119 protein-coding genes and 1 pseudogene (2 of these 120 cut by a window edge) are annotated in these 111,058 nt (G+C 58.7%); 42 read left to right on the top strand and 78 right to left on the bottom strand.

Going from position 1 to position 111,058, the window contains the following annotated elements:
* The 3 genes from RD1_RS04460 to RD1_RS04450 form a co-directional block, all read right to left on the bottom strand.
* Positions 1–89: the 5' end (the start) of an NADPH-dependent FMN reductase gene (locus RD1_RS04460; protein ID WP_011567257.1), read on the bottom strand. Its footprint begins 454 nt before the window's first position; the window shows 89 of its 543 coding nt (coding positions 1–89); its start codon is at positions 87–89; the stop codon falls past the left edge of the window.
* A 102-nt stretch (positions 90–191) separates the two neighbouring features.
* Complete coding sequence (locus RD1_RS04455; RefSeq protein ID WP_011567256.1) at positions 192–857, bottom strand: OmpA family protein; 666 nt, start codon at positions 855–857, stop codon at positions 192–194.
* A 126-nt stretch (positions 858–983) separates the two neighbouring features.
* Entirely contained in the window at positions 984–1,850 is an 867-nt protein-coding gene (locus tag RD1_RS04450) for a methylated-DNA--[protein]-cysteine S-methyltransferase (protein WP_011567254.1), read from the bottom strand.
* Positions 1,851–2,028: 178 nt separating this feature from the next.
* On the opposite strand from RD1_RS04450, the gene nth reads away from it, so the two are divergent.
* From nth to RD1_RS04435, 3 genes are read left to right on the top strand one after another with little or no spacing between them, the layout of a single operon-like run.
* On the top strand, positions 2,029–2,673 hold the full coding sequence (gene nth / locus RD1_RS04445; protein ID WP_044033349.1) for an endonuclease III: 645 nt from the start codon (positions 2,029–2,031) through the stop codon (positions 2,671–2,673).
* Positions 2,670–3,656 carry an adenosine kinase gene (locus RD1_RS04440; protein WP_011567252.1) on the top strand — a complete coding sequence of 329 codons (987 nt, stop codon included), beginning with the start codon at positions 2,670–2,672 and terminating at the stop codon, positions 3,654–3,656. The genes nth and RD1_RS04440 overlap by 4 nt, the downstream gene beginning before the upstream one ends.
* A gap of 2 nt (positions 3,657–3,658) precedes the next feature.
* Positions 3,659–4,255 carry a GNAT family N-acetyltransferase gene (locus tag RD1_RS04435; RefSeq protein WP_011567251.1) on the top strand — a complete coding sequence of 199 codons (597 nt, stop codon included), beginning with the start codon at positions 3,659–3,661 and terminating at the stop codon, positions 4,253–4,255.
* On the opposite strand, the gene RD1_RS04430 is transcribed toward RD1_RS04435, so the two are convergent.
* Positions 4,252–4,734: an RNA pyrophosphohydrolase gene (locus tag RD1_RS04430; protein WP_011567250.1), complete on the bottom strand. Its 483-nt coding sequence runs from the start codon at positions 4,732–4,734 to the stop codon at positions 4,252–4,254. The genes RD1_RS04435 and RD1_RS04430 overlap by 4 nt on opposite strands.
* A gap of 216 nt (positions 4,735–4,950) precedes the next feature.
* Between RD1_RS04430 and RD1_RS04420 the strand changes: the two genes are divergently transcribed.
* Positions 4,951–6,978, top strand: coding sequence for an NADPH-dependent 2,4-dienoyl-CoA reductase (locus RD1_RS04420; RefSeq protein ID WP_011567247.1), 2,028 nt, complete (start codon positions 4,951–4,953; stop codon positions 6,976–6,978).
* Between the two features lie 4 nt (positions 6,979–6,982).
* Here the strand turns inward: RD1_RS04420 and RD1_RS04415 are convergent, their stop codons facing one another.
* The gene (locus RD1_RS04415; RefSeq protein ID WP_011567246.1) at positions 6,983–7,426 is read right to left on the bottom strand and encodes a DUF4399 domain-containing protein; all 444 of its coding nucleotides are present in this window, start codon (positions 7,424–7,426) and stop codon (positions 6,983–6,985) included.
* A gap of 103 nt (positions 7,427–7,529) precedes the next feature.
* Here RD1_RS04415 and RD1_RS04410 point away from each other — a divergent pair, with 103 nt between their 5' ends.
* Both RD1_RS04410 and RD1_RS04405 read left to right on the top strand, forming a co-directional pair.
* Positions 7,530–7,778: a hypothetical protein gene (locus RD1_RS04410; protein WP_044032942.1), complete on the top strand. Its 249-nt coding sequence runs from the start codon at positions 7,530–7,532 to the stop codon at positions 7,776–7,778.
* A 102-nt stretch (positions 7,779–7,880) separates the two neighbouring features.
* Positions 7,881–8,786 (top strand): LysR family transcriptional regulator, encoded by a 906-nt coding sequence (locus RD1_RS04405; RefSeq protein ID WP_044032941.1) that lies wholly within the window; start codon positions 7,881–7,883, stop codon positions 8,784–8,786.
* Positions 8,787–8,834: 48 nt separating this feature from the next.
* On the opposite strand, the gene RD1_RS04400 is transcribed toward RD1_RS04405, so the two are convergent.
* Genes RD1_RS04400 through RD1_RS04385 form a run of 4 tightly spaced genes read right to left on the bottom strand, consistent with a single transcriptional unit; the run spans position 8,835 to position 11,818 of the window.
* Positions 8,835–9,794, bottom strand: coding sequence for an OmpA family protein (locus RD1_RS04400; protein WP_011567244.1), 960 nt, complete (start codon positions 9,792–9,794; stop codon positions 8,835–8,837).
* Complete coding sequence (locus RD1_RS04395; protein ID WP_011567243.1) at positions 9,791–10,363, bottom strand: peroxidase-related enzyme; 573 nt, start codon at positions 10,361–10,363, stop codon at positions 9,791–9,793. The genes RD1_RS04400 and RD1_RS04395 overlap by 4 nt, the downstream gene beginning before the upstream one ends.
* Entirely contained in the window at positions 10,356–11,096 is a 741-nt protein-coding gene (locus RD1_RS04390) for a GNAT family N-acetyltransferase (protein ID WP_011567242.1), read from the bottom strand. Before RD1_RS04390 ends, RD1_RS04395 begins: the two co-directional genes overlap by 8 nt.
* On the bottom strand, positions 11,093–11,818 hold the full coding sequence (locus RD1_RS04385; RefSeq protein ID WP_011567241.1) for a competence/damage-inducible protein A: 726 nt from the start codon (positions 11,816–11,818) through the stop codon (positions 11,093–11,095). Before RD1_RS04385 ends, RD1_RS04390 begins: the two co-directional genes overlap by 4 nt.
* Positions 11,819–11,868: 50 nt before the next feature.
* Here RD1_RS04385 and sfsA point away from each other — a divergent pair, with 50 nt between their 5' ends.
* Positions 11,869–12,576: a DNA/RNA nuclease SfsA gene (sfsA, locus tag RD1_RS04380; protein WP_011567240.1), complete on the top strand. Its 708-nt coding sequence runs from the start codon at positions 11,869–11,871 to the stop codon at positions 12,574–12,576.
* Between the two features lie 65 nt (positions 12,577–12,641).
* On the top strand, positions 12,642–13,514 hold the full coding sequence (map, locus tag RD1_RS04375) for a type I methionyl aminopeptidase (RefSeq protein WP_245897191.1): 873 nt from the start codon (positions 12,642–12,644) through the stop codon (positions 13,512–13,514).
* Here the strand turns inward: map and RD1_RS04370 are convergent.
* The 3 genes from RD1_RS04370 to RD1_RS04360 are packed head-to-tail and all read right to left on the bottom strand — an operon-like array spanning position 13,511 to position 15,472.
* Positions 13,511–13,693, bottom strand: coding sequence for a hypothetical protein (locus RD1_RS04370; protein ID WP_044032940.1), 183 nt, complete (start codon positions 13,691–13,693; stop codon positions 13,511–13,513). The genes map and RD1_RS04370 overlap by 4 nt on opposite strands.
* A gap of 16 nt (positions 13,694–13,709) precedes the next feature.
* Entirely contained in the window at positions 13,710–14,267 is a 558-nt protein-coding gene (gene rsmD / locus RD1_RS04365) for a 16S rRNA (guanine(966)-N(2))-methyltransferase RsmD (protein WP_011567238.1), read from the bottom strand.
* Positions 14,264–15,472, bottom strand: coding sequence for an NAD(P)/FAD-dependent oxidoreductase (locus RD1_RS04360; protein WP_011567237.1), 1,209 nt, complete (start codon positions 15,470–15,472; stop codon positions 14,264–14,266). Before RD1_RS04360 ends, rsmD begins: the two co-directional genes overlap by 4 nt.
* A gap of 95 nt (positions 15,473–15,567) precedes the next feature.
* Here RD1_RS04360 and RD1_RS04355 point away from each other — a divergent pair, with 95 nt between their 5' ends.
* The gene (locus tag RD1_RS04355) at positions 15,568–16,056 is read left to right on the top strand and encodes a peroxiredoxin (protein WP_011567236.1); all 489 of its coding nucleotides are present in this window, start codon (positions 15,568–15,570) and stop codon (positions 16,054–16,056) included.
* A gap of 50 nt (positions 16,057–16,106) precedes the next feature.
* On the opposite strand, the gene RD1_RS04350 is transcribed toward RD1_RS04355, so the two are convergent.
* From RD1_RS04350 to RD1_RS04330, 5 genes are read right to left on the bottom strand one after another with little or no spacing between them, the layout of a single operon-like run.
* The gene (locus RD1_RS04350; RefSeq protein ID WP_011567235.1) at positions 16,107–16,952 is read right to left on the bottom strand and encodes a mechanosensitive ion channel family protein; all 846 of its coding nucleotides are present in this window, start codon (positions 16,950–16,952) and stop codon (positions 16,107–16,109) included.
* A gap of 6 nt (positions 16,953–16,958) precedes the next feature.
* On the bottom strand, positions 16,959–17,255 hold the full coding sequence (locus RD1_RS04345) for a 4a-hydroxytetrahydrobiopterin dehydratase (protein ID WP_011567234.1): 297 nt from the start codon (positions 17,253–17,255) through the stop codon (positions 16,959–16,961).
* Positions 17,252–18,439, bottom strand: a complete 1,188-nt coding sequence (locus RD1_RS04340; protein ID WP_011567233.1) for a GNAT family N-acetyltransferase — start codon at positions 18,437–18,439, stop codon at positions 17,252–17,254. Before RD1_RS04340 ends, RD1_RS04345 begins: the two co-directional genes overlap by 4 nt.
* A gap of 49 nt (positions 18,440–18,488) precedes the next feature.
* A complete protein-coding gene (locus RD1_RS04335; protein WP_011567232.1) occupies positions 18,489–19,253 on the bottom strand; it encodes a glycerophosphodiester phosphodiesterase family protein in 765 nt (254 codons plus the stop codon).
* On the bottom strand, positions 19,250–19,708 hold the full coding sequence (locus tag RD1_RS04330; protein ID WP_011567231.1) for a RidA family protein: 459 nt from the start codon (positions 19,706–19,708) through the stop codon (positions 19,250–19,252). The genes RD1_RS04335 and RD1_RS04330 overlap by 4 nt, the downstream gene beginning before the upstream one ends.
* A 466-nt stretch (positions 19,709–20,174) precedes the next feature.
* Between RD1_RS04330 and RD1_RS04325 the strand changes: the two genes are divergently transcribed.
* Together RD1_RS04325 and RD1_RS04320 are read left to right on the top strand one after the other, a co-directional pair.
* Entirely contained in the window at positions 20,175–20,945 is a 771-nt protein-coding gene (locus tag RD1_RS04325) for an MlaA family lipoprotein (protein ID WP_011567230.1), read from the top strand.
* Between the two features lie 14 nt (positions 20,946–20,959).
* Positions 20,960–21,559 (top strand): MlaC/ttg2D family ABC transporter substrate-binding protein, encoded by a 600-nt coding sequence (locus RD1_RS04320; protein WP_011567229.1) that lies wholly within the window; start codon positions 20,960–20,962, stop codon positions 21,557–21,559.
* 11 nt (positions 21,560–21,570) lie between these two features.
* On the opposite strand, the gene RD1_RS04315 is transcribed toward RD1_RS04320, so the two are convergent.
* Entirely contained in the window at positions 21,571–23,757 is a 2,187-nt protein-coding gene (locus tag RD1_RS04315; protein WP_011567228.1) for a transglycosylase domain-containing protein, read from the bottom strand.
* 256 nt (positions 23,758–24,013) lie between these two features.
* On the opposite strand from RD1_RS04315, the gene RD1_RS04310 reads away from it, so the two are divergent.
* The 3 genes from RD1_RS04310 to RD1_RS21445 are packed head-to-tail and all read left to right on the top strand — an operon-like array spanning position 24,014 to position 26,144.
* The gene (locus RD1_RS04310; protein ID WP_011567227.1) at positions 24,014–24,352 is read left to right on the top strand and encodes a P-II family nitrogen regulator; all 339 of its coding nucleotides are present in this window, start codon (positions 24,014–24,016) and stop codon (positions 24,350–24,352) included.
* 27 nt (positions 24,353–24,379) lie between these two features.
* On the top strand, positions 24,380–25,726 hold the full coding sequence (locus RD1_RS04305; protein ID WP_011567226.1) for an ammonium transporter: 1,347 nt from the start codon (positions 24,380–24,382) through the stop codon (positions 25,724–25,726).
* Between the two features lie 25 nt (positions 25,727–25,751).
* Positions 25,752–26,144, top strand: a complete 393-nt coding sequence (locus tag RD1_RS21445) for a lasso RiPP family leader peptide-containing protein (RefSeq protein ID WP_342751902.1) — start codon at positions 25,752–25,754, stop codon at positions 26,142–26,144.
* A gap of 125 nt (positions 26,145–26,269) precedes the next feature.
* On the opposite strand, the gene RD1_RS04300 is transcribed toward RD1_RS21445, so the two are convergent.
* From RD1_RS04300 to smpB, 3 genes are all read right to left on the bottom strand, one after another.
* Positions 26,270–27,454, bottom strand: coding sequence for an aromatic amino acid transaminase (locus RD1_RS04300; protein ID WP_011567225.1), 1,185 nt, complete (start codon positions 27,452–27,454; stop codon positions 26,270–26,272).
* On the bottom strand, positions 27,454–28,308 hold the full coding sequence (gene sseA / locus RD1_RS04295) for a 3-mercaptopyruvate sulfurtransferase (protein WP_011567224.1): 855 nt from the start codon (positions 28,306–28,308) through the stop codon (positions 27,454–27,456). The genes RD1_RS04300 and sseA overlap by 1 nt, the downstream gene beginning before the upstream one ends.
* Before the next feature lie 85 nt (positions 28,309–28,393).
* On the bottom strand, positions 28,394–28,882 hold the full coding sequence (gene smpB / locus RD1_RS04290) for an SsrA-binding protein SmpB (protein ID WP_044033346.1): 489 nt from the start codon (positions 28,880–28,882) through the stop codon (positions 28,394–28,396).
* Between the two features lie 258 nt (positions 28,883–29,140).
* Here smpB and RD1_RS04285 point away from each other — a divergent pair, with 258 nt between their 5' ends.
* Positions 29,141–29,521 (top strand): HIT domain-containing protein, encoded by a 381-nt coding sequence (locus RD1_RS04285; RefSeq protein ID WP_011567222.1) that lies wholly within the window; start codon positions 29,141–29,143, stop codon positions 29,519–29,521.
* A gap of 10 nt (positions 29,522–29,531) precedes the next feature.
* Here the strand turns inward: RD1_RS04285 and RD1_RS04280 are convergent, their stop codons facing one another.
* The 4 genes from RD1_RS04280 to RD1_RS04265 form a co-directional block, all read right to left on the bottom strand.
* Positions 29,532–30,179, bottom strand: a complete 648-nt coding sequence (locus RD1_RS04280) for a DUF1523 family protein (protein WP_044033345.1) — start codon at positions 30,177–30,179, stop codon at positions 29,532–29,534.
* A 13-nt stretch (positions 30,180–30,192) separates the two neighbouring features.
* Entirely contained in the window at positions 30,193–30,456 is a 264-nt protein-coding gene (locus tag RD1_RS04275) for a hypothetical protein (RefSeq protein WP_011567220.1), read from the bottom strand.
* Positions 30,457–30,605: 149 nt separating this feature from the next.
* Entirely contained in the window at positions 30,606–31,829 is a 1,224-nt protein-coding gene (locus RD1_RS04270; RefSeq protein ID WP_011567219.1) for a M24 family metallopeptidase, read from the bottom strand.
* A gap of 125 nt (positions 31,830–31,954) precedes the next feature.
* Positions 31,955–32,737, bottom strand: a complete 783-nt coding sequence (locus RD1_RS04265; RefSeq protein WP_011567218.1) for an alpha/beta hydrolase — start codon at positions 32,735–32,737, stop codon at positions 31,955–31,957.
* Positions 32,738–32,818: 81 nt separating this feature from the next.
* On the opposite strand from RD1_RS04265, the gene RD1_RS04260 reads away from it, so the two are divergent.
* Entirely contained in the window at positions 32,819–34,297 is a 1,479-nt protein-coding gene (locus RD1_RS04260) for an NAD-dependent succinate-semialdehyde dehydrogenase (protein WP_011567217.1), read from the top strand.
* Between the two features lie 298 nt (positions 34,298–34,595).
* Here the strand turns inward: RD1_RS04260 and RD1_RS04255 are convergent, their stop codons facing one another.
* The gene (locus RD1_RS04255) at positions 34,596–35,309 is read right to left on the bottom strand and encodes a FadR/GntR family transcriptional regulator (RefSeq protein WP_044032938.1); all 714 of its coding nucleotides are present in this window, start codon (positions 35,307–35,309) and stop codon (positions 34,596–34,598) included.
* Between the two features lie 130 nt (positions 35,310–35,439).
* Entirely contained in the window at positions 35,440–36,813 is a 1,374-nt protein-coding gene (locus RD1_RS04250) for an ammonium transporter (RefSeq protein ID WP_011567214.1), read from the bottom strand.
* A gap of 630 nt (positions 36,814–37,443) precedes the next feature.
* Here RD1_RS04250 and RD1_RS04245 point away from each other — a divergent pair.
* From RD1_RS04245 to RD1_RS04230, 4 genes are read left to right on the top strand one after another with little or no spacing between them, the layout of a single operon-like run.
* Positions 37,444–38,400 carry a metal ABC transporter solute-binding protein, Zn/Mn family gene (locus RD1_RS04245; protein WP_011567212.1) on the top strand — a complete coding sequence of 319 codons (957 nt, stop codon included), beginning with the start codon at positions 37,444–37,446 and terminating at the stop codon, positions 38,398–38,400.
* Between the two features lie 14 nt (positions 38,401–38,414).
* Positions 38,415–39,230: a metal ABC transporter ATP-binding protein gene (locus RD1_RS04240; RefSeq protein ID WP_044032937.1), complete on the top strand. Its 816-nt coding sequence runs from the start codon at positions 38,415–38,417 to the stop codon at positions 39,228–39,230.
* On the top strand, positions 39,227–40,444 hold the full coding sequence (locus RD1_RS04235; RefSeq protein ID WP_011567210.1) for a metal ABC transporter permease: 1,218 nt from the start codon (positions 39,227–39,229) through the stop codon (positions 40,442–40,444). Before RD1_RS04240 ends, RD1_RS04235 begins: the two co-directional genes overlap by 4 nt.
* Positions 40,444–41,379 (top strand): metal ABC transporter permease, encoded by a 936-nt coding sequence (locus tag RD1_RS04230; RefSeq protein WP_011567209.1) that lies wholly within the window; start codon positions 40,444–40,446, stop codon positions 41,377–41,379. Before RD1_RS04235 ends, RD1_RS04230 begins: the two co-directional genes overlap by 1 nt.
* A 129-nt stretch (positions 41,380–41,508) precedes the next feature.
* Here the strand turns inward: RD1_RS04230 and RD1_RS04225 are convergent, their stop codons facing one another.
* Positions 41,509–41,946: a MerR family transcriptional regulator gene (locus RD1_RS04225; protein ID WP_011567208.1), complete on the bottom strand. Its 438-nt coding sequence runs from the start codon at positions 41,944–41,946 to the stop codon at positions 41,509–41,511.
* A 105-nt stretch (positions 41,947–42,051) separates the two neighbouring features.
* On the opposite strand from RD1_RS04225, the gene RD1_RS04220 reads away from it, so the two are divergent.
* Together RD1_RS04220 and RD1_RS04215 are read left to right on the top strand one after the other, a co-directional pair.
* A complete protein-coding gene (locus tag RD1_RS04220; protein ID WP_081432916.1) occupies positions 42,052–43,212 on the top strand; it encodes a permease in 1,161 nt (386 codons plus the stop codon).
* 195 nt (positions 43,213–43,407) lie between these two features.
* Positions 43,408–44,421, top strand: a complete 1,014-nt coding sequence (locus tag RD1_RS04215; protein ID WP_011567206.1) for a Fe(3+) ABC transporter substrate-binding protein — start codon at positions 43,408–43,410, stop codon at positions 44,419–44,421.
* A 54-nt stretch (positions 44,422–44,475) separates the two neighbouring features.
* Here RD1_RS04215 and RD1_RS04210 read toward each other — a convergent pair whose 3' ends face one another.
* Positions 44,476–46,104, bottom strand: a complete 1,629-nt coding sequence (locus RD1_RS04210; protein WP_011567205.1) for an ABC transporter permease — start codon at positions 46,102–46,104, stop codon at positions 44,476–44,478.
* A 186-nt stretch (positions 46,105–46,290) separates the two neighbouring features.
* On the opposite strand from RD1_RS04210, the gene RD1_RS21125 reads away from it, so the two are divergent.
* The 5 genes and pseudogenes from RD1_RS21125 (at position 46,291) to RD1_RS04190 (ending at position 48,699) form a co-directional block, all read left to right on the top strand.
* Positions 46,291–46,443: a hypothetical protein gene (locus RD1_RS21125; RefSeq protein ID WP_011567204.1), complete on the top strand. Its 153-nt coding sequence runs from the start codon at positions 46,291–46,293 to the stop codon at positions 46,441–46,443.
* A gap of 5 nt (positions 46,444–46,448) precedes the next feature.
* Positions 46,449–46,613, top strand: coding sequence for a hemin uptake protein HemP (gene hemP / locus RD1_RS04205; protein ID WP_245897358.1), 165 nt, complete (start codon positions 46,449–46,451; stop codon positions 46,611–46,613).
* The gene (locus RD1_RS04200; protein WP_011567202.1) at positions 46,610–47,089 is read left to right on the top strand and encodes a hypothetical protein; all 480 of its coding nucleotides are present in this window, start codon (positions 46,610–46,612) and stop codon (positions 47,087–47,089) included. The genes hemP and RD1_RS04200 overlap by 4 nt, the downstream gene beginning before the upstream one ends.
* A gap of 28 nt (positions 47,090–47,117) precedes the next feature.
* A pseudogene (locus RD1_RS04195) lies at positions 47,118–48,378 on the top strand (imelysin family protein).
* A gap of 63 nt (positions 48,379–48,441) precedes the next feature.
* On the top strand, positions 48,442–48,699 hold the full coding sequence (locus RD1_RS04190; RefSeq protein WP_011567200.1) for a DUF1289 domain-containing protein: 258 nt from the start codon (positions 48,442–48,444) through the stop codon (positions 48,697–48,699).
* Between the two features lie 60 nt (positions 48,700–48,759).
* Here the strand turns inward: RD1_RS04190 and RD1_RS04185 are convergent, their stop codons facing one another.
* Together RD1_RS04185 and RD1_RS04180 are read right to left on the bottom strand one after the other, a co-directional pair.
* Positions 48,760–49,230, bottom strand: a complete 471-nt coding sequence (locus RD1_RS04185; protein WP_011567199.1) for a Dps family protein — start codon at positions 49,228–49,230, stop codon at positions 48,760–48,762.
* Between the two features lie 118 nt (positions 49,231–49,348).
* Positions 49,349–49,762, bottom strand: a complete 414-nt coding sequence (locus tag RD1_RS04180) for a hypothetical protein (protein WP_105880385.1) — start codon at positions 49,760–49,762, stop codon at positions 49,349–49,351.
* Between the two features lie 72 nt (positions 49,763–49,834).
* On the opposite strand from RD1_RS04180, the gene RD1_RS04175 reads away from it, so the two are divergent.
* From RD1_RS04175 to RD1_RS04165, 3 genes are read left to right on the top strand one after another with little or no spacing between them, the layout of a single operon-like run.
* Complete coding sequence (locus RD1_RS04175; protein ID WP_011567197.1) at positions 49,835–51,358, top strand: di-heme oxidoredictase family protein; 1,524 nt, start codon at positions 49,835–49,837, stop codon at positions 51,356–51,358.
* A gap of 4 nt (positions 51,359–51,362) precedes the next feature.
* Entirely contained in the window at positions 51,363–52,331 is a 969-nt protein-coding gene (locus RD1_RS04170) for an imelysin family protein (RefSeq protein ID WP_011567196.1), read from the top strand.
* A gap of 2 nt (positions 52,332–52,333) precedes the next feature.
* Positions 52,334–53,428, top strand: a complete 1,095-nt coding sequence (locus RD1_RS04165) for a DUF1513 domain-containing protein (RefSeq protein ID WP_011567195.1) — start codon at positions 52,334–52,336, stop codon at positions 53,426–53,428.
* A gap of 90 nt (positions 53,429–53,518) precedes the next feature.
* On the opposite strand, the gene RD1_RS04160 is transcribed toward RD1_RS04165, so the two are convergent.
* The 7 genes from RD1_RS04160 to RD1_RS04130 are packed head-to-tail and all read right to left on the bottom strand — an operon-like array spanning position 53,519 to position 58,733.
* A complete protein-coding gene (locus RD1_RS04160; protein ID WP_011567194.1) occupies positions 53,519–54,118 on the bottom strand; it encodes an ABC transporter ATP-binding protein in 600 nt (199 codons plus the stop codon).
* The gene (locus RD1_RS04155) at positions 54,115–54,864 is read right to left on the bottom strand and encodes an ABC transporter permease (RefSeq protein WP_044032936.1); all 750 of its coding nucleotides are present in this window, start codon (positions 54,862–54,864) and stop codon (positions 54,115–54,117) included. Before RD1_RS04155 ends, RD1_RS04160 begins: the two co-directional genes overlap by 4 nt.
* Before the next feature lie 7 nt (positions 54,865–54,871).
* Entirely contained in the window at positions 54,872–55,831 is a 960-nt protein-coding gene (locus RD1_RS04150; RefSeq protein WP_044033342.1) for an ABC transporter substrate-binding protein, read from the bottom strand.
* A gap of 7 nt (positions 55,832–55,838) precedes the next feature.
* Positions 55,839–56,090: a PepSY domain-containing protein gene (locus RD1_RS04145; RefSeq protein ID WP_011567191.1), complete on the bottom strand. Its 252-nt coding sequence runs from the start codon at positions 56,088–56,090 to the stop codon at positions 55,839–55,841.
* Between the two features lie 17 nt (positions 56,091–56,107).
* Positions 56,108–56,545, bottom strand: a complete 438-nt coding sequence (locus tag RD1_RS04140) for a hypothetical protein (RefSeq protein ID WP_011567190.1) — start codon at positions 56,543–56,545, stop codon at positions 56,108–56,110.
* A 31-nt stretch (positions 56,546–56,576) separates the two neighbouring features.
* Positions 56,577–57,548 (bottom strand): PQQ-dependent catabolism-associated beta-propeller protein, encoded by a 972-nt coding sequence (locus RD1_RS04135; protein ID WP_011567189.1) that lies wholly within the window; start codon positions 57,546–57,548, stop codon positions 56,577–56,579.
* 12 nt (positions 57,549–57,560) lie between these two features.
* Positions 57,561–58,733, bottom strand: a complete 1,173-nt coding sequence (locus RD1_RS04130) for an ABC transporter substrate-binding protein (protein WP_011567188.1) — start codon at positions 58,731–58,733, stop codon at positions 57,561–57,563.
* Positions 58,734–58,895: 162 nt separating this feature from the next.
* Here RD1_RS04130 and RD1_RS04125 point away from each other — a divergent pair, with 162 nt between their 5' ends.
* The 4 genes from RD1_RS04125 to RD1_RS04110 are packed head-to-tail and all read left to right on the top strand — an operon-like array spanning position 58,896 to position 61,657.
* Positions 58,896–59,378: a DUF3280 domain-containing protein gene (locus RD1_RS04125; protein ID WP_011567187.1), complete on the top strand. Its 483-nt coding sequence runs from the start codon at positions 58,896–58,898 to the stop codon at positions 59,376–59,378.
* Positions 59,378–59,923 (top strand): SRPBCC family protein, encoded by a 546-nt coding sequence (locus RD1_RS04120; protein WP_011567186.1) that lies wholly within the window; start codon positions 59,378–59,380, stop codon positions 59,921–59,923. Before RD1_RS04125 ends, RD1_RS04120 begins: the two co-directional genes overlap by 1 nt.
* 16 nt (positions 59,924–59,939) lie before the next feature.
* Entirely contained in the window at positions 59,940–60,848 is a 909-nt protein-coding gene (locus RD1_RS04115; RefSeq protein WP_050759054.1) for a YncE family protein, read from the top strand.
* On the top strand, positions 60,845–61,657 hold the full coding sequence (locus RD1_RS04110; protein ID WP_011567184.1) for a quinoprotein dehydrogenase-associated SoxYZ-like carrier: 813 nt from the start codon (positions 60,845–60,847) through the stop codon (positions 61,655–61,657). Before RD1_RS04115 ends, RD1_RS04110 begins: the two co-directional genes overlap by 4 nt.
* Here the strand turns inward: RD1_RS04110 and RD1_RS04105 are convergent, their stop codons facing one another.
* The 7 genes from RD1_RS04105 to RD1_RS04075 all read right to left on the bottom strand — a co-directional run bounded on the left by RD1_RS04105 (position 61,658) and on the right by RD1_RS04075 (position 67,966).
* Positions 61,658–62,125, bottom strand: a complete 468-nt coding sequence (locus tag RD1_RS04105) for a PQQ-dependent catabolism-associated CXXCW motif protein (protein WP_245897356.1) — start codon at positions 62,123–62,125, stop codon at positions 61,658–61,660.
* 83 nt (positions 62,126–62,208) lie between these two features.
* Positions 62,209–63,054 carry a substrate-binding domain-containing protein gene (locus RD1_RS04100; RefSeq protein WP_011567182.1) on the bottom strand — a complete coding sequence of 282 codons (846 nt, stop codon included), beginning with the start codon at positions 63,052–63,054 and terminating at the stop codon, positions 62,209–62,211.
* The gene (locus RD1_RS04095) at positions 63,038–63,547 is read right to left on the bottom strand and encodes a c-type cytochrome, methanol metabolism-related (protein ID WP_011567181.1); all 510 of its coding nucleotides are present in this window, start codon (positions 63,545–63,547) and stop codon (positions 63,038–63,040) included. Before RD1_RS04095 ends, RD1_RS04100 begins: the two co-directional genes overlap by 17 nt.
* A 108-nt stretch (positions 63,548–63,655) precedes the next feature.
* Positions 63,656–65,458: a methanol/ethanol family PQQ-dependent dehydrogenase gene (locus RD1_RS04090; RefSeq protein WP_011567180.1), complete on the bottom strand. Its 1,803-nt coding sequence runs from the start codon at positions 65,456–65,458 to the stop codon at positions 63,656–63,658.
* A gap of 125 nt (positions 65,459–65,583) precedes the next feature.
* Complete coding sequence (locus RD1_RS04085; protein WP_011567179.1) at positions 65,584–65,985, bottom strand: c-type cytochrome; 402 nt, start codon at positions 65,983–65,985, stop codon at positions 65,584–65,586.
* Between the two features lie 35 nt (positions 65,986–66,020).
* A complete protein-coding gene (fghA, locus tag RD1_RS04080; RefSeq protein WP_011567178.1) occupies positions 66,021–66,845 on the bottom strand; it encodes an S-formylglutathione hydrolase in 825 nt (274 codons plus the stop codon).
* Between the two features lie 8 nt (positions 66,846–66,853).
* Complete coding sequence (locus RD1_RS04075) at positions 66,854–67,966, bottom strand: S-(hydroxymethyl)glutathione dehydrogenase/class III alcohol dehydrogenase (RefSeq protein WP_011567177.1); 1,113 nt, start codon at positions 67,964–67,966, stop codon at positions 66,854–66,856.
* 165 nt (positions 67,967–68,131) lie between these two features.
* Between RD1_RS04075 and RD1_RS04070 the strand changes: the two genes are divergently transcribed.
* Positions 68,132–68,755, top strand: coding sequence for a hypothetical protein (locus tag RD1_RS04070; protein WP_011567176.1), 624 nt, complete (start codon positions 68,132–68,134; stop codon positions 68,753–68,755).
* A gap of 10 nt (positions 68,756–68,765) precedes the next feature.
* Here the strand turns inward: RD1_RS04070 and RD1_RS04065 are convergent, their stop codons facing one another.
* Entirely contained in the window at positions 68,766–69,809 is a 1,044-nt protein-coding gene (locus RD1_RS04065) for a quinoprotein relay system zinc metallohydrolase 2 (protein WP_011567175.1), read from the bottom strand.
* A gap of 123 nt (positions 69,810–69,932) precedes the next feature.
* On the opposite strand from RD1_RS04065, the gene RD1_RS04060 reads away from it, so the two are divergent.
* Entirely contained in the window at positions 69,933–70,745 is an 813-nt protein-coding gene (locus RD1_RS04060; RefSeq protein ID WP_011567174.1) for a quinoprotein dehydrogenase-associated SoxYZ-like carrier, read from the top strand.
* A 79-nt stretch (positions 70,746–70,824) separates the two neighbouring features.
* On the opposite strand, the gene RD1_RS04055 is transcribed toward RD1_RS04060, so the two are convergent.
* The 13 genes from RD1_RS04055 to RD1_RS03995 all read right to left on the bottom strand — a co-directional run bounded on the left by RD1_RS04055 (position 70,825) and on the right by RD1_RS03995 (position 83,131).
* Positions 70,825–71,172, bottom strand: a complete 348-nt coding sequence (locus RD1_RS04055; protein ID WP_011567173.1) for a hypothetical protein — start codon at positions 71,170–71,172, stop codon at positions 70,825–70,827.
* Positions 71,169–71,828, bottom strand: coding sequence for a hypothetical protein (locus RD1_RS04050; protein WP_011567172.1), 660 nt, complete (start codon positions 71,826–71,828; stop codon positions 71,169–71,171). The genes RD1_RS04055 and RD1_RS04050 overlap by 4 nt, the downstream gene beginning before the upstream one ends.
* Before the next feature lie 33 nt (positions 71,829–71,861).
* On the bottom strand, positions 71,862–74,120 hold the full coding sequence (locus RD1_RS04045; RefSeq protein WP_044032935.1) for a PAS-domain containing protein: 2,259 nt from the start codon (positions 74,118–74,120) through the stop codon (positions 71,862–71,864).
* A gap of 2 nt (positions 74,121–74,122) precedes the next feature.
* Positions 74,123–75,280 carry an FIST N-terminal domain-containing protein gene (locus tag RD1_RS04040; protein WP_011567170.1) on the bottom strand — a complete coding sequence of 386 codons (1,158 nt, stop codon included), beginning with the start codon at positions 75,278–75,280 and terminating at the stop codon, positions 74,123–74,125.
* Between the two features lie 11 nt (positions 75,281–75,291).
* Positions 75,292–76,011 carry a LuxR C-terminal-related transcriptional regulator gene (locus tag RD1_RS04035; RefSeq protein ID WP_011567169.1) on the bottom strand — a complete coding sequence of 240 codons (720 nt, stop codon included), beginning with the start codon at positions 76,009–76,011 and terminating at the stop codon, positions 75,292–75,294.
* A gap of 170 nt (positions 76,012–76,181) precedes the next feature.
* Complete coding sequence (locus tag RD1_RS04030) at positions 76,182–77,372, bottom strand: BatD family protein (protein WP_011567168.1); 1,191 nt, start codon at positions 77,370–77,372, stop codon at positions 76,182–76,184.
* Positions 77,369–78,043 (bottom strand): tetratricopeptide repeat protein, encoded by a 675-nt coding sequence (locus RD1_RS04025; RefSeq protein ID WP_044032934.1) that lies wholly within the window; start codon positions 78,041–78,043, stop codon positions 77,369–77,371. Before RD1_RS04025 ends, RD1_RS04030 begins: the two co-directional genes overlap by 4 nt.
* Positions 78,040–78,939 (bottom strand): vWA domain-containing protein, encoded by a 900-nt coding sequence (locus tag RD1_RS04020; RefSeq protein WP_011567166.1) that lies wholly within the window; start codon positions 78,937–78,939, stop codon positions 78,040–78,042. The genes RD1_RS04025 and RD1_RS04020 overlap by 4 nt, the downstream gene beginning before the upstream one ends.
* On the bottom strand, positions 78,936–79,898 hold the full coding sequence (locus tag RD1_RS04015; RefSeq protein WP_011567165.1) for a VWA domain-containing protein: 963 nt from the start codon (positions 79,896–79,898) through the stop codon (positions 78,936–78,938). The genes RD1_RS04020 and RD1_RS04015 overlap by 4 nt, the downstream gene beginning before the upstream one ends.
* Complete coding sequence (locus tag RD1_RS04010; RefSeq protein WP_011567164.1) at positions 79,891–80,262, bottom strand: hypothetical protein; 372 nt, start codon at positions 80,260–80,262, stop codon at positions 79,891–79,893. Before RD1_RS04010 ends, RD1_RS04015 begins: the two co-directional genes overlap by 8 nt.
* On the bottom strand, positions 80,259–81,164 hold the full coding sequence (locus RD1_RS04005; RefSeq protein WP_011567163.1) for a DUF58 domain-containing protein: 906 nt from the start codon (positions 81,162–81,164) through the stop codon (positions 80,259–80,261). Before RD1_RS04005 ends, RD1_RS04010 begins: the two co-directional genes overlap by 4 nt.
* Positions 81,161–82,117 (bottom strand): AAA family ATPase, encoded by a 957-nt coding sequence (locus RD1_RS04000; RefSeq protein ID WP_011567162.1) that lies wholly within the window; start codon positions 82,115–82,117, stop codon positions 81,161–81,163. Before RD1_RS04000 ends, RD1_RS04005 begins: the two co-directional genes overlap by 4 nt.
* Before the next feature lie 87 nt (positions 82,118–82,204).
* Complete coding sequence (locus RD1_RS03995) at positions 82,205–83,131, bottom strand: hypothetical protein (protein WP_011567161.1); 927 nt, start codon at positions 83,129–83,131, stop codon at positions 82,205–82,207.
* A 235-nt stretch (positions 83,132–83,366) separates the two neighbouring features.
* On the opposite strand from RD1_RS03995, the gene RD1_RS03990 reads away from it, so the two are divergent.
* On the top strand, positions 83,367–86,648 hold the full coding sequence (locus tag RD1_RS03990) for a calcium-binding protein (RefSeq protein ID WP_044032933.1): 3,282 nt from the start codon (positions 83,367–83,369) through the stop codon (positions 86,646–86,648).
* A 7-nt stretch (positions 86,649–86,655) separates the two neighbouring features.
* Here the strand turns inward: RD1_RS03990 and RD1_RS03985 are convergent, their stop codons facing one another.
* From RD1_RS03985 to RD1_RS03965, 5 genes are all read right to left on the bottom strand, one after another.
* A complete protein-coding gene (locus RD1_RS03985) occupies positions 86,656–87,573 on the bottom strand; it encodes an SMP-30/gluconolactonase/LRE family protein (protein ID WP_011567159.1) in 918 nt (305 codons plus the stop codon).
* A 13-nt stretch (positions 87,574–87,586) separates the two neighbouring features.
* On the bottom strand, positions 87,587–88,567 hold the full coding sequence (locus RD1_RS03980) for an ABC transporter permease (protein ID WP_011567158.1): 981 nt from the start codon (positions 88,565–88,567) through the stop codon (positions 87,587–87,589).
* Positions 88,568–88,573: 6 nt separating this feature from the next.
* Positions 88,574–89,629: an ABC transporter permease gene (locus tag RD1_RS03975; RefSeq protein ID WP_011567157.1), complete on the bottom strand. Its 1,056-nt coding sequence runs from the start codon at positions 89,627–89,629 to the stop codon at positions 88,574–88,576.
* The gene (locus RD1_RS03970; RefSeq protein WP_011567156.1) at positions 89,626–91,185 is read right to left on the bottom strand and encodes a sugar ABC transporter ATP-binding protein; all 1,560 of its coding nucleotides are present in this window, start codon (positions 91,183–91,185) and stop codon (positions 89,626–89,628) included. Before RD1_RS03970 ends, RD1_RS03975 begins: the two co-directional genes overlap by 4 nt.
* A gap of 84 nt (positions 91,186–91,269) precedes the next feature.
* Positions 91,270–92,406, bottom strand: a complete 1,137-nt coding sequence (locus RD1_RS03965) for a sugar ABC transporter substrate-binding protein (protein WP_011567155.1) — start codon at positions 92,404–92,406, stop codon at positions 91,270–91,272.
* A 391-nt stretch (positions 92,407–92,797) separates the two neighbouring features.
* Between RD1_RS03965 and RD1_RS03960 the strand changes: the two genes are divergently transcribed.
* Positions 92,798–94,024: a catalase family protein gene (locus tag RD1_RS03960; RefSeq protein ID WP_011567154.1), complete on the top strand. Its 1,227-nt coding sequence runs from the start codon at positions 92,798–92,800 to the stop codon at positions 94,022–94,024.
* A 430-nt stretch (positions 94,025–94,454) separates the two neighbouring features.
* On the opposite strand, the gene RD1_RS03955 is transcribed toward RD1_RS03960, so the two are convergent.
* The 6 genes from RD1_RS03955 to RD1_RS03930 all read right to left on the bottom strand — a co-directional run bounded on the left by RD1_RS03955 (position 94,455) and on the right by RD1_RS03930 (position 99,784).
* Positions 94,455–95,138, bottom strand: a complete 684-nt coding sequence (locus RD1_RS03955; RefSeq protein WP_011567153.1) for an aspartate/glutamate racemase family protein — start codon at positions 95,136–95,138, stop codon at positions 94,455–94,457.
* A gap of 6 nt (positions 95,139–95,144) precedes the next feature.
* Positions 95,145–95,867 carry an ABC transporter ATP-binding protein gene (locus tag RD1_RS03950; protein ID WP_011567152.1) on the bottom strand — a complete coding sequence of 241 codons (723 nt, stop codon included), beginning with the start codon at positions 95,865–95,867 and terminating at the stop codon, positions 95,145–95,147.
* Between the two features lie 3 nt (positions 95,868–95,870).
* Positions 95,871–96,653 carry an ABC transporter ATP-binding protein gene (locus RD1_RS03945; protein ID WP_011567151.1) on the bottom strand — a complete coding sequence of 261 codons (783 nt, stop codon included), beginning with the start codon at positions 96,651–96,653 and terminating at the stop codon, positions 95,871–95,873.
* Entirely contained in the window at positions 96,650–97,627 is a 978-nt protein-coding gene (locus RD1_RS03940) for a branched-chain amino acid ABC transporter permease (protein WP_011567150.1), read from the bottom strand. The genes RD1_RS03945 and RD1_RS03940 overlap by 4 nt, the downstream gene beginning before the upstream one ends.
* 7 nt (positions 97,628–97,634) lie before the next feature.
* Positions 97,635–98,504 carry a branched-chain amino acid ABC transporter permease gene (locus RD1_RS03935; protein WP_011567149.1) on the bottom strand — a complete coding sequence of 290 codons (870 nt, stop codon included), beginning with the start codon at positions 98,502–98,504 and terminating at the stop codon, positions 97,635–97,637.
* Positions 98,505–98,596: 92 nt separating this feature from the next.
* Positions 98,597–99,784 (bottom strand): ABC transporter substrate-binding protein, encoded by a 1,188-nt coding sequence (locus tag RD1_RS03930; protein ID WP_011567148.1) that lies wholly within the window; start codon positions 99,782–99,784, stop codon positions 98,597–98,599.
* A gap of 233 nt (positions 99,785–100,017) precedes the next feature.
* Here RD1_RS03930 and RD1_RS03925 point away from each other — a divergent pair, with 233 nt between their 5' ends.
* Positions 100,018–100,737, top strand: coding sequence for a GntR family transcriptional regulator (locus RD1_RS03925; RefSeq protein WP_011567147.1), 720 nt, complete (start codon positions 100,018–100,020; stop codon positions 100,735–100,737).
* Between the two features lie 236 nt (positions 100,738–100,973).
* Here the strand turns inward: RD1_RS03925 and RD1_RS03920 are convergent, their stop codons facing one another.
* Positions 100,974–101,537 (bottom strand): VOC family protein, encoded by a 564-nt coding sequence (locus RD1_RS03920; protein WP_011567146.1) that lies wholly within the window; start codon positions 101,535–101,537, stop codon positions 100,974–100,976.
* Between the two features lie 93 nt (positions 101,538–101,630).
* The gene (locus tag RD1_RS03915; protein WP_202944224.1) at positions 101,631–102,476 is read right to left on the bottom strand and encodes a carbon-nitrogen hydrolase family protein; all 846 of its coding nucleotides are present in this window, start codon (positions 102,474–102,476) and stop codon (positions 101,631–101,633) included.
* A gap of 210 nt (positions 102,477–102,686) precedes the next feature.
* On the opposite strand from RD1_RS03915, the gene RD1_RS03910 reads away from it, so the two are divergent.
* Positions 102,687–103,043 (top strand): hypothetical protein, encoded by a 357-nt coding sequence (locus RD1_RS03910; protein ID WP_011567144.1) that lies wholly within the window; start codon positions 102,687–102,689, stop codon positions 103,041–103,043.
* 18 nt (positions 103,044–103,061) lie between these two features.
* Here the strand turns inward: RD1_RS03910 and RD1_RS03905 are convergent, their stop codons facing one another.
* Genes RD1_RS03905 through RD1_RS03895 form a run of 3 tightly spaced genes read right to left on the bottom strand, consistent with a single transcriptional unit; the run spans position 103,062 to position 106,038 of the window.
* A complete protein-coding gene (locus RD1_RS03905; protein WP_011567143.1) occupies positions 103,062–104,375 on the bottom strand; it encodes a TRAP transporter large permease in 1,314 nt (437 codons plus the stop codon).
* 59 nt (positions 104,376–104,434) lie between these two features.
* On the bottom strand, positions 104,435–105,016 hold the full coding sequence (locus RD1_RS03900; protein WP_011567142.1) for a TRAP transporter small permease subunit: 582 nt from the start codon (positions 105,014–105,016) through the stop codon (positions 104,435–104,437).
* The gene (locus RD1_RS03895) at positions 105,016–106,038 is read right to left on the bottom strand and encodes a TRAP transporter substrate-binding protein (RefSeq protein WP_011567141.1); all 1,023 of its coding nucleotides are present in this window, start codon (positions 106,036–106,038) and stop codon (positions 105,016–105,018) included. Before RD1_RS03895 ends, RD1_RS03900 begins: the two co-directional genes overlap by 1 nt.
* Before the next feature lie 366 nt (positions 106,039–106,404).
* Here RD1_RS03895 and RD1_RS03890 point away from each other — a divergent pair, with 366 nt between their 5' ends.
* On the top strand, positions 106,405–107,859 hold the full coding sequence (locus RD1_RS03890; RefSeq protein ID WP_011567140.1) for a biotin carboxylase: 1,455 nt from the start codon (positions 106,405–106,407) through the stop codon (positions 107,857–107,859).
* 9 nt (positions 107,860–107,868) lie between these two features.
* Here RD1_RS03890 and RD1_RS03885 read toward each other — a convergent pair whose 3' ends face one another.
* Entirely contained in the window at positions 107,869–108,216 is a 348-nt protein-coding gene (locus RD1_RS03885; RefSeq protein ID WP_011567139.1) for a hypothetical protein, read from the bottom strand.
* Between the two features lie 122 nt (positions 108,217–108,338).
* On the opposite strand from RD1_RS03885, the gene RD1_RS03880 reads away from it, so the two are divergent.
* The gene (locus tag RD1_RS03880; RefSeq protein WP_011567138.1) at positions 108,339–109,379 is read left to right on the top strand and encodes a C45 family autoproteolytic acyltransferase/hydolase; all 1,041 of its coding nucleotides are present in this window, start codon (positions 108,339–108,341) and stop codon (positions 109,377–109,379) included.
* A 100-nt stretch (positions 109,380–109,479) separates the two neighbouring features.
* Here RD1_RS03880 and RD1_RS03875 read toward each other — a convergent pair whose 3' ends face one another.
* A complete protein-coding gene (locus RD1_RS03875) occupies positions 109,480–110,421 on the bottom strand; it encodes a phosphate acyltransferase (RefSeq protein ID WP_044032930.1) in 942 nt (313 codons plus the stop codon).
* Positions 110,394–111,058, bottom strand: partial view of a butyrate kinase gene (buk, locus tag RD1_RS03870; RefSeq protein WP_011567136.1) — the 3' portion only. It continues 436 nt past the right edge of the window; the window shows 665 of its 1,101 coding nt (coding positions 437–1,101); its start codon lies beyond the right edge, outside the window; it ends in the stop codon at positions 110,394–110,396. Before buk ends, RD1_RS03875 begins: the two co-directional genes overlap by 28 nt.

Raw genomic sequence — 111,058 nt, 5'->3', positions numbered from 1 at the left:
AAGAGCCGCGCGGCTTCACGCAGCAACTTGCTGTTTGTCGAATCCTGCCGCAATGCCCCGGACAGTCCGAGCAGTGTAAGTTGAGCCATCGTTTAGAACCTCTTGATTATTTTTACTTACAGTGATGCGCCCATCGCAAAAGACAAGAGGCCCCACCCTCAGGGCGAGGCCTTTTTCACTTTGGTGATGGGTTATGCGGTTGGCAAAATGATGATCTCGACCCGACGGTTTTGCGCCTTGCCTGCTTCGTTGAGGTTGCTCGCAACAGGCTGGCTCTCTCCGCGTCCAATGGTCTGCAGCCGTGATGGTGTGACGCCAGCATCCATCAGGATGCCAGCAACCGACCCCGCGCGCCGCTCAGAGAGCCGTTGATTGTAAGCGGCGTCTCCATCGCTATCCGTGTGACCGATGACCTGAATGGTCGAGGCCGGATAGTTTTGCAGGCTGCCCGCAACGGTATAAAGGTCGTTCTGCAAATCCGGACGTACCGAAAAACTGTCCGTCGCGAAAAGCAAATCCTGCGGCAGGCTCACGATCAGACGATCCCCGGTGTTGGTTATCTGCACATCATCATTGCCAAGATCGCGGCGCAACTCCGCTTCCTGCTGGTCAAGATTGTACCCGATGCCTGCGCCAATCGCGCCGCCGACGACCGCGCCGATCACCGCGCCCCTGTCCCGGTTGCCATCCCCGCGGGACAACGCGCCCGCCAGCGCACCCGCTCCTGCCCCGATCAACGCGCCTTGCTGCGTCTTGGATAAGTTAGGGTTTTGGTTCAATTGCGCGGGATCTGTGCAGGCGGCCAAACTCACAACGCCTGCCATCGCCAAAGCGACTGGTTTACTGAATAATTTCATATTTACTGCCTTCTCGGTTGCCGCCCCGTTCGGGCGGGGCGGCGTTATGGTCCGTCAGCATATATGGGATACGCGGCCCGGCAAACAAAGGGGAAAAATCGACAGGCGACATCCCGCCGGTAAACTTTATGTTTCCAGTTCGACCGCCTCATAGGCAAGCATCGCGCGTTTCATGGGGATGCCCCAGTGATACCCCCCCAGACCGCCGGATTTACGCAGGGCACGGTGACAGGGAATGATCCAACTGATCGGATTTCTGCCCACAGCCGTACCAACCGCGCGCACCGCACGCGGCGCACCAACAGCTTGCGCGATTTCGGAGTAGGTCGTGACATGGCCCGTCGGAATGGACAAAAGCGCTTCCCAGACTTTTATCTGGAACGGCGCACCAATCAAAAACAACGGTGTGGTATCCAGCGCGCCATCCTTGGCACCGAACGCCTGCAACACCCATGGGCGCAGCATCATCGGGTCTTCGACATAGGACGCCTGCGGCCAGCGCGCGGCAAGATCCTCAAATGCAGTTTCAGCGCCCATTTCCGCCGCAAATCCCATGCCGCAGATGCCTTTTTCCGTGCCCATGACAATCGCGGGGCCAAAGGGGCTTTCGAACCAGCCCCAGTAAATGGTCAATCCCGCCCCCTTGCGCGCGAATTCACCCGGGCTCATCGCTTCCCACCGCAGGAACAGATCATGCAAACGCCCGCTGCCGGACAAACCCACAGCATGAGATGCCGCAAGCGTCGAAAACCGTTCACTCAGCAGGGTTTTTGCATGTCCAAGGGTCAGATACTGCTGATACCGTTTCGGGGAAACGCCCACCCACCGCGAGAATACACGCTGAAAATGCGCAGGGGACATCCCCATGTTTGCGGCAATCTCATCAAGGGAGATGGGCTGATCCGTTTGATCAATCAGTTCGATCGCCCGACGTATCACTTGGTAATGATAGGCGCCTTCGGTGGTTTGTGGCAGGGTCTGGTGCTGTGTCATGGCGCATGTTTACGCCGTTATCGAGGGCCACGCGACCCGTTTCATGCGGTTACACCCTGCCCCTGTTCACTGAAAATTGCGGCACGCCATGCAGGTTCGCAGCAACGGTGCACGCCGGACATTCAAATCAGCGGATCATGCTCTTGCCCGTGCGCGGGAAAGGACGCATACCACCACCATGGCAAAACAACTCGATTATCATACGATCCGGGAAATTTTTACACGCTTTCAGGCGGCTGATCCAGAACCCAAGGGCGAGCTTGAGCATGTGAACGTCTATACGCTGGTTGTGGCTGTCGCCCTCAGCGCGCAGGCCACGGACGCGGGCGTCAACAAAGCCACACGTGCGCTGTTCAAGATCGCGGATACCCCGCAAAAGATGTTGGATCTGGGGCTTGAAGGTGTCACGGAGCACATCAAGACAATCGGTCTTTTTCGTCAAAAGGCCAAGAATGTCATCAAGCTGAGCCAGATTCTTGTTGATCAATATGGCGGCGTTGTACCCAACAGCCGCGCCGCACTGCAAAGCCTTCCGGGTGTGGGTCGCAAGACGGCCAACGTGGTGTTGAACATGTGGTGGCAGCAGCCTGCACAGGCCGTGGACACGCATATCTTTCGGCTCGGAAACCGCACCGGGATCGCCCCCGGCAAGACGGTCGACATCGTCGAGCGCGCCATCGAGGATAACATTCCGGCAGATTTCCAGCTTCATGCGCATCATTGGATGATCCTGCATGGGCGCTACCACTGCAAAGCGCGCAAGCCCCTGTGCGGGACCTGCATCATAAACGATCTCTGCCCATTTGAGGACAAAACCGAATGACACAATACGAAGTGGTCGGCATCGGAAACGCCGTTGTCGACGTGATCAGCCATGCCGATGACAGTTTTCTCGCCCATATGGGCATCGAAAAAGGCATCATGCAGCTGATCGAACGCGACCGGGCCGAGGTGCTTTATGGCGCGATGCAGGATCGCCTGCAAACACCGGGCGGCTCGGTTGCCAATGCCATTGCAGGTGTCGGCGCTCTGGGCTTGCCGACAGCCTTTATCGGGCGGGTGCACGACGATGCTTTGGGCCGGTTTTATGCAGAATCCATGCGCGATGGTGGCACCGATTTCGTGAATGCGCCGGTGCAGGGTGGGGATTTGCCAACCTCACGTTCCATGATTTTCGTCTCCCCCGATGGTGAGCGGTCGATGAACACATACCTTGGTATTTCAACGGACCTTGGCCCGGCGGACGTGCCCGAAACAGTCGCATCCAATGCCAAGATCATCTTTCTTGAGGGGTATTTGTTTGACAAGGACCACGGCAAAGAGGCGTTTTTGCAAGCCTCCCGTCTGGCTTGTGCGGCAGGTGGTAAAGCAGGGATCGCCATCTCCGACCCCTTTTGTGTCGAGCGGCACCGCTCTGATTTCCTGACCCTGATCGAGAACGAACTGGATTACGTGATCGGCAATCAGCACGAGATTGAATCGCTCTTTGAAACCGATCTTGAAACCGCGCTCGCGAAAACGGCGGCGATCTGCCCCCTGGTGATATGCACGCGATCAGGCGATGGCGTCACCGTGGTTTCAGGGGATGAACGCATTGATGTCCCCGTGCAGACGGTCACACCCGTGGACGCAACCGGGGCGGGCGATCAATTCGCCGCCGGGTTCCTCTATGGCATGGCAACGGGGCGCGATCTGACGACCTGCGCGCGGATGGGCAATCTTTGCGCAGCCGAAGTCATAAGCCACGTTGGCCCCCGGCCCCTGATCGACATGATGGCGGAATTCCGTAAGGCGGGACTGGTCTGACAATGCTCGGCAATGGCTTCCACGGCATTCCCGCAGGCAAACTGGCGATGATCGTCACCTATCTGGAAATGCGCGAACGCGCGGCGGTAACACCCCGCCCTCTGCCCGAAGGTCTCGCGTTGCGTGAGGTGGCAGCCGACCCGATCTGGTTTCGCGACATCTTCACGCGCGTGGGGTCGCTGAACTGGCTCTGGTACGGGCGGCTAAAACTGAACGACACAGATTTGGCCGCGATCTTGCAAGACCCGAAGGTCGAGCACTACACGCTGACTAAAGACGGTAAGGACGAAGCCCTGCTGGAACTGGATTTTCGGGAGGATGGCGTTTGTGAACTGGCGTATTTTGGCCTGACGCCTGCGCTGATCGGCATGGGTGCCGGGCGCTGCCTGATGAACGAAGCGATCATGCGCGCCTGGGCGAGGCCTATTTCGCTGTTGCACGTGCACACCTGTACGCTCGACAGCCCGCAAGCGCTCGATTTTTACCGCCGCAGCGGTTTTACCCCTGTCCGCCAGGAAGTCGAAATAGACGATGATCCGCGCATCCTTGGCATTCTGCCCAGAACCGCAGGCGCGAATATTCCAATCTTTGACCCCTAAAGATGCGCCTCAAAAGCATCGAGTACGGCCACGTAAACGTCCCGCTTGAAGGGAACGATATTCTCAACCAAATCCGCCGCAGGCAGCCAGCGCCACTGTGAGAACTCCGGATGTTCGGTTGCGATGTTGATATCGCTGTCTGCCCCGTGAAAGCGCATCAGAAACCACTTCTGCTCTTGCCCACGGTATCGCCCTTTCCACAGCTTTGGCACCAGATCATAAGGCAGATCATAAGGCAGCCAGTCTTCCGTCTCCGCCACCACCTCGGCCAATTCAGGGTTCACACCTGTTTCTTCCCATAATTCACGCAAGGCGGCGGCGCGCGGGTCTTCACCTTTTTCAACCCCACCCTGAGGCATCTGCCATGCGGCGACGTTGTTATCGCGCCGCTGCCCTACGAAAACCTCGCCCTGTCCGTTCATCAACATCACACCCACGCAAGGACGATAGGGCAGTCTGGCGATCTCTTCTGGGGTCATGACGGGTCCTTTTCCGCTGGGTCGCATTTTGTTTTTTCGTGTGCTTAATGATTTGTCAGGCATACGCAAAAAACCCATCGCACAAAAGCCCGGTCGGGCCAAAGGGGACGAGGAACATCCCGGCATGCGCATTTGCGATTGTGACGCGGCGTTGCGCGTGACAGGCTTTGCCGGATAATGCCATGTCACGACAATAATGACCGGGGAGGGTTTCGAATGGCCAACTATCCAAATCTACTGGCGCCGCTGGATCTTGGCTTTACGACGCTGAAAAACCGCGTGTTGATGGGGTCGATGCACACTGGCCTTGAAGAAACCAAGGACTGGAACCGGGTCGCTGAGTTTTATGCCGAACGCGCCAGAGGCGAGGTCGCCCTGATGGTCACAGGCGGGATTGGCCCCAACCTCGAAGGCTCTGTCCTGCCGGGTGCGGCCATGATGGTCAGCGATCAGGATGTGGCAAACCACAAGGTCATTACGGATCGGGTGCATGAGGCGGGCGGCAAAATCGCCATGCAAATCCTGCATGCGGGCCGCTACGCCTATGGGCCCAAATGCGTCGCACCCTCGGCCATCAAATCCCCGATCTCGCCTTTCGCACCGGCCGAGTTGGACGCCGACGGGATCGAAAAACAGATCAGCGATATCGTTGCCTGCGCCGCCCGCGCGCAGGAGGCCGGATATGACGGCGTCGAGATCATGGGATCTGAGGGATATTTCCTGAACCAGTTTCTGGTCACCCATACCAACAAGCGCACGGACGAATGGGGCGGGTCATATGAAAACCGCATGCGCCTGCCTGTTGAGGTCGTGCGCCGCGTGCGCGCGGCTGTGGGCACCGATTTCATCATCATCTACCGGCTGTCGATGATTGACCTGATTCCGAACGGCTCCACCCATGACGAGGTCGTTCAGCTTGCACAGGCGGTCGAGGCGGCAGGCGCCACGATCATCAACACCGGCATCGGCTGGCACGAAGCGCGCATTCCGACAATCGCCACATCCGTTCCCCGCGCGGCCTTTGCATGGGTCACCAAAAAGCTGATGGGCAAGGTCGGGATTCCGGTCATTACCTCCAACCGCATCAACACGCCAGACGTTGCCGAGGAGGTACTTGCCACCGGCTGCGCCGATATGGTGTCGATGGCGCGCCCGATGCTGGCAGATGCGGATTTTGTGCTCAAAGCCATGCGCGGTAAATCGGGCGAAATCGCACCCTGCATCGCCTGTAATCAGGCCTGTCTGGACCATACGTTCAGCGGGAAAATATCCAGTTGCCTTGTGAACCCGCGCGCCTGTTATGAGACCGAATTGAAAATCGAACCCGTCACACGACCAAAGGCAATTGCCATCGTCGGCGCAGGCCCTGCGGGCCTTTCCACCGCAATCACAGCAGCGCAGCGGGGCCATAATGTCACCCTGTTCGATCAGGCGGATGAAATCGGCGGCCAGCTCAACATGGCGAAACAAGTGCCGGGGAAGGAAGAGTTCTGGGGCCTTGTGGATTGGTACCGCATCATGCTGGACACCACCGGCGTCACGGTATCACTGGGGCAGCCCGTAGGTGCGGATGATTTAAAAACCTTTGATGAGGTAGTTGTTGCGACAGGCGTGGTCCCGCGCGACCCCGGCATCGAGGGGCAGAATGCGCCGAATGTTGTCAGCTACATCGAAGTTCTGCGCGGTACGGCTCAGGTCGGAAAACGCGTCGTGATCGTGGGCGCGGGCGGCATCGGGTTCGATGTGGCTGAATACCTTGTGCACGAAGGTGAAAGCCCCACGGTAAATCTGCCCGAATGGATGCGCGAATGGGGTGTTTCTGACCCGGGCGAAAACCGGTCGGGCCTTGCACCGGAAGGTCCGCAGCCCGCCCCGCCCGCGCGCGATGTCACCTTGCTGCAGCGCAAGGCGGAGAAGCCCGGGAAACGGCTGGGCAAGACCACAGGCTGGATTCACCGGGCGGCGCTTGCCATGAAAAACGTCAAAATGAAGGGCGGCGTCAATTACGAGAGCGTTAAGGACGGCGGGCTTTTGGTGTCCTTCGGTGAGGCCCGCGAAAATCCCACTCTGATCGAGGCCGACACAATCGTGTTATGCGCGGGGCAACTGCCCGAAAGATCGCTTGCGGATGCACTTGATGCTGCTGGCACGCCCTATCACATCATCGGCGGTGCAGATGTGGCCGCAGAACTGGATGCCAAACGCGCAATTGATCAGGGCACGCGTTTGGCGGCAGTACTTTAGAAACTCACTCGACGGTAATGGTAATTACCTCGGACACGATGGGCGTTGCATGTGGTACATGCCCCGAGTCTCCCAAAACAAGCTGGAGCGTGTGCTGACCAGCGGGCAACTCGATTTCCGTTTCGGTCTGACCACCACCGAAATGGATGTGGTTTTCATCAGCCGGAATACCATTTGCCAACTCGTCAGCACCGTCTTCGCCCTCACCAAACGGCGCACGGTTAACGAACAGGTGATGATGCCCCGTCATCTCTTTTTCCGTGCCCGCCGGGGCGACGCCCATCCCGCGCAAACCGAACTTTACCCGCACGGGCGAAGATACGGTTTGGCCGTCTTCAAGGTTGATAAAATACACTTCGGCATCCGGGTTCGCGGGGGTTTCGCCGCCAGCCCACGCAAATGACGCGGTCAGAACAAATGCCGCGATGAAGCCTGCAATACGTCTCATTTCATAATCCTCCCTTTGATTGTGACCTTAAACGATAGCCTGAGGCGTTCACTCGTCCAGCGATCCGGGCGGATCGGTTGGTCAACACATCGTGTAGCTTCACATGAACCGCGGCATTTTCGATCCCGGAAACAACCCTGGAATGATTCTTGGTCCCGGTATCAACGCGCCTCATTTTGAGGCATTGATCGCCACATTTTCGACAAATTTTAGAGGATTTATACTTAAAACCATCCAGTTCCAGCATGCGTTGAAACACAGTGAAACATGCCAAATCCAATCACCGGTGCAACGAAACCGCCTTGAAACAAAGGCTATCGCCTTGGTTTTCGACATGATGGTTTCCACATAGCGAACGATCCACCCAAAAAACGTGATACTGTCCCAGAGCTGCCGCGTTCCTGCCAGAATTGCCCCGCATAAAAGAGTCCGAAGCAATTCGAAGGGAAGAGTGATGGACCGGCTCACGGAAATGGAAGCCTTTGCGATGGTGGTGGATCAGGGTGGCTTTACCGATGCCGCCAAGAAACTGGGCATCTCGAAATCCGCCGTCTCGAAACATGTGTCCTCGCTTGAGGCGCGGCTCGGCGCACGGCTTTTGAACAGAACGACGCGCCGGGTCAGCCCGACCGAAATCGGTCTTGCCTATTATGACCGGGCCCGCCGCGTTTTGAACGACGCGGGCGAAGCAGACGCGCTGGTGACATCCATGCAGAGCGCGCCTTCGGGACTGCTGCGGATTTCTGTCGCAACTGATTTTGGTGTGAACCATCTGTCGCCCGTTCTCAGCGAATTTTTATCGGATTTCCCGGATATCACGGTGAACATGGTGCTCAACAATCGCTACGTCGAACTGATCTCGGAAGGGTTCGACATGGCCGTGCGGATAGGCGAGCTTGAGGACAGCACATTGCGCGCGCGCAAACTGACCGAGACGACCAAACGGATGATCGCCAGCCCGGGGTACTTTGAAAAATATGGCCGCCCGGAAAAAATCGACGACCTGAACGCGCATAAACTGCTGCATTACTCCAATCAGTCATCAGGTAACGTCTGGAAAATCACTGCGCCATCGGGTGAAAAGCGTCAGGTCCGCACCGCTGGCTGGCTCAGCGTCAATGACGGTCAATCCTTGCTGAACGCAGCCATTTCAGGGCTGGGGATCGCCTATCTTCCCAGTTTTCTATACGCAGAAGCGATGGAAAAAGGTCTCGTCGAAGATGCCATTCCCGACCTCCCGATGGAGATGCAGGGCATCTATGCGGTCTATCCTCCAGGTCGCTTCACCCAACCCAAGGTCCGCGCCTTCATCGATTTTCTGGTCAATGCCTTTGCCGAAAAAGGACCGACAGAATGGTAAGGTGACAGCCTGACCAACGCGGGGCGTCCCAGAGCGGACGGCGCAGTTTCATTGCGTGTTGAGCAGAACGACCTCAACCCGGCGGTTCAACCTGCGCCCCTCTTCGGTCAGGTTTGAGGCAATCGGTGCCAGATAGCCCATGCCCTCCGCATCAACCTGATCCGGTGACACGCCATATGTTTCAATCAACCGGCTGCGCACCGATCGGGCGCGCGCGCGTGACAGGGAAATATTCGCCGCCAGCGTGCCGGTCGCATCGGTATGCCCAACCAAGGCAACGCGCATATCTTGCGAACGCGTCAGGAAATCAGAAAGCTCCTTCAAGGCCGAAAACGGACCCGGTCCGAGATCCGACGTCCCGACAGAGAACTCAAGCCCCGGCAACACATAGCGACCGTCCCGGCGCAGCAGCTGCACGCCTTGTTCCGCGTCTTGCACTTTGGGCATCGTCTCACGCTCTATCGGACGCTCTTTAGGCACGATTGCTGACACATCCATGTCCTCATCAACCAAAACGACCTGCACATAGGATGACGATGCTGTTGTACTGACCAAAACACCAACAGCTTTTCCGGGGCCGTTCGTCCTTGTGGAAAACGCTGTCAGATAGCGGTACTGCGAAATGTTGACATACATATTCGGGCCCGGCAGCACCTCGATGTTGAAGCGAAAGTCAAACCCCCCGCAGACCCGCGCATCACATTCAAAAGCCAGATCAAACCCCTGCGCCTGTAACTGGTCGCGCAACGGGGTGATCACCTGCAACGGGGTCAAACCGGGCGCAGATATCCGCCAGCTGCGGCGCAAAACCCGTCCTTCCATGGTTTTGGAAGGGACCGAAACGCCGTCAAACGGCGCGATGGGCAGATCATAGCTGTCCAGAGGGGATGCACGTTCCAGCGTCAGCCTGGCACTGGCGGGCAAGTCCAGTTCAAGTGCCGCAAGCGGGGCGGCAAATCCCATCAACGCGAGCACAACCGCGACGCAAGATGCATGACATCTGATCATCTGGCCTGTGCATGATATTCGACATTCGGGCGCATATCCGTCGCGCTTGCCACCCGGTTGGTCATGTTGAAAAAGCCCGCCACGTTGGCAATGTCCCAGATATCGGCATCGCTGAAGCCCGCGTCGCGCAAAGCTTGCCTGTCGGGTTCTTCTATGGTCGCGCTGGCCTGCGTCATTTTCGTGGCAAAATCCAGCATGGCCCGGTGCCGCGGATCAAGATCAGCCACCCGGTAGTTCATCACCAGCGCTTCGCCCAAAGCCGGATCACCAGACATTGCGCGCACCGCCGCACCATGGGCGACAAGGCAGTAAAAGCACTTGTTGATAGAGGACACAACGACCGCAATCATTTCACGTTCCAGCTTGCTCAGCCCCGACGGCGCGAGCATCAGATTGTTGTACATGCCGGTGAACGCGTCCAGTTTTTCGGTGTCAAACGCATAGGCCTTCAGGACATTCGGGATCATTCCCAGCTTTTCCATACAGACATCAAAATACTTTTGCGTATGGGCCGGAAGTGGGTCCTGCATCGGCAGGTTCAATGCCGTTGGAAGGGAGTGATCAGCCATGGCGCGGGTCTCCGGTAAGGGTTTTGTAACGATAATGGTACTGCGCCGCCGCCTCGAAGCCCAGACCGGAATAAAGCGCCAGCGCTGCGGTATTTTCTTTGGTGCACAGAACAGCCATGGTGTCCGCCTGCTGCGCGTGCGCCCAAAACGCAGCCTCGCGCATGATCCACTCCGCCACGCCCTGACGGCGGTGTTCGGGCAGGACCTCAACGGCGTGCACCATCGCCACCGAACCATGTGCGGCCACAAAAGCTGTTCCCGCCGGGCGCTGATTGTTGCGCGCCAGAATGGCCGTTTTCACCTTGGCGCGCGCCATAACCTCCAGACGGGCCGGACCGATCCCGCCCTTGGCCCAGATTTCGGCCATGATCGCCAAGGGCTCCCAGATTGTGAAGGCCGCCAACCTCGGCACCGGCTTGTCCGTCAACGCAGCTACCGGAGACGTCAGGATCACAACCGGATCGACCAGATCGTAGCCGCGCGCATCAAGGGCCGCGTCGAGCGTATCATCCGCGTCCCGCACCATAAACAGCGCATCCTGACCCAGCTGTTTCATTGCGCCTTCGGCGGCTTCGATATCCGGGTCGGACACGCCTGCACGTGGCGTGGCTGCCGAAACACGCTTGCCGCCCCCCTGCCCGTCCCGCAGCACCCAATGCGCGGTTTCGACGTAGCGCGCCGCGGGCCAGGTGGCATCCACCGCGGCAAAGAGTTGCGCCCGCGTCAGGCTCACCGTTGCAGCGCCAGTGCAAGTTTCGACATCGCTTCCTGCACAACAGAGGCATCCGTGCCCCGGATTACGATGTTTGCACCATAGCTGCCGGTCGTCTTTTGAAACGGATAGGACCCCATGCTGAGGTCCGGGTATTGCCGCGCCAACTCTCCCAAAGGCCCCGCAATGTCCCCTTCGCCCCGGTCAACCTGCAGCGTTTCAGAGATGATCCGCGCGCCGCTGGTCAGGGTCGGCAGGACTGCCGCGACCATGGCCCGGAAAACCGATGGCACACCGGCCATCACATAGACATTTTCGACAATGAACCCCGGTGCCACAGAGACAGGGTTGTCGATCAGCACGCCGCCTTCGGGAATACGGGCCATCCGCAGCCGCGCGGCGTTCAACTCGGTGCCCGACTTGGCGTAATGCGCCTCAAGCAGCGCGCGCGCATCGGCGCGGACATCAATCGTGCGATCGAAGGCTTCGGCAATGCAATCGGCGGTAATATCGTCATGGGTCGGGCCGATCCCCCCGCTGGTGAACACATATGCATGGGCTTGCGATAGGGCGCGCACCGCCGCGATTATTGTGTCCTTTTCATCGGGCACAACGCGCACCTCGCGCAGATCTATCCCGGCTTCGGTCAATTCGCCTGCCAGATGATACATATTCGCGTCGCGCGTCCTGCCGGACAGGATTTCGTCTCCGATCACCAACATGGCGGCACTGGGGTTTGGCATGTCTTTAGCGTCCTTGCGTCTGTCTTGGCGGCAGGTATAGACCTCGGATCATGCGCTTTCAAACCGAACTTGTCCCCGCACGCCTGACACGCCGCTATAAACGCTTTCTGGCGGATTGCGTGCTTGATGCCGACGGTGCAGAGATCACGGCCCATTGCGCCAATCCCGGTTCCATGATGGGCCTGGCCGCACCCGGCACCCGTATCTGGCTTGAACCCAACGATGATCCCAAGAAAAAGCTCAAATTCGGCTGGCGTCTGGTGGACCACGAAAACGGGCATTTCACCGGTGTGGATACGTCCCTGCCCAACCGCGTACTGAAAGAGGCGCTCGTGGCCAGACATGTGGAGACCCTGTCGGGCTATGGCACCGTCAGACCCGAGGTCAAATACGGTCAAAACAGCCGGATCGACTTTCTTTTGAGCGAAGACGGCCTGCCGGATGCCTATGTCGAAGTGAAAAGCGTCACCCTGAGCCGTCAGACCGGGCAGGCCGAATTCCCCGACAGCGTGACCGCGCGCGGTGCCAAACACCTGCAGGAACTGGCCGATATGGCGCAGGCGGGTCACCGCGCGATCATGCTTTACCTTGTGCAACGCACAGATTGCACAAGTTTCACGCTGGCCGGAGATATCGACCCGACCTATGCCGCGGCATTTCGCAGCGCACGGGACAGAGGCGTTGAAACTCTTTGTCTGGGCACCAATATCACGCCACAGGGCATTGAGGTCGCGGGCGCGATCCCCATTCGCCTGTGATGCGGTCTGGTTCTCGCACCCAAGGCGCGTTAGAAGGCCGCTAAAGACGCACGATGGAGACGCAGGTGAACCAAGACCTCAAAGGCCGCCAGACCAAGGACGGCATCAGGATATACGACGCCGCAGATTTCGCCGGCATGCGCAAGGCCGGTGCGCTGACGGCGCGTATATTGGATGACATTGCCGATCTTGTTTTCGTCGGGCAGACAACGGGTGCCATCGACAAAAGGATCGAAGAGATGGTCGAAGAGGCGGGCGCCACCTCGGCCACGATCAATTACAAGGGTTACAAACACGCCAGCTGCATTTCGGTCAACAGTGTCGTCTGCCATGGCATTCCCGGCGCGCCGATCCCGAAAAGCGGCAGCGAGACGATCTCCAAGGATCCCGAAAAGCGCCGCGATGACGATGTGCTGCGCGATGGCGACATCCTGAACATCGACGTCACTGCGATCGTGGATGGCTGGTTTGGTGATTCCAGCCGGATGTATGTGGCAGGCACCGCGCCGAAAAAGGCACAAAAGCTCATTCAGGTGACACATGACGCGCTGATGCGCGGCATCGAAGCGGTCAAACCCGGCAACACCTTTGGTGATATCGGATATGCCATCCAGAGTTTCGTGGAAAGCAACCGCATGTCAGTCGTGCGCGATTTCTGCGGTCATGGGTTGGGGCGTGTGTTTCATGCACCGCCCAATGTGTTGCACTATGGCCGACCCGGCACCGGCGCGGTTCTGGAAGAAGGCATGTTCTTTACCATCGAGCCGATGGTCAATCTGGGGCGGCCCGAAACGAAAACGCTGGCCGACGACTGGACCGCCGTGACACGGGACAAAACACTCTCTGCGCAGTTCGAACATTCCATCGGTGTGACGGCGGATGGTGCGGAGATCTTTACGCTGTCACCTGCCGGCAGGTTCCATCCGACGTCGGGCTAGGGGTCATCCGCGCGCTTTGAGACCTCTTTGCGCAGCAAGGCCAGCAACAGCGTTTCACCGCCCCAGGGCTGCACCGCATCGCCGATAAACACCGGCCCGGACCTTTTGCGCGGCGGCTCAGGCGCAGCGGTTGTGCGCGCGGGCATGGACCAAAAATGCGACAGGGAAGTTGCGAACATAGCGCAGCCTAGCACGTCATGTGGAGATTTTCGACAACAAGGTGATATGTGTGTCGCCGTATCTTCTGTAATCGACCTCGGTATAACCCGAGGGCGGCGGCATCGCGCTGGCCTCTTCCCAGACCACGAACGCATCCGGTGACAGCCAGTTTCCCGCCTCGGCACGCGCAAGGGCCGCCGCGCCGAGGCCCTTGCCGTAGGGGGGGTCCAGAAACACCAGATCAAAGGGCTCCGATTTGCACTGAGGCAGTTGGCGCAGATCACAGCGGTGTATCTGTGTCAGGCCTTCAACCCGCAGTTTACGGATGTTTTCCCGCAGCAAACGCCCCGCAACGCGCCCGTCATCCACGAAACTCACATGCGCCGCCCCACGCGACAGGGCCTCAAGCCCCAAAGCGCCAGTGCCCGCGAACAGGTCCAGCACACGCGCGCCGTCGATCACATCGTGATGGGAAAGAACGTTAAACAGGCTTTCGCGCACGCGGTCCGTCGTTGGGCGCAGGTGTGCAGCGGCGTCGCCCTTGCCCACACTGGCAAGCGTGACGCTGCGAAACTGGCCGGCGATAATTCTCACCCCTGCAACAGCGGCTTTAGGTCTGCCGATGAGTCCGCAACGATGGCGCGATCCGCCGTTTTCCCCGCCTCGATCAATCGCTTCCCGATCATATAGGCACGCGGGTCGTTCATCGCATCCACGGCCAAAAGCCTGTCGCCACTGTAATACCAGAACGACGCCGTTTGCCCCTCACCAATGCGCGGCACAACATCTGTATATCCAGTATTCAGCCCAGCAATCTGTAACTTTACATCGTACTGATCCGACCAGAACCATGGTTTGGCGGTATATTCCTTTTCAGCGCCCATGATGTTTTCAGCTACGGTTTCCGCCTGATCAATGGCATGCGGCACGCTTTCGAGCCGGATACGCGCTTGCTGATAGGGAAAAGACGCGCAATCCCCCGCCGCCCAGACATGCGGCACAGACGTGCGGCCATGCACATCGGTTGCAATGCCATTGTCGATCTTAAGTCCGGCGGCTTCGGCCAAGCCCGTATTCGGCGCGATACCAACCCCGACGATCACGTAATCCACCGCGATTTCGGAGCCGTCCGACAGCCGTGCCCCAGTCACCGTTTCATCCCCGATCAGGCGTTCCAGCCCGACACCTTCGCGCAGATCGACGCCATGCGCGCTGTGCAAACTGCGAAAATACGCGCTTGTCTCCGGGGCTGCGACGCGTTGCAAGATGCGTTCGGACATCTCCACCAGCGTCACGCACAGCCCCAGTTTGGCCGCCACCGCTGCGGCCTCCAGCCCGATGTAGCCGCCACCAACGATCAAGACCCGGGCGCCTGCGCGAAAATGCGAGGTCATCGCATCCGCATCCGCCAGATCGCGCATCACAAAGACATGGCCAAGATCGCCGCCAATCGCAGCAGGCAGACGGCGCGGGGTGGAGCCTGTCGTGAACACCAGATCGTCGAAGTCCAGCGTTTCACCCGCCAGATGGACCTTGCGCGCACCGCACTCAACCGCTTCGACAACCGTGTTCAGACGCAGGTCAATGTCATTATCCGCATAAAACCGCTCCGGCCGCAGGAACAGACGCTCAAGCGCCATCTCGCCCATCAGATAGGCCTTGGACAAGGGCGGGCGTTGATAGGGTGCCACGGGTTCCGCGCCGATCAGGGTCACCTGACCATCGAACCCGGCGTTGCGCAGCTTGGCCACGCAGGACGACCCCGCCTGACCCGCTCCGATCACCACGACATGGCTCATCTTATCCCCCCTCTTTCGGAAACTACTGGTCGCCTGAGACGCAGCACCCTATATCTTTGCGAGGACCAAACGCAAATACCTGAAAGGCGTAGCACATGACAATTTCGCAAGGCGATCAACTTCCCGACGCAACTCTGGTGCAGATGGGCGCGGAGGGACCAGCGCCTGTCTCGATGGCCGAGAAAACCAAGAACCGCAAGGTAGTGATCTTTGCCGTACCGGGCGCGTTTACGCCCACATGCCATTCCGCGCATGTTCCAAGCTTCGTGCGCACCAAGGCACAGTTTGATGCCAAGGGCGTGGAGGAGATCATCTGTGTTTCGGTAAACGACCCTTTTGTCATGCAAGCGTGGGGTGAAGCGACCGGGGCCACAGCAGCAGGTATCACCATGTTGGGAGATGCGGACAGTTCATTTACCAAAGCGCTTGGCATGGACTTCAGCGCGCCACCCGCAGGGCTGACGGATCGGTCCAAACGCTACGCGATGCTGGTTGAGGACGGCAAGGTGACCTTGCTGCAGGAAGAAGAGAGCCCCGGCACCTGCGAAGTTTCCGCCGGTGAAGCCCTTTTGGCGAATATGTAAACGAAAAAAGCCCGGGCACCCCCTGTGCCCGGGCTTTGCTGCATCCGGGTTTAACCGGCCGCCTGAACGATGGTTGTTGTGGGGAACGGGATGTCCACACCACCGGCATCCAAGGCCTCTTTGACCTTGCGCTTCATATCGGCCTGATAGCCGAACAATTCACCCGCATCACACCAGACCCGCACCAGAAAATCGACCGAGCTTTCGCCGAGGTTATTGACCTGAATAAAGGGTTCCGGGTCTGTTTTGGACCGCGGATCGGCCATGATCGTCTCGCGGATGATACGCTCGGCCTCTGCGAGGTTCACGCCATAGCCCACACCAAAGGTCCATTCGGCGCGGCGCGTGTCGTTGGCAGAGTAATTCGTGATCACATTGCCCCAGACCTGCGCGTTCGGGATGATAACCTGCGCGTTGCTGATATCTGCAAGTTCGGTAAAATTCAGTGTCAGGGATTGAACCGTGCCCATTGTCCCGCCGACATCGACAAAATCGCCCAGTTTGATCGGCCTGAACAGGATCAGCATGACGCCCGCCGCGATATTGGACAAAGTGCCCTGCAAGGCCAGACCAACCGCAAGACCGGCCGCACCGATAACCGCAACCACCGATGTGGTCTGCACGCCAAATGTATTCAGGACAAACAGGATGGCAAAGCCAAGCACCACATAGCGGACGATGGCCGACAAGAAGTCGAATAGCATGTCATCAAGATTCTTGTGTTTGCGCCCGAGCGCGCGCACCCGTGCCTGAAGCCATGCCGAAACAATCCAGCCGAGGATCAGTATCGCAATGGCCGCCACGACGGACCCGACCGCAGACATCAGGAATTCGACCGACAGCAAATCCGCGACCGTCTTTCCCTGCCATACTTCTGTTTGCAATAGTGCCTGCATATTATGTTATCCTGCCAAACTGTCCATTTTACGGGCCAGTTTCGCATCCAATGTGCTCAGCCCACCCACATCATGCGTGGTCAGCACCACATTCACCGTTTTGTAAACATTGTCCCACTCTGGGTGGTGGTTCCATTTTTCAGCCCAGATCGCAACGCGTGTCATCCAGCCAAAGGCATCGACGAAATTGTCGAACACAAACGTCTTTTTGATCGCGTCCCGCCCCTCGACCATCTCCCAGCCTGAGGCGAAAAGCGGCTCCAGCAATGGGCCGCGTGTTTCGGTGCTTAGCTTTTCTGTCATTCCTGTTCCTCAACTTTGGCGCGCTTGAAGGGACCATAGGTGGTCAGCACGCTGATTTCCTGATCCACGGCCTCGCGTTCAGCCGTCAGATATTGATCAATCGCGTCTCTAAAACCCGGATCGGCAACCCAATGCAATGACCAAGTTGGCGTCGGCAAGTAACCGCGGGCCAATTTATGCTCGCCCTGAGCACCCGCCTCAACACGGTCAAGACCGAGCGAAATGGCAAGATCCATCGCCTGATAATAGCACAGTTCAAAATGCAAAAACGGATGGTGTTCGGTGCAGCCCCAATAGCGCCCAAACAGGGTCTTGGCGCCAATGAAATTCAGCGCGCCGGCAACCCAGCGCCCGTTCCGTTCTGCCAGAACGAGCGCCATGTCGTTGCGTAATGTCTCCTGCGCCACGTCGAAAAACGCGCGGGTCAGATAGGGGGTGCCCCATTTGCGCGCGCCGGTATCCTGATAGAACGCCCAGAACGCATCCCAATGCTCTGGCTGCAATTCATCACCTGTGAAGATTTGGATTGTGCCGCCAAAGCCCTGCGCCTTTGCGCGTTCCTTGCGGATGTTCTTGCGTTTGCGCGAGCTGAGCGAGTCCAGAAACGCGTCAAAATTCGCGTATTTGTCGTTGAGCCAGTGAAATTGCTGCGTTTTGCGCCGCATCAGCCCCAATTCTGCGCCGCGTTCTGCCTCTTGCTGCGTGCAAAACGTCACGTGGAGCGACGACACACGGTTGTTTGTGGCCAACTCGACCGCCCCTTGGGTGAGTGCTGCGAAACCGGTCTCCTCAAATCCGGGGCGAATCAGGAAACGTCGCCCCGTCGCAGGCGTATGCGGCACCGCGATCTGAAGTTTGGGATAATATCTGCCCCCTGCGCGCTCGTAGGCATGGGCCCAGTTGTGATCGAAAATATATTCGCCCTGACTGTGCGATTTGGCATACATCGGGGCCACGGCAATCAGCTTGCCCGATATCCACGCGGTCAGATACTGCGGCTGCCAGCCCGTGCCCGCACCAACGGACCGGCTTTGTTCCAACGCATCGAGAAACCGGTGGGTCGTGAAAGGATCAATCGCGCGCGCGCCACCGGTTTCTTCAGGGCAGGCGCAGGCGTCCCACTCTTTCGGGTCAATCTCCCGCAGGGAAGATATCAGCCGAATTTCAACTGCTTGCTCTGGCATGATCGCGCCCCAATCTCACAAGGCTTATGTGTGGCACAAGCCCATGGGATCAAGCGGCAATTGGCGCGAGATATTTCTCGAAGGTGATATTGTCCGCAATCTGGCGCGCGTGTGCTTCTTCTTGAGGTGAGCGCACTGTCCAGCACAGGATACGTGCGCCATCCGCTTTCAGGTCGGCCACCCGCGCGCGCCTGAGGTCCTCTTTCTGGTGGCTGATAAAGGAACAGGCCGCCCGGTCGTAATCCGGAATACCACGCAAAACATCACAGACCGACGCACCCAGATGAACAGAGGGTTCATAGGCGCATGTCACCAGCCCCCGGGGAACATCCGGCACAAGTTCGGCCAGCCGCAGCACCGAATGAGGGTTGAAAGACATCAGCGCGACAGGCCCCACATAGCCTTGCAAAGCCCGCGCCACACTGGCTTCCAGCGGGCCGATTTCCAGCCCCATTGCCCCATCCTGATCCTTGATCTCAATCAGCAGGGGCACCTGCCCCGCAACCAGATCAAGGATTTCGGGCAAGCCGGGAATGCCTTCTGCGCCCGCGCGCAACTGTGTCTTTTGCAAATCCGCCGCAGAGGTATCGCGCACACGTCCTTCGGCGGTGGTCAAACGCGCCAGATTGTAATCGTGGAACACCATGGCCTGATCGTCCGCGCTCAACTGGATGTCGATCTCTATCCCATAACCGGCTGCGATTGCGGCTTTTATTGCCGCCCGGCTATTCTCCGGACGGCCCTGCGCAATGTCATGTAGCGCACGGTGAGCAAGAGGGCGCGTCAGAAACGCCTCAGGGAGATGGGGTATCATTGAACTTCGAAAATACCTTCTATTTCCACCGCAACGCCAAACGGCAGGGACGCCGCCGACACCGCTGAACGCGAATGACGCCCCGCATCCCCCAGCGCTTCGACCAGAAAGTCGGATGCGCCGTTGATCACTTTGGGCTGATCCACAAAATCGGCGGTGGAGTTTACGAATCCGGTCAGTTTCACCACACGGACCAACCGCTCGATATCTCCGTCACAAGCCGCCTGAACCTGCGCCAAGAGGCTGATCGCGCAGCAGCGCGCCGCTGCTGCACCTGCGTCGATATCCATGGTTTCGCCAAGTTTCCCGATGATCATACCATCCGAATCGCTTGAGATTTGACCCGAAACATAAACCGTATTGCCGATTCTGACGTAAGGTACGTAGTTCGCCGCGGGCGCGGGCGCATCCGGCAGTGAGACGCCGAGGTGTGCAAGGCGGGATGTAAAGCTCATTTTCAACTCCTGTGACCGGGCCTGATCATGTGAGGTTGGCGCATGGCGACGCGACCCGGCGAAACGTACCGATTCCATCTTTTACGGTGCAGATGTGGCACGTCCAACCCAATTGTGGCGCCCCGCGATTAAAATCCGACAAGAGTTCTGATCGACTGCGCGCATCCAACGAAACGCGCGACGTGCAAGCGCTTTGCCCAGCCGAAAGCGCCGCCCAAAAGACACAGGTCACTGCGGTCCGGCAATATCCCGCTGCACTTGTTGACGTGCATGGGTGACACATGCAATTTGCTCGGGTGTTTTTTGAATGACGAGCCGTCACTTACGGTTTAGTAGGGAGCTTGGGCGTATACATGTGCCCCGTGTATGGTGCGCACGTTCGAAAACGCCAGATTTACGACCGTTTCTTTCGGATCGCACAGACCATAGTTCCGCAAAAACGGATCACAGCCATAAGGTACTGCAATTGTTTGATTTTGCCCGCATCCAAAGACTTTTAAAACCCGCATCGTTTCTCCTGATGGCGCTCGCCCTGTCGGCCTGCGCCACGTCTCAGGATCCGGCAACGCGCACCGATGGCATAAACGATCCCTACGAGTCGCAGAACAGGGCCATCCATCGATTCAACAAGGGTCTTGATAAAAACCTCGTCCGACCGGTTTCGAAGGGCTATGCAGCGGTTTTGCCGGTGGAAATACGCGACAGGGTAAATGATTTTTCCGAAAACCTGTCGATGCCCGGTGTGGCGGTGAACAGCCTGTTGCAGGGGGATCTGCGCGGCGCTGGCCTTGCGACCACGCGGTTTCTGATGAACACGACCATTGGGCTTGCAGGCTTCATCGACGCGGCCAGCGAATTGAACATCCCGGAACATGACACCGATTTCGGCGAGACCTTGGCGGTTTGGGGCGTCGGCGAGGGGGCGTATATCGAACTGCCGATTTTCGGGCCGTCAACGCAGCGTGACGCGGTGGGGTTTGTCACTGACTTCTTTACAAACCCGCTGACCTTTGCGACCATTGACACCAGCCCGGAACAATACATCCCGCCGACGGCGCGCGCGGGGTCGTGGCTCAATACACGCGACAAGATCAGCGGCACAATTGATTCCATCCTCTACGACAGCGCCGACAGCTACGCCCAATCGCGATCAGTTTACCTGCAAAACCGCCGATTTGAGCTTGATGGCGGTGGCGGTGCAGAAGAAGATCCCTATCTTGATCCTTACGCGGAATAAGAAAGAGAGCAGACATGCGGTTTGAACCATCCCGACGCAGTTTCCTTGCAGCAACAGCAGGCTTTTTGAGCTTGCTCGGAGCGCCTGCCTTCGCACTGAGCGAACAACAGGCCCGCACCCTCGTAGATGACGTCGTCGCGCAGTTGCAGACAGTCATCAATTCAGGCAAGTCAGACGCGGCCATCCTTGGCGATCTCGAACGGCTGTTTGTGAAATACGCCGATGTCAACATCATGGCGCAATATGCTCTGGGTAATGACGGGCGCAGCGCCAGCAATGCTCAAAAGCGCGCTTTTGCCGACGCCTTCAAAGGGTATATCGCCCGCAAATATGGCAAGCGTTTCCGCGATTTCATCGGTGGCCGCGTCGAAGTGCAGTCCGTCAAGGCAATCCGCTCGGGATATGAAGTCAGAACCAAGGCATACCTGCGCGGGGAAAGCCCGTTTGACGTCGCTTTCCACGTCTCTGACCGTTCCGGCAGCGACAAGTTCTTCAATATTTATATTGAAGGCGTCAACCTGCTCCTGACAGAGCGGACAGAAATTGGTGCCATGCTGGACAAGCGTGGTGGCGATATCAATGCCGTGGTGAATGACCTCAAGAACGCCGGGTAATCTGTTCAGGATCAACGATCTGAGCCGCTGACATTCTGCGGGGGCTGCCTGCCCTCGCCGGTGCCGCCGAGAATATCGCGCAACAGACCCTCCAGCAGACCCACCGCACCACCGCTGTTCCGGTTGTCATCACGCTCATCCTCGCGCGTGCGCCCATCATTGCCGGGCGTTTCAAGGGGAAGCGGTCGCGCGGGTATTCCCTCATGCACGCGCGCCATGGTTTCGCGCCATATCTCCGCGGGCAAGCCTCCGCCAGTGACGCCGGTCAATGGGGTGTTGTCATCATATCCCATCCAGACACCGGCCACGTAGTCGGCCGAGAACCCGACAAACCAAGCGTCCCGTGCGGCCTGCGTTGTGCCTGTTTTACCTGCCACCTGCCGATCGCCAAAGGCCGCGCGCTGCCCGGTGCCTTCAGAGACAACCTTTTCCATCATATAGACCAACTGACGGGCGGCCTTTTCCTGGATGATCCGTTCGCCGATACCGCCGCCCGTGCCCATCAACGGCTCCTGATCGCCCAAGAGCCGCAGCTCAACCAACCCGTAGGGCTGCACGGATGAGCCACCGTTGAGGATACCGGCATACGCCCCGGTCATCTCGATCAACGTGCTTTCCGATGCACCCAGCGCCAGCGCGGGCCCGGCGGCGAGGTCGCTCTCCAATCCGAAGCCATTCGCAACCTGCCGCACAAGGTCGCGTCCTACAAACTCGGACACTTTGACCGCAGGGATGTTCAGACTGTCGCGCAGCGCGTGGGTCAGCGTGACCTTGCCATAATACTTGTTGGTATAGTTGCGCGGCGACCACGGGCCCGACCCTGGGATATCAATCGTGAGCGGTTCATCCGTGACGGTATCATTGGGGGAATAGCCCAGATCCAGTGCCGCGGCGTAGACGAATGGCTTGAACGCCGATCCGGTTTGCCGCTTGGCCTGGACCGCGCGATTGAAGGCACCGGATACTCTCGTGTTGCGTCCGCCGACCATTGCGCGCACCGCACCATCGGCGGACATGACGACGATGGCGGCCTGTGCCTCACTGCCTGCGCGCACCTTGTTGTCAAAGACCCATTGCAACGCCTCTTCGGCGCTGCGCTGAATGCGCTGATCCAAAGTCGTCTTGATGATCACATCCTCAGTGGTCTTGCGGGTAAAGAACTCCGGCCCCGACGACATGACCCAATCCGCAAAATACCCCCCCGAACGCGCCTCCGCCGCCTGCGAAAGCTGCGCGGGATTCTCTTGGGCGTCCCGCGCCTGGGCGTCGGTCAGATATCCTTGCTCATTCATCAGCCGGACAATGGTTGCCGCCCGGCGTTGCGAGCGGGTCAGATCATTGGTCGGCGCGAAACGCGTGGGCGCCACCAACAGACCAGCCAGCATCGCAGCTTCCGCCGGTTCTACGTTGGCAGCGGATTTGCCGAAATAGCGTTCGCTGGCCGCCTCAAAACCGCGCGCCCCGGCGCCCAGAAAAACCCGGTTCATGTAGATGGTCAGGATTTCATCTTTGGAATACTTGGCCTCCATCGCCAGCGCGTAGATCGCCTCGCTGGCCTTGCGCTTTACCGTGCCGCGGCGGCACTCGCGCTCATATTCCGCTTCGGTCTGCTTCTCCGGATCAAAAGCCACACCAAGGCACAAGAGTTTCGCCACCTGCTGTGTAATCGTTGACCCGCCATGTCCTTGCAGCGGGCCACGTCCTTCGCTCAGGTTGATGCGCACTGCACTTGCGATACCGCGCGGGCTAAGCCCGAAATGGCGATAAAAGCGGCGGTCCTCGGTGGCGATAATCGCGTTTTTCAGATGCGGCGACACGGTTTGCGCAGTCACCACGCCCCCGAATTGATCGCCGCGCCAGGCAAAGACCTGTCCGTCCTGATCCAGCAATGTGACCGAACCGCGGGCCCGCGCGTCCAGCAGTTGATCCACCGGCGGCAAGGTTGTGTAATAGTATCCGACCGCCAGAGCCAGCATGAGCGTAGCGACCAGACCCACGCGCCACGTTATGCGCCAGATCAGCCGCAGTACCCACCGGATGATCCGCTGAAAGAAACCGATGATGCCACCGCGTTGCTTTGCGACACGGCGCGGCTTTTTCTTCGCGCGCCGTGGCTGCGGTTTTGCCGTCTTTGCCTTGCGGGACACATAGCGTTTGTCCGCGACCAAGGGCTTTTTACCTTTGGGTTTACCACTCATAAAGAACCTGCCCGGCCCATTGTTGTTTTCGACACTCTAACCGGCTTTTGCCCGATTGTGACCCGCTCCGGTACGTCACTTTGATCATTTGTGTGATTAATTATTAGGCATATTTCCATTTTTGCATAATTTTTAGACTCTTTCCCAGATTCAGCCCTTCAATTTGGTGCCGAAAACTTCCAATGCCCAGCGTCCCCGTCGTTTGTTTAGCGCACAACCACTGCAGGGACTCCTGCACCAGTCAAGGGGACACGAGGTGAAACTCATCATTGCAACAATCAAGCCGTTCAAGCTGGAAGAGGTGCGCGAAGCGCTCACCGATGCTGGCGTGCGTGGCATGATGGTCACTGAGATCAAGGGCTTCGGCTCACAATCCGGCCACACAGAAATTTATCGCGGCGCAGAGTACGCCGTGAATTTCGTGCCGAAGGTAAAGATCGAGATCGTCGTGCCGGAGCCGGCAGTCGATCAGATCGTCGAAACAATCACCAAGACGGCACACACCGGCAAGATCGGTGACGGAAAGATCTTTGTGCTCACGGTCGATCAGGCCGTTCGCGTGCGGACCGGTGAAACAAACGAAGACGCGCTCTGAAGCTGCGACAACTTAGGGATAAGTATTATGACACACTTTAAGACACTTGCGTCGGCCGCCGCATTGATCGCGCTACCGTCGCTGGCGTTCGCGCAGGACGAGGTAGCGACCGTCGCCGCAGATGAATTCGTCTGGATAATGAACAGCTTGCTTTTCTTGGTCGGCGGTTTCCTCGTGTTCTTCATGGCCGCAGGTTTTGCGATGCTGGAAGGCGGCTTGGTACGTTCAAAGAACGCCAGCACACAGATGACCAAGAACGTTGCGCTGTTTTCCATCGCGGCAATCATGTACTGGCTTGTGGGCTACAACCTGATGTACCCGCTGGGTGACTGGGCAATCGAGGGTTACCTTTCGGGCCTGTTCCCATCGGTTGCTGTCATGGAAGCCATGGGCATCACCCTCGCCGATGCGGATGATGCGTCTTACGCCTCGACCGGGTCTGACTACATATTCCAGCTGATGTTCTGCGCTGCGACGGCGTCGATTGTTTCGGGCGCGCTGGCCGAGCGTATCAAGCTCTGGCCCTTCCTGATTTTCTCGGCGATTCTGACCGGCCTGATCTATCCGCTGACCGCATCCTGGACGTGGGGTGGGGGATGGTTGATGTCTGGTGACACGCCGTTCAACGACTTTGCCGGCTCGACAATCGTGCACGCCTGTGGTGCTGCTGCCGCGCTGGCTGGTGCCATCGTACTCGGCCCGCGCATCGGCAAGTACAAGGATGGGCGCGTGGTGCCAATGCCGGGGTCGAACCTGCCAATGGCGACGCTGGGTATGTTCATCCTGTGGCTGGGCTGGTTCGGCTTCAACGGTGGTTCGCAACTGGCCATGGGCTCCGTGGGCGACATCGCCGACGTCAGCCGCATCTTTGCCAACACCAATATGGCGGCAGCAGCCGGGGCGGTCGCTGCGCTGATCCTCACGCAGGTCCTCTACAAGAAGGTTGATTTGACCATGGTGCTGAACGGCGCGCTGGCGGGCCTTGTGTCGATCACCGCAGAACCACTGGCCCCGTCGCTGGGTCTGGCATTGCTGATCGGTGCTGTCGGTGGTGTGATCGTCGTCTTCGCTGTGCCAATGCTCGACAAGTTCAAGATCGACGATGTTGTCGGCGCAATTCCGGTACATGGTTTCGCCGGGATCTGGGGCACCATAGCGGTCCTGTTCACCGGCAGCTATGACGGCGACGCGACCGTCGGTGCACAGCTTCTCGGGATTATTGCGATCATTGGCGCAACCTTCGTTCTGTCCCTGATCGTCTGGTTCATTCTCAAGGCGACCATGGGCATCCGCGTCAGTGAAGAGGACGAGATCACCGGTCTCGACACAACGGAACTGGGCATGGAAGCCTATCCGGACTTTTCGAAAGGCTGACCCCTTCCTCCCCAGAGGGTTAGCAATGACCCGGGCGTGCGAACGCCCGGGTTTTTTCGTGCCTGTACCGACACCTGCAACGCGGGGTTGGCCGGGACGTGCAACCTTCTGGATGACAAGAGGGGCGGCAGACAACCATTGGTGGGCGCGCCCCGGACAAAAACCGCCAAATTCCGCCGAAAACACCCATCCGTTAACCTTTTGCATTTCACGCAAAGGCGCGTCGTGCTACCCAAAGGCGCTGCAACATTCAAGTTGCACTATGGGAGTACGTGATTTGACTAAAAAAGAGTATGAAACACCGATTCTACGTGTCCACGGCAAAGTAGAAGACCTTACCAAAGGTGGATCCACCGGCACCGCATCCGATGCTGTCTTTCCTGCGGGAACACCATCTGCGGACGTTACCTTTTCCTGAAGATCGCCGATAGGGCTGCCGCACTGAGACACAGTGGGGCCACCCGCGTGATGCAGACCGGGCACCCTGTGCCACGGGCCGCAAAACGCCACTAACAAAGGGGTCTGGTCCGGGTTTTGCCGAGGTCAGACCCCTACATCCACGATCGCGCGCGCCAGGATCGGAACCGTTTGCGCGTTCAAACCGGCAATGTTCATCCGGCTGTCCCCCACCATATAAATCCCGTTTTGCTCGCGCAGGGCCTGCACTCTGTCCGGCGTTGTACCGAGCAGGGAAAACATGCCACGGTGCTGCGCCAGGAACCCGAACCGGTCCGAACCAGAGAGTTGCTGCAACTCATCCGCCAGGTGCTGGCGCAGGGTCAACATGCTCAGCCGCACGTCTTCCAGTTCCGCCTGCCAGTCGGCGCGCAGGGACTCGTCCGTCAGGATCATCGTGACCAACCGCGCGCCGTGATCGGGCGGAAAGCTGTAGTTCTGCCGGTTCAGGAACGCCAGCGTGTCCTGATGCAGTTTGCGTGCGCCCTTATTCGCACTGACCGCCATCAATATCCCCGTCCGCTCCCGGTAAATGCCGAAATTCTTGGAACAACTCGCCGCGATCAGACATTCCGGTACAGACGAGGCGACAAGCCGAGTACCGGCCGCGTCTTCTTCAAGCCCGTCACCAAAGCCCTGATAGGCGATGTCGATCATCGGCACCGCGCCCGTTTCAAGCAGCGTTTCAACCACGGCCTGCCATTCGGTCAGGTTCAGGTTGGCGCCGGTCGGATTGTGACAGCATCCATGCAGCAAGATCACATCCCCCGCGCGCGCCGTCTTGAGGTCGGCCATCATACCATCGAAATCGACACCGCGGGTCTCACTGTCGAAATACCGATAGCGCACCACCTCCATCCCGAGATAGTTCAGGATCGAAACATGGTTGGGCCATGTCGGATCTGACACAAACACCCGCGCATCCGGGCGCGCCATGCGGATAAGCTCAAAGGCCTGTCGCACCGCCCCGGTCCCGCCCGGTGTCGCCACGGATGCCACAGCGTCACGCGGCACGGCACTGCCCAGCACGAGGGCGACCATTGCATCCGAAAACGCCGGATCGCCCGCGAGGCCCGTGTAAACCTTGCTGTCCTGCGTTTCCCAAAGGGTGTGTTCGGCAGCCTTGACCGCGCGCATGATCGGCGTGAGGCCCGTCGCGTCTTTGTAGACACCGACGCCAAGGTCGATCTTGTTGTCGCGCGGATCGTCTTTGAACATCTGCATCAATGCGAGGATTCCGTCGGCAGGGCGCGCCTTGAGGGTCTCGAACATCATGCGTCTCCTGTCGCGACGGGCACGGTGGGAAACATCCCCCATTCGGCCCAGGACCCATCGTACAAGGACCAATGGCGGTGTCCCATGCGTTCCAGCGCCAGCGCGAGGACCGCCGCCGTGATCCCGGACCCGCAGGAGGTGATGATCGGTTTATCCAGATCCACCCCTGCCGCCTCGAATATCTGTCTGCAGTCGTCAGGCGACTTCATCGTCTGGTCCTCATTCAACAGCGTGGAATATGGAACAGAGCGAGAGCCGGGGATATGGCCCGCCCGCAAGCCTTCACGCGGCTCAGGTGCTTCGCCACGAAACCGGTTGCCTGCGCGCGCATCGACAATGACGTGATCCTTGATCTTGGACGCAGCCGACACCTGCGTGACATCGCGCACCAGATGGTTCTGGAAACGGACAGTGATGTGGCGGTCCCGCACGATGGGCGGCATATCCTCGATCTCGCGCCCTTCCGCTTTCCATTTCGGCAAACCGCCGTCCAGAACAGCAACACTCTGTTGCCCCATCAGGCGGAAAAGCCACCACACCCGCGGCGCGGAGAGCAAGCCCGCCCCGTCATAGACAACCACCTGATGGCCATCACCCACACCAAGCGCACGCATCCGGGAGGTGAATTTCTCGCTGCGCGGCGCCATATGTGGCAGATCAGAACGGCTGTCCGATATTTCGTCGATATCAAAGAAGCGCGCGCCGGGGATGTGGCCTTCGTCATATTCCTGTTTGGCGTGCCGCCCGGCCTCTGGCAGATACCAGGACGCATCCAGAATACGCAGGTCAGGGTCTTTCATATGCTCTGCCAGCCATTCGGTCGAAACGAGTGTTTTCGGATCATCAATCATCAGCTTACCCCTGCGCTCTAGGACCGGTTCTGGGTAACGTCACAGGGCTGGACTGGCAAGCCCGTACCCCAAGTCAGCGCATGGTTCAGCCGTGATCTTTCATCAACCGGGACTTTTGCCGCGACCAGTCGCGTTTGGCAGCCGTTTCGCGTTTGTCATGCAGCTTTTTACCCTTGGCCACGCCGATCTTGATCTTGGCCATGCCCCGGTGGTTGAAGTAAAGCACCAGCGGCACCAGCGTCATGCCTTTGCGCTGTGTCGCATTCCAGAAATCCGACAATTGCTTGCGGCTGATCAGCAGCTTGCGGCGGCGGCGTTCCTCATGCTGAAATGTTTTGGCCTGTTTGTAGGGGGCGATATAGCTGTTGACGAGCCACAGTTCACCGTCCTCCACTGCCGCATAGCTTTCCGCGATATTGGCACCACCCTCGCGCAGGGATTTCACTTCGGAGCCTTCCAGAATGATGCCGCATTCCACATCGCTTTCAATGGCGTAGTCAAACCGCGCGCGGCGATTCTCTGCGACAACCTTGTAGTTCGGATCGGATTTGGAGGATGATTTCACCTGTGCCATGCCCGTGATGTAGGCAGTTTGCTGCGATGGTGCAAGCACATGACACCTGTCGGCTGAGGCACCTCGATCAGGTGTTTTGATAGCATGCCCGCGTTGGTGCATCCCGGGTTTGAACCCGCCAGCCTGTGTCGCCCGGACGGTCGCATTGGCGGATCGGCGCATACATGTAGGCATGTTTGCGCAGTTTCCCTCTGTTCCTCGCGCAATTGCCTGCGATAGTGCACATGATCAAAACAGTTTGCAGTTCGAAAGGGACCCATGAGCTATTCTTACGACGACCAGAACATCTTTGCCAAAATCCTGCGCGGCGAAATTCCCAACACGACGGTGCTTGAAACCGAGCACAGCCTCGCCTTTCGCGACCTCTATCCACAAGCGCCCACGCATGTGCTGATCATTCCGAAAGGGCCTTATGTCAGCTACGATCATTTTGCCAGCGCAGCGTCGGATGCGGAGATCATCGACTACACAAGGACCATCGGCAAGGTTTGTGAAATGGAGGGTGTCAGCCTGAACGCAGGCGATGGATACCGCCTGATTTCAAACGCGGGCGCGCATGGTGTGCAAGAGGTTCCGCACCTGCATGTTCATATTCTGGGCGCGCGTCACATGGGTCGGATGGTCGCCAAGGCGGAATAAGCGAACCGGTTTACCGGTACGTCCGCATCGCCCACCAGCGCCGCAATCTGCTGCGTTTCTCGGCCACGGCATCTTCGGTGGCTTCCCAACTGTCCTGAAGCTCTTCGAGCTTTGGGTCGATGCGTGCCTCTTTGAAACGCCGCCAGCGCCGCCAGATGGCGATACCGAAAAAGCCAAGGACGGCCAGAATGATCCCATTCACCCATGGCAGGGGTTTGCTGGCATCCGGCCCATCCACAGGCCAGATAGACACCGCGTTGGGAAAGACCGAGAAGAACTCGATGCGCCATCCATAGTGGCGTATGGCTGCATATTGCGGATCGGCCGCAGTTGAACGCAGATCGGCGGCTTCGGCTTGCAGATTGGAGGTGTCGAATTTGAAGTAGGGCGGCCAGCCCCATCCGGTATCTTCATTGCGGTAGATCATGACCCGGTCATTGACCTTTCGCGACTGGATGAAAAACACATCGCGCCCGCCTGCATCCTCGCCGGTGCCCGCGCCGCCGCGAGACCAGAATATGCTGTTCGCGCCGGGTGTTTCGCGCTTTTCATAGGTGTCCGTGATGCGCACGATATCCACCTGAGGCAGGGTGTAGTGCAGCACAGAACCAATCAGGCCCCAAAAGACCAGAATGAAGACCCATTTCACGTAAAACATCATATCCGTCACCTCAGCCCATATTGGTCACATATATCAGAACGGCAAGCAAGCAGCCGGGGATGATGTAAACACCCCAGATCAGCTTGCGCTTTAACGTGTCCTCATACGTGGACATCTCGGCCTTTACAAAGCTTTCCCGCCGACCCGGGCCCTGATTTTCATCCCACTGCGCTTCGAGTTTTTCGCGCCGGACAGCACGCGCGTAAAACCACAGGCAAATGAATACAACCGTCAGAGCAACGAGTGCCATTCCCATCAAACGCGCAAATACCACAGATCTGGTCCTTTTTCCCTAGTCTTTCTTTCATATAGGGCCGGTTTTGCCTGTTGCAGCCCAAGAGCGGCAATAGGTGCGCCTTTTTGGCGGCCCAAAAACAAAAGACGCCCGGCGGACCGGGCGTCAATTGGCAGATCGCGGTGATCCTAGCCGACGACGTTGAAGCCGGGGCCGTAGGGGTATCCTGTGATATTCTCATTGCCGTCTTCGGTGATGACGAGAATGTCGTGCTCACGGTATCCGCCCGCGCCCGGTTTTCCATCTTCGATGGTCAGCATCGGCTCCATCGAGATCACCATTCCCGGCTCAAGAACCGTGTCGATGTCCTCGCGCAGTTCCAGACCGGCTTCACGGCCGTAGTAGTGGCTCAGCACCCCAAAGGAGTGGCCATAACCAAAGGTCCGGTACTGCAACAGATCCCGCTCTTCGAAGAAATCGTTGATCTTGTGGGTGATTTTGGCACAGGACGCACCGGGCTTGAGCAGGCTCATGCCGTATTCATGCGCAGCCACGTTCGCCTCCCAGATGGCGAGGCTGGCTTTGTCCACTTCCTGAACGAAGAGCGTACGCTCCAGCGCGGTGTAATAGCCCGAAATCATCGGGAAAGTGTTCAAGCTGAGGATGTCGCCGCGTTCCAGAACACGGGATGTCACCGGGTTATGCGCGCCATCGGTGTTCAGGCCCGACTGGAACCACACCCATGTGTCGCGATATTCCGCATCCGGGAAGCGTTTGGCGATCTCCTGCTCCATCGCATCGCGGCCAGCCATGGCGACGTCGATCTCGCGCACACCGGCCTTGATCGCATCACGAATGGCATAGCCGCCCACATCAGCGACCTGCGCGCCATGGCGGATCAGGGCGATTTCCGCTTCGGATTTGTGCATCCGCTGCTGCATGGTTGTTTCATAGACATCCACCATGGACATCGGGGAGAGAAAATCCTCCATCTTGTCCCGCTGGATCAGGGTCAGGTGATCGCCCTCATATCCGACAACCTTGTTCTTGCCCGTCACCGACGCAACGGCGCGCCAGAAATTGTCGCGCTGCCAATCGGTGTAGGTGATGTTATCGGCAAAACTGCGCCGCCATGGCTGGCCGGCGTCAATGCCAGCGCTGATGGTCACGCAGTCGGAGTCGGTGACGACGAGCCCATAGGGGCGGCCAAAGGCGCAATAGAGAAACCCGGAGTAATAGGCGATGTTGTGCATCGAGGTGAAAACTGCGGCTTGTGCGCCAACGGCCTGCATGCGTTCGCGCAGCTCTGACAGGCGCGCTTCGTATTCCGCGGCGGCAAAGGGTAGCGGCGATTTTTCACCGTTGTGATAGCGATACATGTCGGGACGTGCGGTTTTGGATTGAGTGGTCATAGACGCATCTCCTTTGTCTGAACTGTCCCGGCGTTCAGGACAATCAAGGCGAAGGTTCTCGGGCGACGCCATCGCCCACAGCCTGACAGCCTCTTGGCCGAAACACGCGCACCGATCAAGCCTTTTTACGGCGTCAGATAGCGGACAATATCACTTTCGGGATCACACAACGCATCGATCACATCGAAATGGTGTTTTGACGGAACGATCACCTGCGGCACGGACCACGCAGCGGCAAGCGCTGCGGCTTGCAGCAGAAAAACCGGACGCTCCTGTGCCCCCACCCAGATGCACAGCGGCGTGTCGGGGGGCGGTTGCAAAACGGGGCTTTCGGCAGCAGCACTGGCGAGGTCCATTTTGAAATCCGCGTTCATGGAGGTTTCAAGCAAAGGCCGCAGGTCCGCCACCGGGGAAATCGGTGCGACCTTTTGAATGCGCGCTGCCACATCCGGGGAAAGCATCCCCGGTGCCAGCATACGCGCCACCAGATGCCCGCCCGCCGAATGACCGCTCAGGGTCATCGGGCCGTCGAGCCGCGCCGCAAGCGACGTGACCGCCAGTGCGACCTGTCGGGTGATCTGCGCAATCGTCACATCGGGGCACAGATCATATTCGACCATCGCCACATTCCAATTGCGCGCCAATGCGCCCTTGGCGAAATGCGACCACATGGACCGTCCGAATTTCAGCCAGTAGCCCCCATGCACGAAAACCATCGTCCCATGAGCCGGACCCTCGGCGTAAAACAGATCATAGGCCTGCCGCGCACTTGGCCCGTAGGACACACCAAGGTCGGCGCGCGCCCCCATCGCCTCACGAAAGGCGGCGGCCGCCTCTGACCAGCGCGGTGGATACTGCGCCGCCTGCGGAATATAGGCTGCATTGGCATAGGCATCATCGAGTTTCATCCACGCCTCCTTTTTTGTGGAACTGGACAATCATTGTCAGACTTGAAATGCAGACGACAGCCATTTTCGGGAGAACGACAAATGAAAGACTTGCCTGCAACCAATCTGAAATCACTGCTCAAGGACCCCAGCCTGCTGGAAACGCGCGCCTATGTGGACGGCGCATGGGTTGACGGGGACAACGGCACTTTTGATGTGACCAACCCCGCACGCGGTGACGTCATCGCGCAGGTCGCGGATCTGAGCCGCACGCAGGTGGCGCAGGCCATCGCGCGCGCTGAAGTGGCGCAGAAGGACTGGGCGGCCCAAACCGGGAAAGAACGCGCAGGTGTCATGCGCCGGTGGTTTGATCTGATGATGGAAAACGCCGACGATCTTGCGACCATCCTGACCGCAGAACAGGGCAAACCCCACGCCGAGGCCAAGGGCGAAATCGCCTATGGAGCGAGCTTTATCGAGTTTATGGGCGAACAGGCAAAACGCGTTTACGGAGAGACCATTCCCGGGCACCAGCGCGACAAACGTATCATCGTGCTCAAGCAGCCCATCGGCGTTGCCGCCTCAATCACACCGTGGAATTTCCCCAACGCGATGATCACCCGCAAGGCGGCCCCTGCCCTTGCGGTCGGGTGTGCCTTTGTGGCCCGCCCGGCGGCTGAGACGCCGTTGTCCGCGATCGCAATGGGTGTTCTGGCCGAGCGTGCGGGCATCCCCGCAGGTGTCTTCAACGTTGTGCCTTCGTCGTCGTCTTCGGAGATCGGCAAGGAGTTCTGCGAAAACCCCGGTGTGCGCAAGCTGACGTTCACCGGCTCAACCGAAGTCGGTCGCATTCTTTTGAGACAGGCCGCCGATCAGGTCATGAAGTGCTCTATGGAGCTGGGCGGGAATGCCCCGTTTATCGTGTTTGACGACGCAGATCTTGATGCCGCCGTTGAGGGCGCGATGATGTGCAAGTTCCGCAACAACGGTCAGACCTGTGTCTGTGCAAACCGAATCTACGTTCAGGCCGGGGTCTATGACGCCTTTGCCGAAAAGCTGAAAACCGCCGTCGAAGGGTTGCGCGTTGGCGATGGTCTTGAGGACGGCGTGACAACCGGCCCGCTGATTAACACGGAGGCCGTTGAAAAAGTGCAGGACCACATGAACGACGTGGTCTCGAACGGGGGGGCTGTGCTGACGGGCGGCAAACCGCATGCGCTGGGTGGCTCGTTCTTTGAGCCGACGATTGTGACCGGCGTGACCCAGGACATGAAAGTCGCGCAGGAAGAAACATTCGGCCCGCTCGCTCCTCTGTTCAAATTCGAGGATGAGGATGATGTGATCGCAATGGCCAATGATACGATCTTTGGTCTTGCCTCGTATTTTTACGCCAAGGACCTCAGCCGCGTTTACAAAGTGTCAGAGGCGCTGGAATACGGCATCGTTGGTGTGAACACAGGGATCATCTCGACCGAACTCGGGCCCTTTGGCGGGGTCAAACAATCCGGTCTTGGCCGCGAAGGATCACACCATGGCATCGAGGATTTCCTCGAAATGAAATACATCTGCATGAGCGTGTAACCCAGCGCCCAAAAGGGCATTTTCGATGGTTTGGAACGTCTGACGAAGCACCTGAAACATCGGGTATCACGTGGCGCGGTGAAACGCTTGATTTCAGGCAGCGCCACGTGATCGAGGTTTTTCGCACGACGCTCAAAATGCCCTTTTCAACAGAAACCGCCCCCAATGTGCGTTCCGTGGTGCGTCAATCGCATCCCTTACCCTTGGCCTGATACGACGGGGCGGTTTTTCACGGGTCGGGCTTGCCTTTGAAAAGGAGGCCAGTCGCCCTGACACATTCGGCAGACGTTTTCGCGTTTTAGCCCTCGTGCAGGAACAGTTTTTGCTCCTCCACCAGATGCAGTTTGGTGATCTCGACCGCCGCCTCCACATCCCGCGTGGCAATGGCATTGAACAGTGAGTTGAACCGCGTCTGATAGCTCTGAATGCGTCCCGGTGTAAGGTGTTTGCGCATGATCGCCGTGCGAAAACTCTGCCGGCAGACTTCAATCGTCAACTCGTAGCACGCCTCCAGCAAGGGATTGCGCGTCGCCTTGGCGATCAGGCGATAGAATTCCTCTTCCCGGCGGATGAATTCGTTGAGATCCGTGCGCACCGCCTCGATCTGCGCCACAACCTGCGACAGCTGATCGAGGTCGTTGGGTGACATATTCATCACCGCAAGCCGCATCATTTCAGGCTCCAGAATGGAGCGCACGATCAGATGATCCAAGGGGCCGGTTCGCTCACCGATTGATCCCGGTGCGGGGGCATCCTGGCCCTGGGGCAGCACAAAACTCCCGGATCCCTGCCTGCGCCGCAACATACCGTTGGCTTCGAGGACATCCAGCGCATCGCGCACCGTATTGCGTGACACGCCAAGCTCCGCCGCCAGCGCACGCTCACTGGGCAGTCGGGATTCCGGGGGGTACTGACCGGATTCGATCCTGACGGAAAGCTTTTCGACAATGATCCGCACGGTTTCCCCAATCGGCTGATCGGTCGTGAATCTGACGGTGCTGATCCGGGTCATGACATGGACATCCTGTAACAATCGTTGCTGCGCGATACCCTATTTTGTCGGCCATGAACATAGCATGACCCTGAATGACAAAGGGCCCCGACAAAACGCCGGGGCCCCTTCCTATCACTTCGTGGCGGCTTCAGGCGCGTGGAGTATTGTCCGCGTGTGTAATTACGTCAGGCTCCAGACCCCAGTATTTGTTGTCCAGCCCGTCGATTTGATCGTCATGATCTACACGAAGGCCAATGGTCGCTTTGAAGATCAACCCAAGGACCAGCGCGGTGACAAAACCAGTGCCGATGCAAACGGCCGTTCCGACCAGCTGCATGACCAAGGAGATTTCGCCATGCTGAAATGCATAGGCGCCTTCCTCGATGCCAAGATAACCGCCGCGTGGCGTGCCCGATTTGAACAGACCAAGTGCAATCATGCCGACCGACCCCGCGCCAATGAAGAGCGGAAACAGCTTGTGTTCGTCGATCCCACGCTTGAGCGTGAATTCATAGACGATATAGGCTCCAAACGGTGCGACGAGGCCCAGAATGAACGCCTGCCAGGGCATGTATACGTCAAAGCCCGATGCGCCAGCGACATAGCCCGCAAGCGGTCCAAGCAAGGTATAGGCGTAGTTTCCGGACTTATAGGCGATCAACATCCCGGTGATCGCGCCACCCGCCCAGACCAGCGCATAGTTGTTGAGCGCGACACCCACGCTGGTTTCGGCCATGGTAACGCTGACGGCCAACGCTTCGGGATCGAAGAAGAAGAGGCAGGACAGGATCACCATCGGCAGACCGGCAAAGATCAGCAAAAGCCCCGGTGCCGCAAGACCGATGCTTGGGGCGAGGTATGCGGACACACGCTCATGCGGCTCCATCATGCCGGGGCGTTTGCCCAGCATCGGCGTCAGAGCAAGCGCCATGCCCGCGGGGAACATGTAAACGAAGCCGACGCCAAAGAAGTCGTGGAAACCCGCATTCGTCAGCGGGCCAACCGAGCCCCATGTCGCGAAACTCAGGATCGAGGACACGATCGTCGCCACGACACAAGTGATGTAGAAGGCCGCCGGTTTCATCCGTTCGGAAACCGCGAAATGCAGCAGAATGTTGATGATACCTGCGAAAACAGCGAGGAAGAAGATGAAGATCTGGAAGGTATTCAGGCCGGGAAACACGGCCGGGTCTACGTTATGGGCAAGTACGTTGGTCATCGCCCCGCCGATCCACCAGTCTTTGAGTGAATCCCCGATCGTGGCGTCCACCATCACATAGTATTGTGCGGCCCAGAAACCGAAGCCGATGACATAGTAGGTGGCAAAGCCGATAAAAAAGCCAAGTGTTTTCTCAATGGTCGAGTTGAACAGGTTTTTTCGCCGCGCCGTACCGGCATCAATCAGCAGCAATCCCACTACCACGAGGATCGCACCGACCGTGCCAGACCCGTAAAGCAGGTTTTGAACAAGCGAGTTCAGCGTCACCTGTTCCGCGTATATCGCGTTGATATCTAGAGTCATTATATCCATCCCTATTGGCGTTTGATCGCCGGGGTTTTGCCCCGGTCCGTCAGCAATACGATGGAGGCACTGTCAACCACCGCCAACCACCGCAAGACCAATCCATTGTTAAACTTCAGATTGGTATCCGCAATTGGTACAGATGACGAAGCTCATTGCAAGCTAATTATTCCCAAAGGGAAACAATTGTTCATGCTGAGCACATGTTTGACTGAAGGCAGAGTCGATCAAACGGTTCGCGTAGGCCCCTAGCGGCACAACAAACAATGAGCGCCGCCATGGAACATGGGCGAGCGGACTGAGGATTTTGCGTTCTGGTGCGCGCCGATGGCGGTGCGCGGGTAACCGGCTGCGAACTCAACAAAACTGGTCTGGACACGCTTGGCCAGATAAGCAGCCCGCCGATGACGGAAACTGTCTGTGCAACAGTCCGGTTTTACCTGAAACACGGACCGATGCAGGTTGCCCGAAGAACTTCGCTACTAAAACGTTGGCGCAGCACCAAAAGAGATCACAGAACTTTTATTGCGAATGCTTCGCAACTGCATTGACCTTGCGAACGATTCTCAATATCAATCTAAAATCACGAACTGTCGGTGCACCGGACATCACCTTCAGAGGAGACCAATGATGATTTTGAGTAAAAGAAGTCTTTTGGCCACCGCGACCGCCTTTGCGCTGGTTTTGCCCGCCGGTTGGGCCATTGCAAAGGAGCAGCTGGATGTGGTGGCGACAACCGGCATGATCGGGGATGCCGCACGCGAGGTTGGCGGTGATCTGGTCAAGGTGCGCGCCCTGATGGGGCCGGGGGTTGACCCTCACGCCTATCGTCAGACGCGTTCCGACATCGTGGGCATGGCCAAGGCCGATCTGGTGCTGTGGCACGGTCTCTACCTTGAGGCGCAGATGGAAGACTTCCTGAACGAACTCTCCGAGAGCGGGAATGTCGTTGCCGTGGCGGAAAGCCTGCCACGCAATCTGCTGATCGGACATGAGGATTATGAAGGCAAATTCGATCCGCACGTCTGGATGAACCCGAACCTGTGGTCCCGCGTGGTGCTTAACGTGCGCGATGCGCTGATTGAGGTGCAGCCCGAGAGTGAGGCCACGTTCCGTGCCAATGCCGATGCGCATCTGGAAGAACTGCGTGAACTGGCGCGATACACCACCGAGGTGCTCTCATCGGTGCCCGCAGAAAGCCGCGTTCTGATTTCAGCCCATGATGCGTTCAACTACTTTGGCAACGCCTACGGTTTCGAGGTCATGGGCATTCAGGGCATCTCCACCGAGAGCGAGGCCGGATTGCAGCGCATCGCGGAAATGGTCGACACCATCGTGCGCCGCGACATTCGGGCGGTCTTTGTTGAAAGCTCCGTCTCGGATCGCAACATTCGCGCCCTGATCGAAGGCGCTGCCGCTGAAGGCCACGAAGTAACCATTGGCGGCACGCTGTTTTCCGACGCCATGGGCGCGGCAGGCACATATGAGGGCACGTACCTCGGCATGATCGACCACAATGCGACCGTGATTTCCCGCGCCTTGGGCGGCGACGCACCCGAACGCGGCATGTCGGAACTGTTGAATTGAGGGCCCCCTTGACGATGCATACTGCTGCAACACTGGCAACAACGGGCGGCCGGGCCGCACCCGCATCCACACGTGCACCGGAAAGCCCCCTTGCCGTGCGGGGGCTGACCGTCTCTTACGGTGAAAAACCAGCGATCTTCTCGGTGGATGCCGACTTCCCGGCTCAAGCGATGACCGCGATCATCGGTCCCAACGGCGCGGGTAAATCCACGTTGCTCAAGGCCGCGCTTGGCGTCATCCCGCGCCTGTCAGGCGAGGTATCGATCTTTGGCACACCTGTCGAACAAGCCCGTGACCGCATTGCCTATGTTCCACAACGCGCCAGCGTGGATTGGGATTTTCCCACCACGGTGATCGACGTTGTGCAGATGGGCCTTTATCGCAAGGTCGGGCTCCTTGGTCGCTTGTCCGGCGCGATGACAGCGCAGGCACGCGAGTGCCTTGATCGGGTCGGCATGGCTGATTTCGCCCACCGCCAGATCGGCCAATTGTCCGGCGGCCAGCAACAACGCGTGTTCCTTGCGCGCGCTTTGGCGCAGGATGCCGACCTCTACCTGCTGGATGAACCCTTTGCAGGCGTGGATGCCGCCACCGAACGCGCCATCATCGACGTGCTGAAACTGCTTAAGGCCGAAGGTAAAGCCGTGGTCGCTGTGCATCACGATCTCTCCACCGTGGCCGACTATTTCGACCATGTGTTTCTGATCAATGTGCGCCGCATCGCCGAGGGGCCCGTGGCGACGACCTTCACTCCGGAGAACCTCAGCGCCGCCTATGGCGGGCGTCTGGCAGCCACGCATATGGCGGAACTGGCAGGGGTCGCGTCGTGACACCCCTGCTCGATGCCCTGCTGCTGAACGCGGGGTATAATGCTGCCCTGGTTGCAATTGGCGCGACCCTTTTGGGGTTCGCCGCCGGGGCGTCTGGCACATTCCTTTTTCTGCGCAAGCGCGCGTTGGTCTCGGATGCCACGGCCCATGCGACCCTGCCCGGTGTCGCACTGGCCTTTATCGTCATGGTTGCCTTGGGCGGTGACGGGCGCAGCCTGATTGGCCTTCTGATCGGTTCCGCCATCACGGCGACCATCGGCCTAGTTTTGATCGAGTGGATCGTGCGGCGCACCCGGCTGGCGGAGGATGCCGCCATCGGCGCCGTTCTGGGCGTGTTCTTTGGGTTTGGCATCGTGTTGCTCACCATTGTTCAGACCATGAGTGCCGGACGACAGGCCGGGCTGGAAGGGTTCCTGCTGGGGTCCACTGCGGGCATGCTTTATCAGGATGCGGTAATCATCGCGCTCGGTGGCTCGCTCGCGGTCTTCGCCACATGGCTCATGCGCCGCCCCATGACGCTGGTGGCTTTTGATGCGGAATACGCGGCTGCCATGGGTTATGACGTGCGCCGGATCGACCTTCTGATGATGGGTCTGGTCATGGCCGTGACGGTGATCGGGCTGAAACTGGTCGGTCTTATCCTGATCGTGGCAATGCTGATCATCCCCCCTGTCACCGCGCGGTTCTGGACCGAACGCAGTGGCCGTGTCATCTGGATCGCAGGGGCCGTGGGCGGGGTATCGGGCTATGTGGGCGCGGCATTGTCTGCGTCAGCCCCGGCGATGCCCACAGGCCCGCTGATCGTGCTGACGGCGGCCAGCGTTTTCGTCTTTTCCCTGATTTTTGCGCCCGTGCGCGGGGTGGCCGCCGCCGTCATCCGGCATCGCCGCTTCCAGCGCCGCGTGCACCGCCGTCAGGGGCTTTTGTCGCTGTCCCGGCAGGAACCGATCCGCGAACCCTATACCCTGCGCCTGCTGGCCAAGGATGGGCTGATCCGCGCCGACGGCGTGCCCACGGACACGGGCCGCGCGCAAGCCGCCAAAGTGGCCCGTGATGAACGCCGCTGGGACGTGGCGCGCGAGGTACATCAGGATGCGGGGCTGACCGGGCGCTACGACGGGCTGACCCCGATCGAAGAGGTCTTCACCCCCGACGAGATACAGGAGTTCGACCGCAGGCTCGGCCCACCGGTCGCCGTGGGAGGTCTGGGCTGATGGGCGCCGAATTTGTCCAGTTTTCCCTTACCCCGATCCTGATCGGTACGCTTGCCGCCATCGCCTGTGCGCTGCCGGGGAACTTCCTGATCCTGCGCCGACAGGCCCTGATTGGTGATGCGATCAGCCATGTTGTGCTGCCGGGTATCGTTGTTGCATTTCTCATCACCGGCACGCTTGGCGCGGTGCCCATGTTACTGGGCGCGGCGGGCGCAGCCGTCGTTTCGGTGATCCTGATCGAGGCGGTCAAGCGGCTGGGCAATATCGAACCGGGAGCCGCCATGGGGGTCGTTTTCACAACGCTTTTTGCAGGCGGTGTGCTGCTGCTGGAGCAATCCGACACCTCGAGCGTGCATCTGGACGTCGAACACGCGTTGATGGGCAATCTGGAATCGCTGATCTGGTTCCGCGCCACGGGCTGGGAAAGCCTGCTGGACCCCGTCGCCCTTGCCAGCCTGCCCCCGGAACTGCCCCGCATGGCCGTGGCTTGCGCCTTTGTGATCGTGCTGATGCTGGTGTTCTGGCGCTGGCTGAAGATCGCAACATTCGACGAGGGTTTCGCAGAAGCGCTTGGCATTCCTGCAACCGCGCTCGGTCTGGGCCTTGTGATCACGGCGGCCATCGCGGCGGTTGCGGCCTTTGATGCGGTCGGCTCAATTATCGTGATCGCGATGTTCATCTGCCCACCCGCCGCCGCGCGCCTGATGACCAACCGGCTGGAGCGTCAGGTCTGGTGGTCCGTACTCTTTGCCGTCCTCTCGGCGGTGCTGGGCTATGTCTTTGCAGGCTATGGCCCGCTTTGGTTCGGCAGCCAGAACGCGGTCAGTGCCGCGGGCATGATCGCCACCGTCTCCGGTGTGATCCTTGGGCTGGCCTGTCTTTATGGCCCGCACCGCGCCCGCTTGGGCGTGGGGCGCGAAGACGCTGCGACCTGACCCCCGGTCCATATTCGATCCCGTGTGCCGCCCTGAGTTGCCAACTGCGCAAATACCTCTTGTCCCAAGCGGTGCAGCGTCTTGGGTGTTTCTTCGGTCAGGCAGATGACAGGGGGCAAGCCCCACAAGTCACGCCTCGCGGCTCAGGGGCGCACCGTGATCGGACAGACAGGCAGAATGATCCCCCAACACCTGTAGCACACGGCACTCCGCCACAGTATTCCTGCGACACTGATCCAACATGCGTTCCAGTTCAACGCGCAGGGCCTCAAGCCGCGCGATCCGCTGCTCCACCTCTTGCAGCTGGCGATGCGCGATTTCATCGACCTGCGCACAGGGGCGCGCCGGGTTATCCGACAGATCGAGCAACTCGCGGATCGCATCAAGGGTAAAGCCAAGCTGGCGCGCGTGACGGATGAAAGACAGGCGATCAAGCGCCGCATCGTTATAGCGCCGTCGCCCACCACTTGAGCGCTCCGGTGCCTGCATCAGGCCGATCTGTTCGTAATAGCGGATCGTCTGCACCTTTGTACCGGTGCGTTTGGACAGGGTGCCGATGGGGTACATGGATGCTTTCTCCTGAGCAGAAAACAAATTTGCGGTTCCGGGAAAATACCTCTTGAAGCTATAGTTACTAGAGGTCGTATATCAGGGTCAAGAAACGGAGGCCCCATGTCCGATCCGGCACCACATACCCGATCCAGCGGCGACCCCACCGGGTTCATCCTGCCCGTCGACACTGCAAGCGGTGACGCAACCGGCTGCGGGTCTGCGGCCACGACCAAGTGCTGCGGCGGTGCGGTTGCCGCAGCGCACGCCCCGCTGTGGCGGCGCATCGACTGGATGCTCTGGGGGTCGGGCGGGCTGATCCTTGCGGCCTATGTGGCGGGGTTTTTCCTGTCCCATGAAGCGCCCTTTGGCCTGGGCGTTTTCACCCATGGCGTGCAGGACATGATGAACCTGATGTGGTGGGGCATCCTTGTGGGGATGGTCGCTGTCGGGTTGATTGACCGGGTGCCGCGCCAGTTCGTGATCGGGATCATCGGGCGCGATCAGGGCGCCAAAAGTCTTGTGCGCGCGGTGCTGGGCGGGGTGCTGCTTGATCTGTGCAACCACGATGTGCTGATGGTGGGGGCCAAGCTTTATGAGCGCGGTGCCAGCCTCGGACAGGTCTTTGCCTTTCTGATCGCAAGCCCGTGGAATTCCCTGTCGCTGACGATCATCATCGGCGCGCTGATGGGCTGGGGTTGGATGTTCCTGTTCCTCGGGGCCTCGCTGGTCATCGCTTTGCTGACGGGACTGGCCGTCGAAGCGCTGGAGCGCGCAGGCCGCGTCAGACCCAACCCCAACCGCATCGACCTACCGGCTGATTTCCATGTCTGGCGCGAGGCAAAAGCGGGCCTGAAGGCGACCCGCTATGACATGGCTTTTGTGCGCGATGTGGCGCAGCGGTCCGTCAGCGCCAGCAAGATGGTGCTGCGGTGGTTGTTCTTTGGGATCGTGCTGGCCGCATTGATACAGGCAACTGTCCCGACCGAGACGTTCCAGACATGGTTCGGCGCGACCCTGCTGGGCCTCTTTACCACCCTGCTCGCCGCCACGATCATTGAGGTCTGCTCCGAAGGGTCCGTTCCCATCGCCGCAGACCTGATGACCCGCGCCGCCGCACCGGGCAACGCGTTCACCTTTCTGATGGCGGGTGTCGCGACCGATTACACCGAGGTCCTGATCCTGCGCGAAGTCACCGGGCGCCTCAGGGCGGCGCTGCTGTTGCCTCTGCTCACCGTACCGCAGGTGCTGCTGATCGGCTGGGCGCTCAACACGGCGGGTTGAACCGGAACTGTCAGGCGGTCGCATCACCGTCTCAATAGCTGATGCGACACTAGCCCTCCCTTCCCTCATGAGGACGTTCAGACATGACAGATTATTTTCCGGAATCATTCCTGACTAATTTTATCAGAATGGGTTGCCTTTCTGTCGGGGTGCTGTAATTGAGTAAAACAGTAGGGATTAAACTGGGAGTTTCCAATGACCACCAAGACTTCACTCTTTGCCTTGGCAATCGCCATGACTGCAACGAGCGCGATCGCTGAGGGCGAGCTCAATCTGTATTCGTCGCGGCACTATGATACCGACGAACGCCTCTATTCGGAGTTCACCGAGGCAACGGGCATCACCGTCAACCGCATTGAGGGCAAAGCGGACGAGCTTATCGCCAGAATGGAGGCCGAGGGGTCGAATTCGCCGGTCGATGTGTTTCTCACCGTAGACACCGTGCGCATCACACGCGCGAAAGACATGGGCCTGCTGCAGTCTGTGGACAGCGAGGTTCTCGAAGCAAAAGTGCCCGCCTATTTGCAGGATGATGACAATCAGTGGTTTGCCTTCTCGCAGCGCGCGCGCATCCTGTTTTACGACAAGAACGACGTCACGAACCCGCCTGCAACCTACCAGGATCTGGCAAAGCCCGAATACGAGGGTCAGATCTGCATCCGTTCTTCGTCAAACGTATACACACAGAACATCGTCGCCGCCCTCGTGGCACACCTTGGTGAAGAGGCCACAGGCGAATGGGCCAAGGCGGTTGTGGGCAACTTCGCGCGCGCTCCGCAGGGGGGTGACACTGACCAGCTGCGCGGTATCGTATCAGGCGAATGCGACATTGCGATGTCCAACACCTATTACTTCTCGCGCGCGCTGCGCAAAGACGTTTCCGGTCTGTCGGACAGCACGGATATGATCGGCTGGGTCTTCCCGAACCAGAACGATATCGGCGCACACATGAACATTTCCGGTGGCGGTGTTGCTGTGAATGCACCCAACAAGGACAATGCCGTCAAGTTCCTTGAATACCTCGCATCCGAGCAGGCGCAGCAGTATTTCTCAGCTGGCAACGATGAGTATCCCGCCGTTCCCGGCGTCAGCCTTGCGCCATCGGTCGCAGCTTTGGGCATCTTCCGTCCCGATGCGATTGCCCTGTCGGATATTGCGGAAAACATCGACGCCGCACAGCGGATCCTGGCAGAAGCCGGCTGGGAATAAAGCCAGCCCCATCGAGCATCAAGGCGCGCCCCTCGTGGCGCGCCTTTTCGCGTTTCAGGCCCGCGCCTGCCGCCACTCACTGATCTGCGCACATAGGATGATGACCGGGATCAGACCTATGCCTGCGATCATCAGGCTGGGCACCGCTGCACCTTCCAGACGCTCATCCGAGGCCAATCGAAAGGCATGTACCGCAAGGGTGTCATAATTGAATGGGCGCAAGATCAACGTGGCAGGCAGTTCCTTTACCGTATCAACGAAGACAATCAACATCGCGGTCAGGATACTTGGGCGCAGAACTGACAGGTGGATGTCGCGCACGGTGCCCCAGGCGGTACGCCCCAAAACCCGCGAGGCCGCATCCACATTCGGCGTGACAGTTGCAAGGCCGCTGTCATAAGCCCCGATGGCTGCCGCGAGAAAACGGATCATATAGGCCGCGATCATCAGCCAGATCGAGCCCGAGATCAAAAGGCCGGTCGAGATGCCAAAGGACGCCTCCATCTGCGCATCGAGCCAATTGTCGAAGTTCGCGAAAGGCACCAGAAGGCCAATGGCGATGACTCCGCCCGGCACGGCATATCCAAGCCGACCAATAAACAGCGAGGCCAGCGCGCTGCGCCCCGGCGACACCCGGTTGAACGTGCCCAGCAGGATCGCTGCGAAAACCGTCACGACGGCGGCGATACTGGCCAGCGTCAGCGTGCTTTGGATAAAGCGCATGTACCGGGGGCTGAAAATATCCTGCTCAGAGCGCAAACCCATCAGGATCAGGGTGATGACAGGTACGATGACCCCCAGCAATACCGGCACCGCACAGGCGCATTGTGCCGCAAAAGCGCGATGCCCCGTCAGGGTGAAGCGCACAAATGGTTCCTGTCGCCCCTTGGATGCAAAGGCCGCAGACCCCCGGTTCATATACTCCAGAATCGCAACAAGCAGCGCGAAGGCCAAAAGGCCAAGCGCCAGTTGCGCAGCAGCCCCCCGATCACCCAGCCCGAACCAACTGGTGTAGATACCGGTCGCAAATGTCTGGACGCTGAAATGCGCCACGGTGCCAAAATCCGCAATCGTCTCCATCACCACCAGAAGCGTGCCCGCCGCGATGGCGGGGCGCGCCATGGGCAGAGACACCCGTAAAAAGGCCTTGAGCGGAGAGGACCCCAGCGAGCGCGCTGCGTAAAAGGGGGTCGCCGCCTGCATCCGGAACGCTGCGCGCGTCAGCAGATACACGTAAGGATAAAGCACGAGCGTCAGCATCAGCGCGGCACCGCCCAGTGATCTGATCTCGGGGAACCAATAGTCTCGCGGCCCCCACCCCATCAGGTTGCGCAGCGTGGTTTGCACGATGCCCGGATGATCAAGGATATCGGTATAGGCATAGGCCAGCACATAGGCGGGAAAGGCGAGCGGCACGACCAGCGCGATCTCAAAGAATCGCCTGCCCCGGAATTCGGATGTCACAACCAGCCATGCGGTTGTCGCCCCGATGACAATGCTGCCGACGGCCACAAGAACGACCAGCACGAGCGTCGTCCATGTGTACCGCCAAAGGACCGTGTCCGCGAGTTGCCCCAGCGTGTCGAAAGAGCTGAATGCCGCAGCCGCGATGACCCCGATGATCGGCAACAGGCAAATTGCCGCCACAAACAAGGCGATGCCAGTGATAATATGCTTGTCCATTTTTCGAAGCCCGACCGCAGAGTGTTTCGTTTCACGCCTGTGTATCGCGGAAGATTGCCAGATTATAGGCCTGATTGTTTTTGTCGGGATTGACAATTCTGACTAATTCTATCAACAATAGGTCATTGAGTCTCAGCCACCCCGTTTCGGGCAGCCCGGACATCCTCACATCGCAGGAGAGACCTCATGGGCAAGAACCGCTTGGATCGACCAATGGACACGAAACAGCCTTCAGACAAACCGTGCTGGAACGAAGTGTTGGCCACCGTGCTGACAGATATTTTCCCGACCGATCAAAACATCGAATTCGTTTTTGATCGGCTGGAGCGTGCGTCATGAATGCCATGACCGATGTGCCGAACCCGTCCTCAACCACCATCACACCGCAAATGGACACCTATGATGCGCGCGAGCTGATCAAGAACGGCGTGCAGGCCTGTGTCGTGCTGGATGGTCAAACCTATTACATGCGCATCACGCGCGCCGGCAAATTGATTTTGACCAAATGATGCCGCAACACAGTGAACGCGGCGCAGCCGCCGTTGCCGTGCTGAGCAACATGGATCCCTGGGAAGCCAACCTGGTTCTGAACCTGCGACTCTGGTGCGAGGGATCATCCGGACAATCGCAGGTCTGGAATGAATACCGCAAGGCCCTGCCCGGTGAACATGCAACCCATGAATGCCATGCGTTCGAGACGCTGGTGCACACCATTGTCTCTTCGGCGCATCGCCCGTTGGTGCGCCATCAGGTAGGGTGTTCCTGCGTTGGCGCGGATGAAGCGGTCTTTGTCAACCTGGTCCGGATGGCATCAGAGGGGCATCTGAACGATGCAGCGCTTGTGGCGACCCTCTTGATGGGGCCGGCGCGGGCCGAACATGTGGCGCTGCTTGCCGGACAGGTCGGCGCCTGTGCCCGCAAGATGAGCCGTCAATCCATACAACCCATACCGCAGACGGCGCAAAACGTTGTCCGCCTGCATTAATCTGACTGAACAAGGGATAAAGCCAACAATGAAACGTATACTAACGACAACGCTGGGCAGCGCGCTATTGGCGGCCACCCCTGCGCTTGCGGATAAAGCCGCAGTCCTCGACAACTACGCGGACATCGCGCTCGCGAAATACGAGGATAGCCTGACAACCGCGCAGGCCCTGCAATCCGCCGTCGATACGCTGATCGCCACGCCGTCTGCCGAAGCCTTGCAGGCCGCGAAAGAGGCATGGATCAGGGCGCGTGTCCCCTATCAGCAGAGCGAAGTCTATCGTTTCGGCAATGCCATCGTCGATGACTGGGAAGGCAAGGTAAATGCCTGGCCGCTCGATGAAGGACTGATTGATTACGTCGATGCGTCCTATGGCGGTGCCACGGATGCAAATGAATATGCAGTCTTGAACGTGATTGCCAATCCGTCCTTCACGCTGTCCGGCGAGACACTGGATGCGACGCAGATCACACCGGCCCTGCTGGAAGGGGCGTTGCATGAGGCCGACGCGGTCGAATCAAATGTGGCGACCGGTTATCACGCCATTGAATTTCTTTTGTGGGGTCAGGACCTGAATGGCCATGGCCCCGGTGCAGGCAATCGTCCATGGACCGATTACGCGGTCGGGGAGGCCTGCACGGGCGGGAACTGCGACCGCCGCGGCGACTATCTGTCGGCAGCGACCGAGCTGCTGGTGTCCGATCTGGAGTGGATGGTCGCGCAATGGCAGGACGGCGGGGCAGCCCGCACCCAACTCATCGCAGACGAAAACGCAGGGATTTCCGCAATCCTGACAGGAATGGGGTCGCTTTCCTATGGCGAGCAGGCCGGAGAGCGGATGAAACTGGGCCTGATGCTCAACGACCCCGAAGAAGAGCATGATTGCTTTGCGGACAACACCCACAACAGCCATTTCTACGATGCGATGGGCATTCGCAACGTTTATCTCGGCAGCTACACGCGCATTGATGGCACCATCGTTTCCGGCCCGTCCCTGTCGTCACTGGTTGCCGCCGCAGACGCAGGTGTGGACGCGGAACTGACAGCGAAACTCAACACGACGATGCTTGAGATGTCGGAAATGAAAACCGCTGCCGAGGCTGGGTTCGCCTATGACATGATGCTGGAACGCGGAAATGCCGCTGGCGAGGCCCTGATCATGGGCGCGGTTGACGCATTGGTGGAGCAAACCCGGTCCATTGAACGTGCGGTGGCCGCCCTTGGCGTTGATCAGATCGAATTCGAAAGGCTCTGACAGCCTCGATAATCCGAACGCTGTTTTTCAGTAAACCACCCCTTGACCCCAGCCACGACCGGGCCGACGATGCCCGGTCAACTTCGCGAGGTATATCATGAGCAAAACACCAAGCCCCTGCATTGACGTCTGTAAATTCAAGCGCGAAGGTCATTGTATCGGCTGTTCGATGACCAAGACGCAGAAATCGCTGTTCAAGCAACTCAAGAAAGACAAACACCGCGAGGCATTTGTCGAGATGCTTGTCGGTCAGCAGTCACTTATGGGGAAATACAGGCACTGGAAGCCGAAGTACCTGCGCAAGTGCCTCAAGAAAAAGGTCAAGCCGATCGCCGCAGTACGGGACGTGGCCTGACCTTTTTGGGTGCCATCGCCCGTCAGGGCGATACGCGTTATGAAATCTGCGCCCGGGTCGTTATGCCAGATGCGAGCGCAGGAACCACGCGAATTTTTCATGCTCCTGACCACGGGCAATGCACAGGTCTTCGGTCAGCGTGTCGCCGTGTTCCGCCGCAATCGCCCCGGCACCGGCAAGCGTGGCGGCAAGCGTTTCCTGCGCCTCCTGCATCACCTTGATCATCTCTTTGTCAGAGGCTTTGCCGTCATGCTCTTTGATCTTCGAGCGTTTGATCATACCCGCCAGAGTGCCTTCCGCATGGGCGTCGAGCGCCTTGATACGCTCCGCAAGGTCGTCCTGCGCAACGAAATGGTCTTCGTAGATCTTCTGAAACAGATCGTGCAGCGGGCCAAAGGCCATACCTGTCACGTTCCAGTGAAAATTCTGCGCGAGCATCGTCGCGACGGCGGTCTCCGCCACGGATTGGTTCAACGCTTCGGCGATGGCGGAACGCGCATCGGTCGCAAGCGCAACGGCTGTCTGAGTCATCCCTTGCTCCTTTTTTGATTTTTCAATGTGCTGGCTGGCATTTCGCGTAGCTTGCAGGGCCTTAACTTAGGCAAGCTTAACACAAAGGCAAGGGTTTTTTAGAATTATTCTAAAAGCGTTAAAACCGTTCCGTGATCCAATGAACCAGAAAGGTGATCAACCTGCGGTGCTCCCGCGCGATTCGTGATTGAACCAGGAAATGAACGCTGGCGCGATCTTCACGCGCACTGGCGAGGCAAAGTTGTATCAACCAGCTTTCGTCAAATGTCATCTCCGTGACGCCGGGGGCATAAAGCCGCGCAGGCTTGCCGAGCGCCTGGTTGAGGCAGCGCATCAACGCTTCGGCATGAGCCTGCTGCGTCTTGTCATGCTCCGTATGTAGCAGCGCGCAGGCCTCGAACAAATCCGTATGCGGCTTTGCCCGACAGTTCATTGCGACAAATCGCAGGTAATTGAGAAACCCCAGCGCCTCGGGCTCCAGTTTTTGTTCAGGGGCGGCAGTCGCCCATTTGTCACAACTTAAAGGCAACACTTCGCGGGAAACTCCTTGGGTCGGCATGAGAATCTACTCGCATTTCATAATTCCTGAGTATAATGATAGGGAATGCATCTTTATACAAGCCTAACTCTGACTCTTTTACTTTGCTTTGCGTCGCATCAGGTTGATGCAGATCAAGTTCTGCATGATTTACACCTGCCGATCACGCCGCGAACGGCAGACGAAACGGCCAGAATTGCCGTAATCACGCAACCCACAACCCATTTCACGGCCCCCGAGCAATTCGAAACGAATCAAGCGGGTGCAGCCACCGTGCGCCCCCGCGATACGACACATGCCTTCAGTCAGCCGTCCGGTAACATCAGTTTCGAAAAGGAACTTGATTTCAAGGTTGGCAACGGGCTGTTCAAAAAGCTCTGGGTGTCTTCGCCCTCCTCGACATTGGCATCGGACGGATTGGGGCCGCTCTACAACGCGCGCTCCTGCCAGCGCTGCCACCTGAAGGACGGGCGTGGCCACCCACCCAAAGGCCCCGGCGACAGCGCCGTGTCGATGTTGCTGCGCGTTTCGATCCCCGGTGGCACACCACCAAAGGCGATTTCGGATTATCTGGCCACCCAGCCGGATCCGAACTATGGCGAGCAGATACAGGATTTTTCCGTCGCCGGGCACGCCAGCGAAGGCCAGATCGCCATCACCTATACCGAGACTGAGATTGCCCTGTCCGATGGAGAAACCGCGCGCCTGCGGGCGCCGAGATATGCGATCACGGAACCGGGCTATGGCCCGTTGCATCCGGATATCATGGTGTCTCCCCGCATTGCCCCACAGATGATCGGGTTGGGGCTTCTGGATGCGATACCGGCCGCCGATATTCTGGCCCTTGCCGATCCGGATGACGCGGATGGTGATGGTATTTCCGGGCGTGCACAAATCGTCATGTCACGCGCGCACGGCGTGCCGATGCTGGGCCGGTTCGGGCTCAAAGCGGGTCAACCCTCAGTGCTTGAACAATCTGCGGCGGCCTTCCTCGGGGATATCGGTATTTCCTCAACGCTGTTTCCGGACGGTCACGGCGAATGCACGGATGCGCAAGAGGCGTGTCGCGCAGCCCCCGATGGCAATACGCCAGCACATGACAATGCCGAGATCAGCGATGAAGGCTTGGCGCTTGTTGCTTTTTACGCCTCGAACCTCGGCGTACCCGCACGCCGGAATGTGGATGACCCCGAGGTTCTGCGCGGCAAACAAGTGTTCTACGAGACCGGGTGCATCGCCTGCCATACGCCGAAATTCGTCACGCATCGCATCGAAGGCCAGCCCGAACAGAGCTTTCAGCTGATCTGGCCCTATACGGATATGTTGCTGCATGACATGGGTCCGGACCTTGCAGACAACCGCCCCGAAGCACGCGCAACCGGGCGTGAATGGCGCACCCCGCCGCTTTGGGGGATTGGCCTGACCGAAACCGTTTCCGGCCATACCTATTTCCTGCATGACGGTCGCGCGCGCTCCCTGCTGGAGGCCGTGCTCTGGCATGGCGGCGAAGCGGAACCGCACAAACAGCGGGTCATCGACATGCCGTCAGCCGACCGCGCCGCCCTGATCAAATTCCTCGAGAGTCTTTAGCAATATGCGGCTCGCCCTCGTTTTAGCCTGTATTGCCGTGCCCGCCGTTGCGGATGTGAGCAGCGCGATCACTGACCATATTCTGCCCGGTCACGCCCGGCTTGTCGAAGCGACAGAGGATTTGTCGGCCACCGCATTGGCAGATTGCACCCCGGATGCGGTGCGGCCCGCGTTTGCGACAGCCTATGATGCCTGGGTGTCCATTTCCCATATCCAGTTCGGTCCGGTTGAGGATCAGGGCACATGGCTCGCCATGGCGTTCTGGCCCGACCCGAAAGACCGCACAGGCAAAGCGCTGGCCCGGTTGTTCGCGGCACAGGACCCCATCGTTGATGATGCGGCGCGTTTTGGCGAAGTTTCCGTCGCCGCACAGGGGTTCACGGCTCTTGAACGCCTGCTTTTTGAACCACAGGATGATCCGGCCTATGCCTGCCGTCTGACGCGGGCAATCGCCACGGGGCTTGCGCAGAAATCGACTGCCCTTGATCAGGCATGGCCCGCCTACGCAGAGCTGATGCAATCCGCCGGTACCGAGGGAAATACGCGCTATCAATCCGTTCAGGAAACACAGCGCGCACTATATACAGCCCTTTCAACCGGGCTGGAATTTCTGCATGATCAACGGCTTGGGCGGCCCCTCGGAAGTTACGACCGCCCCCGCCCCTTGCGCGCGGAAGCGCGCCGGTCCGAACGCGCCCTGCGCCACATCATCCTGTCGCTGACCGCGCTGGAGGACCTCGCCCCGCATGTGGGTGCTGCGGACCTTGTGCAAACCCGCAGCGCGTTCGCCGAGGCGCACAGCCGCGCCGATCGGCTCGATGATCCGGCCCTTGCCGGCGTCGCAGACCCTGCATCACGGTTCCGGATCGAGGCGCTTCAGCAATCGGTGCGCACGCTACAGGTCGCCGTGATCGACGAAATCGGGACGCCCCTTGGTATATCGGCTGGCTTCAACGCGCTGGACGGGGATTGAACGTGACGTCGCGCCGCCAATTCATGGCCGGCATGGCGCTTGCCTCCGTCGCGCCGTCACTGACATGGGCAGCGGTCGGCAATCCCGTGGCCCTGACCGCCGCCATGGACAGGGATGGCGCTTTCCTGATCGTCGGCTTGACCGCTGCGGGCGAAATTGCATTCAGACAACCGCTGCCCGCGCGCGGGCATGCCGCCGCCGCACATCCGCATCTTGCCGAAGCCGTCGCAATCGCCCGCAGGCCCGGCACCTTCGCGAAGGTTGTCGATTGTGCAACGGGCGCGATACGCCAGACCATCGCAACACCCAACAACCGACATTTCTATGGGCATGCGACGTTTTCGCTGGATGGCAGGCTGCTTTACACCACCGAACAGGACATCGTTTCCGGTCAGGGACGCATCGGCGTCTGGGCGCGTTCTGATGGGTACAAACGCGTTGATGAATTCCCGTCCGGCGGGATCGGGCCGCATGAAATCCTGACATTGGCGTCCGGCGATCTGGCCGTTGCCAATGGCGGCATTCGCACGCATCCGGAAACAGGTCGTGCAAAGCTCAACCTAGACACAATGCGGCCAAATCTATCCATACTGTCGCCGACGGGTAAGCTGATCGACGTCGCGCCGGTGCCCGCCGACACCCATCACAATTCCCTGCGCCACATCGCAGCGACGATGGATGGAACAATCGTTTGCGGGTTTCAATGGCAAGGTGATCCATTTGCAGCACCCCCTCTTGTCGCCTTCTACAAAGGGTCAGGAGAGCTTGTGCCTGCGCAGTTCAGCGATGGCGCGACGCACGGTCTTGATGGCTATATCGGGAGCGTTTGCACGCTTGGCCACACAGGTTTTGCAGCATCCGCCCCACGCGGTGGGCGCGTTCTGATCTTTGATGAAACGGGGACGCAAACCGGCACGCACCGCGCAACAGATGTCTGTGGGCTGACCAGTTTTGCACAAGGGGGCAGCCTTGCCACCGATGGGTTCGGGAATGTGTTCGACCTTGCGTGGCAAGACATGCGGCTCAAGCGCGCCCACGGACTGGCCTTTGACAACCACCTTGTTTCGCTTTCACATGGCTTTTCGAGTTCAACCTGAAGCATGGCATATCACTTTTCGCGTTCGACCGCAGGAAGAGGCAGCGAACACGTGATCCAACATCAACTCGAAACGCTTTGGCACGGGACGTTATTGCAAAAGCTGCGCCCCGCTCGGTGACGCCTCAAGCGTCAGAACCCGATCCGCCAGACGCTCTGCCTCGCGGGCGTCGTGGGTGACAAAAACCGTCGCCGGTTTATGCGTCGCAATCAGCGATTCGGTCAGGCGCAACATGCTCTCGGCGGTTTTCTGATCAAGCGAGACGAAGGGTTCATCCATGATCAGCACATCCGGCGCACCGGCAAAGGCACGGGCCAGCGACAATCGGCGCTGTTGGCCCAGCGACAGTTGCCCGGGGAACAGCGTGTCTTTGCCCGCAAGGCCGACCCGTTCGAGACTGGCGCGGGCGTCCTCAACGCTGAGGTCCGGATGCGGGATCAAAAGGTTATCCAGAACCGAACGCCACAGCAGCAAGGTCGGTTCCTGAAATACAATGGCCTGCGACACAGAGCTTTTGATCGTCCCGTCGAATTTCTGATCAATCCCCGCCAAAATGCGCAGCAAGGTCGATTTGCCGATCCCGGAGGGCCCGACCAGCGCCAGTGTTTCACCACGGGCAACATCAAAGTCTATCTGACCCAGAACGGGTTTGTCCCCATAGACCTTGGATCTGATACTGACGCTGATCATGCGCTGCGCCAGCGCGCCACATGACGCTCGAACGGTTGCAGGAAAATCCACTCCACCAGCAGCATCACAGTGATGAAGGAGAACGCGTAAACCAGCACCATCGCAACATCGAAGAGCTGGAAATAGAGGTGGATCTGAAACCCGATCCCCGACGAGCGGCCCAGAAACTCGACCACCAGAACGATCTTCCAGATCACCGCAAGACCCGAGCGCGAGGCAGCAGCGACAAAGGGGGCAAGCTGCGGAAAGACGATGTGGCGCATGCGGGTCCACCACGACATCCGATAGACTTTGCCGAGCGCGTCAAGATCCGGGTCGAGCGCGCGCGCACCTTCGCGGATGACAACGGCCACATTGGGCACCTTGTTCAATGTGACGGCAGTGATGGCCGCCGCCTCTGTCAGGCCGATCCAAAGATAACACAGCACAATCAGAACAAGCGCGGGCAGATTCAGGAAGACGACAAGCCACGGATCAAGCCAGCGGTTGACCGCAGCCGACCGCCCCATGATCAGACCCAGAATGGTGCCCAGCGACATCGCCAGCGCAAAGGCCCAGATGACCCGCACGATCGTCGCGCTCAGATGCGTCCACAACTCGCCCGAGGCCAATTCCTGACGCAGAGGTGGCAGAAGTTGCCACGGCGTTGGCAGGATTTGCGCATCCTGTGTCAGCATCGCAGCGACCACCCACATGCCCAGTAACCCGGCCAGTGACAGAAAAGGAGTGAGCCGCGCGCTGTGCATCACCGCGCTATTTAACGTCTGCAAACAGGCCGGGTGGCATCGCGGTCATCGGGCCGACAAGCTCCGGACCGCCAAGCTCTTTCATCAGCGCCAGCATCTTTTCGGCAGCCTGCCCGTCGACCGGACCGCGTTCCGGAATGCCCGCGATCCAATCGGCCTTGAGTTGTTCGAATTCCGCATCCGTGCTGGCGTTCATCCGGGGACGCACAGCCTCCCATGCGGCATCAGACGTGGCCAGCATATCCTTTGCCGCGCGCGTCGCTTCAAAGAAGGACTGCGCAATATCGGGGTTCTCTGCGAGGAAACTTTCCTTGACGTAATATCCCAACAGGGGCGTGTCGGTATCCAACCCCAATGCCGCTCCCGCCTCCTGAACGGAGATCAGTTCCCTCATGCCCGCCGATTTGCCCTTGGCCAGAAAGTGCCAGAAATTGATCGCCCCGGCGTAGTCATCATTAAGCGCGGATTTAAAAATCAGGGGCGGCGCGCCAAAAACCTGTTCTGTGCCGGCCTTCAGATCAAAGCCATATTGCTGTTGCGCATAGGCCTGCAGGATCAGCCATGATTTATCCAACGGCCCCCCGGCAATGCCGATCTTGCCGCCCTGCAGGTCCTGCAATGTTTCGGCGGTGCTGGTGTCAGTCACAATCAGGCCGCCCACGGCCTTGGAATAGGGGATAAAGACATAGTCCTTGCCCGCTGCCCGCTGCCGCGCCACCCATATCCAATCGGCGACAGCCATATCCGCTTCGCCGCCTTCAACCGCGATACGCGTGGCCCCGTTATCCGCAAAGGGCTGAACCTCCAGCACAAAGCCGTTCTCACGGTCGAGCTGGTTGTCGGTGATAGTCGCCAACTCCCAATTGACCGTCCCGATTTTCAGTACCGCCGCACGTATAGTGGGCAGGTCCTCGGCGAGAACCTGCCCTGCAAAACCGAAAAGGGCGCAGACAAGCGCCCCGATCAGGCGAAACCTATTCCGCACGGCGACCGGTTTCGTTGAGGTCCTTGTCCAACGTAATGTCGAACTGATCACCCCCCTTGCAGATCACATCGTCAAGCTCATAGCCATCGTCTTCGACTTCGATGTCAGCCGGGTCCATCTGGCATTCCATGGCCGCCAGCATCGCTTCGATTTTCTCGACGGTCGCGGCATCCGGCCCCTCACTGGCGAATGCCGGTGCGCTTATCAGGACTGCGGCGGTCACTGCAAAAAGCTTTTTCATGTCAGGTCTCCTCAGGGTTATTGAATCGAAAATGTGACGGATTGCGCATCACCGGTCGAGCCGGGGATACGCACGACATGACGACCCGGTTTGATGGCGATAAAGGACAGTTCCACAACCCCCGCCTTGTCAAACTCGATGCTGTCGATGGCCATGGGCCGGATTTCGATGCTGTTGATGACGATCTCGTTCATCCAGATGGCGCGAAAGAACGACGCCCCCTCGATGGCCAGTTCGGCAGAGCCATCCGCCGTGATCTGCAGCTTGTAGTAAGCGCCTGACTCCAGCGTGACATCCTCACCGAGCGGCTGACCGGAGGCCAGCGTCAGCTCGATCGTTTCGCCCCGGTTACAGGCTGCAAGCAGCCCCGCAAACCCAAGATCATCACAGAGCGGTGCTGCGACCACCGGGCTGCTCATCATTGCCACGGCTGCAGCACAAAGTAGTTTCTTCATCGTTTCTCTCCCTCGAAATTTCTGTTGACCATCACTCGATGGTCACGACGCCCCATGGCTGTTGGCCCACCTGAATGGACTTAATCGCTTTTTCGGCGGCCACATCGATCACCGTGACGTCGTTGGAATTGCCATTGGTGCTGATGAGGTACTTTTCATCCGGTGTGAAAGACAGCTGCCAGACGCGCTGACCCACAAGGATGTAATCGAGCACCTCAAGACTTTGCGCATCGACAACGGCCACACGGTTGGCAGGCCCAAGGGCCACGAAGAGACGCTTGCCGTCGGATGTGACCTTGGCGCCGACGGGCTGCAACCATTCCGGCTGAACCCCTGCCACCTCAAACGTGATCTTGCCGATGACCGTTGGCGCGCCGTCCTCTGCGATATCCATCGCCGTCACTGTGCCACCGATTTCTGAGGTCACGAAAAGCCGCGTGCCATCTGCGGTATAGGTCGCATAGCGTGGGCGCTGATCGACCAGCACGTTGTGCTTGATCTTGTAGTCTTCGGTCGAAATGAAATGCGCCATGTTGGTCGTCTCGGAGGTATTGACCACGAATTTCGCATCCGGGCTCATCCCCATGCCTTCGGGTTCCACCCCGACGGGGACTTCGGCCAGAATGGTGCGTGTCGTTGTATCCGTGACAGTGACCAGATTGTCATCTTCATTGGCGATGAAGAGCCGCTCACCATTGGGTTCAAGGATGAACAATTCCGGGTCGGGACCGGACGGCAGGCTGGGCAGTTCCTCGTAGGTCGTTGAATCGAAAACCCGCACGAGGTTGTCATCAGAAGCGCAGACATAGATGATCTTGCCATCCGGGCTGACGGTGATGCCACGCGGACGGTTGCCTGCAAAGAACTCGGTCTCAACCTCCCAGGTGTCGGTATTGAGGACAGTGATCGTGTTCCCCCGCTCGTTGGAGATGAACGCTTTGCCCGCGAGGGCCGGGGCTGCCATCAGGGCCAGAAAGGCCGTGGATAGGACCAGAGATTTCATGGGTGTCTCCTGTTATTCAAAAGCGGTGCATTGGGATTCAGGGCGATCAAGGCCCATCGTGTCGAGCGGTGAGCTTTGGTGCAAAAACCCTTCTTGTGGGCTGACGCTGACCGTGATGGTGCCGTCATATAACAGCATGGGTTGGCGCAACTGCCCGTTCCAGTCGCGAAACGTGACCCGCTGCCCCTTGAACGCCGCCAGTTCGAATTCGTCGGATTTGGCATAGTCGCGCACACCATCGGGTTCGGCCGTATTGGCGCGGGTCACTGCCTCGCCGACGACACGCAGTGCCAGCCAGACGTTATAGTCTTCGGGTTTGACATAGCGCCCGGTCAATTCCTCGAAACGGGTTTGAAACTGCGTTGCGCCATAGGCTTCATGCGCGCCGTGGAATGTTGTCGGCACAAGCCCGCCTGACCCCATGACGGGGCGCGGCGTCCAGAGGTGGTAGCTCAGGAAACGCGCAAAATAATCCGTGACATCGGCAGCGATGACCACATCATGATCCTCGGCTTCCTGCGTGAAGGTTGGCAATTGCCGCTGCACCATCACATGGCCTGAATCCGTGCGCCGTGACCCGCCGGTGTCTTCAAAGGTGCGGTCCTCGACGATCTCCGCGCCAAATTTGCGGGCCGACGCGCGGAAGGCATCGGCAAACTGCACATCCGGTGCATTGGACCCGGCGATCAGGAACCAATCCGTCCACTGTTTCCAGACCGCGAATTGCGCGACCGCATCGGCCATCATCGCATAAGACGGTGCCGTGTGCAGCAGGTTGCCCCGGCATTCGGTATCGCGCAGCGCCGTGTCTGGCGCACGCGCGTTGAACACCAACGCTCCCGCCTCGGCAGCCTTGTCCGTGAGGCGCAGCAAATCATCCATGCGCGCCTGCACCACGATCAGCCGGATACCGTCAGCGAGGATCGCATCAAGTGCTGCATCCGCCTCTTCCGGCGGGACCGCGACCTGCGTGGTTTCATAGGTATGCCCCAGAAATCCGCCGGTCGTACCATTGTCCTCATCCGCCAGCGCAGCCCCGGCAAACCCCAGATCATCCGGCTGCAGGTCATAACGACTGATCGGCAACAGCGTCGGATAGTCGATGCGCAAAACAGCTGCTTTGACATCAATCGCCTGCGCCGTGCTGACCGACATGAAAAACGCAAGAGCCGCCAAAAGCGACATGTGCAATCGTGGCACCTTAACCTCCCTTGCCCGCTTGTTATCCGGGCCTCCCTTTGTTCCTGACCTATCGCGCGGCGTGAACCGATACTTTTGGCCGGGTTGTGATAAAGAGCCTAGCAGTCGCACCATAAAGCACGACTCTTATTTTTTAAGAATGTGCCTATGCGACTGATAATTCTTGCTCTTCTGGCGGCCACCGGTGCTCAGGCACAGGAAAAAGTGGCGTTCTTTGGGCTGACCCTGCTGGATACATCCTTGCAAACAACGAACGACGGGACGGATCCTGCCGAACTGGCACGGATTGCCACACTCGAAGCAATGGTGGCCGACCGATTTACCCAAGAGGGCTACGTGCTCGTCGATATCGAACCGGCGCGTGATCAGATCGACCGGGTCGCCAATGTGGCCAAATGCTATGGGTGCGACACCCGCATCGCGGCGGACCTTGGCGCGGATTATTCGCTGGTCGGGGAGGTTCAGAAAGTCTCGGATCTCATCCTGGCCATGAACCTGCAACTACGCGCGGCAGACACCGGCGAGATGGTGAAAGGCGGTGTGGTGGATATCAGGGGCAACACCGACGACAGCTGGCAGCGCGGGATGCGGTACATCCTGAAAAACCGATTTTTTGTAGCGGAGGAATGATGAAAAAACGCAGTTTTATGTCAATGGCTCTGGCGGTCACGCTCGTGCCGGGTGTGGCGCTTGCCCATGGCCCGACGCGCCAGAAGATCACATTGACCACCGAGGTGGCGGCTGAACCGGCAGAGGTCTGGGCACGGATCGGTGATTTTCAGGACATGTCGTGGCATCCGGCAGTGCACAGCAGCACGGGCGAGAATGGCAACGAAATAGACGCCACCCGCGTGCTGTCTCTGGGGGCCGCCGACGGGCCTACGATTTCTGAAATCCTGTACAAGTACAGCGATGAAAAGATGAGCTATTCCTACCGCATCACCGATGTTCTGGTCGAGGTGCTGCCTGTCACCAATTATTCGTCCCACCTGACGGTCAAAGCCCGCGATGGAGGCGGGTCGGTGATTGAATGGCGCGGCGCATTTTACCGAGGCTATCCCAACAACGATCCGCCCGAGGACCTGAACGATGAGGCGGCAATTGCCGCTGTCTCCGCCGTTTATCAGGCGGGTCTGGATGCTTTGACGACGGCCTTCGGTGCGCCTGACTCGTAAACTGATCCTCGCGTTAATGCTTGTCGCGACCCCGGTGGCGGCAAGTGATCTCGCCTATGTCACATGCCAGAACGGGGACGCGCTGAGCGTTCTCGACCTGTCGAAAGGCGTGCAGCACCACCTGTGGGCCGTGCCGGGCAAACCAGCCGGAGTGGCGGTGGACACGGACGCCGCCTTTACGGTTGCCGCGGACAGCAAAACGGTCAGGCGACATGATCGGCTGACGGGCAAAGTCCTTGCGCAAGTCGTTCAGGATGGGGGTCCGATGGGTGTTGCCCATGACCCCCGGCGTAATCGGCTGTTCGTCTCCGATTGGTACAACGCCCGCATCTGGGTGCTGGATGCGATGGACCTGTCGGAACAGGCACAGTTGACGGTCGGCGCGGCCCCCGCCGGGTTGGCCCTGTCAGATGACGGGCGTTGGCTGGCCTCGGCGGACAGGGACGCCGATCAGGTTTCTGTTTTCGATGCCGCAACGCTTGATCTTTTGCACCGCGTGGATGTGGGCACCCGCCCTTTTGGCCTGCGCTTTGCACCTGATGGTCGCCTGTTTGTGGGCAATGTGGGCAGTAATGACGTCAGCGTGATTGACCCTGAGAATGGCGCAGCATTGGCAACGGTCGCGGTCGGCGCGCGCCCCTACGGCGTGGCTTTTGCGCAGGGTCGTGCCTTTGTGACAAATCAATACGCCGACACGCTCAGCGTCATTGACCTCGGTACGCTGCGTAAGATCGCGACACTTGAGACCGGCGAATATCCCGAGGGGATCGACACCACCCCCGATGGTCAGCGCATCGTCGTCGCCAACTGGTTTGAGAATACTGTGACAGTATTCGACGCGGATGCACTTTCTGTGGTACAACACATCGAAACCTGTGACGGCCCACGGGCCTTCGGGACATTTATTCTGGGAGGGATTGAATGAAACGTATTGGATTGACAGCAGCGCTGATGTGCTGTGTGGCGCTGCCTGCGCTGGCCAGCAACGAAGCATGGGAAGCCGTGAAGGCCCAGCTTTATGGCGAACGCTTCATGCTTGATGGGACAGGCGTCATCGCCATCGACGCTCCTTACAGAACCCCGGACGACGCGCGCACGGACCTCGCCGCACAGATCAAGGCACCGGTCGGCACGCAGTTGACAAAGGTGACGGTCGTGCTGGACGAAAACCCGATGCCTGTCTCTGCAGTGTTCGACCTTGAGACGCCGCAACCGGGCTTTTTCTTCGACATCACGATGCGCGTGAACGGTCCAACCCCCCTGCATGTGATCGCAGAAACGACGGACGGGCGGCTGTTCGTTTCAGAAACCTTCGTCAAAACCTCGGGTACGGGTGCCTGTGCCGCACCGCCTGGGACCGACCCGGAACTGGCGCTCGCAACACTTGGCGAGATGAGCATCGAGATGGCAGGCACCCTGCCCGGCGTGGGCGGCGGCAAGCTTGAAAACCTGTCTGCGCGTCTTGGGCGGATGGACGTGGATATATCGCACCCCTCACATTCCGGCATGCAGCGGGATCAGATTTCACTGCTGTTCATCCCGATGCGCTATGTGGAAAACGTCGAAATCGACCTTGACGGTGCGGGCTATGTTGATGTGACAGGGTCGATATCCCTGTCCGAAAATCCCCGCCTCGGTCTTGCCGTACCGCAAAGCACGCGTTCTGTGGATGTCACGATGACCGACACGGACGGCACTGTCGCGCATATGCGCAAGGACCTGCCTGGCTTTTGATCACTGCGTCTGGGGTTGGCCGTGGTGCGGCTCGATCCGCTCCAGCGGATAGTCCCAAAGCCCCCAGCCGTCGGTGCCTTCAGGGAACCAGTAAACCGATGTATACCCCCACTCCAGCGCACGACGGGCGGCGTTCCAGCTCATCCAGCAGTCTTCAAGACAAAACAGCACGATGGGGTGATCCGCACGCCCTTGCGTGGCTGCGTTGAGCGCATCGCGAAAATAGGCAGCCGTCACATCGGCGATCGCGCCATAGCCCACATTCGGCACCCAGATCGCACCGGGGATCGAGATGCGCGGCTTGTCCCGCCAGATGGTTCCCTCCGGCAGGTTTGCCGGTTTGGGCGGTTGCGGCATGACATCAATAAAGGCGGCCTGCCCCGACGCCCATAAGGCATGCGCCTCTTCCGGACCGACAACCGTACCGCCCTGCAGGGTCGCAGGAACGGGGCTGCGGTAGTGATCCATTCGGTAATCTGAAGGCTCGGGCACGGTTTGTGCCCCTGCGTGCTGCGCCACCGTGAGAAATGCCGCTGCCAGCAGGATTTTGATCAATTCGAGATCTCCAACACCTCAGTGCCAAGATCGGTCACAAGCGGCACACCAGCATCCACGAGCAAGCTGTTGATTTCGTCCTGATTGCGGCGGATCAGCGAATTGAGGTTACGCTGCCAGACCTTTTCGCCCAGACGAACGCCCATCGTGATCCGAAAGAAAAGACGCGGCGGTGATTGCTCGCTGATCAGCGGGATCACTTTGAAACCGGGATAGCTGGATTTGACCAGCGGCCCGCCCAATGGGCCCCACAAAACGGCGGCGTCAATTTCGCCTGCGCTGAGGTCGTCAAGCATGTCAATCGCCGGGTTCTCGACACGTCGGTCCACCACGAGATTGTAAGCTTTCGCCTTTGCAATCAGCCCGTGCCGCGCAAGATGCGCCGACGGCGGTGTGCCTGCGATAATGCCCAGTTTACGCCCTTTGAGGGCTGGATCAGCAAGCGATTTCACATCAGCCAGATCGCTGTCCTGTGGCACGATGATGGTATATACGGAGGTGAAATAGTGGTTGGTGTTCAACACCAGCTCATGGCCCTGCGCATAGCCGATGATCAGATCGCAGCGTTTGGCGTTCAATGTGTTGCGCACAAACCCGGTTGCCATCGGAAACCAGGTATACTGCACGGGAAGTTCGAGCTTGGCGCCGACAAGTTCAGCCAGCTTGTTTTCATAGCCGTCTTCATCACGGGTAGACATCGGGTAGTTTGCGGGGTCCGCACAAACGCGTAAGGCTTTGCTTGAAACCAAATCAGACGTTTGTGCGCCTGCAGACCCCGCAAGGCAGAACCCAAGGAGAAGGGTCACAACCAGGCGCTGGTATTTTTCAGCCCATGCAGGCATTTTCGTCCTCACGAATAGCATCCGATTTGGCTTCTTTCTTGGCCGGACGTCCGCGCGGCAGCGCGTCGGTTCCACGTGCCTTCAGATAGACATATATGTCGTCCAGATAACACATGACATTCCGGTTTTCCCCGAAATGCGGCATTACCGAATTTCCGTTCTGGCGACCATTCACGACCACATCGAAAAACCCTTCATATCCGAGGGTCACGGCTGCATTCTTGACAGCGGGCGCATAGGTCGATCCTTCGCCATCCGGGCCATGACAGACGTGGCATTCCGCGTGGTAGCGGCGAAAGCCCGAAAACGTCAGCCAGTCGACTGTGCCATCCTCGGTGATATTGTAGGTCGGGATATCATCAGCGTTGAAGTAGCGGCCATCCTCACTGTAGGCCGCTTCGTAAAGTGCCGGATCCACTGGCTCCTCAGCCAGGGCGGTCATTGGCAGACCTGCGGCAAGGCAGAGTGCAAAAATACGGTGTGTGGTTTTCATAAGATTTACCCGTGATCACTGGGCCAGCCACTGACTGTCGCCCGTTTGTTTTTGAAGTGGCGCGACCGTTCGGCCGCGCCATTCGTTCATGCTGGATCAAGCCACCGCTTAGTTCGGCAGAGCGAAGACAGTCAGCTGTCCACCCAGCGCGGTATAGTCGCTCAGGGCTGCATAACCGCCCACAGCACCCAGACCGTCGTTCGGGTTTGTCAGACCAGCCGCCAGACCAATACCGGCCCAACCACCGACACCGGAGAGGATACCGACGTACTGACGGCCATCATGCTCATAGGTCATGACGTTACCGATGATGCCCGATGGTGTCTTGAAGCGGTACAACTCTTCACCAGTATTGGCGCTCACCGCTTTCAGGTGACCTTCAAGCGTTCCGTAGAACACAACGTCACCGGCAGTTGCGAGAGCACCGGACCAGACCGAGAACTTCTCGGGGATGGACCACAGGATCTCACCGTTGATGTTGTCCCAGGCGATGAAGTTACCCATGCCGCCATGGCTGTCAGGTGCCGGGTACATCGACAGGGTTGCACCGACGTAGGGCTGACCAGCGGTGTAGGACACGCGGAAGGGCTCATAGTCCATGCAGACGTGGTTTGTCGGCACGTAGAACACTTCGGTGCGCGGCGAATAGGCCGCTGGCTGCTGGTCTTTGGTGCCCAGAGCCGCAGGGCAGATACCGGTGGAGTTCACGTCTTCACCGTTTTGCGCCGTTGAGTACTGAGCCACAACCTGCGGACGACCGTAGGTTTCGCTTTCGGGATCCATGTCAACACCGGAGGTCCAGTTCACGACCGGGTCGAACTTTTCAGCCACGAGCAATTCGCCCGTCACACGGTCCATCGTATAGGCCAGACCGTTGCGGTCGAACCGGGTCAACAGCTTGCGCTCTACACCGTCGATTTCCTGCTCGGTGAGAATGTTCTCGTTGACGCCGTCATAATCCCACTCGTCGTGCGGGGTCATCTGGTAGAGCCACCTTGCAACACCGGTGTCGATGTCACGCGCCATGACCGTCATGGTCCAGCGGTTGTCGCCCGGACGCTGGGCCGGGTTCCATGTCGAAGGGTTCCCTGTACCGTAGTACATCAGGTTCTCTTCAAGATCAGCCGCATACCAGCCCCATGTGGTGCCGCCACCGATCATCCACTGGTCGCCTTCCCAGCTGTTGAGGCTGGAGTTTTCACCAACGGGTTTGCCCAGATGCGTCGTGTTCACCGGATCAACCAGCATCTCATCATCCGGACCGACGGAATAGGCACGCCATTCCTTTTCACCCGTTTCCATGTTGTACGCTGTCACATGGCCGCGCACACCGAATTCACCACCGGAAATCCCGACGATGACCTTGTCCTTGACGGGCAGAACGGTTGCGGTGTTCGTCTCGCCGATGGCAGGATCACCATTTACGACGGACCATTCAACAGCGCCGGTTTCAGCGTTGAGCGCGACAACGGTTGTATCCGCCTGATGCAGGAAGATCTTGTTATCGGCATAAGCCACACCGCGATAAACGGTGTCACAGCACATCACCGGAATGACGTCCGGGTCCTGCTTTGGCTCATACTTCCAGATGATCTTGCCCTCGTTGGCAAGGTCCAGCGCGTAGACGATGTTTGGAAATGGCGTGTGCACGTACATCACATCACCAATCACCAGAGGCGAACCCTCATGGCCCCGCAGAACACCCGTCGAGAATGTCCATGCAACCTGCAGATCGCCGACGTTTTCTTCGTTGATCTGGTCAAGTGCAGAGTAGCGTTGGTTTTTGTAGTCACCCGTCTGAATGGCCCATTGCTTGGAATCACTCATTTGCGTGACCAGGTCGTCATTTGCAAAAGCCATACTGGCCGCGCAAAGAGCGATCCCAGAAGTCAAAAGCGATAGCTTTCTCATCTAAATTACCTCCCTAGAATGCGGCAGGATTGCCGCTGGAATGATACACCTGACCAAGGAACGGACAGGGTACCGGGTTATTCCTGTGGAGTAGGTCTGTCCCACGCCACAGGAAATTCGTTGTCTTACGACCCCCCTGCCGGGAAAGACGCAAGATATGCGATTACGTTCATGCGGTCTTCTTCCTTGCGCAATCCGGCAAAGGCCATCTTGGTGCCCTTCGCGTAGTTGCGTGGTTTTTCAAGGAAGCCGGACAGCTCCTCAGGTGTCCATGTCTTGCCCTCGGCTGCCATCGCCATCAGCACATCCGAATATTTGAAATCGGGATTGCCAGCGACAGCGGCGTCAACGATGCCATTCAGGGCGGGGCCAATCTTGTTCTCGGCGCCCTCACCAACGGCATGACAGGCTTTGCACTTGCGAAATACCTTTTCACCAGCCGCTGCATCGCCCGTGATATGCCCATCCGCAAAGCCAGCGGCAGGCAGTGCCATGAGGCAGGCGACGGATAGAAATTTCTTTAGCATATAGTACCTTCCTTGGTTTCACCTTGGTCGAACAGTCAGTGTAGTCGCTCCGCGTGCCATGATACATGATCCCGCGCAAAACTGTTCACGAAGAAATACGAATGATCATAGCCGCTTTGCATCCGGAGCTGTCCGGGTTGACGCCGACGCGCCATCATGTCTGCCAGCGCTTCGGGTTTGAGCAGGTCGAGGAACTGATCGGCAGCCCCCTGATCCACCAGCAAATCACCCTTCCAGCCGTGTTCTTCCAGCAAGAGCGTGGCATCATGATCCGCCCAGTTGCTTTCGTCGTCCCCCAGATAGGCGCTGAGTTGTTTGCGGCCCCAGTCAGACTGCGTCGGATTGGCGATGGGCGCAAATGCAGACAGGGAATCAAACAGGCCTGCGTTGCGAATGGCGATCGTGATCGCACCATGCCCGCCCATGGAATGGCCGGTGATGCCGTGTTTGTCCTGCACCGGCAGATTATCCACGATGATCGAGCGCAATTCGCTCACGATGTAATCATACATGCGATAGTTGGTCTTCCAGGGGTCCCGCGTCGCATTGACATAAAACCCGGCCCCCTGGCCAAGGTCATAGGCCTCGTCATCACTGACACCCGCACCGCGCGGCGACGTATCCGGAAAGATGACCGCCAAACCGTTTTTGGCCGCGTGTTCCTGAAAACCGCCCTTGGTCATCGCGTTTTCATGGGTGCAGGTCAGACCGCTGAGATACCACAAAACCGGGACAGGTCCATCCTGCGCCTGAGGCGGCAGGTAGGCCGCGAATGTCATCTCGCAGCCGCACGTGTTCGACGGGTGCTTGAAGACCTGCTGGCTGCCGCCAAAACTCCGGTTTTCTGATATCAGCTCCATCTCTGCTCTCAAAACTCCACGACGGCTCTGATTGATTTTCCCTGGTGCATGAGGTCGAAGCCGTGGTTGATTTCGTCCAGGCTGAGTTTGTGGGTGATCATGGGGTCGATCTCGATCTTGCCGTCCATGTACCAGTCCACGATTTTCGGCACATCCGTGCGCCCCTTGGCCCCGCCGAAGGCCGTGCCGCGCCAGACCCGGCCCGTCACCAGTTGGAAGGGCCGCGTCGCAATCTCCGCACCCGCGGGGGCCACGCCGATGATGATGCTCTCGCCCCAGCCCTTGTGCGCAGCCTCCAGAGCGGTGCGCATCACGTTCACATTGCCCGTGGCGTCAAAGGTGTAGTCACAGCCCCCACCCGACAGTTCGACCAGATGCGCGACCATGTCGCCCTCGACCTTGCTGGGGTTGACGAAATCCGTCATGCCGAAATGGCGCGCCATTTTTTCCTTGTCGTCGTTGAGATCGACGCCGATGATCTGATCCGCGCCCGCCATGCGCAGCCCCTGGATCACATTGAGACCGATGCCACCGAGGCCAAACACGGCGGCCGTTGACCCAATCTCAACCTTTGCCGTGTTAATGACGGCACCGATGCCGGTGGTCACGCCGCACCCGATGTAGCAGATCTTGTCGAAGGGCGCGTCCTTGCGCACCTTGGCCAGCGCGATTTCGGGCACAACCGTGTGGTTGGCAAAGGTCGAACAGCCCATGTAATGGTGAATGGGCGTGCCATCCAGCATCGAAAACCGGGTTGAGCCATCAGGCAACAGCCCCGCGCCCTGCGTGGCACGCACCTTCTGGCAGAGGTTGGTCTTGGGGTTCAGGCAGTAGTCGCATTCGCGACACTCCGGCGTGTAAAGCGGGATCACGTGATCGCCCACTTCAAGGCTGGTCACCCCCTCGCCCACCTCGATGACAACGCCCGCGCCCTCATGGCCGAGGATTGCCGGGAAGATACCTTCGGGGTCATCGCCCGAGCGCGTGAACTCATCCGTATGACACAGACCCGTCGCCTTGATCTCGACCAGAACCTCTCCGGCGCGCGGGCCATCAAGATTGACCTCCATCACCTCAAGAGGCTGCCCAGCCGCAACCGCAACCGCCGCTCGCGTTCTCATCATAATCGTCTCCCAAAGGTGCAGCACATTGGCATGCTACCGTACTCCACCAGAGTATGCGGGCCGAGCAAGCTTCAGAACAACTAAGACAATGGTGGGTATTGGGGGCGCTGGACAGCCAAGGGATGCTTGGCCATAGTACAAACCTCGTTACGGAGATACCGCATGTCGATGATCAAACCTCTTTGCCTGACGCTGGCGCTGGTCGCGGTGGGCGCACCTGCGCAGGCGGCAGACTTTTCTGATCCAACATGGCCCTGCGTACAACGCAAGGTAGCAACGCTGTCTTTGGGCTTGATGTGGCCTCACCCGGTCAATTCAGAACTGGCTGACGACAATGACGCGCTGCGCGCGGATGTGACCGAATTGGCCGGGTATCTGTCGCTGCGACGCGTTGAACTTGAAACACTTCAGCCGCGCGTGGATGCATTCGCAGCCACCTATGACGGGGATGCCGAAGCGCTTGGGCTCGTTTTCGAATCGGTATTCAATACGCTGTCGAAGCGCCGCGCGCGAATCATCACTGGCATCGAGGATTTTTCCCTCAGCCAGATTGCGCTTGCCGAACAAATTGATGCCAACCGCGCGGAGATGGATTCAATACTTGTCGCGGACAACCCAGATTTCGACAGGGTGGACATGCTGGAAGAGAGGCTCGATTGGGATCAGATCATCTACACCGACCGCCAACGCAACATCGCCTATCTGTGTGAGACGCCCACCCTGCTGGAACGGCGTCTGTTTTCAATCGGCCAGATGCTCAGTGCTGCCGTGGTTGATCAGGGTTAGACAAAGCGGGTCATTCCCATTCCAGTTCCGTGAAGGCCACGGTGGCATTGCGCGGATTATAGGCGTCAAAAAGCTGCCACAGGCTGCGTTCGCTCTGCGCTATTTCCTCAACTGCCGTGCCCAGCCGCGTACCCGCCTCGACCGCGGCGCGGGTGTCCTTTTCCAAGACCGACAGATACCGCGCCATCGGCTCTGACCCCAGAGGCCAGTCCAGCGCGGCGGCACCATGCCCCGGCACGACACGTTCAATATCCAAGCCCTGCAACGCGCGCAGCACCGCACGCCACCCCGTCAATCGGCCATCCAGAGCAGGCAAGTGCCGGTCGAATATCAGATCGCCGGCAAAAAACGTTCCCGTCTCGGTGTCCCAGACCGTGAGGTCATTCCCGGTGTGCGCCACCGGCCAGGCCTGCATGGTCAGGGGCCGCGCGCCCAGATCAATCTGCAACTGATCTGTTACCGCGATGTCGACTTCGGGTGCCCGCGTGCCCAGCAGCGCCTCCGCCCCAATCAGAGACGTCAGGCTCTCCAGATAGTTGGCCTGCCGGTCTGCCAGCGCGCGCGGCAACCCGGTGTGACCGACCACTGCCGCGCCCGCCTCGGAAAACAACGCGACACCCAGAGCATGATCCGGATGCATATGCGTGACGATCGCATGGCTCACGGGTTTGTCTGTGCGCGTGCGAATGGCGCGCCAAAGTGCCTCGCCGATCCAGCGCGCGCTGCCGGCATCAATGACCGCGACGCTCGTTTCACCGATGATGAACCCCATGTTGCTGACGTCACCCCGGTTCGATGCGTTTGGCTCTTCTATGCGGCCGACATGGACAAAAACGCCGGGCGCGACCTCTGTCATGCTCAGCGTTTCGCCCATCGGCTGACAGGTTGCGATGCCCTGCGCTTGCAAGCCCGTGAAAACGCGTAGATCGGGCGGATTGTCGGACAGGGCCACCTGACAGGCCGCCTGCGTTTGCGCCTCATAACCCGGTAACAGATGGTCACGACACGGCCCGTCGCTCAGGCTCAAACACAGGGTTATGATCGCTTCAAACATGGCATCCTCCCGACACAGGTGTAGCCAAACACGACACCGTTACCCACGCCCCCTTAGGTATATGTGTCTTTTTTGGGCGATTCGTGCCATAAACTGCAAATTCCCATGCTGGAGGAGAATGGTATGGCTTCTAAATTCATCACACTGGCCGCTGTTGCCGCATTGGTATCAAGCACGGCATGGGCCTCGGACACAGTGCGCAATCCACTGTTACCGGGCGAGACCTGGGAGGAACTGCGATACGACGTTGTGGGGGATGCGCCGCTGGCCTCTGCCGACGACGTTTTGACAATCGAAGCACCCTTCCGCGCGCATGATGCCGCAACCGTGCCAATCATTCTGCGCCAGGTTGAGGGCAGCGCCCCGATCAGCACCGCCACCGTTGTGATTGACGAAAACCCGGCCCCCATCGCTGCAGTGTTCGGGTTTACACCTGCCATGGGCTTGCTGGATTTCGAGATGCGTGTGCGCGTCAATCAATACTCCAACGTGCGTGTGATCGCGCAGACGCCTGACGGGTTGCATATGGCAGGCCGCTTTGTCAAAGCCTCCGGCGGATGCTCGGCCCCTGCCACCAAGGACCCCGAGATTGCGCTGGCTGGCATGGGCAAGATGAAACTGCGGACCTTTGACAGTGGCGCGCAAATGTCGACACCCCGTCGCGAGGCGCAGATCATGATCCGCCATCCGAACTACTCCGGTCTGCAGCGCGATCAGATCACACAGCTATTCATTCCCGCCCATTTCATTGATCATATCGAAGTGTGGCAGGACGACGAATTGTTGTTCACCATGGACGGGGGTATTTCGATTTCGGAGAACCCGGTGTTCCGCTTTGCCTATAATGACAACGGCTCCACTGCCCTGACCGTGAAAGCCACGGATACGGATGGTAATGAATTTGAAAAGATCCTGCCGAAATCCGTGAGCGGCTGAACAGCCCCCGTGATACACACAAAAAAGCGCCGCAGGTTTGATCCCTGCGGCGCTTTTTCATGAGAAACCGGGTTCAGGCTTAAAAGCAGATCACTTCTGCTTCTGCCTGTGCGCGGCGTAGATCGGCGACCATATTCTCGGCCATGGCAGCGCTGCGGAAAAACGACATACGCTCCCCCCCGACACGCCGCATGGACAGGACCGTTTCAGCCTCCAGATACTGTTCGTAGGACAGAATGGAAGCGATCTCGTCGATTGAACAGGCACAGCGGTCCAGCATTTCACGGGTCTGCCCGTTCGTCACCATACAGGCAAAGACATAATCCGCGCGTGCAGCCGTCGGATAATCGTTCAACTGTTCGGCCACGGTCTGCGATATTGCTGCCGTCGGCACGCTCAGCGCAAGTGCCAGCACCCAACCCTTCATTGCGCTTCGTCCAGCCGCAGGAACGACAATTCAGAGCGATAGACCGCCCCTTCCGACGCTTCGGCGACGAGGGTCATGTACCAGCCGGGCACGGCATCAGACATGGTGACCCGTAACTCCAGATCACCAAATCCGCGCATCCGGTCAACATTGGGATCGTCCGCAAAAGGATAGAGCCGGATCGTCCGGGTCGGCACCGTTGCACCATCAACAACCGCTTCGCCTTCGATGATATCGGATGGTTGGATCAACGCTTCCTTCACCCTGTTGCGGATGTAATACGGGCTGCCGCCTGCCGCCTCGGCCATGTCCCGCACGACGGTTTCATAAAAATACATGATCATCGGGTTCCCGACACTGGCCGGAAAGATACCCAAAGCACGATGTTTGTCGTCCTGCCAGAATTTCAGCATCGCGACGTCCTTGTCCCCCTCACGGAATGACAGGGTCACATCGCCTGTGTCGCGCGCGCCGGCTTCGGGTTTGAGCGCATTCGTGACTTCGCGGCGATAGACAAGGGCAGATGCGCGATCAATCTCGTCCAAGGTGCCGTTCTTGAACAGCATGTCATAGGTTTTTTCGCCGTCCACGGGGGCGGCAACCGCCATTCCTGTGGCCAGAAACATCGCAAATAGGATGGCTGGGAATCTAAACATATGGGCTTCCTCCTGAATATGAGTGTGCGGGCCTCATGCGGGACTGTCACCTTCGACTTTTGTATGTACCCTTTTATGAGACGTATCGGCGCGGGCGGCACGGCCACGCACCTTCCAATCCACCAGCCGTCGCAGGCGCGACAACTCCGCAGGTTTGGTCATCACAGACATATCATGCTGCGCACCGAGGCGACGCACTGTTTCGCTACGGTCCGCCGTGATCAGGATCGCAGGGATCGCAGTGCCGGTCTTGGCGCGCAGATCAAGGGTCGCCTGTACACCGGTTTCACCGGCGTCCAATTGATAATCGGCCAGAATGATATCGGGTGGCATTCCCAGATCATCAATGAAATCGAGCGCTTCAGCAGTGGTACGTGCCGCCAGCACGCTCGCGCCCCAAAGCTCCAGCCGCTGCGTCACGCCGTAAAGCACATCAGCGTCATTTTCGATGACCATCACGATGTAATCTAGGGCCGCATCCGCCGTGTCCTCAATGGGACCTTGCAGAATAGGCATGCTGGGCGCGCCCTTGACCACCTCCATCTCAATGCTGAAAACGGAGCCGACACCGGGTTTTGAACGCACCGAAAGCTTGTGACCCAACAGACGGCACGCTCTGTCGACCACCGACAGACCCAGACCAACCCCGGAACCTATCGGCACGTTTTCTGCGCGTGTGAAGGCGTCAAAGATACGCGACTGGTCCTTGATATTGATCCCGATGCCGGTGTCCCAGACCTCCAGCACGACCGTGTCTCCGGTGCGCCTGCACCCCAGCAGCACCCGCCCCCCCGGATCGGTATATTGAATGGCATTCACCACTAGGTTCTGAATGGAGCGCAGCAGATAAACCGGATCAGAGCGCACCACCAGACTGCAGGGCACAACATGAAACTGAACCGATTTCTGCGCCGCCAGCATCATCTGATCGGCCTTGATGCCAAGCATGAACCCCTCAAGGCTGACGTTTGTCGTCGTCACCGTGTCAAGGTCCGCGCTTTCCAGTCGTGAAATATCCAGCAGCGAATGCAGCAGGTATTCCGCCGAGGCAAAGGCGCCTTCCAGCCGTTCGACCATCGGGCGAAAGCGCGTTTCGCGGGTGGTTTCCTGCAAGGAGGAAATCAGCAGTTTCGCGGCATTGATCGGCTGCAGAAGATCGTGGCTGGCCGCCGCCAGGAACCGTGTTTTTGATGACACGGCGGCCTCCGCGCGTTCTTTTGCCACGCGCAGTTCTTCTTCAACGCGGGCTTTTTCCTCATATTGTTCGGTCAGATTCGCATTCGCGCGGGTCAGCTCTGCGGTACGCTCCATCACACGGTTTTCCAGCATCTCGGTAGAGCGGACCTCCAGCGTCACGTCTTTCAACTCCACCAGAAAACCGCCATCCGGCAAAAGGTTGGCCTGAACATCAAGCACCCGCGCGGCACCATGCGACACCCGCGTGCTCACGGCCCCCTTCCTGTTCAGTTCGTCCCGCCAGGCGTCCATCTGCAACAGGGCGTTATCCGTGATCAGCGATTTGGACCGCATGAAATCCAGCAATTCCTGCAACGGCGTGCCCGGCTGCAACACGCTGAGTGGCACACCCAGAATACTGCGGAACTGGCCGTTTTGCATCATCAACTCGCCGGTGGCCGAAAACGTACAAACACCCGAACTCATGTTCTGGAATACCGCTTGCAGGTAATCCGCCTGACGGTCGATCAAATGCTCTTTTTCGCGCCGGTTGTGGCGCACCAGCGCGGTGATTTCCGTCAGCAGCAGAACCGTGTTCTCCGGCGATGTCTGCTGCGTGCTCATCTGATACCAGCGGTCCTTGGCAACCTCTGCCACCAAGGATACGACCGACCCTTCGTTCTGATCACTCTCCAACGCGCCGCGCATGGTGAACAGCTTGCGATCCGTCGAGATCAGATATTCGCTGCTGCTCATCAGATCAAAGTACCGCGCAAGGCTCAGCCCCGGCACGATCTGATCCGAAATATCCGGCAGCAGGCCTTTGAACAGGTCGTTGCAGATGTTCAGCGTCCCGTCGGAGAAAAGCGCAAGGCCCCCTTCCATCGACCCCAGCGCCTCCGCGAGGGTCTTGCGCGTGCGTTCCCGTTCATAGCGGACACTTTCAAGTTCGAGCGACTGCGCGGCCATCTTTTGCTGCAATTCAATGGCAGACTGAAAGGCACGGTAGGCAGACGGGCCGACGTCTTTTTGCCGACCCGCGCGGCGCATCAGCGCCTCGATGATCTTGGCCTGCTTTTCGACCCTTACCTCAAGCGGGTCATCAGGGTTGATCATACTCAAAACAAAACCCTCGGCTCAGGTGCAAAAAAGGCCACACCCACCAGCGTCTGGTTCATATGCACGCCGCAATGTTGCTCGCCGTAAGTGTTGAACCCAAAGACATGCGCCGCCCCCAGCACGTTCGACACCGCATGCCCCAGTTGTTTTTGCTCGATCTCAAGCTTGCGCAGCACGCAGTCAAAACCAAGGATGAAATCCGGGCTGCGCCCTTCTGCATCACGGATATCCAATCCGGCTTGCAAGGTCTCGATGATCTCCTGTCCCTGCCCGAGGGTCATGATCAGACCGTCATCAATCGCCGCCAGAAAAGACAGCGCGCCATCTTCGCCCGCATCCGATATCGCGCGCACGTAGTGCGTGTCTTTGTACTCGATCAGCAACGGATTTTCGGCGAAGATCTGGGGCGACAAATCCTCCACCGCGCAGCCAACCAGGCGGGCGTATTCCTGCGCCGCCGGTGCGCCATTGATCTCGAATACCTTGCGATCATCAGGGTCGGCATCCGTGATCACCACCTGGCTATCGCCGGGCAGGAAGTGATCAAACCCGATACCCTGAAAGGGCAGATCCGTCTCAAGCAATAGCAATACGGCGGCGTTGTGATGCACCTCGCCGTTGTGCAGCACATAGGTTTGTTCAAACCGCAGCCCGTCCCCGGCGGAGCCGCCAAATATCGGCAAATCACCCAATGCGGTTTCCAGCGCCGAAATCAGCATATCTTCCTGCTTGGACAGACCATCGGTAAAGATAAGTCCCAGCCGGTTCCACCCGGCGGTATGGGAAAACTTTTGAACATGACGCTGCGCATGGGTCGCTGCCTGCGTCGTTGACAGGGGGTTGAGCGGCTCCATCAAAACCGAGGCGCAGCGAAAATGCGCCTTGGGAAAGGCCAGCAGCAGCAGCGCATCGGTTTCATAGCCCTCGGTTGTGATCTGACCCGCCGTTGAGCAGCCGAAAACCGGCACGCCGCCCAAAGCCTCTTCAAGGGAATGGGCAATCACCGCGCCGTTCCGGTTGCCCGGCACAAAGGCCAGCACGAAACAGGTATCGCGCGCGCTGATCTGTTGCGCTGCAAGCCGCGCCGCCGCTGCTGCATCAACGGCGCGTGACAAGGCCACCCGCACAAAGGACGGCTCAGCGCGCGCGCGGTCCATGGCCCGACCTCCTAATGCTTGAGAAAGGCGCGGGCTTCAGGTTCGTCACCCCGTTGTGCCGCCAGCGCCCCTTCGACCAGAACCACCGCTTGGGTCCGGTTGCGCACACCAAGCCGCCGCAGCAAGGCGGTGATATGTGCCTTTACGGTCGCCTCTGCGAGGTCCAGTTCATAGGCGATCTGCTTGTTCGGCTTGCCACAGCAGATCAGGCGCATGATCCGCTGTTGCTGGGGGGTCAGTTCTGCCAGCTTGGGGTGTTGAAACTCGTCTGCCAGCGCGTCACGCTCGCAGGAATTGGGTTGCTGATAGTCTTTCGGCACATAGGTCTGACCGGCGATGATATCCGACAGCACCGATTTCAGCCCCCGCGCAGAGGTGTCTTTTGGCAAAAAGCCAGCGGCCCCTTCCCGCAGCAATGACTGCACAAGATCAAAAGACGCCAGCGACGAAATCACCAGTATGCGCGCCTTGGGAAGATGTTGCCGCAGGCTCACAAAGCCGGAAATCCCGGTGACATCCGGAAGTTTCAGATCAAACATCACAAGCTCGGGTTTGAACCCGCCCTTTACGGCGGCAATCGCATCCCCGAGATTTTGCGCCTTTCTGATGTCCACATCCGTCAGTACCAGTTCAAGGGCCGATTCCAATGCATCGCTGTACAAAGGGTGATCATCAACGATGAGTATATTTGACACTTCCTCCTGACTGAGTGGCGCACGCGCGTGTTTCATAGATTTAGTCCTCCCACCCGCGATCTTACCCGTAACGCTTGCATTTTCAACTGCTTCGCAAAAGGAGGATGAGACACTGACCACAAAGACAGCCCACCCTTAGGCCGAAATCTTACAACATGCTGGAAAGCCATGGTTATTTTTACTGCACGGCCTTTCGGGATCAGCATTCAGCGGTTGCGAAGAAACGCCTTGGCAAAGTCTCGCAACGGTGTGCGATCCTGTGCGGCGCTGAAAATGCTGCTGTCGAGTTCGGACAAAAGACGCTCGCGTGGCACAGATGGACCCTCGCGGCGCAGGATCGCGGCGGCAGTACGACGCGACAGCGCAAGATCGCCGGCACGCGCTGCACGGCTCAATTGATGCGCCAACGGATCGAGCAGACGAAAACGGCTCAGGGCTGCAACCCCGGACAAACGCCGCCCCGTCAAGGCGAAGATCGCTCCCAGCAGGCAGATGACGCCCGCCAGCACCGCAAAGGGCCAGCCAGGCAGTTGCACAGGCGTCGGGTAAGCATCCTGCGCGCGCAGCGGCGCGGCATCGGGCACAACGGTGCCATAGGCCAGACGTTGCGCCGATATGGTGACCGTTCGGTCCACCCGCGCCTCGGTGTCAAAGAAATCGAAACTCAGCGGCTCGACAATGGTTGAGGTGTCATTGCTCGGCCGGATGGTCCAGCGCCAGAAGGCATAGGACAGAGGGCCTTGGGGTGACAATTCGACAAAGCGTTTTTCCGGATGCGGGAAAATGGCAGCAGAGGGTGACGTCAGTTCAGGCATCGGCGGGATCATCTCCGGCGTGACGCCCAGTGCTTCGATGCGAATGATGCGCAGAACGCCCTCGCCCGGTGCCAATTGATCCGGCGCATTCGACCACTGATCCGAGATTTTCAGTGATTTGACCGGGAACCACCAGTCGCGATCCTCAGGGGCGGGCGCGACTTCAATCGTGACGGGTTCGGATGTGATCGGATGTTCGAACCATTCGTCATTTTCGTCCGTCAACGTCAGATTATGGGTAAAGGCACCGATGGTCAGCGGTCCCGCACGGTTGGGATAGATGGCCATGCGCCGCTTGAACGTCTTGACCAATTCGCCGTCCAGACGTTCTTCGCCCCATGTATCGACACCGAGTTGCGACCAGTTGAAACCGTCAAAATCCGGCTGAATGATCTGTTCACGTGTAATGTGACGCCGGTAGATCCCGTTTATTGTGATCAGGATCATCTCGCTGACTTTCGGGACGTGATCGCGTGCTTCGACCTCGATGCTCAGGACCAGTTCATGCGGCAGCACAGTTTTGGACTGCGCGTGCAGGGCCGCCGGGCAAAGGGTGAGGATGATCCACAACAGCCACCTCATCGCGGATCCTCCGGCGCGGCGGGCGACAGGCCCAGCTTGACGCGCCGTTTGTGTTCCATCGCGATCCGCGCGGCCAGATATTCCCCCGGCACATCCGATAGCTGCTTGAGCCAGCGCGCATCGGCCCGCATGAATTTATCATCAAAAACACGGCGCACGCCAAGTTGCCCGCGGCTTTCCAGCTCCGTCAGGCCCAGCATGGTGTTGTTGTTGGTCACCTCACTACCGGTGCCGGCAGCGCGCGCATCCCCGCGCGCCACGAAACTCTCGGCTGTGGGTCCATCCTTGCGCTTGCCAAACAGCGCGAGCATTTCAGGGCCTATGCCGAGCCCCGCAAAATAGGCCGCCACCACGTCGAAATTTGCCAAAGCATCCGGATGTCCACGCGCATGCGCCATGTCGAATGCTTCGAGAGCGGCTGCGTGATTGCCGCGATGCGCCTCGGCATTGCCGAGGTTGAACAGGGCCGATGCCTGCGCAAAGCGATCTGCCGCCGCATCGTAATCCCCCGCCCGGTAGAGGGCTGCACCCTGCCATTCGGGATCATCGAAAAAACCGGCCGCCAGCCCCGGCATCCCTGCCGCCATCAACACGCGCCCGAAAGGGGCCGCCCCCCCAAGCAGCAGCGCAAGCGCAACCGCCGCGACCGTGAGGAGCGCAAGCACCCTCATGCGACCTGCCTGCGAAACAGCAACAGCAGTGGCAACAGCGCCAGAACCAGCAAATAGCGGCCCATGTCTTTCCAGAACAGCAGCGGAAAATTCTGCGCTTCCAGCCGGGTGCGGGCGCTTTCGGCCATCCACGCCGAGAACGCATCCGTCTCTGCGAGGGTAAAGACCGTGCCCTTTCCCGCCGTCGCATGGGTCGCAAAGGCAGGCGACGGTGCGTCCAGCGACACCAGCGACAGGCGCGCGCCCTGCGCGGCGATCTGCGCTGCCACTTGCAGTGTTTCAGACCCCAGACCAGCGCCATCGGTCAACAAAACCACATCCCCCGCGATCACGTCAGCCTCGCGCAGCACATCCAGCGCCATCGCAAGACCGCGTTCCGGGCGCGAGCCGGGGTCCGGCACCGTCTGCGCATCCAGCAGCGACAACGTCTGACCCAATTGCAGATGATCGAGCGTCATGTCGGATGCGACATAGGCGTCACCGCCAAAAACGATCAACCCGCCGGGACGTGTGCCCAATGCCGCGATACCAAACCGCCCCATGGTCAGCATCTGGGGCCAGCGCGCATTTTCGGTCACGCTGGCCGAGGTATCGACGACAAAAAGCACCCCATCAAGATTGCGAAAGGACAGCGCGTCGCGCCGTTCCACCGCCGGTCCGGACAGCGCCAGCAGCGTCACACCAACCGCGGACAGCATCGCCAGAAGCGGCGCGCGGCTGGCGCTGTTGTCCACCCGGTCCAGCGCCATCATGGCCCGCAGCAGTGCCGGATCAGTCGCCTTTTGCCAATCACCCAGCCCGCCGCGCCGCGTATACATCCACCAGCCGACGCCGATCAAGACAGGCAGCCCCAGAAGCCACCAGGGGCGTAGCAGGGTCAGCGCAAGGTCGCTCATGTCAGCTCCCTCCAGCCGTAGCCGAGGCCAAGCAAGGCCGCAAGACCCGCAGGCCACATCCAGTAGTCGTGGAACACTTCGGCGGCCAAGCCGTCGCTGTCGGTGGCTTCCAGTGCATCCAGTGCTTCGCCCACGGCGACCAGATCTTCGGTTGTTCTGACGCGAAAACTCTCCCCCCCCGAAATCTCGGAAATCGCGCGCAGGGTTGCCGCATCCACCACCCCGCGTTCACCGGGATCGGCAGTGCTCAAATCCTTGGGACCCAGCGCAATGGTATGAACCCGCACGCCCATCTGCGCGGCCAGTTCCGCCACACCGCGCGGATTGGTGGCCCCCGCATTATTGACTCCGTCCGACAGCAGTATCACAACCCGCGACGCAGCCTCGCTGTTCTCCATGCGTTTGAGCGCGAGGCCAAGCCCGTCGGATATGCTGGTCGCGCGTCCCGATATGCCGATCTGCGCACCCTCTATCTGGCGCGCAATCGCTTCGACATCGAACGAAAAAGGCGCGGCAAAATATGCCTCAGAGCCAAAGACGACCAATGCCACGCGATCCCCGCCGCGACGGCGCGCGAAATCCGCGCCAACCGTCGCGACCGCATCGCGCCGCGTGACTTGACGGCCATCAAGATCAAAATCATCGCGCACCATGGAACCGGACAGATCCAGTACGATGGCCAGATCACGCCCCGTGACCTTGAGCGCCGAGACCGGTGCCAGATCGCGCGGCCCCGCTGCGGCCAGCAAGAGCAGCACCCAGATCGCCCACAGGAGTCCTTGCTGCAGACGCAGATCGGAGCGCGCCGCCCGGTGCCGCCCGGCTGCCAGCAAGCCATCGCCCACCCGGTCCGGCACCTTGATCGCACCGCCTGCCATCTGCGCGGGCCCGAGGAACCGCGCCGCCAGATAGGGCAGCGGCAACAAGAGCAAAATCCACGGGTCGGCCAGTTCAAACAAGGCGTTTGACCTCCGCCTCCAGCGTTGCAGTCGCCACACCGCCCGTCGGCTTGTAGAGCGCGCCGCGCACCGCATGATACCGATCCGGCGCATGCGCGCGCAACACATGCAGCAATGCCACCCGTTTTTCCGCCTCGGGCAATGCGCTGAGCCGGGCGAGTTGATCGGCCAGCGTGTCGGAAGTGTCAGAGCGTTTTCGCAAGCTCAGCAGTCGCAGGGCAGCCGCGATCATCAGGGCCGCGCAGCCTGCCAGCGCCACGGTTGCGGCCAGATCTGCGGCCATGCCCCCCGCCGCCTCGGCAGGCAGGCGAATGTCGCGCAGGCTGGTCAGCATCGCCGCTTCGCTCAGCGCCCGGTCTGTCATGCCGCGCGCTCCGCCGGAAAGGCCGCAACGATGCGGCGCGCGGTTTGTTCCACCGTATCGCCCGCATCCAGCACAAGCGCGGGCCGGCCCATGATCTGGCGAATATGGCCCATGGGTTCTGCCTGTTTCGCCCCCAGGAAAAGCCGGATGCGCCGCCCATCTGCCAGCCTGACAGGATAGCGACCCTGCGGCATGCGGGACGCAGCATCATCGGTGATCCAGACCAGACGCGGGGTGCGACGGCGCGCCAAAGCATCCAGCCGATCCGCCAAGCCTTCGCCCGGTGTGTCAAAGCCCGAGGCAATGACCAGTTCCGCACCGGAGGGAACCAGCCTGTCGGCGCGCGACAAGGCCAGATCAAGTGGCGGGTCGGTGCCTTGCCCCGCCGCCATCGCAGACAGGCCGGTGCTATGCGCCTGCACCATGCCGCCGATCACATCCAGCATGCCGCGCGTGCGCCCGCGCGGTGGCACGATCACCGTTTCATCCACCGTCACCGCCAGCAGACCGACGCGCCCCCCGCTTTCCACGACGTTCCAGCCGATCAGGGCCAGCGCCTCCGCCGCTGCGACGGAGCGAAACGCCCGCCGCAACCCCCAGAACATCGCAGGCCGGAAATCGGCGACCAGCAGGGTGACGCGGTCGCGTTCCTCCTGAAACTGGCGCACATGCAAACGACCCGAGCGCGCTGTTGTGCCACGATCAAGGTGGCGAATGTCATCCCCCGCCACGTATTCGCGCATATCGGCGACCTCCAGCCCGTGACCTTTGCGGCGCGTGGCAAAACCACCGGGCAAGGCGGCCAGCACCGGGGCCGCGTCAGAACTGAGGGCAACGCGCCTGAGCGCAATCAGGGCTTCAGTGCCCAGAGCAACGCCGGGAGCTTCCAGCGCCGCGTTCACAACGGCTCAACAGCGTTCAGAACATCCGCCACGACGTCGCGGGCCTTGCGCCCATCCGCCACCGCGCGCCAGCTGAGCACCATGCGGTGCGCCAGCGCATCCCCGGCCAGTGCCGCCACGTCTTCAGGCATGGCATAATCGCGCCCCTTGAGAAACGCGCGCGCCTTGGCAGCGGCCGCCAGCGCCAGCGAGCCGCGCGGCGAAACCGCATGTTCGATATCCTGTGCCTGCGGCCCTTCCCGCGTGGCCATCACCAGCCGCACGATGTAATCGCGCAACTCAGGCGCCAGATGCACGGCGTTCACACTGGCGCGGGCATCGGCGAGTGCGTCCAGCGTCAGCGCCTGTATTTTTGGCGCGCCGCTTTGCGCTTCGGCTTCGACCAGATCAAGGATCTGACGTTCGGTCTCCAGCCCCGGCAGTTCCAGCACCACATGCAGCAGGAACCGGTCAAGCTGCGCTTCGGGCAGAGGGAAGGTGCCGTCATGTTCAATCGGGTTTTGCGTGGCCACCACGAGAAACGGATCAGGCAAAGCGTGCGTTTCATTACCCGCGGTTACCTGATGTTCGGCCATCGCCTCCAACAGGGCGGATTGCACCTTGGGCGGTGCGCGGTTGATCTCATCCACCAGCACGAGGTTATTGAACACCGGCCCCTGCACAAATTCGAAACTGCCGTCCTGCGGCTTGTAAACCGGTGTGCCGGTGAGATCCGACGGCATCAGGTCGGGCGTGCATTGGATGCGCGCGAAACTGCCCTCGACCGCGTCCGACAGCCATTTGACCGCGCGGGTCTTGGCGAGGCCCGGTGGCCCCTCAACCAGCAGATGCCCCCCCGCCAGCAGCGCCACCAAGAGCCGTTCAATCAGGATTTCATGGCCCACCAGACCATTCGCCAGATAGGACGACAGCGCCGCCACGCCCGGTTGTGAAGGGTCTGGTCTTTTGTCCATGTCGTCTCCCGACCGCTGTGCGCGGTCCTCAGATCATCACGGTAGCGGCATAGACCCTGCGCGCAAATACCCCCGAAGGTATTAACCTCAGATCGGGCTGCGCTGACAGCCCGGTGCCAGAACAGCGGCAAACCTGTCATCTGCCATGGTCACTTCAGCCTGCGCCAACAGCGCCTCATATTCTCGGTCGATGAAGTCGATGAAAAGCGGGTCAACCGTTTGATCAACCGATGTCTGGGCCACCGCGTGCATCATGAAAACATCGAACGCGCATAGGCCTGCGGGGTTTGAGCGCAACATGGCGCGCATGAAATCAGACGATTCCCATGACAGCCGGTCCATGCGCAAAGGCGTTTCCTGCAGCTTCGACTGAAATCCCGCGTTGGGATCAAAAAGCAGGATGTCCATCCCGAAGGTGAAGGATTGAAACAGCTCCTCCACCAGAATGGATTTGTAGAATGCGGCCTCCAATGTGCCGGGCCGGGCGCGGGCGGGTTGCTTTACCATGATATGCGTCCCCTGACCCCGCCTGCCAAAGAATGTTTGCGCCATGGCCGGGGAACTCACCGAATACTGCCTGCGTTCCGGCAGGCCGAGTTCATAAATCTGGTTCATCCAACTGAGGTCAGACGACAGAGCGCGGTGGGGCGGATGCCCGGAGTAAAGCCGCAAGACGACCGTGCGACCAGACCCGCAGCCACTGGCGTCATTCCCTGCATGGCGCATGGTCAGCGGTTTGCCAAACACATGTTCGGACAGATCACGAAACGCATTTATCGTTGCAAGCGAATGGGGATGCGGCTGCTCCCCCACGATACACAGGCTGGCCCCTGCCAGATCGCGGCCATGGATACGGATCGGGATGGACATGTCCCTGCCGATCATCGTGGTACGCAATTGGTAATTCCAACCGAGCCGGGCAAGGTCTACATAGGTGGCCTTATCCGCCGCCACCGGCGTACCCGGCGTCACCGCAAAAAGCGCCAGAAAAATGCTGATGACCCAAAAACGCAAACAATCCCTCCTTCGTTTCGGTGCAAACTAAGGCGCGATACCCCCATCGTCCAATTTTTTGAACGTATTTGTCGGAGCGGGCGTGTCGTGGCCTTGGCAATCTCATCCCGGCCGATCTGGCATATCAACCGTGACTCTGGGCAATCGTTTTCGATCTGACAGCTCAGGAAACGACTTTGTTGACTCAAAAGATGCGATCAGACCACAGTGCGTTAACCAATTAAGGAATTGTTATATGCCGACGCCAACAGAGTGGTTAAACGAATTTCAGGTCAACACGGGAACCGCCGCGACGGGCACCCAATCGAAACCTAAAATCATTGGGCTGGCGAACGGTAATTTCGTCGTCGCGTGGGAGGAAAGCACCGACGGCCTCATTGGTACGGCGTCCGGCACTGACATCGTGGCAAAGATCTATAACGCAGAGGGCAATGTCCTCCGTGACGCGTTTCAGCTCAACCAGTTTCGGACTACAGACGATGAGCGTGATTTTGATCTGGCAGCGACCCATGATGGCTTTGTCGTCACATATCTGGACAATGACACCACGAATCCGGATGCGACATCCGTTGTCTTTGAGCGCTTTGACAGTGATGGGGATCGTAAAGTGGATGCGGGCAGCGCATTCCAGATTGCACAGGAAAGGACCGCCTCAGATTTCCTGCGCAACCCGCAGATCGCAGCCAACCTGAAGCCGGTCAATGACGATGTTTTCATTGGCTTTGATGAAAGGATCGGCGCTGACATTGACATCAACGCGCGCGTCATCAATCAGGATGGCCATCTCGGTGCGAAATTCGACGCGGCGCAGAATAGCCTTGATTCCGACCGGCTGGGCGATTCGGCAATTTTGAGCAACGGCAACTTCGTCACTGTTTATGAAGAAGGTGACGCTGCGCTCGTAAGCCTTGAGTTTTCGATCAGAACCCCAGCCGGCGGCAGCGTCCTGCGGGCCGGGGCTGTTGCGAACGACGGGTCGAATCCTTCAGTGGCGAGCTTTGATGACAGAAACGGTTTTGTCGTCACCTATGAGTCGAATGGCAATGTCTTTGCCAAGCTCTTTCAACCGTCAGGTCAACTCATACGCACGATAGACGTCGCAACGGGATCGGCTGACCAGACGGAGCCGGTGGTGGTAACCCTGCCCGGTGGCGGCTTTGTCGTCGCATGGAACGACGAAACAAATGGCACTCTGTTGGCCCGCAAATTTCTGTCAGATGGTACGGCCGTTGCGGATATCTTTACGGTAGAAGATACGAATACGCGCCAAACTGACATCAGCGTCACAGGCGACGGGCGCGTTCTAATTGCCTGGGTTGGTGCAAATGACGAGGTTTTTGCCTCGATCTGGGACCCACGTGACCGCGTGATTTTCGCAGAAGAATTTATCGACAGATCGCCGAACTCTCTGAAAAGCAACCTGATCACGACCAGTCGCGACGTTGGGTCAACCGTTGATGTCGGTACGCCAGACAGGTTCGATTTACCGAGGCTCACCGTGCTGGGCCAGGATGGTGATGACACAATTTCTTCGACGGGCCACGGATCCTATTTTGGTGGTGCAGGAGATGATACGGTCATTGCCGGACAATTCACAGGTTCAGACAATTTTGAATTGCTGAATGGCGGTGCTGGTACCGACACCCTTAACACCGCCAAATTTGGCGGGAACTACACGGTAAACCTTGCGACGGGAGAGACGAATTACAGGGGTCGACCTGAGACACCCGTAGAATCCTTCATCAACTTCGAGAACATCGTCAGCGGAAGGGGGGATGACACGATCACCGGCACCGACGTGGACAATACCATTGATTCCGGGCCGGGCAGTGACACAATCGACGCAGGCGGCGGTGATGACACCATCTTTGCGCGCTCTGGCAATGACACGATCCTTGCAAGCCCCGGTGGTGATCTCATTTTCGCGGGGGAAGGCAATGACACGATCACGACATCCGGCCCTGATGCGGTCCATGCCGAGGCTGGCAACGACACGGTCATTCTCGGCGATAGCACGGAGCTTTTCGCCGACGGCGGTTCGGGAGTGGATAGGATGGACGCCTCCGTCAGCACCGCAAGTTTCCGCATCAACCTCGGGACCTTCGCGACTGGCGTAGAAGGAATGAGGTTCGTGAATTTCGAAAACCTTATGACCGGCGCCGGGGATGATGTGATCATAGGAACGGATGACACAAATCTGATTGACAGTGGTGCCGGCGACGACCGGGTTTTCGGGCGCGGTGGCGATGATGGTCTTATCGGTGGCGACGGCGATGATATCCTCTTTGGTGAGGACGGAAATGACATCCTCAGGGGTGGCAGTGGCAATGATCGACTCTACGGGGGCGACGGGCATGACGAAATGTATGGCCAGACCGGCGATGATCTGATGATCGGCAAAGCTGGCGGTGACAGCTTGGTCGGCGGGCTGGGAAGCGACATTCTCATCGGCGGCGCAGGCCGCGATTTTCTGACCGGTGGCGACGACGATGATGAACTTTACGGCGGGGTGGATAGCGACAATCTCGACGCAGGCGAGGGCAACGATCTGCTTTATGGCGGGGATGGCGACGACTTTCTCGCAGCCTATGGCGGCGACGATGTGCTCAAGGGCGGGAACGGGGACGACACCCTCGCTGGCGGGTTGGGCAACGACCGCATTTTTGGCGGAACCGGTGCAGATGAGATTTTCGGAGGTGCCGGGGACGACGTCATTGTCGGCAGAGAGGGCAATGACACCGTCGATGGCGGCGCTGGCAACGATATCATCCTGGGGAACTTCAAACAGGACCGGCTGAGTGGCGGCGCGGGTGATGACGCGATATTTGGGGGGGATGGGCGCGACTATCTCTATGGTAACGAGGGAAACGACCGGCTCTATGGCGGCCAGAATTTGGACATCATCTACGGAGGGGAAGGTGATGATTTCATTTTCGGAAATGACGACAACGATCTGCTCTATGGCGGGGATGGAAAAGATACGCTTTATGGCCAGCAAGGCATAGACAGTTTAAGAGGCGAAGAAGGCGACGATATCCTGTTTGGCGGGGATGGGGACGATAGACTGTCAGGCAATAGCGGTGCCGATATGCTCTGGGGTGGCGCGGGAAATGATATCCTCTATGGCGGATCAGGCAGCGATATCCTGCGCGGCGGTCTGGGGGATGACACATTTGAATTCAATGAAGTTTCCGATTCCACACGCCTGGCCGCGGATGTCATAAAGGACATCGAAGGCGTCGGCTCAGCCGGTGGTGACGTCATCGACCTCTCAGTTATTGATGCGAATGTCACCGGGCTGAACTATGTTAATGACAGCTTTACCTTCCTCGGGGTGAAGACGCGCGAAGAGGGACTTGCATTCGGCGCGGGGGCGCTCTGGCTGGAAGACTTCGGCGGCCAGACGCGGGTGTTCGGGCTGGACGACAATGATGGCGCAGTTGATTTCGCGCTTTGGATTGCCGATGGCGACAGGTTTGACGTCGATGACTACCTCGCCAGCGACTTCATCCTCTGAACAGCCTCTACCGGATATTACTGCACCCTTGCGTGTTCAGATACACGGCCCTGAGGGATGTCGTCGCGCAGATGAACAGGCGGTTTCGTTTGATCCCGCCGAATTCCACATTGGCCACGACTTCGCCCGTCAGGATTTTACCGATCAGATCACCATCCGGCGCATAGCAATGCACGCCATCCCCGGCGGACGTCCAGATATTACCATCCAGATCAACGCGAAACCCGTCAAACAGCCCGTTGGTCGATTCCGCAAAAACAGCGCCACCCGACAGGCTGCCGTCGGCGGCAACGTCGAAAACCCGAATGTGTCTGGGCCCGTTTTCCACATGTGTGGCCCCGGTATCCGCAATATAGAGCAGGCTTTCATCGGGCGAAAACGCAAGCCCGTTCGGCTTTACAAAGTCTGTCGCCACCGCCGCCACCTCACCGGATTGAGGGTCGATGCGGTACACATTGGATGCCCCGATTTCGCTTTCGGCGCGATCCCCTTCGTATTCGCTGTCGATGCCATAGGTGGGATCGGTGAACCAGATGCTGCCATCTGATTTGACCACCACATCGTTGGGCGAATTGAGCCTCTTGCCCTGATATTCTGACGCCAGTGTCGTCACGGAGCCGTTGACTTCCACGCGGCTGACCCGGCGGCCCTGATGCTCGCAAGAGACCAGCCGCCCTTGCGGATCCATCGTGTGGCCATTGTGAAAACCGCACCCCTTGGCAAATTCGGACACGTTACCGGTGATTTCGTCAAACCGCATGATCCGGTCATTCGGGATGTCCGACCACAACAGGTATTTCGCAGCTGGGAAATACACCGGCCCTTCGGCCCACCGGGTCCCGGTATAGAGCGTTTCCATATGCACATTTGGCATCACATAGCGTTTGAAACGTGGATCGATCACCTCGAATTCTGGCATCAGCATGATGTGTTCCTTCTTATTGTCTTTCCTGCGCGCCGCGGTCGTAAAACAGAAGCATCAGGATAATGACCGCGCCGTAGATCACCTGCCGCCCCGCTTCGGGCATCTGCATGATCGACAGAACGGAATTGAGCAGCACGATCAGGATGACACCAACAAGCGTGCCCAGATAGCGCCCCTTGCCCCCCAGAATATGCGTTCCACCGATCACGACCGCCGCGATGGCGGGCAGCAAGAACGCATCCCCCATCCCCTGATACGCCTTGGTGGAATATCCCGCGAGCAAGGTGCCTGCGAGGCCCGACATCATACCGCACAGAGCAAACGCGATCACGATCACACCGCGCGTCGGTGCGCCCGCCAGATAGGCCGCGGATTCACGGTTGCCGATGGCAAAGATGTAACGCCCGGTCGCTGTCTTGCGCAGGATAAAGACGATACCCACAGACACCACCGCCCAGACGAACAACGCAACCGGTATGCCAAGGAATTTGCCCACGGCAAGATACTGCATAAGCGGTGTCGCTGCTGTCTGGGGGGCAAAACCACCGGTATAGGCCACCATCAGGCCCCGCATCACCGCGTTGACGCCAAGGGTGAATATCATCGATGGAATGCGCAGGTAGGCAACCCCGAGGCCATTGACCAGCCCGACGGCCAGCCCGACGCTTAACCCCACGGGCAAGGCGGCCGGCCCGCCCACCGCCGTGGCCATCATGGCAGCGGCCGCCACCGTCCAAGGGACGGAGAGGTCAATGTGCCCCAGCAGAATGACCAGCATCATACCAGCCGCCACGATCCCCAGAAACGAACCCACCTGCAACTGTTGCAGTAGATAGGTCGGCGACAACAGCGTCGCGGTGCCTTGTGTTACAAGCGTGTAGCTTGTCCCGATGGCGAGGATCACAACAATGAAGCCCGAAGCAATCGCAATCGGTTTGTTTTCAGGCGAGAGCCAGCGGCTCTTTTCTTGTGAAGTGTTGTCAGTGATTGCCATGGGGACCTACCGGAAAAGCTCTAACTTGTTCTTGATGCGCAAGACCCCAAGGGCCCCGATACTGACGGCCCCCAGCAGGACCACGCCCTCGAACAAAGGCTGCAAAAGAGGGTCTATTTCAAAGATGCGAAAGTTGAACGAGATGGTGCGTAGAACCAATGCACCAAAAATAGAGCCAATCGCAGTGCCAACACCGCCCAACAGCGATGTCCCACCGATCACCACGGCAGCAATGGAATTCAGCGTATAGGCCCCCGCCTGCGGGATATCCGCGTTCCCGGAGGAGGTTTGCAGCGTCAGGTAAATCCCCCCGATCCCCGCAAAGAAACCACCCAAGGTGAAGGCCGCAATCTTGGCGCGATCAATGTTGAGACCCGACATATAGGCCGCACTTTCGCCCGACCCTATGGCATAGACCGTCCGCCCCGTCACCGAGCGCGCAAAGGGCAGCCAGACGAAAACCGTCACCGCGACCATGAGGATGGCAGGCACCGGTATCCACGATATGGGCGCGAACCACGCGGCCTCCCCCCCATCAAAAAATCCATATGTCGCAGCGATTTCGTATAGATCATTGGTCATCGCCCAAGCCAGGTCTCCATCCACATCGCCACCGGGAGAGGGGCGCAGAAACAGCGCCAGCCCCATGAAAATAGCACCGGTCGCCAGTGTCGCGATGATCGGCTGAATACGGCCATAAACCACAACGCACCCGTTCACAAAACCGCACAGCGCCCCAGTGGCGAGGCAGATGAGAAACCCGAATGCGATTTGCAGCGGACTGCCGGACAGCAGATGACTGGCAAGCGTGTTGACCAGCGTCATGACCGCGCCGACGGATAAATCCAGCCCCCCCAGCAGCACCGGCACGGTCTGGGCCATCGCAACCATCACAAGGGCAAAGACTTCGTTCGAGTTCTGGATATAGACCGCCGTTGAAAACCCGCGCGGATGGTTGGCGTTGTAAAAGGTGTAAAACAGAAGGAAAATCGCGATCACCGTGAGCAAAGGCGCACGCTGTCGCAGGATGATGGCCAGATCGGACGTGCGGGTTGGCGTCATTGGGCGGCTTCCTTGATGTTCAGGGCGCTGGAAATGATGTTGTGTTCGGTAATGTCATCGCCCGCCAGTTCGCGCACGATTTGCCCGTCGTACATGACATCCACGCGATCACAGCAGCCGATCAACTCTTCATAGTCGGTCGAATAGAGGATGATCGCGGCCCCCTCGGCGGCCAGTTCGCGCAGCAGCAGATAGATTTCCTGTTTGGTGCCGACGTCGATCCCGCGGGTCGGATCGTTCAGCAGGATGATACGCGGCTCGGTCATGAGCCACTTGGCGATCACGACCTTTTGCTGGTTGCCCCCGGAAAGCGTGGACACCGGATCCCCCTCAGCGCCGATCTTGATCTGCATCCGCTCAACCGCCTTGCCGACCGCCGTATCGAGCGCCTTTTGATCAAGGCGTCCGCCCTGAGACACGCGATCAAGCGATGCAATGGCAAGGTTATCCGAGATCGACATCGGTAACATCAACCCCTCGGTTTTGCGATCCTCTGGCACAAGCGCGATTTTGATGCCCGCTTTCTTCGCATCTCTGGGCGAGCGGATATCCACCGGCTTGCCGTCAATCTCCACACTGCCGGTGGTGTTTTTCAGAACCCCGAACAGGCCGAGCAGCAGCTCTTTCTGGCCCTGTCCGTCAAGGCCCCCCAGACCCACGATCTCGCCCTTGCGCACCGACAGGCTGATGCCGCGCAATGTGTTTTCCCAGCCGTAGTCCCGGATTTGCAGAACCGGCGGCCCGGCGTCTGCCTGCACTGGTTCCTTCACGGGCTTCGGTGGAAAATGCGCGGAGATTTCGCGACCAATCATCATTTGCACGATTTCATCGGCAGATCGCGTGCCCTGCTTGAACGTTTCGACATTTTTGCCATTGCGGAACACGGAGCACATGTCGGCGACCGCTTCGATTTCGTGCATGCGATGCGAGATGCTGAGAATTGAAATCCCGTCATCGCGCAGCTTGCGCAGAATATCGAAGACACGGTCCACATCCGATGCGGTCAGAGCGGAGGTCGCCTCATCAAGGATCAAGACCGTCGGGTCCTTGGCCAGCGCCTTGGCAATCTCGACCATCTGGCGGCGCGACAGGGCAAGGTCGCGCACTCGGCTCAGAGGATTCACATCTTCGCAGCCGATCCGCGCCAAAAGCTCTTCGGCACGGCGGCGTTGGGCACGCCGGTCGATGAGGCCAAAGCGGCGCGGCGGGTCAGCGATGGAGATATTATCCGAAACGCTCAGGTCAGGCAGCAACGAAAGTTCCTGAAAAATACACACGATGCCCGCAGCATTTGCCGCCGATGGGCCGGGAAAGGAAACCGGGTTGCCCGCAAGGGTGATCACCCCCTCGTTGGGCGCGACGACACCGGACATGATCTTGATCAGCGTGGATTTTCCGGCCCCGTTTTCACCGAGCACCGCGTGAATGGAGCCGAGGTCACAGGAAAAATTGACGTCTTCCAGCGCCGTAACACCACCATATCGTTTGGTGATCCCGCTCAAGGACATATGGGGTTCGGCATGCGCCCCCAGTTCCGCGTGCCCTTTAGATGTCATGCGTGCCCTCAACCCTGTCATCGTCGTTTCAAGCTGCACCGCGACGTCAAATCGCGATGCAGCGGATCACCTTTGCAGGGTCAGTCAGTCGTTGTCGGCAGTCTTTGCCATGATTTCCCGCGCGGTGATGTTCACGCCGCAGGGTGGAAACTCATTGACGGTAAAGAAGTTGTCGGTGAGGTCCGGCCAGTAGTTTTTGCCCGCCTCCAGTTCGTCGTAATTCGCGAAAGGAATGGGTACAGAGACAAGTTGCGGCATCACTTTGCCATCCAGTGCTGCAAGCGCTGCCTTCATGGCGATTGACACCATACCGGGGGACTGGCCGATGGATTTCCCCTTCAGCCCCTGTGGGCCGTATTCCGCCAACAGCTTTCTGAATCCGTTTTCGCTTTCCCCGGCAATTGGCACCAGCGGATGACCCGCATCCAGCATCGCACGCACGGCCCCGGTCGTACCGCCCTGAACCACAACCGCGTCAAATTCCTTGTGCACCGCGATGGCGTCTGCCGTCACCTTTTGCGCGGTGCCATCATCCCAATTGCCGACAACTTCAACGATGTCCCAATCCCCGGATGGTTCCATGATCTCACGGAAACCGATGTGGCGGTCCCGATCAACGGAGTTGCCTTGCAGACCGCGCACCTCAAGGATCTTGCCGGATTTCTGATCGCCCAGTTGTTCTATGAGCCAGCGCGCGTACATGCGCCCCATTTCAAGCTGGTCCTGATTGACCTGCATCACCTTGTCCGTGTCGAGCACATTGTCAAAGGGCACGACGACAACGTCGTTACGATCCGCCAGACGGATCACCCGATCGAACCCTTCCGGGGACACAGCGATGGTTACGATGGCGTCATAGCCCTGGTTGATAAAGTCTTCGATCGCGCCAAGCTGCGCTGCAACATCGGTGCCGGTAGACACAACCTTGAAGTCTTCCAACTGCGCCGCGATGTCAGGCTGCTCGGCAAAGGCTTTCGCGGTCTGGATCATCTGAATGCGCCATGTGTTCCCGACAAAGCCGTTGACCACGGCAACTTTATGCGGCCCTTCGCGCGGTTCCCACTGCATGAATTTGATGTCATCGCTCCAAGGTGTGAAACACACCGGATCATGGCCCGGGCCAGATACGAATTCCGGCCCCGCGAAGGCCGCAGTTGACAGCATCAGACCGCCGGCAAGGCTCACCGCGCCAAGCATCTTTTTGCAGTGGTTCATCGTCATGTTGGTATCCTCCCAGGATGTAGCTTTTAACTTTCTTTTCGTTAGCAATCACGGTGCAGGCCTTTTTAATCGCCCGTCGCCGTGCACTTGCGGTTTCGGCGTAATATCGTCGATCATCACTCATACTCGCCAAAAGAATCGTGTCTATTCAAATAAATGGTACACCTAAACCGGAAGCGATCAATGCTCTTGTCGGTGCGGCCCCTACGGCCCAGCATGGTGGCAGGTGCGTATTTTCATAAAACCAAAGGGCTTGCGCAGAGATGATCGCGACCAAAGTAGCTGGTGCGCAGTTTGCGATCATTTGGTGAATACGAAGGCGTATGATACAATTGATGGGTTACGCGATCATTTTTTAAGCCCCAAGATATTTTCACCGGAGGATAGGATCATGGAGAGTCACGATGTACGCTCCTCACAAGCAATTGATTTTGAACGTATTCCCGAGATGGAAGACAAATGGCGCAAAGAAATCACCGCCATGACCGTCACCCTTCAGGACAAACGAAAAGCCATTCAAAACGACGAAATCCTGCGTGGTGTTCACCCGAAATCGCATGGTTGCCTTGATGCGGAGTTTACCGTCAACCGCGATATTGCACCTCAGTTTCAGGTGGGGCTTTTCGCTCAACCGGGCAAGTGTTTCCGAGCCAGGATTCGCTATTCAAATGCGGATGTCCTGAAACGCGCAGATCTTGAAAAGGGTCAAGACGCCACCGGCGCCAGGTTTCTGAACCACGGCAGTCGTGGCATGGCCATCAAGGTTCTTGATGTCGGTGCGCCCGTTTTGTTGGAAGACGGTTGTGCGCGCAATCAGGACTTTCTGATGGTCAACACACCGGAATTTGCATTTCGAAATGTGCGGGACTACCTGCGTCTGACGAAAGCGCTCTGCGCCTCTGCTGATGGTGCCGACCCGTTGCTTTTCTTCCTGCCCGGCGAATTGCTGAAGAGGGGTATGATGGATATGTCTGGTTCTCTGCTACCGGCCCCCGCAGGCGAACCACCGCAGAACGCCGGGTTGCGCGCGCTTTTTGAAGCCAATCGCGCGTTTTTCGACGATTTTGATGCGGAGGATATGCAAGGCGTGATCAGTGCCGCTGGCGTAGTGGGCAAAATCCAGTCGACTCCGGTGCGAAACCCGCTTTTTGCGCCCTATTTCAGCGCCGCCTCCTTTCGTTTTGGGAAGGATCGCGTCATGCGGTTTTCAGTTGTCCCCCTGCAATCCGAGGAGATGGCAGCGGACATGGCAAGCGACGCCTTTGAGGATTTCAGCGATGATTATCTGTCACAAGCGCTGGCTTTATCGGTCGCCACGAATGAACCCATTAAGCTGAGCTTCCGAATTCAGATCGCCCACGAAGAAGACATCGTGAATGACATTGATGGGATGATCGAAAACGCCGCAAAAACCTGGGATGAGGATCAGTTCAGCCATACCGAAGTCGCGCAGATTACGATTAACCCGCCCTGCCCGTCGGCAGAGCTTGTCGATACCTGCAAGCCGCTGTTGTTTACCCCCTGGCATGCGGTCGTCGATTTCGAACCGCTCGGGGGGATCAACCGATTGCGCAAGCCGGTCTATTCGACCTCGGCAGCCTTCAGGCGCAGCGTCTGATGTGGCCCGCCCCAGCGCGTCAGAGCAAGTGACCGAAACGACGGTTTCAGCTTGGGAATTTCGCTGGTCAGATCCCAAGTCATGCCTTTTCAGACTGTACGGCACCCCTTGGCTTGCTCAACTAGGGTGGCATGTCTGCGCTTGAAAATTGAGGCTGCGTCCTTTGCGCCGCGATTCCAGCAGGTCAATCCCTCACTGACGCTGGTTTTGAACTGACTTCCCTCAACCAGAAAACGGCAGCCAGCCATTTTTACGCGTCAAGCGGCAAGGTCCACGACCAGGGACTTTGGCTTGTCAGGTCGTCGCACCGCAATACGCAAACCATGCGCCAGTGCGTGATGCTCCCAACTACGAACGGTCCAGTCGGTCACCTTGGATTGAGCCGCGCATCTTTTGCAAACGGGACGCGGCACACATAGGGGCCGAAAGGTTATTGGCCCGAGTAGGCTCCGATTTTGGACGTGCGCAATTTGTTGTTCACAAGCGCTTCGGCAAAGGTGACACCTGCTGCAACACCATCAATAACCGGAAGCCCAAATTCATCACTGAGCTGCGCCATAAGGTCCGCCATGCCAGCACATCCCAAGACGATTGCCTCGGCATTATCTGCTGCTATCGCTTCGCGAATTTCGGACTTTATCTTGAACAATGTCGCCGGATCCCCCTCTTCGAGCTTCAAAACGGGAATATCTGTCGCGCGAACGCGTGCGCATTTTTGCGCCAACCCGTAGCGCATCAGATTATTTTCCAGTCCCGGCACGGAACGCGAGAGTGTTGTTATGACGCTGAACTTGTTGGCGATCATACTGGCGGCATGATAGGCAGCCTCGCCGATGCCGAGGACCGGCACGTCAACCAGCGTGCGCACGGCATCAACCCCGGTGTCGTCAAAACAGGCGACAACGATGGCATCAACGTCCTTATGCAGCGCCACCTCGGCCAGCAGGCCGGGGATGCAATTGGCCACATCGAGAAAACCCTGAATGCTGGCTGGTCCATCCTGGGAATTCGTGGCGATGATGTCCGTGTCAGGGCGCGCGACTGACCTTGCCGCAATCGCGATTTTATCCGTCATGGAACTGGTTGTGTTCGGGTTGATCATCAGGATTTTCATGTCAGTTTACACCTCACCGCCGAGGTAGGCAGCCTTGATCCGGTCATCATGCAGCAAATCTTTGGAATTGCCTTCGATGACTACGTTGCCGGTGGCCATCGCATAGGCCCGGTGCGAGATGCTCAGCGCCATGCGCGAGTTCTGTTCGACCAGCAACACGGAGACACCTTCATCCCGGTTGATCGCCACGATCGAGCGCGCAATGTCCTGCACGAGTTTGGGCGCGATCCCGAGGCTGGGTTCATCCAGCAGTAACAGCTTGGGTTTGGCCATGAGGGCGCGCCCGATCACCATCATCTGCTGCTCGCCGCCGGACAGCGTGCCCGAGGCTTGTGAGTACCGCTCTTTGAGGCGGGGAAAACGGGTCAGGATACTGTCGAGCGTATCCTGAATTTCTGATTTATCGCTGCGCGTAAAGGCCCCCATCATCAGGTTGTCCTTGACCGACATATAGGGAAAGACACGGCGTCCTTCGGGAACCATCGCGATGCCGCGTTTCACGATATCGGAGGGGTCGGTGCCATCGACACGCTCGCCCTCGAAACTCACCGAACCTTTGGCCGGTTTGGCAAGCCCCGTGATGGCGCGCAGGATCGAGGATTTGCCCGCCCCATTGGCGCCGATCAACGCGATGGTTTCCCCCTTATTAACGGTCAGCGATACGCCTTTCAGCGCATAGACATGGTCATAGTAAAGTTCGACGTCTTTGAAATCCAACATGGCTGTCATGGTCTACATCCCGATTTCGTCGTCGGCGCTGCCCAGATAGGCCTCGATGACTTTTTCATTGTTCTGGATTTCGGACGGTGTGCCCTCGGCAATCTTTTCGCCGAAGTTCAACACGACAATCCGGTCGGAGATCGTCATGACCGCTGGCATGTCGTGTTCGACCAGCATGACCGTCACGCCGCGTTCATCGCGCACGGAGCGCACCAGATCGACCATGCGCATGGTCTCATCGTGGTTCATGCCCGCAAAAGGCTCGTCAAGCAGCAAGACCTTGGGGTCCGTCGCAAGCCCGATTGCAATGCCAAGCGCGCGCAAACTACCCTGCGGCAGGTTGCTGGCCTGTTCGGCGCTGATCTCGCTCATCCCCAGAAATTCGAGGAGTTCGTCGGCGTATTTCTCAAAGGCCGTGATGTCGTCATGGGCGACTTTGGAGCCCCAGAAATACCCCGCAAGGGACGCCTTGGCACGCAGATGCTGGGCCACGACAACGCTTTCGCGCACCGTCATGCTTTTGAAAATCGTGGTTTCCTGAAAGGTCCGCACCACGCCCTTACGAGCGACGATATGGGGTTTGAGGTTAGAGATACGCTCGCCCCGATAGAGCACCTCGCCAGACGAAGTCGGCGTGAACGAGGAAATCATCTTGAACAGAGTCGATTTCCCAGCCCCGTTTGGCCCGATGACCGACAGGATTTCGTTTTCCGCCACATCGAAACTGATCGCATTGTTGGCGATCAGCCCGCCGTATTTCTTGGTCACATCCTTGACCTGAAGAAGCGCGCTCATTTGCCACCTCCTTTACCGAAGCGAAGGCTCAGCAACCCGTTTGGCAGGAAGCGGATGATGAGGATCAGCAGCGTTGCGTAGATCAACATCTGATATTTCCCAAATTCAAACAGCAGGTCCCAACCGAAATAGAGAACCAGCGTGCCGAGCATGGGGCCAAAGACATAGCCGAGGCCCCCTAGGAAGCAGTTCAGCATGAAATCAACTGAGTCCTTGACCACGAAGGTCGCGGGATAGACCGACTGCGAGATCGAGCCGAACATGGCACCGCCAACGCCCCCGAAGAAGCTGGAGATCGCAAAGATCAGGATGCGGATATAGGTGATGTTCACCCCGATGGAGCTGGCCAGTTCTTCGTTCTGTTGCATGGAGCGGCACAGGTGGCCCAGACGCGAATTCACCAAACGGTAAAGCGCCGCGTAGGTGATGATCATCAGGATGATCGCCGTGAAATAGAACGCCATACGTGCGTTCTCCAAGGTGGAGAAATCCGGAATGAGCGTGATGCCAAAGATAGAAATGCCGCCGGGCAGAGGGATATTGGTGATGCCCTTGGCCCCGTTCGTGATGGGTAGGGCCAGTGCGGTCAACGTCGCCACCTGGGTCAACACCAGAGTGATCATCGCAAAATAGACCCCTCGCAGGCGCAGGATCGGTAGGCCGATCAGAACCGCAACGAGGGCTGCGAACAATCCGGCCGCTGGCAGCGAAATCCAGAAGGACCAGCCCGCCTTGACCACCAGGATCGCAGAGACATAGGCCCCGACCAGCGCGAATGCGCCCTGTCCTATGTTGATCCGGCCGATGTAGAAGGTCAGCCAGACGCCCGCACTTGCAATCGCCAGCAGCGCCACAGAGGTCAGCGTGAAGTAAAAGTCCCACCGGCCCGTTGCCGCGATGAAGACAGGCACACCCACAAAGACCACGGCCAGAAAGACCAGAACGCCGAGGATTTGGATTTTTGAAAAGTTCATGACGCCATCACCCCCAGGGTTTGCCCATCAGGCCCTGAGGCCGGATCGCGAGGAAAATCATCAGCGATACAAAGATCAGCAGATATGTGATGTCACCGTATTGCGACAGGTAAGCGAGGCCGAAGGCTTCCATGAAGCCGAGGATGAACCCGCCCCAGATCGCACCCGAAATCACACCAGCACCGCCGATCATCACCATCATGAAGGCCTTGATCGAAGTCGGACCGCCCATGCCAAGGTTGACGCCGGTGATCGTGACCAGCAAGCCACCAACCAGACCCGCCAGCATCGCACCAAGCGCGAAACCGATCATCGAATAGCGGTCCACGTTGACACCCATCAACTGGGCGGCGGTGCGGTCTTGCGCCAGCGCCCGCAGCGCGCGGCCCGTCTTGGAATATTGCATCAGGGCGATGAAGGCGACGATGGATAGAATGGCGAGCACACAGATCAATATGCGGTCATAGGGCATGATCAGGCGGAAATCCCAGTTGAAGACACCGTCCACGATCTTGGGAACGCCGCGCTGTTTTTCGCCAAAGATCAACAGGATCAGCGCATCGAGCAGAAACGCGATACCCGCCGCGAGCAGCATCGTGCTTTCTTCGCGGGCAGAGCCCTTGATCACCGGGGCGAACAGGTATCGTTCGATCAGCGCGCCGATAATGGCCAATGTCATGCAGGACATGAACAGCGCGAGCACAAAGGGCACGCCCCATTGTCCGTAAAATGTATAGGTGACGAAGCCGCCAATGACATACATTTGCCCATGGGCAAAGTTGAGAACATTCATCAAGGCGAAAATCAGGGTCAATCCGAGTGCGATCATCGCATACTGAGATCCCAGATAGACCCCGTTGGCCATTACCTGTTCCATGAGCACTTTCTTTCTATGGTTAACCCCGACCTATCCGTCGGGCAGGAGCTGCTTCCGAGCGATGCCGGAAGCAGCATGTCGTGTGTAGTGGTTTAGTCGACGCGCGCGATGAACATCGTCTCGAAGGCACCGTCCTGATAGACGTTGACAACCAGCGGCACTGCGATCTGACGCTTTTGACCGAAGGAGGTCATGCCCACATAGGTCAGCTGCTCATCGCCGTTCATATAGGGGTTTGGCGCTGAGAAATCGTCCATGGACGCCTGGAAGGCAGCCACATCCTCAATAGCTTCGGGCGTGGCCTTGAGTGTCTCGAGGATATACTCGAGCGCGTAGACCTTGGTGTTGGATTCATCGTTGTACTCACCAAACATGGCTGTGTAACGCTCGACGAATTCATTCATCATCGGGGACGCCAATTCTGGTGTGGATGCGCCACCTACCGAGATGAAACCATTGGCCAGATCACCGGCACCTTCGGCCAGAACGCCAGCGTCCTGTGCGGTTTCAGTGGAGATCAGACCCTCGAAACCCAGCTCACGTGCGGAGCGGATAAGCTGCGGGGCATTGGCAGGTGACACACCGGAAAGCACCAGCAGATCAGGGCGCGTGCGCAGAATTGGTGTCAGCACAGGGGTGAAGTCTGTCGTGTCGACCTGATAGGTGACGTTGTCGGATACAACCTCAAGACCCAGTTCTTTTGCTGCGGCGACACCACTGTCGCGCTGGCTGAGGGGGTCAGATTCGTTTGCGGCGATGAAGGCAACTGTTTTGACACCTTCGTTTTCCATCAGGTGCTTATAAATCGCAGGACCCGACTGGTAGTTGGCGATCATGCTCAGCACGGCGTTTGATGCAGGCGCGGAATAGAGCTCTCTTGGGAAAGCATAGGGGAAATACATGATGTCGTTGGCTTCTGCCACCGGACGTACCGCGGCCGCGCCATCGTCAACATTTGGGCCGACAACGTAGTGGATACCTTCCTGGGCCATCTTTTCCATGCCCGCGATGGCGCGCTTGGGGTCTTTCTGGTCGTCAAACGATACGATTTCGATGTCATATGTAACACCGCCGATCTCGTAACCACCGGTTTCGTTGATCCAGGCTGCGCGTGTTTCCATCGAACGCTGGTTGGAAATGCCCCATGCAGCAGCAGGGCCGCTGGTCACGCCCACAAAGCCGATTTTCAGAACCGGGTTTTCTGCAACAGCCATGGTTGCCTGCAGCGCGATCAGCGACGCGGCTGTCAGCGTGGCCTTCATAAGTGTTCTACGTTTCATGTCTTAACTCCCGTTGGATTCGTCTTCGAATTAGGTGTGCTATTCGTTGCGTGGCGGTGAGTCACATGAGCCCACGTGCCGCGGCGTCACTTCACGATTGTTAACAATTTTTGTCAACACTTTTGAAAATAAATTGTCGACAATATTTGCGGATTGGACTTATCGTTGCTGTAGGCTTAGCAATAGCGTCTTCTTACCGAGCGCTAATCTCCGACTCTCTGAAAGGTCATGTTTTGAGCAGTAAAATTCAGCTAAACGACCAGAATGAAACGACTATCGCGAAGGAATTCGATGAGAATACGATTGTCGAGAGAATTTTTAACGCTGTCATGGAACAACGGCTTGCCCCCCGGACCAAGCTGAGTGAATCGCGCCTTTGCGCGACCTTTGGTGTGGGCAGAATGCATGCGCGCCGCGCGCTTTTACTGCTTTCCAGTCAGGGAATCGTTGATCTTCAGTCCAATCGCGGTGCCTATGTCGCCTGTCCGGACAAGTCTCAGGCGAACGATGTCTTTGCCGCGCGGATGCTCATCGAACCGCCCTTGGTACGTCAACTGGCACAAAATCCGGCTGACGTTGATATGGTCCTGCTCACCGACCATATAACGCTGGAAGATGCGGCCCGCAGAAACAAGGAGCGCACGGAACTCATCCGGCTGTCCGGCGAGTTTCACACAAAACTCGCCCAGGCGACTGGCAACAAGTTCATCTTCCGTATGATGCGTGAGTTGGTCACCCGGACTTCCCTCATCGTCGGTCTTTTCGGCTCATCCGAAGATACCAATTGCCCGGACGACGAGCACAGGAAGATACTTGAGGCGATTCAAGCACAGAACCCGGAACTGGCCGAAGAGTTGCTCAAATCTCATCTCAACCACATTCAAAGTGGTCTCGATATGGAGACGCTCAAGGAGCCTCAGGATGACTTGACAGTTATTCTTGGTCAGGGCTGAAAAAAGCCAGCGCGACATTCCAGATCAGCAATCCATGTCATCCCGCTCAGGCGTGGGCGAACAAACATCCCTTGCAAAAGCGAAGGCCCAAAACACGGTTCAAGTGTTTTGGACCAATACCGGATGGCAGGTTTCGCGTTTCCTGACAACACGCCTCGATGAGTTGGGCGATTGACACGCCCGACTGCGAGTTGCCCAAGGGGAAACGCGAAACGCTGCGGGTCAGGCGTACAAGCTTAGTGCAACGCCTCGCCACCCTGTGCCGCAGGTTCCGCTGCGGGGATAACCTCGGCAGTTGCGAAGTCCTGCGCACCATGCTCTGCTTCTGCGGCATCGTATGACACTTCAGGCGCGATTCCATAGGCCGCGCGTGCACGGGCGTCACGCTCCTCGGCGGTCAGACGCAATACGCGCTGGCCAAGGCTCCACTGGATTCCCATCGGGTCAACAAGAAGACCGCTGCGGTCGCCCCAATAGGTCTCTTCGATGGCGCGCAGGGGAACAAATCCGGTAGCGATGGCAGCATCCCAGCTCGCGTCGATGTCTTCGACATAGTGATGCAAGCTCAGAACCCCCGCCCCGTAGGCAGTCCCCAAGGATATGCTCAGCGTCGAGTTGCCAATCTTGACAACAGCACCGACCAGTACGTCACTGTCAGGAACCGTTTCCGTTTCCACAACCTCAGCGCCAAGCGCTGCTGTGTACAGGTCAATGGTGTATTGCACGTCAGCGGTTGTGATATGCGGTGTCAGTGAACGATATCCGCGCGGGATGGGGGCAACTTTCTTGATATTGGTCATTTGGTCTTTCCCTTATGATCTGGCCATCTTGGACAGCCGTTAAACAATTTATGGGCTTTCCCTGTTTCGCTTGCCGGTCTGTGACCGATCTTTTTAAGTCTTAGGCTGGGTATTCCCCTGAGGCGCCGCGCGTTGCGGTCGCTCCGGTTTGACGAGAACGCCCAGACTGTTCAGGTAGCTGTGATCGAAGTGTTCCGAATAGACATCGAAGTTCACCTTGCGATCACGGAAACTCTTGAGGACCTGTCCCATACCGAGCAACCCGCGTTCACGCTGGCGGCGTACAAGGTCGAAATCGACCTCAATCGGGATGAGTTCCTCCTGGACGTTGCCATCATGCAGCAACTGGCCCGCCGGATCGACGACGCGGGAATACCCGTTCCCACCTGCCAGCAAGCCGTTGATATGAAAAACATAGCTCTGGAACATCGCAGCGGAGGCCTGCGCGATGGCCAGGTCTGCAGGGCGGTCGACGAAATGCGCCAGAACGGGGTTGATGATCACCTCGGCTCCCATAGATGTCAGGGTCCGCATGACTTCGGGGAACCACAGATCATAGCAGATCGCGACACCGAACCGGCCAACGCCGGGCACGTCGAATACGCAGAATTCGTCACCCGGCTCCGTTGCGTCCTCATAAGGTGTGAACGGAAACATCTTGCGATAGCGCGTGACGATCTCGCCTTCGGGATTGAGCACCGGCGTCATGTTATAGATGCGGCCGTCTTTCTTTTCGAACATACCCCCGGGGATGAGCCAGATGTTGTGTTTCTGCGCCATTTTCGCAAAGGCCTGCTCGTTCTCGCCACCCATGGGCTGGGCCGATGCGGGGTTGGGTCCATTGGCGGCCAGTTCGCTAAAGACCACCATCTCTACCCATGGATAGAGGTGCATCAAAAGATCGAGACGACGGTTCATCTCCTCGAGATTGCTTTTCATGCCGATATGCATCTGAATGCCGGCTACGTTGAAGTGGGTCATGGGCAACCTTTGCTTAGGGCATGACGTCTTGACTTGCCGCGACACGGTACGGGGCGCGCAGAAAGTGACTTTCGAACAAGCCTAGACATCACTATGATTCATGATGTACATTATGGACCATAGTGTATCAAGCCCTATTGCCCTGAAAGGCGCAAAGTTATTCAGACAATGGAATTAGAAACCGAGATCCCGAGCCGCACCATCCGTCAGACGGACCTGCCTCAGTATGCATCGGCCGGCCTTCTGGGGGAGTATCCTGTCGCGGTGCGCACACCGCGCGAGGTCACCGCCGGCGGGTTCGCGGATCAGACCCGTCACCCCAACACATGGACGGTGTATTTTTTGGTAGAGGGAGAATGGGCGCAACTGCTCAGCGCGCGGGGCCTGCGCCGTGAATGGACCAGCCTCGACCGGTTGGAGAACTGGTTGAGATCGATGTCATTCCGCTTTTTCTGGGTGCGAAATGACATCGATGCTGTCAGCGCGCTGGAAACCGATCCGGTCGACGGGGCCTCGTTCAAATAGGGCGCCAAGGACAGGCCGTCAGAACAGCAGGCTTGGCAACCAGAGCGCAATCTGCGGGAAGGTGAACACCAGCGCAAGTCCAAGGATCTGTAATGCGACAAACGGGATCGCCGCCCAATAGATATCTATGATCGTAATGCTCTTGGGGGCCACCGACCTCATGTAAAAGAGGTTGTAGCCAAACGGCGGCGTCAGATAGGCCGACTGCATGCTCAGGATAAAGAGAACCGCGAACCACGTCGTATCAAACCCAAGATCCCGCACGATTGGCACAAACAACGGCACGGTAATGAAGACGATCGCGAAATCGTCGAGAAACATGCCGAGGACAAAATAGGCCAGCAGCATCGCAAGGATCACATAGTTCGGCGACAACTCGTAATCTTCGATCAACTCGCCCACAACGACCCCCGCACCCACGCCGACGTAGATCTTGGAAAAGAACACGGCAGCGATGGTGATCCACATCAGCATGCCCATCAGCTTGGTGGTGGAGAGCATGACATAGCGCATCAAATCCCAACTCAGACGACGCTGAATTGCCGCGATGACAAGCGCGCCGAAAGCCCCAATGGCCGAAGCTTCGGAGGGTGACGTAATGCCTCCGATGATACAGCCCAGAACACTCACAATGAGCAAACCCGGCGCGATAAGAAAGCGTAGTGATTTGACCTTTTCGGCGGTGGTGAACTGCTCTTCGGCGGGGGGGCCAAGCTGCGGGTTCAGACGACACCGGATCAGGATGTAGGCGATGTAGATACCAGCCAGCATCAGGCCCGGCATCAACCCTGCGGCAAAGAGCTTGCCCACGGAGTCGCGGCTCAAAAACGCATAGATGATCATCAGCACGCTGGGCGGGATCAGGAAACCGAGCGCGCCACCCGCCATGATGGTCCCGGTTACAAGGCGCTTGTCATATCCACGGCTCAACATCGCGGGCAGGGCGATGATCCCAAGACTGACCGTCGCGGCGCCAGAAACACCCGCCATTGCGGCGATCAGGGCACAGATGATCACCGTGCCGATGCCGAGGCCACCGGGCAGTCGCCCCATCAGCTTGTGCATCATGTCAAACAGATCGTCGGTGATACCGGACCGCTGCAGCACCAGCCCCATGAAGATGAATAGCGGCAGGGCCACCAGCAAAAAGTTGTCCATGGCGCTGAAGGTAGAGGTGATCAGAAGGTCGAGCCCCCCATCGCCGTAAATCGCGTATGCACTGCCAATCCCGCAGATCGTCAGTGCCCAGGCGAGTGGCGCGCCCAGCGCCATGAGCGCGAGCATCGAGGCAAACATGATGCCGGTAATCGCAAGCGGGTCTAGGTTTTCCATAGTGGTGTTCCTTGAAAGGACGTGGCGCTTGAAAAATGCTGGATCAGCGCCTGCCGCGCCTAGGATTTATTGCTGTCAGCCCCAAGTAGCTCTTGCGCGATACTGGTATCGACTTCTTCGCCGCGGGGATCCTCAAAATCGACGTTGAACAAGGTCAGGAGCGCGCGCAGCAGTTCGGCCATGTTCTGCAGCAGGATCAGCGCCACCGCCACGGGGATCACCGTCTTGATCGGATAAAGCGGTGGTTGCCACATGCTTTTGTTGGAGTATTCCAGCACGGCCCAACTGGCCGTCGCAAAATCAATCGCCAGTTTCAGAAAGATGACCAGAACCACGGCTCCGGCGCCAAAAATCAGCACATCACAAAAGGCCTGACCTCGCTTGGGCAAAGCACCCCAGATCACCTCGCTGCGGACGTGACCGCGATGCTTTAAAGTGTAGGCACCGGCCAGCATGCAAAACGCACCATAAAGCATGGTGCTGGATTCATGCGCCCAGAGCGTGGGCGCATTCAAAAAGTAACGTGCCACGATTTCGAACATCAGCACCCCGATCATCACCAGGGTGAGCCAGCAGATGACCTGCCCGACAAACTCGGACAGGCCATCTTGAACCCGAAGGTATCGTGTCACGAGGGACATCAGAGACGCCCTTGGGCCTTGGCATTCTCGATCAGAAGTTCGATCAGCTTTGCGTTACGCTCGGAGCGCGCGGCCTCTTCCTGCCAGACCTGCTGTGCGGCAACGGTCAACTGCTTTGAATCGCTTTCCGGCAGTACGAAGAATTCAAAGACATCGCCCTTGTCGACAACCGACTGGTTGCCTTCGGCAAGCCAATCCGTGATGTCCTGAGCGAACTGCGCGAGCGCAGTTTCAAGGATCGCCTTGTGCTCATCGGACAGCGACGCCCATTTGTCCTCATTGGCGAGGAAGGTCTCTGTCCAACCGGGCATCAACATGTTCAGCCGGGTGTAATACTGAGCGGTTTCGTTGAGTTTGAGTTGCTCATACTCGATAGGCCCACCATAGATCGCGCCGTCGATAACACCTGTGGACATGCCGATGTAAAGTTCACCGGCGGGCAGGAACACAGTCGGAATTTCGAGGCTCTCAAGCACTTTGGCAACGTTCGACGTCGCACGGATGCGCAGGGATTTGAGGTCTTCGAGCGATGCGATCGGCTCTTTTGTCAGCAAGTCGTAATCATGACCATAGCCTTTGCCGAGGAACACGACCCCTGCTTCACTATATGCTTCGTTCAGGATGGACGCGACAGGCTCGCTTGCGAAGAACGCGTTGGCCTCTTCAAGGCTGGTCCAGCCACCGGGCAGACCCGCTTCGATATTGCCGATGTCCACCTGACCCGACCAGTAGCCGCCATGGCCATGGGCGATGTCAATCGAGCCGCTTTGCACAGCGCTCAGCAACTGGTCACTGGCGACCAATTCACCACCATGGAACACGTTGATGCGCAGGCTGCCGTCGGACTCGTCGCGGACGCGGTCACGGAATGCCTTGATGATGGGATCGATTTCAGTACCGTAAAAGGTGTGCATACGCAGACGTGTGGTATCCGCAGCGGCAGCCGCAGCATAAGACGTCAGCGCGATGACACCGGACACCGCAGCAATTGCCGCGCGCCGGGTAATTGATTTTGTGTTCATTTCTTGCTTCCTCCAGAGTGAGACGCGGTGCGCTCACGAGTGTTTGTTCAGGGCTTGCGCCATCCTCCCGCGCCCTTTCGGCAGGGCTTGACGCGCTACATACAACATGAACAATGGTGTAGGAAACAAAAAAGTTAATGGCTGGTAATAATTGTAAATCGCAGCTCGGCAAGTGCAGCCAGCGCCGCGAATGCCACGATAGAATAAAGTGATCTGAGATTGAACCTATCCGCCCTCAAGGGATTTTGGCACCGGCTGCGCAGCGCACGGCCTGAACAAAGCCCGCCCGACAATCCAGCGCATGAAATCAACATCGCGCCCGACACACAGCTGGTTGAAAAACCGACCGATACGAGAGGACACGCTATGGCTGACGCTACAGAAAAATTGACCGGCCTGACAGACATTTACAGGTATCTGCGACGCAACAAGAAGCCGATTTACGTGGTCATGCCCACACCGTTCAACCTGATGGGGCTGGATCAATGGGTCGGCGGGCTTGAGTTCGTCAACTACTTCGACGTCTTTGATGGCCAGCACCCCCGCGTGTTCAAACCGACCCAGATCGGCGCACCGGTGTTCCAGACGATGGAGGATGTGGGGAACTATCTGGTGGATCACCCGGAGTTCCGCGACCGCGTGAAAGAGCGCGAGCCGGGCCTCGCGTTGTTCGTGATGTTTGACGAAAAGACCGAAGATCTGTGCAACGACCTTGGCCTGCGAATCGCTTTGCCTCCGAACGAATTGCGCCACAGGCTGGACAGCAAGATCGAAACCACCCGTCTGGGCAATGAGGCTGGTGTCGCAAGCGCGCCCAACACCATGGGCACCGCTGACAGCTACGAAGAGCTTTGCGCACTGACCGAAGCCGCGGGGATCGGGAATGATCTGGTCGTCCAGACCCCATATGGCGACAGCGGACGCACGACGTTCTTTATCAAGTCCGAGGCGGATTGGGACAAATATGCCAGCAAGATCATGGGCGAGGACCTCAAGGTGATGAAGCGCCTTAATCACCTGCCCGGCACGATTGAAGGCTGCGCCACGCGCCACGGCACATTGGCCGGGCCCGTGATGACAGACATCACCGGGTTTGAGGAAATAACCCCCTATAAGGGTGGTTGGTGTGGCAACGATATTTCACCAGCGATCCTGCCGGATGGTGTACCGGAAAAGGTACGCGAGATGACGCGCAAACTGGGTGACCGGCTTTATGAAGAGGGATACAAAGGCGTCTTCTGCGTCGACTTCCTGCTCGATACGGACACCAACGAGGTTTACCTCGGCGAAATCAACCCGCGCATTTCCGGCGCGACACCGCCGACCAACCTGATCACCTCGACCTATGGCGGCTGCCCGCTGTTCCTGTTCCACCTGCTGGAATATCTGGATGTGGATTACGAAATAGACGTCGAAGAAATCCAAAGCCGCTGGAACCACTATGATTACTGGACACAGCTGATCCTCAAGCAGACCGAGGATAAGGTGGAATTGATCACCCAGGCCCCGCAATCGGGAATCTGGGAGATGGATGACGCAGGCGAGATCACATTCAAACGCGCCGGTCACAACATCAATGCCCTTGGCGGAGAGCAGGAAGGCTTCTACCTGCGTGTCTTTGGCGTGGGCGAGTACTGCTATCACGGGGCCGACCTAGGCTGCGTTCTGGCGCGCGGGCGCATGCAGTCTGATGATCGCGAATTGCTCGAACGCGCCAAACTGTGGAACAAGGCGATCAAGGCTGAATTCAAGAGTATTCCGCTGACCGTCAATACGGAAGTCCCCATGCCCGCAGACATGACCGCCGGTAAATGGTTCTGACGGTTCAGCTTATTGGGAGGGTCCGTCGCTTTCGTCGCTCGGCTCTCCCAGAATATCAATATCGTTTCTGACCCAGAAAAACGCAAATCCATTGCGCCGCAGCCAGATTTCGAGCTTGTCCAGACTGCCCCATTCACGCTGCATGCCGCGCGCGCTCTGCAAGGCGACCCAGTGGCCATCCACCAGAAAATAAACCGTCCACGTGTAGGGATTACTTTGTTGATCACCAAAACCGCCGCCCAGAACAGATCGACGGACCCGAACAACTGTCGGGTATTGGGTGATCCTATGCGCGGCCATCAGGATCGGGATGTCGGATTGACGAATGGTGCCGGTCGGCAATGGGGATGGAAGCATGGGCTGGAATGTGACAAGGCCCGCGCGAAAGTCAATGTCCCGAACGCATTTAGCAACGCGCGCGCACGGATTGGAAATGCGACGTTGTCGGGAGGCCAGATGCGCTATATCTCGGGGACACCATGTATCTGACCTTCAGAAGCCTTGTCGAAGACGCGCCCGGTCGGGCGTTCAAGCAGGCTTTTGCGCATGGATGGCCCGGGTGGTCCGAGTGGATGCGCAAGCGTCACAAGCCCAAGCCCGATGATTTGCGCGACGCGAGACTGGCGATCCGTCGCCATATGCCCGAATTCGAGACCCTTTGGGAGACTTGGGTCGCGCAATGCGGTGACGAAGAAGACGCGGCCCTGTTTCTGAGTTTCTGGTCGCCGCCGCGCTATCTGGTGCATTGTTCCCAAGCGGTGATTGACGGCCCGGATGGGCCAATGCTGATCCGCAATTACGATCTTGATCCGCACCTGAACGAATCCACGCTGCTTGCCACAAAATGGCGCGGGCGCAGGGTTGCGGGCATGGTCGAGGGTATCGTCGGCCTCGCAGACGGGATGAATGACGCAGGGCTTGCGGCGTCGCTCACTTTCGGCGGGCGCACGGTCAGCGCGCCAGGATTTGGTATCCCGCTGATCATCCGCTACATATTGGAAACATGCGCAGATGTCCCGCAAGCGCTTGAAGCCTTGCGCCGCATCCCGTCGCATATGTCCTATAATGTAACCGTATTGGATGGCACGGGTGCCTTTGCCACCGTTTATCTGGCCCCCGACCGCCCCGCCATTGTGACCAGAACACCCTATACCACCAATCATCAGCTTGGTGTGGAATGGCCGCGCCACGGAAGGTTTTCGCGGACCAAGGAACGTGCCGAGCATCTGGAACAGTTGTTCAGCGATCCAACACTGTCACCCGAAGCCTTGCGCCACGCCTTTTTGACGGCCCCGCTGGCAAACACAGGCTATGACAAAGGGTTCGGAACCATTTACACGTCGCTTTACCGCCCCCGTCAGCGCGCAGTTTCACTCTTCTGGATGGATGGCAGCCGCGAAGATTTCTCCCTTGTCGCGATGGAACCAAGACTGCGCAAAATACGGTTCACCGCAAGCGGTTCCTACGCGGTGCCCGGCCACGCGGGCGATCCCCTGACCTATCTGCCCCACCACATGTGACACATCCGCTAAAGCGTCATGCGAAAAACCTCAATCACGCAATGCTGTCTGAATTTAGGGGTTTCAACGCGTTACGTGATATTTGGACGCTCTCTTGCGGTCAGGCGCGCTCGCCGGTCCTGACAGCCAAGGCGAGCAAAAGCGCATTTATACGGCGGTCCACTTTATCCGATCTGGAGTTCAGCAGGACCGGAACCTGCGCGCCCAGAACGATGGATCCGGTCTGCGCCTGCCCATGAAACTTCCATGATTTTGCAACGGCATTCGCCGCCTCGATCGTCGGAAACAGCAACAGATCAGCGTCCCCGGCAACCCGCGACGCATCAAGTTTCTTGGCCTTGGCGGCGGCTTTGCTCACGGCCACATCATATCCGAATGGCCCCTCAACGATGAAACCGGGGAAACCCCCTGCCCGACTGTCGGCCGCCAGATGTGCCGCATCTTCCGTTGGCGCGTTGCCGGCTGTTACCTTTTCCGTTGCGGCCAAGGCGGCGACTTTTACACAATCCAGCCCAAGCCCCCGGAACAAGGGTGCGGTGTTGCGGATGATCTGTTGTTTTTGCGCCAATGTCGGCTGAGGGATGATTCCGTTATCGGTCGCGACCAGAAATTTCGGGTAGGACGGCATTTCAGCGACGGTGACATTGGACAAAACCCCGCCCGCGCGAATGCCGGTGTCACGGTTCACGATGGCCCGCAGATAAGAGGTGCTGTCAACGTGCCCCTTCATAAGGATGTCGGCATCCCCTGCGCGCACCACAGCGACCGCACGGTTAGCACATTCTGCGGCATCCGCTGCCGCGATGATCTCGACCTGTGCCAGCAGATCACTCGGCAGACTTGCCTTGATACTATCCGCGCAACCGGTGACAATCACGCGCGCGATCAACTTGTCACGCAAGGCCGCAACGATGGCCTTCATCACTTCCGGATCATCACCGCCCGCAACGCTCAGCCGATGGGCGCCTTGATCGACCACCGCCGCGCGCAGGTCGGCAAAACTGCGTATCTCGCTCATGTGGCCACCGCGCGCACGGGCCATGTCATCGGCTCTTCGGTTTTGTTCAGCACGCGGGCGGCACCTTCGGCCAGCGCCAGACATTCGTTGCTGCCGGGATAAACAACGATGTCGGCAATACGGTGCAACTTGCGGCGCAGATAGTCGACGACATCATCACTGTTGGACAGCCCCCCCGTCAGAATGATCGCATCAAGATCGAAATCTGCCACGGATGCCATCGCGCCAATTGCCTTTGCAATCTGGTAGAGCATCGCATGATAGACAAGTGCTGCTTTCTCATCGCCTGCCTTTACCATGGCTTCGACCTTGCGGATGTCTTTGGTCCCCAAATGGGCAAAGACACCGCCTTTTCCGTACAGACGCGAAAGAAGCTCTGCCTTGCTGTAGCGCTGCGAGTAGCAAAGTTCGATCAACGGCAAAGGCGGCAGCCCCCCGGCCCGTTCCGGCGTAAATGGTGAAATCTCCATCCGGTTGGAACTGTCGACCAATTTACCACCCATGAGCGTCGCGATTGAAAACCCCGCACCCAGATGCGCAATAACCGCGCGAACGTCTTTGAACTCCTTGCCGATGTCGGCTGCCAGCCGCCGGCCACAGGCGCGGATATTCAGCGCATGCACAAAGCTGAAGCGCGGCAAATCAGGATCCCCGGTCACGC

The sequence above is a fragment of the Roseobacter denitrificans OCh 114 genome (genome assembly GCF_000014045.1).
GTDB lineage: Bacteria > Pseudomonadota > Alphaproteobacteria > Rhodobacterales > Rhodobacteraceae > Roseobacter > Roseobacter denitrificans.
The sequence above is the reverse complement of the archived record's forward strand: the minus strand, read 5'-3'. Positions and strand labels throughout refer to the sequence as shown.

Excerpts from the sequence above, each read along its gene's own strand:
- RD1_RS04455 (WP_011567256.1), bottom strand. The coding sequence starts at position 857 with ATGAAATTATTCAGTAAACCAGTCGCTTTGGCGATGGCAGGCGTTGTG.
- RD1_RS04450 (WP_011567254.1), bottom strand. The coding sequence starts at position 1,850 with ATGACACAGCACCAGACCCTGCCACAAACCACCGAAGGCGCCTATCAT.
- nth (WP_044033349.1), top strand. The coding sequence starts at position 2,029 with ATGGCAAAACAACTCGATTATCATACGATCCGGGAAATTTTTACACGC.
- RD1_RS04440 (WP_011567252.1), top strand. The coding sequence starts at position 2,670 with ATGACACAATACGAAGTGGTCGGCATCGGAAACGCCGTTGTCGACGTG.
- RD1_RS04435 (WP_011567251.1), top strand. The coding sequence starts at position 3,659 with ATGCTCGGCAATGGCTTCCACGGCATTCCCGCAGGCAAACTGGCGATG.
- RD1_RS04430 (WP_011567250.1), bottom strand. The coding sequence starts at position 4,734 with ATGACCCCAGAAGAGATCGCCAGACTGCCCTATCGTCCTTGCGTGGGT.
- RD1_RS04420 (WP_011567247.1), top strand. The coding sequence starts at position 4,951 with ATGGCCAACTATCCAAATCTACTGGCGCCGCTGGATCTTGGCTTTACG.
- RD1_RS04415 (WP_011567246.1), bottom strand. The coding sequence starts at position 7,426 with ATGAGACGTATTGCAGGCTTCATCGCGGCATTTGTTCTGACCGCGTCA.
- RD1_RS04410 (WP_044032942.1), top strand. The coding sequence starts at position 7,530 with ATGAACCGCGGCATTTTCGATCCCGGAAACAACCCTGGAATGATTCTT.
- RD1_RS04405 (WP_044032941.1), top strand. The coding sequence starts at position 7,881 with ATGGACCGGCTCACGGAAATGGAAGCCTTTGCGATGGTGGTGGATCAG.
- RD1_RS04400 (WP_011567244.1), bottom strand. The coding sequence starts at position 9,794 with ATGATCAGATGTCATGCATCTTGCGTCGCGGTTGTGCTCGCGTTGATG.
- RD1_RS04395 (WP_011567243.1), bottom strand. The coding sequence starts at position 10,363 with ATGGCTGATCACTCCCTTCCAACGGCATTGAACCTGCCGATGCAGGAC.
- RD1_RS04385 (WP_011567241.1), bottom strand. The coding sequence starts at position 11,818 with ATGCCAAACCCCAGTGCCGCCATGTTGGTGATCGGAGACGAAATCCTG.
- sfsA (WP_011567240.1), top strand. The coding sequence starts at position 11,869 with ATGCGCTTTCAAACCGAACTTGTCCCCGCACGCCTGACACGCCGCTAT.
- RD1_RS04370 (WP_044032940.1), bottom strand. The coding sequence starts at position 13,693 with ATGTTCGCAACTTCCCTGTCGCATTTTTGGTCCATGCCCGCGCGCACA.
- RD1_RS04360 (WP_011567237.1), bottom strand. The coding sequence starts at position 15,472 with ATGAGCCATGTCGTGGTGATCGGAGCGGGTCAGGCGGGGTCGTCCTGC.
- RD1_RS04355 (WP_011567236.1), top strand. The coding sequence starts at position 15,568 with ATGACAATTTCGCAAGGCGATCAACTTCCCGACGCAACTCTGGTGCAG.
- RD1_RS04350 (WP_011567235.1), bottom strand. The coding sequence starts at position 16,952 with ATGCAGGCACTATTGCAAACAGAAGTATGGCAGGGAAAGACGGTCGCG.
- RD1_RS04345 (WP_011567234.1), bottom strand. The coding sequence starts at position 17,255 with ATGACAGAAAAGCTAAGCACCGAAACACGCGGCCCATTGCTGGAGCCG.
- RD1_RS04340 (WP_011567233.1), bottom strand. The coding sequence starts at position 18,439 with ATGCCAGAGCAAGCAGTTGAAATTCGGCTGATATCTTCCCTGCGGGAG.
- RD1_RS04335 (WP_011567232.1), bottom strand. The coding sequence starts at position 19,253 with ATGATACCCCATCTCCCTGAGGCGTTTCTGACGCGCCCTCTTGCTCAC.
- RD1_RS04330 (WP_011567231.1), bottom strand. The coding sequence starts at position 19,708 with ATGAGCTTTACATCCCGCCTTGCACACCTCGGCGTCTCACTGCCGGAT.
- RD1_RS04320 (WP_011567229.1), top strand. The coding sequence starts at position 20,960 with ATGCGGTTTGAACCATCCCGACGCAGTTTCCTTGCAGCAACAGCAGGC.
- RD1_RS04315 (WP_011567228.1), bottom strand. The coding sequence starts at position 23,757 with ATGAGTGGTAAACCCAAAGGTAAAAAGCCCTTGGTCGCGGACAAACGC.
- RD1_RS04305 (WP_011567226.1), top strand. The coding sequence starts at position 24,380 with ATGACACACTTTAAGACACTTGCGTCGGCCGCCGCATTGATCGCGCTA.
- RD1_RS21445 (WP_342751902.1), top strand. The coding sequence starts at position 25,752 with ATGACCCGGGCGTGCGAACGCCCGGGTTTTTTCGTGCCTGTACCGACA.
- RD1_RS04300 (WP_011567225.1), bottom strand. The coding sequence starts at position 27,454 with ATGTTCGAGACCCTCAAGGCGCGCCCTGCCGACGGAATCCTCGCATTG.
- sseA (WP_011567224.1), bottom strand. The coding sequence starts at position 28,308 with ATGATTGATGATCCGAAAACACTCGTTTCGACCGAATGGCTGGCAGAG.
- smpB (WP_044033346.1), bottom strand. The coding sequence starts at position 28,882 with ATGGCACAGGTGAAATCATCCTCCAAATCCGATCCGAACTACAAGGTT.
- RD1_RS04285 (WP_011567222.1), top strand. The coding sequence starts at position 29,141 with ATGAGCTATTCTTACGACGACCAGAACATCTTTGCCAAAATCCTGCGC.
- RD1_RS04280 (WP_044033345.1), bottom strand. The coding sequence starts at position 30,179 with ATGTTTTACGTGAAATGGGTCTTCATTCTGGTCTTTTGGGGCCTGATT.
- RD1_RS04270 (WP_011567219.1), bottom strand. The coding sequence starts at position 31,829 with ATGACCACTCAATCCAAAACCGCACGTCCCGACATGTATCGCTATCAC.
- RD1_RS04265 (WP_011567218.1), bottom strand. The coding sequence starts at position 32,737 with ATGAAACTCGATGATGCCTATGCCAATGCAGCCTATATTCCGCAGGCG.
- RD1_RS04260 (WP_011567217.1), top strand. The coding sequence starts at position 32,819 with ATGAAAGACTTGCCTGCAACCAATCTGAAATCACTGCTCAAGGACCCC.
- RD1_RS04255 (WP_044032938.1), bottom strand. The coding sequence starts at position 35,309 with ATGACCCGGATCAGCACCGTCAGATTCACGACCGATCAGCCGATTGGG.
- RD1_RS04250 (WP_011567214.1), bottom strand. The coding sequence starts at position 36,813 with ATGACTCTAGATATCAACGCGATATACGCGGAACAGGTGACGCTGAAC.
- RD1_RS04245 (WP_011567212.1), top strand. The coding sequence starts at position 37,444 with ATGATTTTGAGTAAAAGAAGTCTTTTGGCCACCGCGACCGCCTTTGCG.
- RD1_RS04240 (WP_044032937.1), top strand. The coding sequence starts at position 38,415 with ATGCATACTGCTGCAACACTGGCAACAACGGGCGGCCGGGCCGCACCC.
- RD1_RS04230 (WP_011567209.1), top strand. The coding sequence starts at position 40,444 with ATGGGCGCCGAATTTGTCCAGTTTTCCCTTACCCCGATCCTGATCGGT.
- RD1_RS04225 (WP_011567208.1), bottom strand. The coding sequence starts at position 41,946 with ATGTACCCCATCGGCACCCTGTCCAAACGCACCGGTACAAAGGTGCAG.
- RD1_RS04220 (WP_081432916.1), top strand. The coding sequence starts at position 42,052 with ATGTCCGATCCGGCACCACATACCCGATCCAGCGGCGACCCCACCGGG.
- RD1_RS04215 (WP_011567206.1), top strand. The coding sequence starts at position 43,408 with ATGACCACCAAGACTTCACTCTTTGCCTTGGCAATCGCCATGACTGCA.
- RD1_RS04210 (WP_011567205.1), bottom strand. The coding sequence starts at position 46,104 with ATGGACAAGCATATTATCACTGGCATCGCCTTGTTTGTGGCGGCAATT.
- RD1_RS21125 (WP_011567204.1), top strand. The coding sequence starts at position 46,291 with ATGGGCAAGAACCGCTTGGATCGACCAATGGACACGAAACAGCCTTCA.
- hemP (WP_245897358.1), top strand. The coding sequence starts at position 46,449 with ATGACCGATGTGCCGAACCCGTCCTCAACCACCATCACACCGCAAATG.
- RD1_RS04200 (WP_011567202.1), top strand. The coding sequence starts at position 46,610 with ATGATGCCGCAACACAGTGAACGCGGCGCAGCCGCCGTTGCCGTGCTG.
- RD1_RS04190 (WP_011567200.1), top strand. The coding sequence starts at position 48,442 with ATGAGCAAAACACCAAGCCCCTGCATTGACGTCTGTAAATTCAAGCGC.
- RD1_RS04185 (WP_011567199.1), bottom strand. The coding sequence starts at position 49,230 with ATGACTCAGACAGCCGTTGCGCTTGCGACCGATGCGCGTTCCGCCATC.
- RD1_RS04175 (WP_011567197.1), top strand. The coding sequence starts at position 49,835 with ATGCATCTTTATACAAGCCTAACTCTGACTCTTTTACTTTGCTTTGCG.
- RD1_RS04170 (WP_011567196.1), top strand. The coding sequence starts at position 51,363 with ATGCGGCTCGCCCTCGTTTTAGCCTGTATTGCCGTGCCCGCCGTTGCG.
- RD1_RS04160 (WP_011567194.1), bottom strand. The coding sequence starts at position 54,118 with ATGATCAGCGTCAGTATCAGATCCAAGGTCTATGGGGACAAACCCGTT.
- RD1_RS04155 (WP_044032936.1), bottom strand. The coding sequence starts at position 54,864 with ATGCACAGCGCGCGGCTCACTCCTTTTCTGTCACTGGCCGGGTTACTG.
- RD1_RS04145 (WP_011567191.1), bottom strand. The coding sequence starts at position 56,090 with ATGAAAAAGCTTTTTGCAGTGACCGCCGCAGTCCTGATAAGCGCACCG.
- RD1_RS04140 (WP_011567190.1), bottom strand. The coding sequence starts at position 56,545 with ATGAAGAAACTACTTTGTGCTGCAGCCGTGGCAATGATGAGCAGCCCG.
- RD1_RS04135 (WP_011567189.1), bottom strand. The coding sequence starts at position 57,548 with ATGAAATCTCTGGTCCTATCCACGGCCTTTCTGGCCCTGATGGCAGCC.
- RD1_RS04130 (WP_011567188.1), bottom strand. The coding sequence starts at position 58,733 with ATGTCGCTTTTGGCGGCTCTTGCGTTTTTCATGTCGGTCAGCACGGCG.
- RD1_RS04125 (WP_011567187.1), top strand. The coding sequence starts at position 58,896 with ATGCGACTGATAATTCTTGCTCTTCTGGCGGCCACCGGTGCTCAGGCA.
- RD1_RS04120 (WP_011567186.1), top strand. The coding sequence starts at position 59,378 with ATGAAAAAACGCAGTTTTATGTCAATGGCTCTGGCGGTCACGCTCGTG.
- RD1_RS04115 (WP_050759054.1), top strand. The coding sequence starts at position 59,940 with ATGCTTGTCGCGACCCCGGTGGCGGCAAGTGATCTCGCCTATGTCACA.
- RD1_RS04110 (WP_011567184.1), top strand. The coding sequence starts at position 60,845 with ATGAAACGTATTGGATTGACAGCAGCGCTGATGTGCTGTGTGGCGCTG.
- RD1_RS04105 (WP_245897356.1), bottom strand. The coding sequence starts at position 62,125 with ATGGATCACTACCGCAGCCCCGTTCCTGCGACCCTGCAGGGCGGTACG.
- RD1_RS04100 (WP_011567182.1), bottom strand. The coding sequence starts at position 63,054 with ATGCCTGCATGGGCTGAAAAATACCAGCGCCTGGTTGTGACCCTTCTC.
- RD1_RS04095 (WP_011567181.1), bottom strand. The coding sequence starts at position 63,547 with ATGAAAACCACACACCGTATTTTTGCACTCTGCCTTGCCGCAGGTCTG.
- RD1_RS04090 (WP_011567180.1), bottom strand. The coding sequence starts at position 65,458 with ATGAGAAAGCTATCGCTTTTGACTTCTGGGATCGCTCTTTGCGCGGCC.
- RD1_RS04085 (WP_011567179.1), bottom strand. The coding sequence starts at position 65,985 with ATGCTAAAGAAATTTCTATCCGTCGCCTGCCTCATGGCACTGCCTGCC.
- fghA (WP_011567178.1), bottom strand. The coding sequence starts at position 66,845 with ATGGAGCTGATATCAGAAAACCGGAGTTTTGGCGGCAGCCAGCAGGTC.
- RD1_RS04075 (WP_011567177.1), bottom strand. The coding sequence starts at position 67,966 with ATGAGAACGCGAGCGGCGGTTGCGGTTGCGGCTGGGCAGCCTCTTGAG.
- RD1_RS04070 (WP_011567176.1), top strand. The coding sequence starts at position 68,132 with ATGTCGATGATCAAACCTCTTTGCCTGACGCTGGCGCTGGTCGCGGTG.
- RD1_RS04065 (WP_011567175.1), bottom strand. The coding sequence starts at position 69,809 with ATGTTTGAAGCGATCATAACCCTGTGTTTGAGCCTGAGCGACGGGCCG.
- RD1_RS04060 (WP_011567174.1), top strand. The coding sequence starts at position 69,933 with ATGGCTTCTAAATTCATCACACTGGCCGCTGTTGCCGCATTGGTATCA.
- RD1_RS04055 (WP_011567173.1), bottom strand. The coding sequence starts at position 71,172 with ATGAAGGGTTGGGTGCTGGCACTTGCGCTGAGCGTGCCGACGGCAGCA.
- RD1_RS04050 (WP_011567172.1), bottom strand. The coding sequence starts at position 71,828 with ATGTTTAGATTCCCAGCCATCCTATTTGCGATGTTTCTGGCCACAGGA.
- RD1_RS04045 (WP_044032935.1), bottom strand. The coding sequence starts at position 74,120 with ATGATCAACCCTGATGACCCGCTTGAGGTAAGGGTCGAAAAGCAGGCC.
- RD1_RS04040 (WP_011567170.1), bottom strand. The coding sequence starts at position 75,280 with ATGGACCGCGCGCGCGCTGAGCCGTCCTTTGTGCGGGTGGCCTTGTCA.
- RD1_RS04035 (WP_011567169.1), bottom strand. The coding sequence starts at position 76,011 with ATGAAACACGCGCGTGCGCCACTCAGTCAGGAGGAAGTGTCAAATATA.
- RD1_RS04030 (WP_011567168.1), bottom strand. The coding sequence starts at position 77,372 with ATGAGGTGGCTGTTGTGGATCATCCTCACCCTTTGCCCGGCGGCCCTG.
- RD1_RS04025 (WP_044032934.1), bottom strand. The coding sequence starts at position 78,043 with ATGAGGGTGCTTGCGCTCCTCACGGTCGCGGCGGTTGCGCTTGCGCTG.
- RD1_RS04020 (WP_011567166.1), bottom strand. The coding sequence starts at position 78,939 with ATGAGCGACCTTGCGCTGACCCTGCTACGCCCCTGGTGGCTTCTGGGG.
- RD1_RS04010 (WP_011567164.1), bottom strand. The coding sequence starts at position 80,262 with ATGACAGACCGGGCGCTGAGCGAAGCGGCGATGCTGACCAGCCTGCGC.
- RD1_RS04000 (WP_011567162.1), bottom strand. The coding sequence starts at position 82,117 with ATGGACAAAAGACCAGACCCTTCACAACCGGGCGTGGCGGCGCTGTCG.
- RD1_RS03990 (WP_044032933.1), top strand. The coding sequence starts at position 83,367 with ATGCCGACGCCAACAGAGTGGTTAAACGAATTTCAGGTCAACACGGGA.
- RD1_RS03985 (WP_011567159.1), bottom strand. The coding sequence starts at position 87,573 with ATGCTGATGCCAGAATTCGAGGTGATCGATCCACGTTTCAAACGCTAT.
- RD1_RS03980 (WP_011567158.1), bottom strand. The coding sequence starts at position 88,567 with ATGGCAATCACTGACAACACTTCACAAGAAAAGAGCCGCTGGCTCTCG.
- RD1_RS03975 (WP_011567157.1), bottom strand. The coding sequence starts at position 89,629 with ATGACGCCAACCCGCACGTCCGATCTGGCCATCATCCTGCGACAGCGT.
- RD1_RS03970 (WP_011567156.1), bottom strand. The coding sequence starts at position 91,185 with ATGACATCTAAAGGGCACGCGGAACTGGGGGCGCATGCCGAACCCCAT.
- RD1_RS03965 (WP_011567155.1), bottom strand. The coding sequence starts at position 92,406 with ATGACGATGAACCACTGCAAAAAGATGCTTGGCGCGGTGAGCCTTGCC.
- RD1_RS03960 (WP_011567154.1), top strand. The coding sequence starts at position 92,798 with ATGGAGAGTCACGATGTACGCTCCTCACAAGCAATTGATTTTGAACGT.
- RD1_RS03955 (WP_011567153.1), bottom strand. The coding sequence starts at position 95,138 with ATGAAAATCCTGATGATCAACCCGAACACAACCAGTTCCATGACGGAT.
- RD1_RS03950 (WP_011567152.1), bottom strand. The coding sequence starts at position 95,867 with ATGACAGCCATGTTGGATTTCAAAGACGTCGAACTTTACTATGACCAT.
- RD1_RS03945 (WP_011567151.1), bottom strand. The coding sequence starts at position 96,653 with ATGAGCGCGCTTCTTCAGGTCAAGGATGTGACCAAGAAATACGGCGGG.
- RD1_RS03940 (WP_011567150.1), bottom strand. The coding sequence starts at position 97,627 with ATGAACTTTTCAAAAATCCAAATCCTCGGCGTTCTGGTCTTTCTGGCC.
- RD1_RS03935 (WP_011567149.1), bottom strand. The coding sequence starts at position 98,504 with ATGGAACAGGTAATGGCCAACGGGGTCTATCTGGGATCTCAGTATGCG.
- RD1_RS03930 (WP_011567148.1), bottom strand. The coding sequence starts at position 99,784 with ATGAAACGTAGAACACTTATGAAGGCCACGCTGACAGCCGCGTCGCTG.
- RD1_RS03920 (WP_011567146.1), bottom strand. The coding sequence starts at position 101,537 with ATGACCAATATCAAGAAAGTTGCCCCCATCCCGCGCGGATATCGTTCA.
- RD1_RS03915 (WP_202944224.1), bottom strand. The coding sequence starts at position 102,476 with ATGAAAAGCAATCTCGAGGAGATGAACCGTCGTCTCGATCTTTTGATG.
- RD1_RS03910 (WP_011567144.1), top strand. The coding sequence starts at position 102,687 with ATGGAATTAGAAACCGAGATCCCGAGCCGCACCATCCGTCAGACGGAC.
- RD1_RS03905 (WP_011567143.1), bottom strand. The coding sequence starts at position 104,375 with ATGGAAAACCTAGACCCGCTTGCGATTACCGGCATCATGTTTGCCTCG.
- RD1_RS03900 (WP_011567142.1), bottom strand. The coding sequence starts at position 105,016 with ATGTCCCTCGTGACACGATACCTTCGGGTTCAAGATGGCCTGTCCGAG.
- RD1_RS03895 (WP_011567141.1), bottom strand. The coding sequence starts at position 106,038 with ATGAACACAAAATCAATTACCCGGCGCGCGGCAATTGCTGCGGTGTCC.
- RD1_RS03890 (WP_011567140.1), top strand. The coding sequence starts at position 106,405 with ATGGCTGACGCTACAGAAAAATTGACCGGCCTGACAGACATTTACAGG.
- RD1_RS03885 (WP_011567139.1), bottom strand. The coding sequence starts at position 108,216 with ATGCTTCCATCCCCATTGCCGACCGGCACCATTCGTCAATCCGACATC.
- RD1_RS03880 (WP_011567138.1), top strand. The coding sequence starts at position 108,339 with ATGTATCTGACCTTCAGAAGCCTTGTCGAAGACGCGCCCGGTCGGGCG.
- RD1_RS03875 (WP_044032930.1), bottom strand. The coding sequence starts at position 110,421 with ATGGCCCGTGCGCGCGGTGGCCACATGAGCGAGATACGCAGTTTTGCC.